We start from the raw sequence: 115,343 nt of genomic DNA, 5'->3' as shown, positions 1-115,343 counted from the left end.
TATGTTATATTTTCCGGCACACGCATACGGATGCTGTAAGTCATTCCAGCCGCTTCTTTCTCCGCAACTTCTTCAGCTGTCAGATGTCTGCATGTTCCATCATACATTGGCGCTGCAATACCGGAAGCTTTTTGTGCATCACGTTTCGCTTCCAGCTCTTCGGGCGTACAGAAACATTTATAGGCATGGCCTTTTTCAAGCATTTCATCTGCATATTTCTTATAAAGGTCCAGACGTTCTGTTTGGCGGTACGGACCGTATTCTCCACCGATATCAATCGATTCATCATGATGGATGCCGAGCCAAGTCAGATTTTCAAGCTGTGACAGCTCACCGCTCTCGATATTGCGCTCCGTATCTGTATCCTCAATTCGAATAATAAATTTGCCGTCGTAATGGCGGGCATATAAATAATTAAATAACGCAGTCCTTGCACCGCCGATATGTAATTGGCCTGTTGGACTCGGTGCATAACGCACTCGCACTTCTTGTGTCATATTGTACCTCTCCGTTCTGGATTAATTGCTTATTATTTTATCATCGTCATCTCTATTTTGAAAGTCAATCGTTTTTCATTAACAGGATCGTCGCCATTGCAGCGATCCCTTCTTCACGCCCGGGGAAACCTAAACGTTCAGTAGTGGTTGCTTTCACATTGACCTGTGACAGATCTGCTTCGAGCAATTCCGCTACGCGCGTTCGGATGTCACCGATATACGGAGCCATCTTCGGTTTTTGGGCAATGATCGTACAGTCAATATTACCAAGGCGATAGCCTTCTTCTTTGACCATCTGCCATACCTTTTCCAGAAGCAAAGCTGAATCTGCATCTTTAAATGCGTCGTCTGTATCAGGGAAATGCGTCCCGATATCCACTTTCCCGATCGCTCCAAGCGCCGCGTCCGTTACCGTATGCAGCAGAACATCTGCGTCAGAGTGGCCGATTAAACCTCTTGTATGCGGGATCGTAATGCCTCCGATAATGAGTGGTCTGCCTTCCGCGAATGCGTGTACATCAAAACCTTGTCCAATTCGAAACATGAGGTGATTCCTCCTACTTTCTTCTTGCCAGCAGGATTTCGCCGATTGCGAGATCTTCCTGGGTTGTCATTTTTACATTATCATACGAACCTTCCACAACACTCACCCCGTGACCGGACCGTTCCACCAGCATCGACTCATCCGTTCCCAAAAAGCCGTCGTGAATCGCAGAGTCTGAGGCATTTTTCAGCACGTCATACTGAAATGCCTGCGGTGTCTGTACAAGCCAGAGATTTTCACGGTTCAAAGTTTGCTGCACCGTGCCGTTTTCAGCTAGTTTAATGGTATCTTTCGCCCGGACAGCCGCGATGGCCGCTCCCGTTTCATTCGCTGTGCTGACCAGCTCCCGAATAACAGAAGAATCAAGGAAAGGTCTGGCGGCATCATGGACGAGCACAATGCCGTTGCCTTTATAAGCTGCTATACACGCCGCTACGCTGTCTTGCCGTTCGCCGCCACCTTCTGCAAAGGTAACAGCTTTTACACTGCCATTGCATTCGAGTATCTCTTGAATTGCCGCCTGTTCGTCGGGTTTCACCGCAATGATGATTTCCTCACAGTGCGGATCTTCCTGAAAAACGCTGACTGTATGATAGAGAATGGATTTTCCGCCAATCTCCAAAAAGAGTTTGTTTTGTCCGGCTCCCATCCGCTTGCCGCTTCCTGCAGCCGGAATCATTACGGTATAGTTCACATTTTCCCTCTGCTTTCTGCAGCCGGATTACCGGCCCTTCGGTTTTGCAAAAATCATTCTTCCGGCAGATGTCTGAAGAACGCTTGTCACCACGACATCTATTGCCTGACCAATATACGATCTGCCGTCTTCGATGACAATCATCGTGCCGTCATCCAGGTACGCGACCCCCTGATTATGCTCTTTGCCGTCTTTAATGACGACCACATGCATTTCTTCTCCCGGAATAACCACAGGCTTTACCGCGTTGGCGAGATCATTGATATTCAATACCGCCACACCGTGCAGATCCGAAACTTTATTCAGGTTAAAGTCGTTTGTCACGACAAGGCCTTCCATTTTCTTTGCCAGTTTCACTAATTTCAAGTCTACTTCCGCCACGTCATTGAAATCTTCATCCGTAATCAAGACTGTCGGTCCATCGTCGTTTTGCAGCCGTTTCAGAATATCCAGACCGCGTCTTCCTTTTGTACGTTTCAGCGTATCCGAGGAATCTGCAATATGCTGAAGCTCTGTCAGTACGAACTGAGGCACAACCAGTATTCCCTGCAAAAAACCTGTCGCCGCGATATCTGCAATGCGTCCATCAATGATGACGCTTGTATCAAGCAGTTTATAGACGTCCTTCTGCGGCGCAGGAGCATCAGCTGCATCTGCCGCTTCTTTCTTCTTTGTATTGGTGCTGCGCAGATTGGAGAATGCGTTGATGAACTCCTCCCACTTTTTAAAGCCGACCTGGAAACCCAAATAGCCTAGAAGAATCGACAGCAAGATAGGAAGTACCGCAGAAAAAACAGGTATTTCCATTGCGTTCAGGCCAAAACTTACTAAGAATGCCACACTCAGTCCCACGATGAGCCCGACCGTTCCGAACAATAAGTCCATAATCGGTGCTTTCAATAGTCTTTCTTCTATCCATTTAATAAAGTTCACAATCGGCTCGGTTAAAAATAAGCTGAATAAAAATAGAATGACCGCTCCTAAAATCGCTTCTACATATGCGTTTTCTATCATAGGACGCGACGTGAATGCAAACATGGCAAATAAGTACGGTAAAAATAATACACCGAGTGTTCCTCCGATTAGCAAGAAAGATAATTGGACTACTCTTTTCAACATTTTCTTCCACCTCCTTTTCCTTTCTACATAGTATACAACGAATTGCAGCAAGCCGCTTAGGTTAAGTGAGGAATTTCTGATAATTCCTCACTCCTCTTACTAGGACAATTTATACGGATAAAAGTTTCTTTACTTAAATGCCATACCAAGTGCTTCCGATATCGTTTCTACACCTACCACCTGAATGCCCGGCGGAATATCCCAGCCGCCCATATTGGAAGCAGGCATAATCACGCGGTCAAATCCAAGTTTCGCAGCCTCCGTAACTCGCTGTTCTATTCTCGATACCCTTCTAACCTCACCCGTTAACCCCACTTCTCCAATAAAACAATCACCAATGCCGACCGCAGTATCCCGATAGCTTGAGACGATGCTCAGCAAGACTGCCAAATCAATGGCGGGCTCGTCTAATTTCACCCCGCCCGCAACCTTAATATACGCGTCCTGCGTCTGCAGCATCATGCCGGCTCGCTTTTCCAGTACCGCCATTAGCAGCGACACACGGTTTTGGTCGATTCCGGTCGCCATCCGTTTTGGATAATTGAAGCTTGAAGGTGTAATCAGTGCCTGAATTTCCACTAATATCGGCCGCGTCCCTTCCATTGAAGCAACAACCGTTGAACCGCCCCCACCCTGTGACCTTTCACGTAAAAATAGTTCCGACGGATTCAGCACTTCTTTTAAACCGGACTGCAGCATTTCAAAAATTGCAATTTCATTGGTTGAACCAAAACGGTTTTTCACACTGCGCAAAATCCGGTATGTGTGATGGCGCTCGCCTTCGAAATACAAAACGGTATCCACCATATGCTCCAGCAGACGCGGACCTGCAATCTGTCCATCTTTCGTTACGTGTCCCACAAGGAAGATGGCGATGTTCTGCGTTTTCGCAATACGCATCAGTTCGGCTGTACACTCCCTGACCTGTGACACACTGCCCGGTGCTGAAGTTACTTCGGGATGATGCACCGTCTGGATGGAGTCCACAATGATGAATTTTGGTTTTACATCATCTATTGTTTCGTGGATCATGCCGAGATCTGTTTCAGCGTAAATATACAGTTCATCCGATTTAACACCCAGTCTCTCGGCACGCAGTTTCGTCTGCCTGATCGACTCCTCACCCGATATATACAACACACGCTCTTGCTGATTAGCGAGCAAGGAAGACACTTGCAGCAAAAGCGTAGATTTTCCTATCCCCGGATCTCCGCCAATTAAGATGAGCGAACCCGGGACAATCCCTCCGCCTAATACGCGGTTCAGTTCATTCAGCTCTGTCTTCACACGAGGTTCTTCCACTGTTTCGACCGCGCTGATCGGGAGCGCTTTTTGCTTCACTCTGTCTCCATGCTGGAACGCAGCGCGCGGTCCTTTCTGTACGATTTCTACTTCTTCATCCATCGTGTTCCATTCACCGCAGCCCGGACAGCGGCCCATCCACTTCGGTGATTCATAGCCGCAGGAGCGGCACATAAATTTCGATTTGCGTTTAGCCATATGTTCTCTCCCCATACGAAAAGGACAGCTCGCTGCGCTTTTAAAAAACTAAGCGAGCGAGCTATCACAATTTTTCTTTACATTAATTTTGTACAACTTCGGTCTTATTTTCAGTCCGCACAATGAATTTATCATCTTCTACATCAATGACGACTTTTTCGCCTGTCAGCACTTTTCCTTCAAGTAATTCTTCAGACAATCGGTCCTCGACATGTTTCTGCAAAGCACGGCGCAATGGACGGGCTCCGTATTCCGGATCATATCCTTCCTCCGTGATCTTGTCTTTCGCAACTTCCGTCAAGACTAATTCGATATCCTGTTCAGCGAGCCGCTTCGCAAGATCATCAGACATTAAGCTAACAATCTGACGCAAGTGATCTTTTTCTAATGAATGGAAAACAATCATGTCATCTACACGGTTAAGGAATTCAGGTCTGAATGTTTTCTTCAGTTCAGCAAGCATCTTTTCCTTCATATCCGCGTAATCAGATTCTCCGCCATTTATATTAAAGCCGACATAACGATTTTTCTTCAACTCCGTAGCCCCGACATTTGATGTCATAATCATAACGGTGTTGCGGAAGTCTACTGTACGGCCTTTAGAATCGGTTAAGCGTCCGTCTTCCAATACTTGAAGCAAGATATTAAAAACATCCGGGTGCGCTTTTTCAATTTCATCGAGCAGTACAACGGAGTATGGCTTGCGGCGAACTTTCTCTGTCAGCTGGCCGCCTTCTTCATAACCTACATAACCCGGAGGTGAACCGACCAAACGGGACGTCGCATGTTTTTCCATATACTCGGACATATCGATGCGAATCATCGCATCTTCATCTCCGAACATCACTTCAGCGAGCGCACGGGCCAATTCCGTTTTACCTACACCGGTTGGACCGAGGAAGATAAAGGAACCAATCGGACGTTTCGGGTCTTTCAAACCGGCGCGCGCACGGCGGATCGCTTTCGAAATCGCCACGACCGCTTCGTTCTGGCCGATAACCCGCTCATGCAGAATCTCTTCCATTTTCAGAAGTTTGGCTGACTCGGTTTCGGCGATCTTATCGACCGGGATACCCGTCCACATAGCGACAACTGCCGCAATATCATTGACTGTAACTTCAGACTCGGTCTGGCCTTGCTTTTCTTTCCAAGCCGCTTTCGTCGTCTCCAGCTCTTCCTTCATCTTTTGCTCCGTATCACGGTAAGATGCTGCTTTTTCAAACTCTTGGCTTTGAACCGCCGCATTCTTCTCGGAGCGGATTGCTTCCAGCTTCACTTCCAGCTCTTTCAGGTTTGGAGGTGTTGTATAGGAGCGAAGACGGACTTTTGATCCTGCTTCATCGATAAGATCAATCGCTTTATCTGGTAAGAAACGGTCAGAAATATAACGGTCTGACATTTTTGCAGCCGCTTCCACTGCCTCATCCGTAATTTTCACACGGTGATGTGCTTCATAGCGATCGCGAAGTCCTCTGATGATCAGGACAGTCTCTTCTACAGACGGCTCATCCACTTGGATCGGCTGGAAGCGTCGTTCAAGGGCTGCATCTTTTTCAATATATTTACGGTATTCATCTAAGGTTGTAGCTCCAATACACTGAAGTTCTCCCCGTGCAAGAGAAGGTTTTAAAATATTCGATGCATCAATTGCACCTTCCGCTCCGCCTGCGCCGATCAATGTATGCAATTCGTCGATGAACAGAATGATATTTCCTGCCTGGCGAATCTCTTCCATCACCTTTTTCATGCGGTCTTCAAATTCTCCGCGGTATTTCGTACCCGCAACGACTGTCCCCATATCCAAGGTCATGACACGCTTATCACGAAGAATTTCCGGCACTTCATTGTTAACGACCTGCTGCGCCAATCCTTCTGCGATAGCTGTTTTACCGACGCCCGGTTCACCGATAAGTACGGGGTTGTTTTTCGTACGGCGGGCCAGCACTTCAATCACACGTGTAATTTCTTTGCTTCGTCCGATCACCGGATCCAGCGTACCTTCACGTGCAATTTCTGTTAAGTCCCTTGCCAGACCGTCAAGCGTTGGTGTTGCCGCTGAAGCAGTCCCTGCATTATTCGCAACTGAACTTTCATCATTGCCGAGCAATTGGAGCACTTGCTGACGTGCTTTATTGAGACTGACGCCTGCATTGTTAAGAACGCGGGCTGCAACGCCTTCTCCTTCACGAATGAGGGCCAATAAAATGTGTTCTGTACCGATGTAGGAATGACCTAACTTACGTGACTCATCGACTGACAGTTCAATGACGCGTTTCGCACGCGGTGTATAATGAACGATGGGCCCCACATCTTTTGAGCCTACGCCTACGAGCACTTCCACTTCTCTTTCAATCGTATCCGCATTTACATTAATCGCTTCCAGTGCCTTCGCAGCGATGCCGCCGCCTTCTCGGATTAAACCAAGTAAAATATGCTCTGTCCCGATAGATTCATGTTTTAAACGGATAGCCTCTTCCTGAGCCAATTGCAAAACTTTTTGCGCACGTTGTGTAAATCGATTAAACATCATATTCATTCCCCTCTTTCCTTCATAAGTAAAAGATATTGTATATTATGCCACATATAGCATCCTTGCTTTACTGCCTACTACTATACCTATTCAATACATTTCCTAAAAAACCGTATTTCATGCATTGACTTTGACTATATTTGATTAATTGTAAATCGTTATCTGTGTTCTTGCAAAAGTTTTGCTTACGTTTCATTGGTGTCCGACTCAGCAGTTTGTGACCTTTCAATACTCAGTCGGTCACGGAATAATTGAGCACGGAAAACATCACGTTCGTCAGATGTCAGCTCTGTGCCCGCGTACTGCTGAAGGAAACCCGGCTGCATAAATATCATCAACTCATTCAAAATCGTCATATCGATATTTTTGATGATATCTAAATCAATACCCAAACGGACGTCAGACAAACATCTCGCCGCTTCTGCTGTCGGCAGGATCCTGGCATGTGTGATTGTGCCGAGCGAACGATACAGGCGATTCTCCAAGTGAATTTGTGATTTCGCCAACAACAGCTCACGTGATTTCTTTTCGTGACCAATTAAACGCTTTGAAATATTCTCGAGATCCTTCAGCACTTCCTCTTCTGATTTACCGAGTGTCGTTTGATTGGAAATCTGATAAATATTACCGAGCGCTTCACTGCCTTCGCCATAACTCCCGCGCACTACCATGCCGAGCCTGGAGATAGCCGGGACAATCCGCTCAATCTGTTTAGTGATTGTCAGAGCTGGCAGATGCATCATGACAGAGGCACGCATGCCCGTACCTGTATTGGATGGACAGCTCGTCAGATAGCCGAATGTCTCATCAAATGCGTAGTCCAGATTATTTTCGATTTCACTGTCTACTTTATCCGCCTGTTCATAAGCCTTTTCGATTTGAAATCCGGGATAAATACATTGAATGCGAATATGGTCTTCTTCATTCACCATGATACTGATCGTTTCATCTTCAGAAAGCAGAACAGAACCGTATTTTTCGGGATTAATCAGTTGCGGGCTCACCAAATGTTTTTCTACAAGTATTTGCCGTTCCAGCAATGTCAGATCAGACATGCTTGTGCCAGCAAAATGCAGTTCTTCCATTGAAGACACCGCCTGGTCGACAGCTTCATTGACCTGTTTCGCATCTTCTGCGGATGCACAGATCGGAAACAGCTGACTTTGTAAATTGCGCGCTAAACGGATTCGCGTAGAGAGCACAATATCCGAATGCTCACCTTTCGCCACCATCCAGCCGGTCAGCTCTTGATTGATAAATTTTTCAAATGACATGCTGATCGTCACCCCCGTCAGCCAGTTGCTGTTTCACCTGATTGGCTTCATCTCTCAGCTCGGCAGCTTCTTCAAACCGTTCTGCTTCGACTGCATCCTTCATTTTCGAACGAATGTCTTCCAGCTGTTTTTTTAAGGCAAAGCGTTCATTGAAGGAAACAGGGATTTTCCCGCCATGGCTCGTATTGCCGTTGTGTAATTTAGCAAACACTCTCGGCAGCTGTTCACGAAATGCGTCGTAACATGTCGCACAGCCAAATTTACCAATGTCCAGAAAGCTGTGGAATGTGAGTCCGCAATTTGGACATTTCGGACCCTCCGGCATCGTTTCATTTGATTTTTGTTCCTGCAGCAAGTCCGAACCGCCCAGCCAATGAGCTAAAAACTGCTGGATGGATAAAGGTTCCTGATCCGGACTGAATGAAAATGTCTGAGAATAAAACGCGCATTTATCGCATAGATGCCGTTCGGTCACACCGTTCATCGTTTCCTGTTTGAAAACTACGGTAGCCGGCCGCTCTTTACAGTTTTCACATAGCATGTATATCCACCTCAATCCACTTCTTCGTAAATTAACGTCACTAACATGGCACGAAGGATACGCGAACGCAATGCATCGCGCTCAGGAAGCATATAGCGCAATGTATTGCGGCCGACAGCTGCCAGCATGAGCTTCGCTTCGCGCTCGTTAATCACTTCTTCTTCAATTAATCGATAAATTACGTCTTCCGCCATTGTGGAGGACGCTTCATCTTCCAGACTTTCCACTGCTTGTTCGAGTAAATCTTTACGGGAGTTCGTCTTCACCCGATAGATCCGGATATAACCGCCGCCGCCCCGTTTCGATTCCACTGCATAGCCTCTTTCGACTGTAAAACGGGTTTTGATTACATAATTGATCTGTGAAGGCACACATTGAAATTTCTCAGCCACTTCATTCCGTTTGATTTCAACAGAAGCACTACCTTCCTCTTCGATGATCGCCTTCAAATATCCTTCTATAATGTCAGAAATATTCCGCATCTCGTCACCTCGTTTCCGCTCGTTCGTCTAGTTGACTTTGACTATCTTTGACTTGATTGTATCGCAGAAAACGGGTCGGATGCAATTGATATGTTTTGTACGGACGGCAGTTTTTGCCAATCCTGCTAGCGCTAGGCTTTCACTCTCTGCGCCCGATTATTCATGAATTTACCACCTTTTCTTCGACATAAAAAACCGCACATTAAGATCTGCACGGTTTTCATTCGTTTATATAGATACTATTTCTTTTTTCAGTGGTTCCAGATCGACTTCAAAGCCCATATCTTCAAGCATCTGGCGGTCTTTGTCATTCTCTTGCCCCGCAGTTGTCAGATAGTCGCCAATGAAAATGGAGTTGGCTGCATATAAACCAAGGGGCTGCAGACTGCGCAGATTCACTTCACGACCGCCTGAAATCCGAATTTCTTTCGTCGGATTAATATAGCGGAACAGGCTGAGCACTTTCAGACAATAGCGCGGGTCCAATTCAGATGTGCCTTCAAGCGGCGTCCCGTCCACCGCATGCAGAAAGTTCACCGGAATAGAATCTGCATCCAGTACCCGCAGGCTGTGCGCCATCGAAATGACATCTTCTTTCGTCTCACGCATCCCGACAATGACGCCGGAACAAGGGGATATACCTGCTTCTTTCGCATGGCCTACTGTGTTTACACGGTCATCATACGTATGCGATGTCGTAATGCTTTCATGATGCTCGGCAGACGTGTTTAAGTTGTGGTTATAACGATCCACGCCTGCCTCTTTCAAACGTACTGCCTGCTCCGGCTTTAAGATGCCGAGACATGCACAGACCGTCATTCCTTCATGCTTTTCTTTGATTTTCTTCACCGAATCAATCACGATTTCAAGCTCACTGTCACGGGGTCCGCGTCCACTCGCCACGATGCAGTAGGTGCCCGCTTTATTGGCAGCAGCGCGCTCTGCCCCTTCCAGAATTTCTTCCGATTTCATCATGGCATACTTTTCAACAGGCGCTTTTGATATGATCGACTGCGCACAATAGCCGCAGTTTTCGGGACAAAGCCCTGACTTTGTATTAATAATCATATTGAGCTTCACTTTTTTTCCATAGTAATGAGAGCGAATGGAATACGTTGCGTGAAGAAGCAGCAATAAATCCTTGTCGGGACTATTTAGAATGGACAGCGCTTCCTCGTCCGTCAGTACATGCCCCTCCAAGACTCTATCGGCCAGCAGTTGATAATTCGTCATAATGTCCGCCTCACTTTCAAGTGTTTTGAAATTCTAAATGCAAAGACTCCTGCAAGCACAGCCAGTATAATATCTTTCGGCAGCGGCGGAACCATCCAAATCCACGCAATCTTATAGGTGAATACTTCTGATGCCGCAGCCCACATTTTATAGGCAGCGTACATCAGGTTTGTTCCGATCAGGTAGTTAATTGCCGTCCCGATGAGTGCTGCTGTAATAAAAGCCGGCAGCGTGTTTTTCCGCTCTACGATCTTTCCCGCAACATAGGCAACGAGAATAAATGAAACGATAAAGCCGAAAGTCGGGCTTAAAATCTGACCGAACCCTCCTGAGAATCTGGCAAATACCGGTGCTCCCGCAAGACCGACCAGCATATACACAGTCATCGACAGCGCCCCTAGACGGCTGCCAAGCAATAATCCAGACAAGACCGCAAAGAACGTCTGAAGTGTGATGGGTACATTCATGACTACCAGGAATGGCAGAATGGATGTAATATTGGCTCCGATCATCATAAGTGCCGCGAACATTCCGCTGTATACAACTGCCAGCGCCCCCAGCTGATTTTTCGTACGTCCTTCTGTAATTGTTGTCATCCTTACACCCCTTAACTTTTTGGTTACTATAAAAATATTAATAGTTAACTCATTTTATGTCAACCGAATTTTTATTTAGGTTAACAACAAAAAAGACCGGCAACGAATTGCTGTCGGTCTTGACTTTTATCTTATTTTAGCTGTTCAAACGAATTAACCGCAATTTACTTCTTCTTATCAATCTTCTCTTCTTTTTCTTTCCGGAACAAAAAGAAAGCGAGAATGCCGCTTATGGCTGCTGCTCCGAATGTAATCCATACGCGTGTGTCCCATGCCACTTCAGAATAATTATTATCAAGCATGATCCAAGCAATTGTGGCAACAATGGCCGCTATTGGAACGGAATATTTAAAAAACTGCATAATACCTCACCTTTTCCTTTTATTCATTTAATTTTATCATAGTGTTACTCTTTTCTCTATGCGGCCGGGCGCCGCCAACTTCACCAAACGTTCACTTGACGAATGCCGACAAAGCCGCTATGATTATGATTAGAATTATCGAAATAATTTAATAAGAAACATATCTTATCCAGAGAAGCTGAGGGACTGGCCCTATGACGCTTCAGCAACCAGCCCTATCGGCAAGGTGCTACTTCCAGCGTTATGCTCCACAGCATGCGGAAAGATGAGAGGGAACTAATCATTTTGATTACAAAGCCTTCTTTAATTGAAGGCTTTTTTTTATTAGACAAAGCAAAGGGGAGATTTGACGATGTCATTACTGGAGAAACTTCAAACAAATGTCCTGACAGCTGACGGGGCAATGGGTACTATCCTGTATTCCTACGGGATTGATTACTGTTATGAAGAATTAAATATAGAAAAACCGGAAATTGTACAGAAAATTCATCAGGATTATATAGAAGCGGGCGCAGATATTATTCAGACGAATACGTACAGTGCGAACGCTGTGAAACTGGCTCGTTATGGTTTAGAAAGTCGCGTTACGGAGTTCAATAAGGCTGCAATTCAAATTGCCAAACGTGCGGCTGCGCCGGGTGGACAATTTGTTCTCGGGACAATCGGCGGTTTGCGCGGTATCCGAAAGAGTGATGCCAGCTTAGATGAAATCAATCAAGTCGTTCTTCAACAGGCAAACGCGCTACTTTCCGGAGATCCGGACGGTCTGCTGCTGGAAACGTACTATGATTTTGAAGAATTGTCGTCAGTTATTTCCACACTGCGGGGAATTACAGATGTACCGTTGATTGCCCAAGTGTCCATGCATGACCCCGGCGTCCTGCAAAACGGGATGTCGTTAAATGAAGCATTGCATCAGCTCGAGTCACTCGGTGCAAGCGTCGTCGGCGTTAACTGCCGTTTAGGTCCTTACCATACGATTCAGGCATTTGAAAATGTGACACTTCCTGAGAAGGCATTTTTATCTGCTTATCCGAATGCGAGCCTGCTCGACGTAGAAGATGGCCGCATCGTATATGAATCAGAAGCGGAATATTTCGGACGTGCTGCTGTTTTGCTTCGCGATCAGGGTGTGCGCTTAATTGGCGGATGCTGTGGTACGACGCCAAAACATATTAAAGCCGCTAAAACCCGGTTAGCCGGTTTAGAGCCGATCAAAAAGAAAGTGGTAGCACCGGCAAAACCGATCATGATTCAGGAAGCAGGCCCTGTGAAACATCAGCCGCTCCATGAAAAGGCGAAGACAGAGCGCACCGTTATCGTAGAGCTGGACACACCGCGCCACTTAGAAACAGAAGAATACATTAAAGGAGCAAACTTGCTCTATGATGCAGGAGTAGATGCCGTGACAATGGCAGACAACTCACTTGCTTCACCGCGAATCAGCAATATGGCAATGGCTTCGATCATCAAGATGCAGCATAATGTACGCCCGCTGGTACACTTGACGTGCCGCGACCATAACCTAATTGGCCTGCAGTCTCATTTAATGGGGCTCAACGCTTTGGGCATCCATGATATTCTGGCCGTGACAGGCGACCCAACAAAAGTTGGAGACTTCCCCGGTGCAACGAGCGTCTATGATGTATCGAGCATGGAACTGCTGCAGCTGATCAAACAGCTGAATGAAGGGATTTCATTCTCCGGCAAGCCGTTGCGCAAGAAAGCAAACTTCTCTGTTTCCGCTGCGTTTAACCCGAACGTCCGCGTACTCGACCGGGCGGTTCAGCGTTTAGAGAAGAAGATTGAAATGGGCGCAGATTACTTCATTACGCAGCCTGTTTATACGAAGGAAAAAATTATAGATGTCTATGAAGCTACAAAACATTTAGATACGCCTATTTTCATTGGGATTATGCCTTTGACAAATATACGCAATGCCGAGTTTTTACACCACGAAGTACCGGGGATCAAGCTGTCTGATGAAGTACTTGAACGTATGCGCGATTGCGGTGATGACCGTCAGAAAGCAACAGAAACCGGGATTCAGATTGCTAAAGAACTGCTTGACACGGCAGCGCAGTATTTCAATGGAATCTATTTGATCACACCGTTCCTGCGTTATGATATGACACTTGAACTGAACCAATATATTAAACAGCTGGATGAGCAGAAGGAGAGGGAATTAACACATGCAGAGACATCCCATTGAAGAACAACTAGACAAACGAATATTGATTATTGATGGCGCGATGGGGACCATGCTGCAGGCGGAGGATCTCTCTACAGAAGATTTTGGCGGAGAAGAATACGACGGATGTAATGAATACTTAAACGTTTTACGGCCGGATATCTTAGAGAAAATTCATGACGAATACTTGGAAGCAGGTGCTGATATTATTTGCACCAACACTTTCGGCGGCACTCCCCTTGTGCTGAATGAGTTCTCTCTCGGTCACCGCGCACATGAGATCAATTCAAAAGCAGTCGAATTAGCGAAGAAAAGCGCAGCTAAATACTCAACGCCTGAATGGCCTCGTTTCGTTGCGGGCGCAATCGGTCCTACTACGAAGACACTTTCCGTTACCGGAGGCATTACATTTGATGAGCTTTCGAATGATTTCTATGTACAGGCGCAGGCACTTGTTGAGGCAGGATGCGATTTGATCCTAATGGAGACGAGTCAGGATATGCTGAACGTCAAAGCCGGCACCATCGGGATTAAAAAAGCGTTTGAAGAACTGGGACGCGAAGTGCCGATTATGATTTCTGGAACGATAGAGCCAATGGGCACAACACTTGCGGGGCAGAGCATTGAAGCATTCTACATTTCGATCGAACACGTTCAGCCTTTGTCTGTCGGCTTGAACTGTGCGACGGGTCCTGAGTTTATGACGGATCATCTACGTTCATTATCAGACTTGGCGACAAGCTACGTCACGTGCTATCCGAACGCCGGATTGCCTGATGAAGAAGGACATTACCACGAATCACCAGAGTCGCTTTCAAAGAAACTGGAAGGTTTCGCAGACAAAGGATGGCTGAATATGGTTGGCGGATGCTGCGGTACGACACCTAAACATATCCGCGCAATCCGTGACGCAGTCAAAGACAAAGCACCGCGTAAGATGCCGGAAGAAGCGCACGGTCATGCAGTATCAGGCATCGAGCCGCTGCTTTATGATGACACGCTGCGCCCTTTGCTGATCGGTGAGCGGACGAATGTCATCGGTTCCCGTAAATTTAAGCAGCTGATTGTGGATGAAAAGTTTGAAGAAGCCTCTGAAATCGCCCGTGCTCAAGTAAAACGCGGTGCGCATGTACTGGATATCTGTCTTGCCAATCCTGATCGTGACGAGCTGTACGATATGACTTGTTTCATGAAAGAAGTCGTAAAAAAAGTAAAGGTTCCACTGGTGATTGATTCGACAGATGAGAACGTCATTGCGGAAGCTTTAAAATACTCTCAGGGTAAAGCGATCATCAACTCGATCAACCTGGAAGACGGGGAAGAACGGTTTGACGCAGTGTTACCCCTTGTGAAAAAGTACGGTGCCGCAGTAGTTGTCGGTACGATTGATGAGATTGGAATGGCTGTGACAAGAGAGCGAAAGCTGGAAATTGCTGAGCGTTCTTATGATTTGCTTGTGAATAAATGGCAGATTCCGCCGGAAGATATCATTTTTGACCCGCTCGTTTTCCCTGTCGGAACAGGCGATGCACAGTACATCGGTTCAGCGGTCGAGACGATTGAAGGGATTCGTTTAATCAAGGAGAAGCTGCCCCGGACTCTTACTACTTTAGGAGTCAGTAATGTTTCATTCGGATTGCCGCCGGTCGGACGGGAAGTTCTGAATGCAGTGTATTTATATCACTGTACGCAAGCGGGTCTTGATTACGCAATTGTCAATACAGAAAAACTCGAACGTTTCGCCTCTATTCCTGAAGCGGAAATTAAGCTTGCAAATGATTTACTATTTACGACGACCGATGAAACGCTGGCCGATTTTGCCGACTTCTACCGGGATAAGAAGAAAGAGAAAACGGAAGATGATATACCAAAAACTGTACCCGAACGCCTTGCTTACTATGTAGTAGAAGGAACAAAAGAAGGCTTGATTCCTGACTTGGAGACTGCATTGAAAACCTATGACTCCCCTCTTGATATCATTAACGGACCTTTGATGACAGGAATGTCTGAAGTCGGGCGTTTATTCAATGATAATCAGCTGATCGTTGCAGAAGTTCTGCAAAGCGCGGAAGTGATGAAAGCGTCTGTTTCCTATTTGGAACAGTTTATGGAAAAGAAAGAGGACGACAGCGGAAAAGGAAAAATCATTCTTGCTACTGTTAAAGGTGACGTGCACGATATCGGAAAAAATCTGGTTGAGATCATTTTAGGCAATAACGGCTTTAAAGTCATCGATATCGGAATCAAAGTCACGCCAGCTACATTGATCGATGTGATTCGCAAGGAAAAACCCGATATTATCGGTCTGTCCGGATTGCTCGTAAAATCTGCACAGCAAATGGTCTTAACAGCTCAGGATTTCAAGGCTGCCGGCATCGATACACCTGTTATGGTCGGCGGTGCCGCATTGACAAGACGTTTTACAGAGACAAAGATTGCACCTGAGTATGACGGGCCTGTTATTTTCGCAAAGGATGCAATGCAGGGTCTGGATCTGGCTAACCGTCTGCAGAGTGACGGGAAAGATGCTCTCTTGGACGAACTTCAAGAAAGTCTTGAAAAACGTGAAATCAATGATGCGAAGAAAGCGAGCCGTACAGCAGATACAGCCGTTGCTGTAGCGGTGCGTCCTGTTAAAACCGTCCGCACAGATGCTCCTGTATTCGTACCGACGGATCTGCGCAGACGTGTAGTAAAAGATTACTCAGTGGCACACTTGCACCCATACGTGAATATGCGCACACTGATCGGCCATCATCTCGGCCTGCGCGGCAATGTCGATAAAATGCTGGAAAATAAGGAAGAGCGCGCAGTACAGTTGCATGAAATGGTGACTGACTTCTTGAAGTCCGATAAAATGAGAGCTTCCGGGATCTACCAATTCTTCCCTGCCCAGGCAGACGGAGACGATGTCATCATCTATGATCCTGAAGATTCCAAAACAGAAATCGAGCGGTTCACATTCCCCCGCCAAGATAAAGAACCCTTCCTGTGCTTAGCCGACTATTTGAAAACAGTCGACAGCGGCGAAATGGATTATGTAGCATTCATGCAAGTTACGGCCGGTAAAGGCGTACGTGATTATGCGAACCAGCTGAAAGAACAAGGCAAGTTCTTGGAGAGTCACGCATTCCAAGCAACCGCTCTGGAACTGGCAGAAGGATTTGCTGAAAGAATTCACCAGGAAATCCGTGACCAATGGGGTTTCCCGGATCCGACAGACTTCACAATGCGTGAACGTTTTGCTGCCAAGTACCAGGGACAGCGATTCTCATTCGGTTATCCTGCCTGTCCTAATCTGGAAGATCAAGCGAAATTATTCGGCCTGATCAAGCCTGAAGATCATGGTGTTATCCTGACTGAAGAATTTATGATGGAACCTGAAGCATCTGTTTCCGCAATCGTCTTTGCACATCCGGACGCAAGATATTTCAATGTGGAATAATAGTAGAACGGACAAAAACCGCCGTCTCCATTAGGGGAGACAGCGGTTTTTACTATTTCGGGAAATGATTAGCGGCCACATCTTCTGCGGCGTCCGTGTCCATGTCCGTGTCCGCATCCGCATCCGTGCCCATGTCCGCATCCACCGCCCATCCCTCCAGGGCCTTGTGAAGCAGGACCCATTCCAGGCATTAATGTATTACCCATGACGTCTTGAGTCGACTCTGTATAGTAATGTTGAGGCACACCTACTACATGGTGGCGATTGACGTTGACGATCGGATGGATAACAGGAAATTCCTGCTGAGTAAAGCAGTCATTATAGCGGTATTGCGTTGGACAGACAATCGGCTGCATAGGGAAACCAGGTTGTTGTCCAGGCATTCCTTGCATTCCTTGCATCCCCTGCATTCCAGGCATTCCTTGATTCATCATCATTTCACCTCCTATACCCTATTACATGCGGGTCTTCAGAATTATTACGGGCTAGCGACATGGTTAAGTGAAAAATAACCTGCTTTTTTCTCGGGTCTGCACCCAAATGTGTGCTTGACAGGCTATTTCATGAGCAGTTTGAGATTGGACTGTGATTGCGCAATATAGGATGAGAGTGGAAGGATACCGTTTCCCTGCGTTCCAGGCGGACGTGTGTCTTGCCGGCCCGTGGTGAGCCAAGCGAACAGCGAAGGGTTCGCTTTGCCGTATTTCTGTAGTCTTTGCAGAAATTAAGGCACCTGTCGGCGTACTTAGGTTGCCTGGAACGATATACTGGCTGGTGTTTCAAGACTTTTTGTGTGAGCAGGCAGTATGAGAACACTATTTGGGGCTATTACAATGGGTAAGGTTTTTCATGCAATACTTATCGTCCTGCAAAGGCTTAGATTCTTGTGATCGATGCATTTACAAACTCGAGATGCTGAGGATGCGGAACAAGACAAGCTAATTCATACTCTGCAAAAAAATCAGTACATTGTACTTTCTCCAACACCAGCGTAGGCGCAACTGCGGGGTAGGCCGTGGCTGTGAGACTGCTGGCACGTTCTTCGCCAGTAGGCTCATAGCGTAAGGCAATCCCCCAGCGCCGAAGCGGGTTTAAACTGCAAACTCACCCTTCAATTAAAATCCCTACAAAGTCGAGAAACGAAACCTGCACATATCAAATTCACACACTGGCAAAATGCACATGACAGGTTGTCAAGCACATGTTTTGGTGAAGAGCCTTTATCTCATTATTTGTTTCTATGATATAAAAGAAATATATACATTCTCTCGTATGCGTAGGGACAGCAAGGAATGGGTATAGTATGCTATAACGAATTTTTGAAGGAGAGATTTTGTATGAAACGAAATCGGGTTGTATTATTTGACGGTGAATGTAACTTTTGTGATGCAAGCGTCCAGTTTATTATAAAGCGAGATCCTTATCAGCATTTTTCATTTGCTTCCCTGCAGGATGATGTCGGTAAAGAGCTGCGCGAGAAATATCATATTCCAGATGATGTAGACAGTCTGGTCCTAATTGAAAATGGCAAAGCCCATACGAAATCAGGTGCTGCATTGCGTATTGCGAAGAAACTCGACGGTTTATGGCACCTCGCCTTTCTTTTCATCGTGGTGCCGCCGGCCATCCGTGACCGTGTATATGATTATGTTGCAGTCAACCGCTACAAGTGGTTCGGTAAAAAAGAATTATCCTGTATGCTCCCAACTCCAGAAGAACGCAAACGTTTTATTGCATGAGAAAAGCCTTCCGTCGCCGGAAGGCTTTCTTCATGAAATCAGCTGCTTACATTCTTCATCAGTAAATGCGCGGGAACGGGTCAGGAAACGTTTTCCTTCTACTCCTTCGAGTGAAAACATTCCGCCGCGTCCGTCCACTACATCAATGATCAACTGCGTATGTTTCCAATATTCATATTGGCTTTTCATCATATAGAACGGCACTCCGCCGATATGGCCCAACAGCACATCCTGATCACCGACGATCAGATCACCGTCTTCATAGCACATAGGAGAAGAACCGTCGCAGCATCCGCCTGACTGATGGAACATCAATGGACCATGCTTCTCTTTCAGCAGTTCAATGAGAGCCAATGCTTCATCTGTTGCAGTTACACGGTCTGGCATGGCAATTCCTCCATTCACTTCAAATCCCATACAAAGATTTGATCAAAAGAAACCTTGCTTATTTTCATCGTAACTTACCAGCATGTTTTTCGTCTGCTGGTAATGCGCCAGCATCTGTAAATGGTTTTCACGGCCGATGCCCGAAGCTTTGTAGCCGCCGAAAGCAGCGTGTGCCGGATATGCATGGTAACAGTTCGTCCATACACGGCCCGCCTGGATGCCGCGCCCGAAACGATAAGCAGTATTCATATCACGCGTCCAAACGCCCGAACCTAAGCCATACAGCGTATCATTGGCAATTTCAAGTGCCTCTTCTTTATCTTTGAACGTCGTAACTGCTACAACCGGACCAAAGATCTCTTCTTGGAAGATGCGCATCTTATTATCACCTTTAAATACTGTCGGCTTAATATAATAGCCATCCTCCAACTCGCCTTCCAACTCATTCTTCTCTCCGCCGGTCAGGCATTCTGCACCCTCTTGCTTTCCGATATCCAAGTAGGAAAGAATCTTCTCCATTTGCTCTGTAGATGCCTGTGCACCCATCATAACGTCAGGGTCCAGCGGATTACCTGTTTTAATTGCTTTTACACGTTCCAAAGCGCGTTCCATGAATTTTTCATAAATCGATTCTTGGATGAGCGCACGGGATGGACATGTACATACTTCTCCTTGATTCAAGGCAAACATAACGAACCCTTCAATTGCTTTATCGAAGAACGCATCGTCTGCATCCATAATATCCTCGAAGAAAATGTTCGGTGATTTCCCGCCGAGCTCCAGCGTGACCGGAATCAAGTTCTGGGAAGCATACTGCATAATGAGACGGCCTGTTGTCGTTTCGCCTGTAAAAGCAATTTTGCTGATGCGCGGGTTGGATGCCAATGGCTTTCCTGCTTCCAATCCGAAACCATTTACTACGTTTAACACACCTGCAGGCAGCAAGTCTTCAATCAGCTCCACCAATACTAAAATGGATGCAGGTGTCTGCTCAGCCGGCTTCAAGACGACACAGTTACCAGCCGCAAGTGCCGGAGCAAGCTTCCAGACAGCCATCAGAATGGGGAAATTCCAAGGTATGATCTGCCCTACTACTCCAAGCGGCTCGTGGAAGTGATACGCAACCGTATTGTTGTCGATCTGGCTGATACCGCCTTCCTGTGCACGGATAGCAGATGCGAAATAACGGAAGTGATCCACCGCCAGAGGCAGGTCAGCATTTAATGTCTCACGGACCGCTTTACCATTATCCCAAGTTTCTGCAACCGCCAGCATCTCGAGATTTTCTTCGATGCGGTCTGCAATTTTCAATAAAATATTTGAGCGTTCAGTGACGGATGTTTTTCCCCAGGCTTCCTTCGCCGCATGGGCTGCGTCAAGTGCCAGTTCAATGTCTTCTGCTGTAGATCTTGCCACCTGTGTGAATACTTTGCCTGTTACAGGAGTCGAGTTATCAAAATACTGTCCCTTTGCCGGTGCTGTCCATTTACCGCCGATAAAGTTATCATAGCGTTCTTTAAATTGAACAATAGAACCTTCTGTATTCGGATTTACATAAACCTTGTTTTCTGAAGCTTGTACCATACTGCGTCACACTCCCTATTCTCTCTTATTTTGCTTGTATGCCAGTGCAGACTTTTTGCACATAAAGCCACTATACGAACAACAGGAAAAACTTATGCGAAATGTATGCGCTTACAATAACTATCTTTTATTCTACCTGGAAATTACAACTCTTTCAACTAAATACTATAGGTTATTTCGGCTCTTCACCAAAACAGGTGCATGACACATACCGAAAAGCCACATGTCCTGCACTCCCACACTAGCAAAGGTGCAATTGCGGAGCAACTATGAGCGCAGGGGACGGTTCAATGATCACAGCAGGATCAGGTATGATCATGCGGCCGAGCCGAATGATCACGCGACCGGTGTGTATGAGCGGCTGGGGCCGGGTTATGAGCGCTTGGGCGGGTATTATGATCATCCGCTAAGCTTCTTTGACAGGCAGCTGCAATCTTCGTCGGCAATCGCACAGCGGATGGCAATCCCCAGCGCCGAAACTCATTAAAACTTCAAACTTATACCAACTTCAAACCTCCATAACACGTACAAGACAAATTGTTTAGAACTATGATGCAAACCTGTAATTTTATTAGTCGTAATAAATTTCACTTATTCATAGATTGGTAATGATTCCTTAATAATTTGTTCATAACTTCGCTGTACGATGAAAGAAATACAAATGACAGGGGTTTTCAATATGGGAAACAATACAGTTAAACGAGTGCTATCCATTGTAGGATCAGGTGTTGTAGGGTCTATGCTCACTCTGGGTGTCGTGGTCAACACAGATCTGCTCACTTCTAAGCCGGAGACCAAGATAGAAACCGCAAGTGCGGCAGCTCCCTCCTACGGCGTCGAATCATTATCCGCGACTTCAGCAGATTCATTGGCGGATATGGTCGAGCAGTCTTCGAAGGCGATTGTCGGTGTAGTAAATTATCAATCTGCAGGCAACCGTTTTGCAGGAGCCTCCAGTGAACAACCGGTGGGAACCGGTTCTGGCGTTATTTATAAAATAGACGGAGATCATGCGTATATCGTCACTAATAATCACGTCATCGAAAATGCACAAAAAATCGAAGTCACTCTGAGCTCAGGCACAAAAGCAAAAGCTGAACTGCTCGGAACCGATGCGTTAACTGATATTGCTGTTCTGCAGATTGATAAAAAATATGCCTCTGATGCGGTAACCTTCGGAGATTCTGACAAGGTCCGCGCCGGCGACTCAGTCATCGCGATAGGCAATCCGCTTGGTCTGGATTTCTCCGGAACGGTAACGAAAGGCATTGTCAGCTCAGCTTCACGCACTTTAGACGTTAATACTTCCGCCGGAACATGGCAGACAGAAGTCATTCAAACAGATGCCGCCATCAACAGCGGAAACAGCGGCGGTGCTTTATTCAACACGCAAGGTGAAGTGATCGGCATTAACAGCTTGAAAGTGGCGCAAAGCGGAGTAGAAGGCATTGGTTTCGCAATTCCAAGCAATGAAGTCAAAACACTAGTGGAACAGCTGACAGAACATGGGGAAATTGAGCGGCCCTATCTCGGCATAGGCCTTGCCGACTTGGCAAATATCCCATATATGTATGTTAAAGACTTGCCGGAATCTGTAAAAGGCGGTGTGATGGTGACAGCCGTCGAACCTGGTTCTGCCGCTGAAAAAGCCGGATTGCAAGAACAAGATGTACTGACTGGCATCAATGGTGACACGATAGAAAGTTCACTTGATCTGCGAAAATATCTTTATTCAAAACTTGAAATCGGCAGCAAAGCGAACGTAACCATCTATCGCGGCGGTAAAAAACAAGAGCTGAATATTACATTGACAGGCAGCCAATTGAAGTAACGTCAGCCGGGACAGCAAATCTGCTGTCCTTTTTTTATGATCGCAGATTATAAAATACTGATTTTTCGGCAAAGCTGAACTGTATCACTACATGCGAGAAGGGATTTATTTGAACCAAACTGGATCAATCAGCGTCCTTCACGTCATCTTTCTCTCGATGACGGTAATTGGATTGAAGAATCATGTGACCATTATTCCGTCTCTTTTACAGGATGCCGGGCGAGACAGCTGGATGTCTGTGCTGTTGGCGGCGGCTGTTATTTTTCCGTTATTTTTTTTCTTTCTATACATTCAGAAGGGCAGTAACCGCGAACATATAGGAGACTGGCTGATATCAGCCATCGGCACCGTGCCCGCTGCCAGTTTCCGATATATAACCGCGGTCTACTTACTAGTGATGGCCGCTTTTACAATGGCTGAAGTTTTACAGTGGATTACGGCTTCCTTTCTGCCCAACACTCCTTTGGTTGCCATGCTGCTGATCTACTGCATACTGTGCATCCTGCTGGTCAATACAGATCTTCAAACCATTGTGATCGTGAATGCATTTGTGCTGTTCTGGGTGGTTATTTTAGGTTTTTTTGTAGCCTTTACGAATATACAAGTGAAGGATTATGAGTTGCTGAGACCCTTTTTGGAGCATGGTTTCCAGCCCGTATTGATATCCATGATGTATCCGGCGTCCGGGTTTATCGAGCTCGTGCTGCTATTATTTCTTCAGCACCGCGTCAAAGATCGTTTTCGGTGGTACCACTTTGCTTTTATGCTGTTCATTTTAGTCGGACTGACCACCGGACCGCTTGTAGGGGCTATAACAGAGTTTGGTCCTGTGGAAGCCATGAAACAGCGATATCCCGCTTATGAAGAATGGGGGCTCGTAGCCATCGGGCGTTTCTTTGAACACTTGGATTTTTTATCTATCTACCAATGGCTGACAGGCGCTTTTATCCGAGTCGGTTTTCTGCTCTATATTGCTGCAGACTTATTGAAATGGACCGGCGATAAAAAGAAGATTTGGAATATAGCAGGACCGGCACTGTTCTTCACGAGTCTGTCGCTTTTTTTAATGAGTGAACATACATTTTTGAAATTAAAGGGAGATTATCTATTAATCGTAACACTTTTCTTTTTACTACTGCTCACTGGCATTATGACAATAGCCGCTTTTCTATCAAGAAAAACATCTAAAACAGGCAACTGACTATATCGTTACAAAAAGGTGAGAAGCTATGCTGCCTAATGAAAAAATCAATGAAGAGACATTAAAACAATTGTTCCAAAAATCTGCCGACGTCCATTTCCAGCGCTATCATTTCTCCTCGCACTCTGTAGAATTCATCACATGCGATGCGATGATTGACACGCAGCTTTTAAATGAAGTCATCGTTCCTCGTGTCCAGCTGCTGTGCAGCCAGGCGGAACTGTTGGAGATTGAACAGGCTATTCCGTCCCATTTGCACATACCCGGCGTAAAAACCCCTGAGACAAAAGAGGAAATCATTTCTCTAGTCTATACAGGCCATGTGCTGCTCTATTTTATAGAAGAAGATTTACTGATCTCAGGCAATATCGCGAAAAAACCGAACAGGAATCCTGAAGAGACACGCGTAGAAGTACCTGTGAAAGGCCCGCGCGACAACTTTATTGAAGATATTTCCGTTAATATCGCACTTCTGAGAAAGCGCCTGCCCACGAACTCACTGTGTGTGGAGAAGTTTGAACTGGGCGAACGTTCCAAAACAGCTGTGGCCTTATTGTATTTTGATGACATTGCAAACGAGGATACGCTGACACAGATACGCAGCCAGTTGAATCAAGTAGACACGGATATCGTATTCAGTGGCGATTTATTAATGGAAAATATCAATAAAAGCGCAAAGCTTTTTCCCAGGACCGATTACACCGGACGCCCCGATAATGCAATTCAGGCACTGGCACGCGGTCGTTTTATAGTCTTAGTGGATGGCAGCTCTTATGCCGTCATCACTCCTGTCAATATGTTCTTATTGCTAAAAACATCAGAGGATAATGAATATCCGATTTTCTACAGTTCTTTTCAGCGTATGCTGCGTGTGGCAAGTATTTTAATCGGATTATTACTGCCTGCCTTTTGGCTCGCCTTAACCACTTATCATCAAAACCAATTACCGCTCCAGCTGCTCGCTACGATTGTCCAGGCGAACTTAGGGCTGCCTTTTCCCTCTGCATTTGAAATGCTGCTTATGCTCGGCATGTTTGAACTCTTCCGTGAAGCCGGGCTGCGTCTGCCTTCTGCAATCGGCAACACAATCGGGGTTGTAGGAGGAATCATTATCGGCGATGCAGCCATCCGGGCAGGGTTGACGAGTCCTGCGATGATTGTCATTATTGCCACTTCTACAATCGCCACGTACACACTCGTCAATCAATCTCTCGTGACAGCTGTCAGTCTGCTGCGTTTTAGTTTCATACTGTTGACTGCTTTCTTTGGTCTGTTTGGATTTTATTTGTCGATGTACTTTACCTTGCTGTATTTGTCGAGTATCCGGACATTCGGTGTTCCATATATGAATATAGCGGCTGATTTAAGCTGGAAGAACATTCAGAAAACCATTTTTCGTTTATCACCGCCTCAATACAAAGAGCGTCCAAATTTTCTGGATCCCAAAGATAAGAAGCGCAATAAAGGAGTGAAGAAATGAACAGAGTCGCCTTCTTTTTACTCATCGGCTCTGCTGTCCTGCTGTCCGGCTGCTGGGATATGAATGAACCGGAGCGTATGCTTTATGTCAATGGAATGGGCGTTGATTTTAAGGACGGGAAATATGAAGTATATACGCAAGTGATCGACTTCGCCAATACTGCAAAAAATGATCAGCCGACCACAGATCATCCTCAGGCAGAGGTTGGATATGCATCCGGAGACACATTAGACGATGCGATTAATCAGCTGTACCATTCTATGGATCAAAAATTGTTTTGGGGACATTTTTCGTATCTGGTTGTTTCAGAAGAAGTCATGAAGAATGTAAAGGTTTCACCAATTATTGACAGCTTTATCCGTTATCGTGAAACCCGTTATCAAATTTGGATTTATACTACGCAGGATTCTGTTGAAGACATTCTGCTGATACGGCCGGTCATCAACAGAGCGATTACTCTGTCTAAGCTGGGGGATCCAGAAAATTCCTATGAACAGGAATCTTTCATTCCTCCCGTCAACTTGCGCAAGCTAATAATCGGATTAGATGAACCCGGCTATGAAGCAACCATCCCTCTCATTACTATTGAAGAAAACTGGAAATCGATGAAAGAGTCTATACAGGCTCCCGAATTATCAGGTGTCGGGGTCATCACGAGAGATGGATTCAAAGGGTACATATCGGGTGAGAAGGCGCTCGGTATCCAGTGGATGACGAATGAAACAAAAAGAGGAGAAGTTACATTCAAAACCGGGGAAGGCAATGAAATGACAGTAATCATTGAAAATGTGAAAGTAAAAATCGAACCCAACGTTACTCATGAAGTAAATTTTAATGCAGAGATCGAGCTGCAGGCAAATATAAGCAGTATCAAAGGTAATATTACGGTCAAGCAGATCAAAAAGGAAGTTGAAGAAGAAGTATCCCGTCAGATCATGGCGACTTATCATGATGCTATTGACAAAGATATTGATATATACCGTTTTTCTGAGCAGCTGTACCGGAAAGAATTAGAGACCTGGAAAAAAATCCAAGAAAATGGTCGGGTTAATTTAACGGAGGATTCATTCGGAAAATTACAGGTGCGTGTTATCAAACTGAATTCAGACCGCAAGTCTTTTAAAGAGACAATTAAGAAGTAATTCTTTAGACATTTCAAAGTCCTCTACACTCTTCATTGCATTTTCTGCGGTTTCGTACTATTTTTAAGTACAAAGGCGTTAGGAGGTGCCGCAATGAGAATTCTAGTGATAGAAGACAATGAAAGCGTCTCTGAGATGATTGGGTTATTCTTCGAAAAAGAGGGCATCGAAGGAATATTCGAGGCAAATGGACTGAATGGTTATGAACGCGCGGTCCAATCTTCGTGGGACTGCCTGATTATTGACTGGATGTTGCCTGATCTTGACGGCCTGACCATTTGCCGCAAAATCAGAGAACGAGGCATAGAAGTTCCCATCATCATGCTTACCGCAAAAGATGGCGAAGCGGATCAAGTACGAGGATTTGAAACGGGTGCGGATGATTATGTCACGAAACCTTTCAGCCCCCTTGCATTAATGGCGCGGATCAAGGCAGTTACACGCAGATATTCTGCGAAAGATGAAAGCAGTGATGAGGAAATCAGCACAGTTTATTTCCGGCTGAATCCGAATACACGGGAAGTATCGGTGCGGGGCAAGCTGGTTTCCAATCTGACACCAAAGGAATTCGAGCTGTTGCACTTCTTCCTCCGGCATCCTAAACAGGTATTCTCGCGCGACCAGCTGCTCGATCAGGTATGGGGATATGATTTTTATGGAGATGACCGGACAGTCGATGTGCATATTAAACGGCTCCGTTCAAAGCTGTCTCTGCCGGATCATTCTTTTTTCCATACCGTATGGGGCGTCGGCTACCGTTTCGATGAAAGCTCCGGAACAATCCAATGAAGATTAAAACATTTTATCAGCAGCTGCTCAGTCACTTCAGCGTCATTTTGCTGACTGTTCTGGTACTCAGTCTATTGCTGACACATTACTTGGAAAACGTAGTTTACGAACAAAAAACAGATGAACTTACAACATATGGACAGGCAATTTTATCCGACCTGCGCCAAAGCAATCGCGGAACAGAATCTATTTTGAAATCCTACGGCCATGTCTTAGATGCCCGGTCGATCCAATACAGCCTGTTCAATGGACGATCTTCCATCATTTATTCCACCGGGCTGAAGACTGCGTTAATCGAACTGAATCAGGAAGAATGGAATGCATTGCAAAATGGTCAGTCAGTGACAGTCAGACAGGAGCTCAAACGCTTTGATGAGGCAGTTACATTCGTGCTGCTGCCATACTTTGAAAGACAGCAGTTTATTGGCGGCATCCTGCTGACGTCCCCTATCACCGGATCGAGCGCAATTATTTCGAAGATGAATCATTACGTCCTCTATACGACTGGGGCAGGCGTTCTTCTGGCTCTGCTGCTTAGCGGACTGCTGTCTATTCTTCATGTCCGCAGAATTCAGCGGCTGAGAAAAGCGGCTGCAGCTGTTTCTGGCGGCGACTATACAGTCCGGGTGCCTTCATCAGAGTTTGACGAAATCGGCGAACTATCTAAAGACTTCAATGAAATGGCTGAAAAACTGGAAACTTCGATGACAGAAATCGACTCTCTAGAGAATCGCAGACGGCAATTCATGGCGGATGTCTCCCATGAACTGCGCACGCCGCTTACGACAATCCGCGGAATAATCGAAGGCCTGCGGGAGCATATGATTTCTGCTGAGGAGCAGGATAAAGCGCTTCGATTGGCTCAGGAGGAATCCAAACGGCTCATTCGTCTGGTCAATGAGAATCTTGATTACGAAAAAATTCGGGCCAATCAAATCCAGCTGAATAAACAGGCTTTACCTGTAAAGGAACTGTTTGAAATGACAGCCGACCAACTCGAATCCGCAGCTGAGGAACGTCAAAACAAGCTGATTGTCGATGCGTCTGATCGACTGTCAGTCAAGGCGGATTATGACCGCTTGATGCAAATCCTCATAAATATCACGAAAAACAGTATTCAGTTTTGTGAAAATGGCACCATTACATTGAGAGGCGATGAAACGGCCTCTGAAACTATTTTAGAAATTGAAGACACAGGAATCGGCATGGACCCGGAAGAAATTGAACAGATATGGGACCGCTTCTATAAGGCGATCATGTCCAGGACTTCCACTCCGTATGGTGAATTCGGGCTTGGTCTGTCAATTGTTAAACAGCTAGTTATTCTCCATGGAGGCACCATTGAAGTGCATAGCGAAAAAGGTCAGGGAACGAAATTTTCCATCCGTCTGCCAAAATGAAAAGCCGCTCAATAAGCGGCTTTTTCCTGTTTAATTACATGTCATAAAACGCCAATAATTATCCCCTGGCACGCCGGATAAATATGCCAGCCCATCACTTTCTGAGCGATGAATCGTCTGCCAGTCCGCATCGTCAAGCGACAGATAGATTTCATGATGAGGCGCATTGTTATGATAGCCCACCAAGTCAATATTTCCTTCGCGGTCCAGATGGCCTTTCACTTCATAGTGAATCGGCGGTGAAGCAGTGAGCGGATTACCTACATCATGGTTAATCTCAAAATTGATTTCTTTCGGCTCACCTTCAAGACGCTTAATTACAATTCCGTCCACTGATGCATGACCGTGGCGTTTATACCGCTTTAAATAGTTCAGCCCAATCGACGGACCGACTGATTTCGTGAATTGAAGCGGGCTTTCCTTGCCGTCAAACTGCCCTTCCATGTTCACCCGCGTCCGAAAACTCTTTCCTTCCGGGTCGAAATCACGGTCATCTCCAGTAAAATAAGGCAACGGCGAAAGCAGATTCGGATTTTTCAGGATATCTTCTTTCAAAAATGTGGTATAACGGAATTTCCATTGGTCTAACTGCTTTGCCTTTTTCCGCTTTGCGACCGGCTGCAGTAATTGATCGCGGCGTTTCACGTGTACAGTAAACGTATAGACTTCCTTCGTCGGTTCGCTCTCAGGATTATTCGGTGTAACAGCGTCAAATACTTTCGCCGCAATCGACTTGCTGACATTCATTCGATGATTACTGTCAATCAACGGGCGTGTACCTGAAATGCTGTAGGTAACGGACTCAGATAAAGAGCATTCCCGGTCAATGAAGCGATTGTCTTCTACCGTCTGCAAATACTTGCCATTTCGGTAAATATCGAACTTCTTCACTCCTTTGATCCATTCCCAGGACAGTGCGATTTGTGAAGCGGCGGCAATAGTCGTGATGACGAGCCGCTGCAAAGGATGCTCGCCTTCCATAGTCGGCGTCAGCGCGGAGGTCTGCATCACAATGACGTCCCTGACCTGATTATCCTCTACACGCTCAACTGTGTATTGAAACGGATGTCTCGGATCTAATTCTCCGTCTGTAAATTCCGCAGCTGTTCCTTCATATACTTGTTGCTCGTTTTTATAGACACGGTAATATCCTCCTGCATCACTCCAAGAAAAAGTCAGTTCATCTAACGAATGGGTCATACTTTGAATTTCAAATAAAGGTTTCATTTATCATCTGCTCCTTTTTATCTAGTATGCATAAATCTTCTGTTTCACTTCAGACAATTATACATCTTCCGACTTAGTTGCCATGCCGTTTTTCTTGTGCTCAACCGATCATTTTATATTATTTATCCTTCACATTCCTGTCTGGTTTTATCCTTTATAAAATTTTATGATACAATTAATGTATCTGAATCATATTCACCACTAGGGGTGCTTTAATTTTTACGAGCTGAGATGCTGTCTTGCAAACCCTTGGAACCTGATCTAGTACTTGCTAGCGGAGGGAAGTGGGTAGTTTTCATACCCTGCCCATCTTTGTATGGGTTTTTTGTATATATACCTTTATTGAGAGGAAGGGAAACATGAAGCTAATTCAACATCTTAGAAAAGAACAGCCGCTCGTTCATTGCATCACGAACTTTGTAGTGGCAAACTTTCAAGCAAATGGACTGCTCGCAATCGGTGCATCGCCTGTAATGGCGGATGCAATAGAAGAAGCTGAAGATATCGCAAAAATTGCTTCCTGCAGTATTTTGAATATCGGCACGCTGAAGCAGCAAACTGTCGATGCCATGATCCTCGCCGGCAACAGTGCAAGAACAGCCGGAAATCCTGTCGTGCTTGATCCTGTCGGTGCTGGAGCTACAGCGTTTCGAAAAGCAAGCGTTCTCAAAGTGCTGGCTGAAGTTGATGTCACCCTCATCCGCTGCAATGCCGGTGAACTCGCAGCCATAGCCGATGTCCCATGGAAAGCGAAAGGCGTAGATGCGGGAGAAGGCAGCGCAGATATAGAAGCAATCGCGAAAAAGGTTGCCATCGGCCACAGTTGTTTAGTTGCTGTGTCAGGTCAAACAGATATCGTTACGGACGGTCATCGTTCATTGTTTATTGAAGGCGGACATCCTTCTATGACTGAGATCACTGGAACAGGCTGTCTGCTAAGCTCAGTAGTTGGTGCTTTCCTGGCAGTAGGAAGCGAATCGCCGCTGGAAGCAGCTGCTGATGCGCTTTCATTTTATAAACGGGCAGGCGAAGTTTCAGCCGGTATTTCAGCAGGACCCGGCGATTTCGCAGTAAATTTCTTAAACACATTACATACACTGGATCGGAACAATAACACGTTTTTAGTGTAACTAGGAGTAAGGGGGTTTTTTCATTGACAGTAAATGTAGCATTGACTATTGCAGGATCAGACAGCGGAGGCGGCGCCGGAATCCAGGCAGATCTGAAAACTTTTCAAGAACTTGGCGTGTTCGGCACTTCTGTTCTGACGGCTGTAACTGCACAAAACACTCATGGCGTTCACGGCGTCTATCCTGTGCCGACGGACGGCGTCACAGCCCAGATACGTGCTGTCTTGGATGATTTTGATGTAAAAGCATGTAAAACAGGGATGCTGTTTTCAGCTGAAATTATCATTGCTGTTGCTGCTGTATTGAAGGAATATCCACCTTTCCCTCTTATAATCGATCCTGTTATGATCGCAAAAGGCGGTCATTCGTTATTGCAGCAAGAAGCAATCCAAGCAATGAAAGATCATCTAATACCGATAGCTGCAATCATCACGCCCAATATTCCAGAAGCAGAAGTATTCACGAAAATGAAAATTGTCAGCGATGAAGACATTCAGCATGCTGCACAGAAAATCATTAGTATGGGGGCACATGCGGTCATTTTAAAAGGCGGACATCGCTGCGACGTACTCGAAGCAAAGGATTACTATCTTGATTGTGAAGGGCAATCTTTCACAATGACAACTCCTTGGGTGCAGACGAAAGACACCCACGGGACCGGCTGTACATTTGCGGCAGCCTTGGCCGGATTTATTGCAAAGGGCTATTCTATGACTGATGCAGTTGCAGAAGCAAAACAATTTATCCAAGCCGCTATTGAACACGGCTTACGCTTGGGTTCTGGCCATGGACCGACAAATCACTGGGCTTACGGTCAGCTAAAAAAGGAGATGCACTAAATGCGCAGGGCAGACGTGCGGACAGCGATGGGTCTGTATTTTATTATGGGTACCCCGAATGTACACAATCAGGAGCCACTGGCTGTTTTAGAGGCTGCCCTCCGCGGCGGAATTACTTGCTTCCAGCTGCGTGAAAAGGGAGAAAATGCGTTGCAGGGAGATGCGCTGCTCGGATTTGCAAAAAAGTGTCAGGCATTGTGCCGGCTTTACCGCGTTCCTTTCATTATCAATGATGACGTTGATCTTGCGTTAGCCCTTAATGTTGACGGTGTCCATGTAGGGCAGGACGATGAACAGGCGGCTCTTGTACGCAAGCGCATCGGTCCTGATAAATGGCTCGGCGTCTCTACCCACAATCTGGATGAAATGAAGCTTGCTGAAGCAATCGGAGCTGACTATGTTGGAATCGGCCCGGTTTATCCGACTGCGACGAAATTAGATGCTTCCGTTGTTGTAGGCCCCGAATTGATTGGAGAAATGCGCAGTGCTTTTCCTGACATGCCGATTGTAGGAATCGGCGGCATTTCCTTGGCTAACCTCATCCCCGCCTTGCATGCCGGCGCAGACGGCGTGGCGGTCATCTCAGCCATCGCTTCCGCTGAAAACCCTCAGGAAGCAGCAAAGTCTTTTTCTAAAGAAATTACATTAATTCTAAATAAATGAGGTTGCGATGAATACAAGAAAAATGGTTTTTATGACGATGTTTGCGGCAATTGCTGTTGCCGGCTCTGCCTTTGTTTCATTTCCGGCGGGAATAGCGAGAGCCTATCCTATTCAGCATGCCGTCAACGTAATCGTGGCAATCGTCATGGGGCCGGGCGCAGCGGTGCTAGTGGCCTTTGTGACTGGATTGGTGCGAATCCTGACAGGAACCGGTTCTTTGCTGGCGCTTCCCGGCGGAATGATCGGTGCACTGTTAGCCGGGCTGTGTTATCAGAGGTACAAACGGAATTGGACAGCCGGCATAGGTGAAATAATCGGCACAGGCTTTATCGCACCTGTGTTTGCCGTACCTTATGCAAAGATTCTGATGGGTACGACTGTTACAGCTTTCTTCTTCTTGCCTCCGTTTCTCGTGTCGACAGTAAGCGGTTCCGTTATCGGCCTTTTACTGGTACCAAGACTGCTGAAGCTGAAGTTATTTCAGGATTTGCACTGAATTTTAGCGAGATATGGGGAATTGATGAAAACTCTGCGAGGCTATGAGCGTCCATAGCGGGTTTATGATCATGCATTGAGTTGCTATGATCGGACGGCTAATGACTAGGAGCGCCCGTCAGCCTCGTTTGATCGGCTGGAAAACGTTTATGATCATTCATTGACATGCTATGAGCAACTATAGTAAATACCATTTAATTTTAAAAAGCGGTTCAGAAAGTTATGTAGCATAACTCTCTGAACCGCTGTTTTTGTCGATTTCCCGGGAAATAAAATCATTGTTTCCCGGCTTGATCATAATAGCTTTGCATTTCCTCTTCAGGCACCATATTTCCTCCTGTGCCCCAGACAAGATGCACGGCTTTTTCGGAATTTGCCTCTGGGACGTGAGACTCTATAACCTTGACAGGACCTGTCATGCCTGCGAGCGCAGATGGTTCCAGCCAGATATCTTCACTGTCTGCCAGGTTTTTCAATAACTTGAATAACGTATGATCTGCAACGCTGTAGCATCCGGCCAGGAAGGGTTCCATTGTTTTTCCGACGAATGCAGAAGCAGTGCCTACTGCCAGTCCGTCAGCCGCAGTTTTATTGTCCAAATGAAAATCGGCAACTGATACTTGATCATGCAGTCCCGTTGCCATTCCGATCATCATGCACGGCGAATGCGTCGGCTCGGCAAAGAAACAATGTACGTGGTCGCCGAGAGCCAGTTTTAAACCAAATGCGACTCCGCCGGGCCCTCCGCCTACTCCGCAAGGCAAGTAAACAAAAAGCGGATGCTCTCGATCTACTTTGATATGCAGTGCTTTCAGCTGCGCGGCAACACGCTCGCCTGCGACTGCATAGCCCATAAAAAGATCAGTTGAATTTTCATCGTCTATAAAATGACAGAATGGATCTTCCTGCGCCTGGCGCCTTCCTTCTTCCACCGCTTTACTGTAGTCATCTTCGTACTCTATGACTTCAACACCCTTTGACCGCAATAAATCTTTCTTCCATTGCTTTGCATCTGCAGACATATGTACAGTTACATTAAAACCCAGCTTTGCACTCATGATGCCGATGCTCAGTCCTAGGTTCCCTGTCGATCCTACAGCTATTTTATGCTGCGCAAATAGACTTTTGAAGACCGGTTCGGCGAATTGCCGATAATCTTGCGTGTCATTTACTAATTGATGGTCAAGCGCCAGTGTTTCTGCATGTTTCAACACTTCGTAAATACCGCCGCGTGCTTTAATAGAACCTGAAATCGGCAGAGCATTATCCTGCTTCAGCATCAGCATACCGGCTATCTTCAACTTATACTGCTGCTCCAACATTCTTTTCATTGCAGGAATGGAAGTGAGGGGCGATTCAATGATGCCCCGATTAACAGCAGTGTCAGGAAATACTTTTTCCAGGTACGGAGCAAATCGTTCGAGTCTCTGACGTGCGTCTTCTACCTTTTCGCGTGTCAGAGACGTTTTCTCCATCGCCCTGTTCACCGGCTGCACAGACGGGTTTCGCCATAGCACTTCTTTCATTTCTGCCACTTGCTGCAATAAAGGCTCCTTCTCCAGCCATGCTTTTCGATCCTGGTCGTTCATACCAGACACCTCTTCCTTACATTAATTTTATTGGATCTGCCCCAAAATCAGTTCTTGAAAACTTGTCATGTATGTATTGCGAAAATCATGCTGCAGTTTAAACCCGCTTCGGCGCTGGGGGATTGCCTTACGCTATGAGCCATCTGGCGAAGAACACGCCAGTTGTCTCATAGCAACGGCCTACCCCGCAGTTGCGCCTTCGCTGATGTGGGGAAAGTATAACATGTTGCTTTTTTTGCAGAGTGTGGATTTAGTTGGTAGTGTTCCCGTTTCTCGACTTTACAAATGCATTCAACACAAGAATTTAAGCCTTTGCAGAATGCTAAGTATTGCATGAAACGCCACTTCTTACGTAATAAACTCAAATAGCATGCTCATGACTGCCATTCATATAAAAATTCCTGAAACGCAGGGAAACGGTATCCTCCCATTTACCATCCTATTCTGCGCAATCCCATCTCAAACTGCTCATTAAATTGATTATCAAGCACATGTTTTGGTGAAGAGCCATTTTATTAAAATGAAATTTATTTAAACCAGCCCTTCTCCTGAAACATTGAAATCGCCTCAATCCGGTTTCGCACGCCGAGCTTATCCAAGATCGTCGACACATAATTACGCACTGTACCGGGTGATAAAAATAACTCCGCCGCAATTTGTTTGGTCGTTTTTCCTTCTGAAATTAACTTTAGTACTTGCTCTTCACGCTCTGTCAGCGGATTCTTATCTTCTTCCTTCATATCAAAAGCCAGATCGATTAATTCAGGAGCATAAATACGGCGTCCCTTAATGATGGAATGAATGGATTTCACCAGTTCTTCAATTGGATTATCCTTCAGTAAATAGCCGCGGACACCTGCATTCCGTGCGCGTTCAAAATACCCCGCTCTCGCAAAAGTAGTCAGGATAATGATCTGGCACTCTTCATCCTGCAGTTCTTCCGCAGCATCTAAACCTGTCTTGATCGGCATCTCTATATCCATTATACAAATATCAGGCTTCAGTTCTTTCACTAGTTTCACTGCTTCCTGACCGTTTTTCGCCATGCCGATTACTTCCATATCATCTTCTAAATTTAATAACGACCCCAGCGCACCCAGCATCATTCCTTGGTCTTCTGCTATCACAATGCGGATCATATGTAATCACCCTTCCTTTATTTGTTTCAGAACAGCGGGAACTGTAATCTTCAATTGTGTCCCTTCCTGACTGGAAATAGAAAGGTTGCCGTTAACGAACTCCAGGCGCTCTTCCATTCCTTCCAGTCCGTTACCGGGCAGATTCACCCCATTTTGCGCAATTCCTATTCCGTTATCTTTCACAATAATCCGAAATTCTTTTTCGGTCCGTTGAAAAGCGATGCAACAATGCTTTGCGTAGCTGTGCTTGACAACATTATTGATCGCTTCCTTCAGGCACATAACCAATACGTTTTCTACAATCGGTGACATATCCGGAAAATTCGGATCACCTTCAAGTTCTATTTCGATTTCCGCCACTCTCAATAATTGCTCTACACGGACCAATTCATCCTTCAATTTGACTCGGCGCATCCCGCTGACGAGCACTCGGACTTCTTTTAATGCGGTGCTGGAAATCTGACGTATATCCTGGAGCTCTGCTTTAGCAGATTCGATATCTCGTTCCATTAATCGTACTGCCAAATCACTTTTCAGCCCAATCATTGACAGTTTTTGCCCCAGCGTGTCATGAAGATCCCTTGCAATCCGTTCGCGCTCCTGCACAATCGTCAGCTCTGATATACGCTGTCTTGCAAGTATCAGCTGATCCTGCAGCCGATCGCGTCTTTGACGGTTATATAGATTAAACGGCAGCAGCACGACCCCGATGATTGCCAGAATAATGAAGTGAATCTGCGAAAGAAACAATTCAATTTCAATAAAGAATCCTGCAACGACTGCTCCGATCAAAATAGCAATATGCAAACCATAAACGATAAAAAAACCTACCGGATTCCGGATATTCCCAATAAAAAAAGCAATAAATATAGATAGGTATACATATCCAAACAACAGAGTCATCAAAACGGTGATGACAATCTCAAAACTGATCCACATATACATGAGGCCGCTGTCTGATTTCACGGAAAAGTAATAAGATAAAAAGAAGAACACCAGAAGCGTGAAACCGATTAATAACCCCATCGGTGACGCACTTCGTAAAATATAAAAGAAAGGTAAAATACAAAATACCACCCATGCATAAATGCTGAGCCATGGGCTTTTTGGAAAAATACTGTACCAGCTGTGCATAGGTTCTCATCGCCACCCTTTATATATCCATTGTAACAAATAGTTGCCTGAATGACCCGCTTGCACTAATCTCATTTTCGCTGCATGAGGGTTCGTTCTAATTTCAATTTCAGGAAAGGTGCGGTGCAAAGCTAAATTGGTTTGCTTAAGAAGATTTTTGGCGCGCTGAGGTCACATATTGGCGCGTTTCATGAGATCGCATAAGGAATTGCACATAAAAAGCTGTCCAGAAAGTAAATTTCTACTTTCCGGACAGCATAGATCAGTCAAATGTTGTGCGTTTTGGTTTTAAGTCAATCTTCAACTTTTGTTTAGCCATGATAGCTTGTTTGGCTTCTCTAAACGTAATGAACTTTTTATTTGCGGGATCATACAGACGGTAGCGTAATGATTCCAAGCTTGTTTTTAATGTAATAGTTGTCGCCTTTTGCAATGGCGGCGTTAATTCATGCGCCATTTCCAAATTGTAATTCGGAACACGCGGAGCCAGGTGATGTACGTGGTGGAATCCGATGTTACCTGTCGCCCACTGCAGAACACGCGGCAATTGATAATACGAACTGCCTTCCACTGCTGCTTTTACGTAATCCCAATCTGATTCTTCTTCGAAATAAGAATCTTCAAATGTGTGCTGAATGTAGAATAACCAAATTCCAAGCGCCGCAGCAGTGAACATCATCGTGCCCTGAATCAGTACGAATGACTGCCAGCCGATAAGCAGGATCAATCCGCTGTAGACCGCCAGAAGAATGATATTGATTAAATACGTATTCATACGCTCTTTCTTACGTGCATCTTTGCGATTAAAACGACCTGCGATTAGCACTAGATATAAGGGACCAAAACCGAACAACACGATAGGATTACGATAGAAACGATAGCCTAAACGCTGCCATTTAGAAGCATTCTCATACTCCTCAACAGTCATTACCCAAATATCGCCTACTCCGCGCTTATCAAGATTTGAACTTGTCGCGTGATGGATAGAGTGCTCTCTTTTCCACTTTTCATAAGGAAATAATGTCAGTACGCCAGTGATTGTTCCTACAATATTATTCGCTTTCTTATTGCGGAAGAATGAACCGTGCGTACAGTCATGGAAGATAATGAATGTGCGAACTACGAAGAACGCAGCTGTGATGGAAAGCACAATTGTCAAGATGATGGAAACGTTCAAGCTCTGATACGCCAGAAACCAAAGGATAAAAACAGGCGGTATCGTATTCAGCATCTGAAAAACACTTTTCTTTAAGTCAGACTTCGCGAAAGGTGCGACGTCTTTATGCAGCTGTTTCGTTTTCTCTTTACTCATGTTTGAATGTCCCTCCTAATTGGGTTTGCTAATACATTAAGAATACCGTGTACGGACAGGGAGGGGTAGACATAGATGTCATGACTTTGAGATGACAAATGTCATATATGCCATGACATCTCTTCAAAATGAAAAAGACGCATTTCTCATAGGAGAGTGCGTCTGCTGCGGACTATTCTTTGCCGGCTTACACCTGATGTTCTTGGATTGCCTTTGTAATAGAGGGTTCCATAATGGCGTAATGCGAAGCTTTCCATACCGCTTTTCCGTCTTTCAATAAAAATAGCTGTGGAGATTCGTGACGAATTTGCAGTTCCCGTTCAATTTCCTGCGACAGCGGTCGGCTCTTCTGCACAATCAGATAATACTTGGACAGATTCGTTTCTGTCCGTTGAAACGCAGAAAATGCAGATGCACTGACTGGACAAGTTGAACTGTGCTTCATCATAAGCACCGGCTTTTCATTGGATTGATCAAGTATTTCATCCCATTCTTCCGTTGTAGAAATTTCCTGCATCATACACCACTCCCTTTTTTCATTAGTATACCTTCCGTCCATTTTTTAAAACAATCTTCAGGCTTGCGCCGCCACCTTTCACTGTACATTTTTTTAGCTTTCATTCACAATATAGAGCAGTAGAAAGGAGGCCGGGAGACATGCGTGAACTGTCTATTCGTTTATTGCTGACTTGGGGAGCTTGTTTAATATTAGCGGGTTTGTTTGCAATGGTCGCAACTTCGATTCATATGCAGACGATTTCCGGATTTGATAAAGCCGTCATTGGAGCTGTCCAGGGTACAGAAACTCCGTGGCTGACAGTGGTCATGCGAGCATTTACGACGATCGGTTCCACAATGGCCGTTGCGCTGATTGCACTGGCAGCGTTTGTTACACTTCTCAGTAGAAAGCACGGGGTGCAGGCATTATTGCTGGTTGCCGTTGTCGGCGGGACAGGCATACTCAATCAAGCGCTGAAGTTCATCTTCAAACGAGAACGTCCCGACCTCCATCGTCTGATTGACATTGGCGGCTACAGCTTTCCGAGCGGTCACACGATGATGGCATTCAGTTTATACACTATTCTCGCTTATATCATTTGGCGTAATTTACGGAATACTTGGAGCCGGACACTAGCCGTGACAGCTGCTGTTTTCATGATTGTCATGATTGCAGTGAGCCGTATTTATTTAGGGGTGCATTTCCCCAGTGATATTGTCGGCGGTATATACGCCAGCGCCGTTTGGGTCATTGCTTCTATCACGATATACCAGCAGTTTCAGCGTAAAAGAACCACGCCGTGATTAAAATTTATTACAGAAGGAGTAACATTATATGTGGAAAGAATTTAAGGAATTTGCGTTTAAAGGAAATATCTTTGATCTGGCTATAGGTGTTGTCATCGGTGCAGCTTTCAGTACGATTGTTTCTTCACTGGTAGAAAATATCATTACACCGATTATCGGAATCTTATCAGGCGGCCTGGACTTCTCGGGGTTAAGCGTGACATATAAAGATGCTGAGATTATGTATGGACAGTTTATTCAATCCATCATTAACTTCCTGATCGTTGCAGGATCTATATTCATCTTCCTGCGCGTCCTGATGAAGCTCAAAATTAAAGAGCCGGAGCCCGTTGCAGAAGAACCCGCTGAAAAAGCATTGGATACGAAAGAAGAACTGCTCTCAGAAATTCGTGACTTATTGAAAGATCAAAAGTAGAAGGAAAAGAGCAGACAGCGGTTAATCCGCCCCTGCTCCGCCTCCTCCATCTCCTCCACCCCCGCCGGAATATCCTCCATCAAAAGAGGTACCGTCAGAACTGCCTGCTTTTACTAATTTCGGGCCCCAAGTTGAATGAACAAATTGCAAAGGATCTTCCCGCAGCGTAAAGAGTGAAGCCATGGCAACCGCCGCAGTCGCGGTTTCTGCCCGCCTAACTTGAGGCAGCTTCTTTTTAGATGGCTTGAGCAAGTAGGCACGTATTAGATATTGCTGCTGCTCATCATCCGGCAACCCTTCCGGCATACCATATTTCAGCTCTCTCCGGAATTTATTGATGCTCATCTTTGTATAGAATGCCGTTTTAGAACTCAGCACAGTCTTCGGAACCAGGTAAAACGCGATAAGCGCGATAATCACGAACCAGCTGAAGACTTCCGTCAATTCTTCATAATCCAATGAATTCACTGTGAACAGCAGCACGATAAAGTATAATCCTGAAGGCCATTTTTGTATCTGCTCCTTCATGCTGAACAGCGTAACTGCAAAGAAAATAGCCGGGAGCACCAGTCTGTAGCCCCAGTCATCCCCTCCGCCGATATAAAATGCAACTGCACACATCAGGCCTGCCGCGATCACTATGAACAGCCTCAGCACGTAAGAATATCGAGTGGATAATGTCCCCGATTCCACTAATAAATCCTTCACTTCATCATGCCACTCGGTGTGTTCCACTTCGAACTTATGCTGTTTTCTCAAAGCGGCTTTCGACTCTTTTCCTTCTGCAATATCATGCAGATGAAATCGCTCTTTCATCAAACGTCCCTTGAACAGCCAGACAGCTAACGTCCGTTCAAACGGCTGCAGATCTCCTTTACCCTTTACCAACTGAAAGGCGAGTGTCTTATCAGGTGAATCCGGACGGTCTGCGAATCGTTCCGCACTGTCTGCAAGTTCGACCGATGCCTCTCCTTTATCGACCAATGAAAATAATCCGGCCAGAAAACTTCCTTTGAACCATTCTCCTGAATGATCCACAAAACTTAGATAAAGTGGATCCGTCTTCATCACATAGTCGGTGCTTCCAAAAAATCCGCTCAAACGGGATTTCATCCAGAATACGAAAAGTGCAATAAGTCCGAGAAACACAGTCAAACCGATGGTGATTTTTTTCATTGCGGGAATCTGTGCCACTTTCCATGCCTGCTCGTCCATCTTTTGCTGTTCACCTGCTATCGCCTCTTCCAATGAAACCGGTGCTTTGCCTTTATTCGAGGCTGTCATCATCCCAGAAGGAAACAAAACCCGCACAGCTGTGTAGGTATTCGCTTTAGAAACCGGAGTATTAAATTGGATTCCGTTGCTGTGAACGACCGGCTCCTTCCCTCCCGAAGCATAAAAGTAACCGTGAATATTTTTTTCACCCGCTTCTTCAGGCAAAATAAAAGAGATCTGCACATCGTTCATATCCATATCATGATTAGAACCTTTTTCAAAAAAGGTAAGCTGCAGATCGCTGTATGTATCGTATGAGACAGCAGCATTTTGAACATAATAAATGTACATCACCTGAATCGTTCCATCTTTTTGGGCTATTTTCGTTACCCAATTTTCTTTATCCAATGAAACGGGGAGTTTCTTCATCTGGTTATCGTCGATAAATCCTACTCTGCCGTTGCCGTCCATCACCTGAAACGCCTTAAATCCCTCAATCTGAGGACGGTGTTCGGCGGGGAATGCTCGCTTCAGCCTGGAGAATTCTCCGTCAAACGAGTACGTGAACAGTTCATTGACGAGCATGGTTCCATCCGGATTGATCCATCCGCGAATCTGCACCTCGTCGATAGAATAGGATTTTGCCGACGCTGTCCCTGCAGGCAGTCCTATTATGAGCATGAATAAAAATACCGTCAAAAACCTTTTCATAGCTGCACCCCCGTAAACCTTCATTGAAATGATTACGTACCGCAAAGTAAAACAGTTTCAATTATTGCCGGATTCAGGAGTTACGGGGCAGGTATTCACTGAAATAGCAGTCTATTTACCCAGGAATCCCTCTGCGCCCCCGGTCTCACAGCTGACACAGTTGGCCTGCAAACGCCATTGCAACGCGTCTGCCGGGGTGGTACAATGGGAGGCAGGATACTGATTAAAGGAGTGGATATTCATGTGGTTCATCTACATCATGTATGCATTGTTCGCGTTTATTCTCGGTGGAACAGTACTCGGCTTAGTCCGTACGTTCAGCAGCAATAACTAATAATAAATAGCAGCGTATGAAAGGGTACCCGCCTTTTCATACTCTGCTATTTTTACTTTATGACCTGAAAAGAGACACCAGCCAGGACGTCGCATCCATTCCGCAGCTGCTACGGATTTCATCAATCGCTTTATGCGCCAGCACCTGCCCGCCCTTTAGGACAATTAGTTCATCGAGCAACGGCTCTACTTCCTTTAGTTCATGCGTGGACATCACAATCGTCTGCCGCTCCGTATCAGTAAAGCGGATCAGCCCTTTCGCAATATCCTCGCGCACCATCGGATCCAGCCCTGAAAATGGTTCATCCAACAGAAAATAATCTGCTTCCCGTCCAAGTGTAACGGCAATTTTGACGCGGCCGCGGTTTCCTTTTGACAGTGTACTGATCTTCGTATCTAATGAAAGATTCAGGAATTCCAGAATTTGTTCCGCCTTCTTCATTTGAAAATCCTCAAATTGCGAATCATAGAATTCAAACAGCTGTCTGACAGTAAAATATGGATAGAATATATCGGTGTCGGGCATATAGGCAACTGTTGCCGCAACACGTCTGGTAATTACTTGACCGTCGAGTGCCGCCACACCTGAATTCGGTGATAGTAAACCCGCCATTAGCTTCAGCAGTGTCGTTTTTCCGCTTCCGTTTTCACCGACAAGCCCAATGATTTTCCCTGCCGGCAATGAAAGGGTCACACCGTCGAGCGCCTGCTTGAATCCATAACGCTTTGAAACTGCTTGCAATTTAATCATCATGTCCACCCCGTTTCTGCAGATAACTGACCATTTCATTCGTCGTAAAACCAAGTGCTTCCACATTTTGAATAAACGACTGCACGAGTTGCTCCTTCATTTCCTCGCGCAGTTCCTGAATTCGCTCTGTATTGTCCGTCACGAATGAACCCTGCCCCCTTCTGGTCTCCGTAATCTCCATTTGTTCCAGTTCCTTATAGACCCGCTGCATCGTGTTGGCATTGACGCCGACCGAAACGGCATAATCACGTACAGATGGCAGTTTTTCTCCGACTTTTATGGTACCTCGAATAATATCTCCGACGATATGATCGACAAGCTGCTGGTATATTGGTTTATCCGGAAGGAATTCCATGCTCACCGTCACAACCTCACTTTCTTTTCAAACAACCGCGATCCCGCTGCCAACAACACATAAATAAGGACTGCATAAAACAACACACTTCCTACTGAAAACACGATTCCATCACGCACAAATCCAGTGAAAAGGTAATCTGCCTGTTCATTATAGAACGACTCATTTGTTAATTTAATCGGAATCAGAGTACGAAGCCAATCAAAGAAATCATTGATCCGAAGCATCTCCCAAATCGCCAGTGCCAAGAAGAAGAGCATTACTGTCAGCGGTACCACGAAGAAACGCATCCGTACCCGAATAACCTGATAGAGACTCCAGAAGAAGAAACCTACCGCCATCAGAAAACACGATTTTAAAGATATCGCAAGCAGTATACTGATGAGCGCCAAAGCTCCTCGCCACACCGAATCCGTTGACCAGTCACCCAGTATATAAAACATGATGCCTGCCAGCAGTCCTCCCAGAAACAATGTTGCGATCGCAATAAATGCTGATAACAAAGCCTTTGCTCCCGCCAGCTGAAACATAGATCTTGGTGAATGCAGCCAGATATCAGGTGTATTCATTTCTTTTGTCAGACTGTATAACAGAATACCAGCCCCCGAAAACGTATAGAGAGCAAACCAGGTTCCCGCGACGATATGTGTATGCTCATACAGAGTTCCCGAAACTCCAGTCAGATTGGTAATTACAGACGGCACTGCGAGGATCACCAGTGCATTCAACACAACAATCCCTATCGTCAGCCATTTCAGCAAAATCCATTCTTTGCGGAACAAGCCGCTCCATGATGCACTCATACTCATAACCTCACTTTCTTTTCAAATAGCCATGCGGAAGAAAAGAAGAGAAATGCCAGGAACACAAAGACTAATAAAATTTGTCCGGCATACCACGTTCCCGGGCTTTGTACAAAATAAAAATCGCCTGCAATATACTCTCGCGGCTCGAAAGAAATCGTAAATGCACCCATATGAGCGATTTTTCTATATAGCTCCGATTCCAAAAGTAATTGGAAAAGCCAATTCGAAATGAACAAGACAGCCAGCCAAATAAAAATTGCTCCGCGCGGGATATGCGATTTAATTACACGGTAGACTACAGCTAAGAATAAACCAATCAGCATAAAGCCGATTGCTCCCAAGTAAAGAGTGGAAGTAAAAGAGTAGATCATCAGGAAAAAGTCAAGTGCCCCTGACTCCTTCAATAATGTATCAAAAACGGACGCATACACAGAAAACACAATCGCCGGTATCAGCACCGCAATGAATCCAATCACCCCTGCGAAAATGGTTTTATTCCCGAACAATTGATAAATCGATCGAGGAGATTGCAGCCAGACATCCGGCCGTTTCCATTCACTCCATAAACTGTTCAACAGTAAGGCAATCGGCACGCATACAGCGATCACTGTCCACAGCATCAATGACATTCCCGCCATAACGGACATCGATAATTTTCTTTCTGTGAGAAATGAAAATCCCCCGGATATAACAAACACCAGTAAAACCGCCATCACCGTTGTAGCGTAGATCCAGTCTTTCATCATCAGCCATTCCTTTTTCCAAAGCCCTTTCCACGCCGTCATCATCTTTCCGCCTCCTTCTCTCTAGCGTACTAGTTAGATAGTACACTATATGATGGAGTTTGGCAAGTGGTGATATTGCCGTGCGCGCGAAAAAGCGGCGGAGCACGCCAAAACAGTCTCCATCCGCACGAAAAAAGTAGCTGACCGAACCAAACCCGGCCGGCAATGCTCGGAAAATCTGTTCTGCCGCGCCAAAAATCCGTTTCGCCGCACCTTTCACCAGTCTCTCCGCACCAAACCGGCGGCCAGCCAGAAAACAGCAGCGTAATTTTCGGCAGGATGATCATTGAACACCGGTTTGCGATCATAAACTCCCGCCGTGCGCTCATACCGTACCGACAGCCGCTCATTCAGCTCTCGCAAGTGACCATACGCCCCGCGAATATGATCATACCAACCCCGCGCTTGATCATAGAGCCACCTTCAGCCGCGTCAGACACCGGCAGCCAATCAAAAAGAGACTGCCCGGGAAGTCACACAGCATGACTTCTCAAACAGTCCCTCATCACATCCTCAATGCTTCATCAAACGGCGCTGCTGGCGAAGCTCCCTCCTGGCGGGCGCTGTATCAAACAAACGCTTTTCTGCTTCCGACTCAGGATAAATCTTCGGCACAGGCACCGGCCGGTTCGTGTCATCGACGGCGACCATCGTACAGAAAGATTCCGTCGTCAGCTTCGTTTCCCCTGTCACGAGATTTTTCGAATGAACTGAAACAAACACTTCCATAGACGTGCGCCCGACAGACGTGACGACAGCTTCGAGTTCAATCATTTCTCCGAGCATGGCAGGCGAGACGAAATCGACCGAATCAATCGAAGCCGTCACCGCCGCCATCGTCCCAGCATGCTTCATCGCACAGATCGCCGCAATTTCATCAATATAGGCGAGAACCTTTCCTCCGAATATAGATTGGATATGGTTGGTATCAGGCGGCAGAACTAACTTACTTTGAATCGTTCTGGATTCACTCATCGACTTTTCTGCAGACATTGCGACAGCTCCCTTACATGTTCTTTTCCTTAGTATAGCGGAAAAGTTGTGTATTTCATTCATTATTGATTCAAATCAAGGCTGATTGTATGCGGCGGATTTATAATAGAACGGAGGTGAGAACGATGAAAAATTGGATGATGCTTAGTTGTATGTTGCTAATCCTCTCTGGCTGCGGCAATGCCGAATCAGTAAAAACACTGGCGGAACCTGTACCTGACCAATTACTGCCTGCCCAGTCGGAAGGGATTTCATTGGCATTGATACAGGACGAGTTTGAAGGGTCACCGGCTGTGATTCCAGCAATTGTCCGGAACAACACAGATGATCCCTATGAAATCGGGCCGTTCTATCATTTAGAGTTTTACAAACAGGCACAGTGGTATATCATCACGTACTCGGATGCCGTGTTCCTGCTCGATCCGCATTACCGCGACGGCGGGATTCCGCTGGAAGTGCACAGTGAAATGGCCCAAGAATTTTCCGTCGAAAACTTGGGCGTCACACTGTGTCCCGGCAAATACCGGCTCGTCAAAACGATTACCCAGCGCAGTCCTTACCATGAAATAACCGTCGCTGTACCGTTTACCGTATATTAGTTTTGGATTCGCCGCACGCTGCAGAGTTTCTGACAGTATGCTGAGCCGGCAAGCGGAATCTGCTCCACATTCCTTCCCGTCGCCGGCGCATGCATTATCTGCCCTCCGCCGGCATACATCGCCACATGGCTGACAGGTCCGTCCTGCGTTTCCCGAAAGAACAGCAGGTCGCCTTTCCGCCAATCTTCCTGTTTCAGCGAAATCGGAAGTCCGGTCTCCGCCTGGTCCGCCGCATCTCGCGGCAACAGTACACCGCAGGATTTCCACAGCTGGTGGACGATTCCCGAGCAGTCAAAACCCCATCCCGACATGCCGCCCCATACATACGGCAGGCCCAAAAACTTTCTGCCTTTTTCAAGTGGCCTGCCGCTTTCATTTTCTTCAATTTGATTCACGTTTCGCGTACGGATTAATTTCCATCCATGCGGTGTCCATACACGGAACTGATCGCCCTGACGCCTGCTGACCGGAAAAACCGTATTGAATGAGACTTGCATAAAACGCTGACCTGTTTCATCGTTCAACCAGGCCTTTGGAACAGTCACTCGCACATGACCCCTCGTATACGAAGCACAGCGCTGAGACAATTGCACAAGCGGCACCCAGCCAGGATAGCCGCGTGGATCTTTCGACGAAGGCTGTCCGCTGGCAATTATTTTTGCCCAATCCTCCATGACTTCTTCCACAATGACCGGCTCGCCGTATAATAGCTGTGTCTGAATCCGATTTTCTTCACTCAGCGCGAGGCGATCTTCAAACATCAGCTGTCCAAACCACTTCTCCAGTTGGACTGGCTGCTGAAGCGCAGGCAAATCGACGAGCCGTGGTGCATCCGGATCGGTCCAGACGGTTGCGACACTGACCGCGCATACCCAATTTTCATTCATTTGCATATTCCTTAACCCATTGCTTCATGCGTTCCGAATCAAATCCTAATCCCAGTCCGCCCGCAAACTCCATGACGGAACCTTTATAAACAATCCCTCCGCAATCAAACACACCCGCCAATAAAAGCGGCGCATCCAAATCCGTACGCGTAACATTTGGCTGGCTCGCCGCAAAATGAGCAGCTGCTGTGACACCGACAGCCGTCTCCATCATACTGCCCGCCATGCATTCCACTCCGTAGCTTTGCGCCATTGCATTGATCTTCAACGCTTCGTGGATTCCCCCCGACTTCATCAATTTAATATTCAGCAAATCGGCAGCACGCATTTCCAGCAGTCTTCTCGCATCACCTATCGAAAACAGCGATTCGTCTGCCATAATTAACGTCTGCGTATGCCTTGTCACTTCACGCAATCCTTCGAGATCATTCGCTGCAACGGGCTGCTCGACCAGCTCGATATCCAAGCCGTCATCTTCGAACTGCCGGATGATCCGGATTGCTTCTTTCGGTTTCCAGCCTTGATTGGCGTCCAGCCGAAGCACAATATCGGGCCCGACTTCTTGCCGGATGGCCCGGATTCTTACGCGCTCTTCCTGAAAATTCCCTGTACCAATTTTTATCTTCAGTACAGAGAATCCCTTTGCCGTATGTTCTGCTGCTTCTTTCACCATTTCTTTCGGAGCGCCCGCGCTGACCGTCAAATCGGTCGTCAAACGGTCGCTGTATCCCCCGAGCATCTGTATCAGCGGCAACCCGCAGTGCTGCGCGAAAATGTCGTGAACGGCCATATCAACTGCTGCTTTCGCACTCGAATTGCCAAGCAATGAACGCTGAACTTTTTCGAACAGCACTTCACGCCTTGCCACGCCTTCTCCTATTAAAACCGGCGCGAGCACCCTTTCAATAGCATAGCGGATACTTCCGACGGTTTCACCGGTGATCACATGCGCCGGCACGGCCTCTCCCCAGCCGGTCAACCCGCTTTCCGTTGTCATTTTTACGATGATCGACTGCACATTGAAAACAGTCCGCAATGCCGTGACAAACGGTTTCTTAAGCTTTGACTGCACCACAAATGTTTCGACGGTGCGGATGTTCATTCATTCCACTCCCGGTAAGATAGTGAGTGTCCTTTCATTCGCATTCAGACGTCCTTTGACACCGAGCGGGATGGCAATATGCGGTTCGCAGTGTCCTATTTGGAAGCCCTTTACGACAGGTTTGCCCAGATCTTTGAAATAGTGGGCAAACACCTCGTCAAGCGACAGCGATTTCTCTGGATTGGAAGGTTCTGCTTTTGCAAAATCACCGATAATGATCCCCGATGCTTCACGCAGCTTGCCCGCCAGACGCAGCTGATTCAGCAGGCGGTCGATCTTGTAAGGCTCTTCTCCGACATCCTCAATGAACAGTAATTTTTGATTCGTCTCGATTTCAAATTCACTGCCAAGGCTGTTCGCGAGCTGCGTTAAGTTGCCGCCGACTACTTCTCCTTCTGCTATGCCTGCGCTCAGTGCTTCAAGCGGCGAAATCGCTTCTGTATAATGCACTTCTACAGGCTCAAACAGCTGGCTGAACATCTTCCCGGATAGTTCATGGAATTCATCCTTTGCCACACAGGAAGCAAGCATCGGCCCATGGAATGTCACCAGACCTGCACCTTGACGAATCGCTGTGTGCAAATACGTAATATCGCTGAATCCCCAGAACACTTTCGGATTTTCATGGATCAATTCCATGTCCAGACGATCTGCAAAGCGAGCTGAACCATATCCGCCGCCAGCGCACAGAATTCCTTTCACTTCGGAATCGCGGAACATTTCATGCAGATCAGCAAGACGCTCCTCGTCGGTACCTGCCAAATAGCCATTCTTTTTATAGACAGACTGCCCGATTTTATATCGAAGACCGAGCTGTTCCAAAAATGAAAACGAACGTTCCACGTCTGCCCGTGCCACGGGACTCGCCGGCGCCACAATTCCAATTACATCACCTTTTACTAAACGATTAGGACAGATCATACTAGTCATCACCCTTTCTGTGTCCTACTCTATCATATTCATTGCGGAACGCAGATAAAACCGCCGGCTTCATCTATGCGGAAGCCGCGGTTTTTGAGGTGCTATGAGCGCACGGGAGGTGGTTATGATCACGGCGGGTTGCTGTATGAGCATGCAGCGTGAGGCTATGATCACGTACATGCCGGCTATGAGCGCTGCTGCGGTTTCAATGAGCATGCGGCCGCTGTGTATGATCATCTGCCAATAAACGCCTTCATTCCGAAACACCCCATTTCCAAACACGGCTGTTCTCCGACTTTGGATCAATGGAATAATTCACAACACGTTTATTCACACCCAGAATCTCATAGCGATACAGTGTCGGGGCAAGCGGTACGTCTTCTGCCATCAAAGCCTGCCATTCGTTATAGATTTCACGCCGTTTCTGCGAATCAAATGCCGCTTCAGAAGTTCCCGCCTCGAGCAGCTCATCATTCTTTCCGCTTACATACCGCGAATAATTAAACATCGCGCTGCGTCCATAAAGACCGGACGGATCCGGGTCAGATCCTGCCCCCCAGGCCCCTTGAAAAATATCCACTTTCGGGTCATCTGATTTCACCAGATCATAAAATGCATTGAAATCATGCAAGCGGCCGTCCGTCAGTTCCACCTTCAGCCCGACATCCGCCCAATTTTGTATATAGTACATGGCAATAGGCTCCGCCGCGTCTCCTCCCGCCATGGAAGCAAAACGCAAAGTGAACGGCTGGCCGTCCGGATCTTCCCGGAAACCATCGCCGTTCACGTCAAGATAGCCTGCTTCATCGAGCAGGGCTCTGGCTTTTTCCGGGTCATACGGACGGCCGGCATTTTTTTTGTCATGATATGTTTCAAAAACCGGAACAATTAATGTGGACGCCGGAAAACGCAGGCCGTGATAGACGTACTTTCCTACAGATTCATTATCCAGCGCATGCCACATTGCCTGCCGCACTAATTTGTTCGCAAGTTTTGATTTGGGATCCATACGATTTTCCTTTTTCTTTTCATCCCAATTGCCCAATTTAAAGCCGATATAGGTGTAGGCCAGATCGACATCTCCCAGCAGTTCAATATTGCCAAGCCTCTGCACGGCTTCCGTCTGATCTGCCGGGATTCTGGCTATATCGATGTCTCCTCTTTTCAATGACTCTGTTACAATTGCCTCATTCACGGTCTTCAGCACAACAGATTGAAGTTGCGGCCTACCTCTCCAGTAGTTTTCATTACGTTCCAATAAAACGGACTCGCCGGGCACGATCTTGACGATTTTATAAGGACCGTAACCAATCGGCGTGACGCGTATTTTTCCCGATGACTCTAATTCTTTCATTGTCAGCTCGCCGTTTGTGACGTCACCCGTATGATGTCGAGGCACGGGCGACGACCAGAAACCCGACAGGATAGAAGGTGAGGCAGTTTTGAACGTGACGCTGATTGTCTGGTCATCCTGCACCTGTATCCCGGAAATTTCTTTGGTCTTTCCCGCATGATAATCCTCCATGCCTGCCACGTTTTCAATCATAAATGTGTAACGTTCGCCGGAATAATCAGGATGACCGATCAGCTCATAGGCATACAGCAGATCACTCGCCTTCACCGGTTCCCCGTCATGCCAATTAACGCCGTCTTTAATCCGCAGTGTAATCGTTCGTCGGTCTTCAGACAAAGTGAATGATGCCGCGCCTTCATTGGAAATTTCGAAATCACTGTCTGTTGAAAGCAGTGATTCGTCAAACCAGTTCATGATTTCGGCATCGAATGAACCGCTGTAAAATGCCCGGCTCAAAGTCCCTTCAAACGGATCTGAACTGACCAGTGCGACGACCATCTCACCGTCTTCTACCGGCTCACTTTGATTGGATACTTCTAAAGGAAAAGTGAGCGATCCAGCTTCCTGTGCTTGCGGCTGCACCGCACTGCATCCCGCGAGCATTATCCCAAAACTGATTATTAACAGCAATTTTTCGCGCAAATTCTTCTCCCCCTTATTAAACCCGCTGTCTTGCATCTGCGGCCCGTTTCACCGCCTGGCCGATATAATTAATGCACAGCATAATGACTAAAATCAGCAAAGCAGCCGGCAGCCAGACCCACCATTTGTTTTGGACGATATCAGGATTTTTCGCCAGGGCAATCAATGTACCGAGCGAAGGCGTACCGGACGGCAGGCCGAACCCGAGAAACGTCAGACCTGTTTCCAAGCCTATATTGCCAGCGAGTGTCAGCGTCATATTGACAATAATGAGCGAGCTCAAATTCGGCAGCATCTCAAACAGCATAATCTTCCAATCCGGCGTACCTAGTGTTTTGGAAGCACTGATATAATCCATTTCCCGCTCTGCCAGCCCTCTTGACCGAATAAGCCGCGCTTTGCCGAACCAGGCGAAAATACTCATAATGAAAATGAAATGATAGACAGTGTAATTCGGCACCAGCACGACGAAAACGATAATAATCATTAGCGATGGTAAAATCATTAGGAAATCCAGTATGCGGCTGATAATTTGATCGGCCCATCCGCCGTAATACCCGGCAATGAGACCAATTGTCAATCCATAGAAACTGGACAGCAGCGTAACGCATATGCCGATCGTCAGGGAATTCCGCGCACCGAGCAGCAGCTGACCGAAAACATCTCTGCCGCCGTCATCGGTACCGAGCCAGTGTGTAGCGGAAGGAGGATGGTAGATTTGGGAAAGTTCAATACGGTTCACACGGTCTATCGAAAGAAAGAGAGGAGAAAGATACGCGATGGCCATAATAAAGATCAGTATGACCGCCGACATATAGGCCATCCGATCTTGACGGATCTCTGCCAGTATCTTCGACAAAAAAGAAGAATGACCTGAACTTTTATGCTGTACTCCTTTATTCAAACTGATCATCATATGCTCCCCTCCTTCATCCGAAACGAATCCGCGGGTCTGCGATGCGCAAGATAATGTCAGACAGCATCGTTCCGACAATGACCGCCGCTCCCGAGATGAGGACGAGTGCAGTCACTACTGTAAAATCACGCGTCATTATAGAATCAATGAAAAGTCTCCCCAGCCCCGGATAGCTGAAAATTGTCTCGATAAACACCGATCCTGCAATCAGCCCAGTGATCTCATAGCCTAAAAACGCAGCGATAGGAAAAATGGAATGACGCAATATATGATTCCGGTATACCGCGTTCTCAGGCACTCCTTTTGCCCGTGCCGTCTTCACGAAATCCTTCATTTTCGTATCAATCATTTCATTGCGTAAGTACTGCACAGTTGAATACGTCAGCAGCAAGGAACCGGACAGCACAGGCAGCACTAAGTGTTTCAGCTTATCTAAAACATACTCCGGCGTTCCCTCCGTGATCCGAATATCGACACTGCCGCCGCTTGGAAACCAATTCAGCAGGAAGCCAAAGACATAGAGCATCAACAAGGCAAATACGAAGACCGGGGTGGCAAATGAAATATAGTTATAGGTGACGATCAGCTGATCCGCCCAGCTTCTTGTCCACCTGCCCGCGATCATCCCAAGCGGTATCGCAAGACTGTAGGTCACGGCCAATGTTGCGACAGAGAGCCAGATTGTATTTTCGATCCGCCCTGCCAGCAGTTGTGTAACCGGCTGTTTATGCACAAAAGACTGACCCAGATCACCGTGAAGCGCATCCCGGATCCAGCGTCCGTACTGCACAATCCACGGATCATTCAAGCCGTGCTGCTCTCTGATTTTCTCCATCTGTTCCGCCGACACATTCGGTTTTCCCATAAATGCTCCCGTCACCGCATCCCCGGGCATCTGTTTTGCCAAAAAGAATATGAGGATACTCAATAGCAGCAGCTGCGGAATCATCAAGACGGTCCTTTTTATAATAAATGTCAGCATGCCTTTGCCTCCTTACTTCACAGCCGCGCCCAGTGCGTGTCCGAGATCTGCTGCAACTCAGCGTCAAGAAACGTATCCGCCAGCCGATCAAATTCTTCATTAATTTGCAGGCGCTGTTTGATCTTGTGCTGTCTTTTTTCGGGATCCATTTCCGGCATGGCAGCGAGCAGCCGTTTTGTGTAGAGATGCTGCGGACGTCTGAAAATATCCTCAACAGTTCCTTCTTCCACTACACTTCCCCTATACATGATGCCAATCCGATCGCACAGGTGGCGGACCACTCCTAAATCATGTGAAATAAACAGCATCGTCAGCCGAAACTCTTCTTGAATTTCTTTCATGAAATTCAATACTTGCGCCTGCACGGAGACATCGAGCGCCGATACCGGCTCGTCGGCAATTAATAGCTGCGGCTGCAGAGCCATTGCACGCGCAATACCGATACGCTGTCGCTGACCGCCTGAAAACTGGTGCGGATACTGATAAACCGACTCTTCATTCAAACCAACCCGCTGTAAAAGTTTCTGTACCTTCTTCAATTCATCTGCCTTAGAGAGCTTTTCGAAATTACGCAGTGGTTCCGCAATAATATTCCAGACATTTTTTCTCGGATTCAACGAAGAATAAGGATCCTGGAAGATCATTTGAATTTCTTTCATTTGCTGCTTTCGCGCCTTTCGGGTGAGCTGCGACAAGTCTTCTCCATTGAAAAAGATTTGACCTGCTGACAGTTGATGTAAACCAATGATCGCTTTTGCTGCTGTTGACTTCCCGCAACCTGATTCACCAACCAGCCCGTATATTTCGCCTGGCCGGAGTTCAAGGCTCAATTGGGCAATGACAGGAATGACAGCGCTCTTGCGTTTGAAAAAACTGCCGGTCTTTGTATAATGAACGGACACATCACGTAGCTGCAGCAGAGACATCTTTTTCTTCCTTTCCATCCGGTAAATAGAAATGTTGATAGCAGCTGCAGCGCACGAAATGGCCGGGTGCAATTTCCTGTAGCACCGGTTCTGCATCATGTCCTTTCTCGGCAATCCACGGAATACGCGGCGCAAAACGGCAGCCGGCCCGCTCCAGATTTTCAATGGCAGGCACGATTCCCTCTATTGCATGCAGTTTCTGCTTCCTTTCATTAGATGAAGGGAGTGAATGAAACAGCGATTGTGTATAAGGGTGACGCGGATGACGGAACAGCTCTTCGGCCGGCGCCAGCTCCACAATCTCTCCGGCATACATGACCGCCACCCGATCCGCCATTTCCGCTACCACGCCCAAATCATGGGTAATCAATAAAATACCAGTTTGCGATTGCCGCTGCAGTTCTTTCATCAGCTCAAGAATCTGCGCCTGCACTGTCACATCAAGCGCCGTCGTCGGTTCATCTGCAACGAGCAAAACCGGATCGCAGGCTAATGCGATGGCTATTAAAATCCGCTGCCGCATACCGCCTGACAGTTCGTGGGGATACTGTTGATAGACTTGTTTATATTTTTGAATTCCTACAAGTTTCAACAATTCAAGAGTTCGCTGTCTTCTCTGTTTTGTGGATAACATTGAATGGTATTTCATCGGTTCTTCTATTTGCCGTCCCACTTTCCACAATGGATGCAGGGCGGTCATCGGATCTTGAAAAATCATCGCGAGTTTTTTCCCTCGGATTTGATTGAGTTCTGAAGTGGACAGCTGCAATAGGTTCCGTCCCTGAAAATCGATGGAACCTTCCACTGCTGACTGATCTGGCGGATGCAAGCCCATAATCGACAGCGCGAGTGCACTTTTCCCACAGCCCGATTCACCGACGATGGCGAGCACTTCATTTCTGTGGATAGTTAACGATATTCCGTCAACTGCTCGATGAAACCTGCCGTTAATTCGAAAAGATGTCCGGAGATTGTGGATAGTCAGCAAGTTATCCTCCATCTCATCAGCTCCTTTGCGGATAGTGTGAATAGTTCCGGGAAAATTATGCATGCGAATTAAATAGTTATGCACAATTTGGGTTTTATGGACAGTTTGTTGCGATGGACAATGAATTTCTTGCGATGCGAAATGGGATTGGTTCGGTGAGGTAGTGGTTTCGCGCGGCGAGGCGTTAGTTTGGAGCGGCAAAAAGGGCTTTACGTTTGGCGCGCCAGAAGGCCTTTTTCGCGCGCGGCTGATCCATTGCACAGAAAAAACCGAACAACTGAAGTTCACCAGTCGTCCGGTCTGCCATTATATTTGAGATACTTGATTTTTCGATGCAGCGATTAAAGTATTGATTTTCGGCAAGTCATTCTCATGCAGAGCCGTTACAATTGCGCTGCCGACAATGACGCCGTCAGCCAAAGCACCGAGTGTCTGCACCTGTTCAGGAGTGGAAATTCCGAAGCCTGCCAATACAGGTACCGAGCTTGCTTCTTTCAGCTTCTGCAGATGTTCTTCCAAACCTTCATTGAATGAATTCCGCACGCCTGTAATGCCGTTCACTGTGACTGCATAAATGAAACCTTCCGCCGCTTCCGCAATCGCTTTGATCCGCGCAGCCGGACTTGTCAGTGAAATCAGCTGAACGAGTGCGACTTCCGAATTTTTCAACGCTTCTTTCAGCAGTCCGCTTTCTTCCAGCGGCAAATCCGGTATGATCAGTCCGTAGACACCGCTGTTCTCGCAATCCGCCGCAATTTTATCCAATCCGTAACTCAGCACAGGATTTAAATACGTCATGATGACGAGCGGAACTGTCACTTCTTCCTTAAATGAAGCCAGTTCGTTCATCACTTTGCGCAGTGTCACGCCTTCTGCCAGCGCACGTTCGCCCGCCTGCTGGATTACTTCTCCGTCCGCAACGGGATCTGAAAATGGAATACCGACTTCAATTGCCGTGGCACCTGCCTCCTGTAAAAATAAAATGGTCTTTTTCAATGTCTCCAGCCCACCGTCTCCAGCCATGATATATGGTACGAATGCTTTGTCTCCTTGTTCATTACACTCTAAAATAGCTTGTTTCACTCGTGATTTCGTCATTTCCCCCGGCCTCCCAACGCGTCGCGCACCGCAGCCACATCTTTATCGCCGCGTCCTGATAAACAGATGACGAGCAGTTCGTCTTCTTTCATTTGTTTCGCAAGCTGTACTGCATAATAGACAGCATGCGCACTTTCAATAGCAGGAATGATGCCTTCCGTGCGTGACAGCAGCTGCAGCGCTTCAAGGGCTTGCTCATCTGTGACAGAATCGTACTGCACACGTCCGATATCGTCTAAATGGCAATGTTCAGGGCCGATTGCAGGATAATCCAGACCTGCTGAGATAGAATGTGCTTCCTGAATGAAACCATCTTCGTCCTGCAGCACATACATATACGCGCCGTGCAGCACGCCTTCTTGCTTGCCCGGTACGGCTGCCGCGTGTTTTCCAGTGGAAATTCCGCTGCCCGCCGCCTCGACACCGTACATTTTGACACTTTCATCTGCAACAAAAGGATGGAACATGCCGATTGCATTACTGCCTCCGCCGACACATGCAACGACTGCATCAGGAAGACGTCCTTCTTTCTCCTGAAGCTGTTTCTTCGTTTCATTGCCGATTACGCATTGGAAATCACGCACAATCTGCGGAAATGGATGCGGACCGAGTGCTGAGCCCAAAATATAATGCGTATCTTCCACATTAGCAACCCAATAGCGCAGTGCTTCATTCACTGCGTCCTTCAGTGTGCCTGATCCTTTATCCACCGAAACAACCTTCGTTCCGAGCAGCTCCATGCGGAAAACATTCAATTCCTGACGGCGGATATCCTCTTTCCCCATGAATACGACACATTCAAGACCGAGCAGCGCGCAGGCTGTTGCCGTAGCCACTCCGTGCTGGCCGGCACCAGTTTCTGCAACGATTTTCTTCTTGCCCATACGAATCGCAAGAAGTGCCTGCCCCAATGAATTATTGATTTTATGGGCGCCCGTATGGTTCAGGTCCTCACGCTTCAAATAAATTTTTGCACCGCCTGCATGCTTTGTCAGACGCTCTGCTAAAAATAATGGATTTTCCCGCCCGACGAAGTCTTTCAGATAATAATCCAATTCTTCTGTAAAGGCCGGATCCTTCTGTGCTTCTTCGTATGCTGTTTCTAACTCCTGCAATGCCGTCATCAGCGTTTCCGGAACAAATTGTCCGCCGAATCTGCCGTAACGTCCTTTAGTTTCTGCTGTCTGCATCCTGATCACTCCTGCCCTTCGCTCTATGAATAAACGTCCGAATACGTTCACTGTCTTTTTGTTTATCAATCTCCACGCCGCTCGATACATCGACCATAAACGGCTGAACCTGTCTGATTGCCTCCTGCACATTTTCTGCATGCAGTCCGCCTGCTAAAATCGTCTTCGCGAGCGGCACACCGGCATCTTCAAGCAGTGACCAGTCGAACGTCTTGCCGCTGCCGCCTTTGTACTCTATCCCGGGGGTATCAAATAAATAGTAATCCACGTCGTAAACAGCCGCCCGTTTCGCATCTTCTTCATTCTGAATGGCAAGCGCCTTGATAGACGGCAAACCAACTTCCCGAATGAATTCCGGCGACTCCTCCCCGTGATACTGAATATAATCTAGCGGCACTTCCTTGAATGTCCGCTGCAACTCTTCCTTTGATGCATCCACGAATACACCGATCTTCAAGACAGCATCAGGAATAATGGCAGCAAGCTTCTGCGCCTGTTGAATCGATACTTCCCTGCGGCTCGGAGCGAAGACAAAACCGATTGCATCAGCTCCGGCATCCACCGCCGCTTTCACATGCTCTGCTTTCATCAGTCCGCAAATCTTCACTTTTGTCATGAACGAACTACCGGCTTATCCACTTGCAGCGCCTGCAATGCTTCCTTCACAGAATCACTGCGCATCAACGATTCTCCGACCAGCACTGCACTTGCGCCGGCCTCTGCAGCACGCTCTGCATCTTCAGCATTCCAAATGCCGCTTTCACTGATCAAAACCCGCTCTTCATCGAATGGAAACTCTTTCGCAATCCGCTCTGTCTGCACCAGATCCACTTCAAATGTATGCAGATCCCGGTTATTGACGCCAATAATTTTCGCATCAATCGCCAGCGCACGCTGCAACTCTTCCGTATCATGCACTTCCACCAATACATCCAATCCGAGCCTGTTCGCATACGTATACAGTCTTCCAAGCGTCTGATCGTCTAGAGCCGCCGCTATCAGCAAAATTACCGAAGCACCTGCACTTTTTGCCTGGTCAATCTGAATTTCATGAATCATGAAGTCTTTGCATAATAAAGGAATTGGCACCACATCTGCAACAGCCGCCAGATCATCGAATGAACCTTGGAAAAATTCTTTATCCGTCAGAACAGAAATACATGCGGCGCCTGCTTTGTAATAAGCCGAAGCCTGTCTGACGGGATTTGCGCCTTCTGCAATCAGACCTTTTGAAGGAGACGCCCGCTTTATCTCTGAAATCACTTGCAGCTGTTTTGCAGTCTGCAGGGATTTATAAAGAGACGGCCGTGTAATTGCACGCTCCGGAAATGTTGCATCCTTTGCCAGCAGCTGCTCTACCTCTATTTTTTTTTGCACTAGAATTTTATCTAAAATCGTCATTGGACAACCGCCTTCTGCTGAATTGATTCGCTGAACGCGACCACAGCGTTTAATTTTTCTAATGCTCTACCTGATAAAATACTATCAGTTGCCCGTTTGACACCTTCTTGTATCGTCTTCACCTGACCATTCGCAAACAGTCCGATACCCGCATTCAATACAACCGTGTCAAACTTTGGCCCTCGCTCTCCATTCAGTATCGCACGCGCCATCGCTGCATTTTCTAGCGCATCCCCGCCCCTGATCGCAGACAGCGGCGCGTAATCCAGACCTACATCATCCGCCGTCAATGAAAACGGAATTAAATCACCATGATCCAATAGTACAAATTCATTCTGCCCGGCAAGAGATGCTTCATCCATGCCGCCTGCTCCGCTGACGACAATCGCCCGCTTCCGTCCAAGCATCCGTAGCACAGATGCGTACTCCATAATGAAGTCGGGACGGTTGATGCCCGTGAACTGTGTTTCCAATGCTACCGGATTCGTCAGGGGGCCGACCAAGTTGAAAATCGTCGGCTTGCCGATTTTATTGCGAATGGCGCCAATCCGTTTCATTCTCGGATGGATGGCAGGTGCAAATAAAAATGCGATTCCTTCCTGTTCCAGCAGATTCTGCATATCAGCTATCTGAAAATCCGTATGAATGCCGAGTGCATCCAGCACGTCCTGGCTGCCTGCCGCACTCGAAATTTTACGGTTTCCGTGCTTTGCCACCTGCACGCCTGCCCCCGCGAGGACAAATGAGGCTGTTGTGCTGATATTGAATGTATTGACTCCGTCCCCGCCCGTACCGCAGTTGTCCAGATAGCGTGCTGCTGCCGGCGTGAATTCATTTGCATAGGACTTCATAACGGCTGCAAGGGCTGCGACTTCATGTGAAGTTTCTCCTTTTTGCGAAAGAGCCGTTAAAAACGTAATAATTTGGTCCTCATCTGTCTGTTCATTAAAAAGCAGTTCGGCTGCTTCTCTCATTTCTTCATACATCAAGTGACGCTGTTTCTCTACTATGCTCAAAAACTTCTCCATGCTCATCTCTCCTCATCTCTTCTGGTAATTCAATCACTTCGCTATTTCAACTGCTTCAAGCAGTGAACGGGCTTTATTGGCTGTTTCTTTAAATTCCAGCGCCGGGACAGAAGCTTCCACGATTCCTGCTCCTGCCTGGACGTACGCTTTGCCTTCCTTGACGAGCATTGTGCGGATCGTCAGGGCAAAGTCTATATTGCCGTTGAGGCCGATATAGCCGATCGCGCCTCCATAAATGCCGCGGTGCTGATCTTCAAGTTGATCAATGATGGCCATCGCTGCCGGTTTAGGTGAACCTGTCACGGTACCTGCAGGCATTGTCGCTTTCAAAGCATCCAGTGCATGCAGTCCGGGTGCAAGTTCGCCTTCCACTTCCGAAACGAGATGCATGACGTGTTCGTAACGCACAGTTTCCAAATAATTTGCTACTTCAATCGTTTCCAGACGGCACACTTGCTGCATTTCTTTTTTACTGACTTCCACCAGCATGTCATGTTCAGAGAGCTCTTTCGGATCGTTGCGCAGTTCTTTCTCGAGAGTCAGATCTTCCGCTTCATTCCTTCCTCTTCTGCGGGTGCCGGCAATCGGATTCGTCAGCACTTTGCCGTCTGTTACTTTGACGAGACTTTCAGGAGATGTTCCGATGACTGTGTGATCGTCGAACTCCATATAGTACATATAGGGTGACGGATTTCTTCGGCGCAGCCTGCGGTACAGGGCGAATGGATCGCCTTTAATGTCCGCTTCCAGTCTTCTGGAGATGACAACCTGCTCCGCCCGCCCTTCTTTGATTGCGTCGATGACGAGCTGAACCCGGCGTTCAAACTCTTCCTGCGATATCGCACAATGATAATCGGAAAGCGACACGTCTTCCTCTTTCTCTGTGCTGCCGTTGACGATCATCTCTTCGATGGCATCAAGGTCCGGCGTTTCGTACACCGGATTAATTTCCGTATGCAGCAGTGTCACCTCGTGCAGATGATGATCATAGATGACCACCGTATCGTAAATATTGAAGTAGACATCCGGTATGTGCAGGTCATCTGCCGAGCGCTGTTCCCCATTGCGTGCAGCTCCGTACCCTACATAGCCGACCGCACCGCCTGTAAACGGGAAACCGGAGTCTTCCGTAATTCTCGGCATCAGCCGTTTAAGCAATGTGTACAGATCACCTTCATGTGTGTACGTCTTATTTGTTGAATAAACGATTTCCTCCACGATGCCGTCACTTCCGCGGTAGGCTTTTTGAGGATTCAGTCCAATGAATGAGTAGCGTCCTGAGCCTTCTGCCTGCGAAGAACTCTCCAATAAAAATTTATGCTTGCCTTTCAATCTTCTGAAAATCAATATAGGCGTTAGTGAATCTCCCTCAATCTTCCGTGATGTAACCCGTAAGTTCTTCTCTGCCGTCATGTCCATTCTCCTCTTCTCTATAGACTGTGCCCGGTACACTTCAAAGTGAATATAAAAAGCCCCCTGCAAACAGACAGATTCAGCCTGTTGCAGAGGACGATTGGTAACCGCGTTGCCACCTCAAATTGAAGTGCCGCAGCACTCCCACTTTATGTGTTTTCACACTGCCTGTAACGAGGGCACACGTCTGTTTCTCACCGAAACAGCTTCCATAAGTCCATTCACGACTGCCGTGTATCAGTTCCCACCAACCACTGACTCTCTAGCAAGCACGCACAATCGCTACTCTTCTTATTCCTATCTTTTCACTATTCTCTTCTCAAACTGTCTCAGCTAAGCTAACGTGGACGATTCCGCTGTCGAAACCTTCTGTCCATCCTATAATTACACTAATCTTAATATGCTGAATCTTTAATGTCAACTACTTCTTCCGTTAAAAACGGGTCTTCATCAAAATATGTGCTTGACAGTTTATTTCATGAGCAGTTTAAGATTTGACTGTGATGGCGCAGTATAGAATGGTAAGTGGGAAGATACCGTTTCCCTGCGTTCCAGGCGGACGCGTTCCGGAGGGCCCGCGGTAAGCCAACTTGAAGTGCAAAGATGTGCTCCTAACGCTTCGCTTTTACTCGCAAAAGCCGTTCTTCGTGACGGCTCTCGCTTCGCTCCCGCAAGTTGTCTCACCTGTCGGGCTGATCCTCCCGGAGTGGTTTTGCCGCAGGCTCACACGAAGTGAGTCATGCAACCGTTGCCGCAGGACGCGGCGTACTTAGGTTGCCTTCCACTTCGGTACACTGGCATGTTTTTCAATATTCTTTGTGTGAGTAGGCAGTATGAGCATACTATTCGGGACTATTATAATAAGTATGTTGTTCATGCAATACTTAGTATTCTGCAAAGGTTAGCAACGAAATACGTACCCTGCAAAAATCAATGTGATATTCTTTCTACACACCAGCGAAGGCGCAACTGCGGGGTCGGCCGTTGCTAAGCGAACAGCGCAGGGTTCGCTTTGCCGTATTTCTGCGTTCTTTGCAGAAATTAAGGCAGTGTGGCATGTTCTTCGCCAGTAGGCTCACAGCGTAAGGCAATCCCCCAGCGCCTAAGCGGGTTTAAACTGCAGCAGGATTTTCGCAATACACACGTGACAGGTTGTCAAGAACAGACTTCGGTGTTCGGCCCTAAAACGTTTCAAAAATGTTATAATCACCTTATCGTAACCAGTTCGGAAGGAGAGTATATATGCGCATCAATAAATATCTGAGTGAGGCGGGTATCGTGTCCAGGCGCGGTGCAGATAAGTGGATTGCTGACGGCAGAGTCAAAATAAACGGCCAGCTTGCAGAACTCGGCAGCAAAGTCGAAGCCGGTGATCAGGTGGAAGTGGACGGCAAGCCGGTGGAGAAAGAAGAACAATTAGTCTATATTGCCCTCAATAAGCCGGTTGGCATTACCAGTACAACAGAACGTCATATTAAAGGAAATGTCATCGATTTTATTAACCATCCCCTGCGGATTTTTCATATCGGACGGTTGGATAAAGATTCGGACGGATTGTTATTGCTGACGAACGATGGCGATATCGTCAATGAAATCCTCCGCGAAGAACACGGTCATGAGAAAGAATATATCGTCACTGTGGAAAGTCCTATTACTGAATCTTTTATTTCGCAGATGGAAAAAGGCGTGAAAATTCTCGACACGGTAACCAAGCCATGCACCGTCACAAAACTCGGTTCCCGGACTTTTTCTATCGTACTGACACAAGGGCTGAACCGTCAAATCCGCCGAATGTGCGCAGCTCTCGGCTATCATATTCAGCGGCTGCAACGCGTAAGAATACTGACAATCGAATTAGGTGATCTGCCGATTGGCCAATGGCGGGAACTAACTGATTTAGAGAGAACAGAATTATTTCACAAACTCAACTACAGGCCAAAGAGATGAACCAGGCGGAAGCAACCAGGGCTTCCGCCTTTTTATACTTTATTACTCTCCGTGGAAATACATCCTATATCCTCTAATCCGCCTTATTTTTCCCTTTAAAACTAGTTCATTCCTCTCTTTTCATGTGTTATAATTATACGAATTCACTATTTTATCTTACTAATAAAATATATTAATATACATTAGGGACTTTTGAACGCTTTGCCGTTAGTTTTATATTCTATGTATCTAAGAATTGCCTGTAGAGAGGAAGTTACCATGATGCCATTACACACGCCAATATTTAATCCATCTTTGTCGACTTTATTTGAAGAAACGTTCTGTGTATCGCTGATTGATCTGGATGGCAGACTCACGTATGTAAACCATAATTTTTGTAAGTTAACTGGATACAGTGAGGAAGAACTAATCGGCAGTACTTGGGAGCTGTTAAATAAAGGTCTGACGGTCGGCGTGACACTGAATGCTTTAAAGGAATATTTTAAGAAAGAAAAAGTCTATCAGGAATCTGTAAAAATCTATGCGAAAGATGGGACTAACTATTGGCTTGATATCACGATTGTCCCTATTTACGATACAGCTAACGTCTTAACACATTATCTCTCCTTAGACATTGATGTGACTGGATCAACACTGGTTTCCCACGAGTTTGCAAAAACGCGGACAGATTTACAAAACTTCAAATATGCATTAGATCAGTCGGCAGTCGTAGCCATTACGAACGCTCAAGGTATGATCACTTATGTAAATGAACAATTCTGCAAGCTTTCCAAATACTCCAGGGAAGAACTGATCGGAAAAACACATCGGGTAGTCAATTCGGGCACCCATTCGAAAAATTTCTTCCAAGATATGTGGCAGGCCATTCAATCCGGTAAAGTCTGGCATGGAGATATCTGCAATTTATCTAAAGCCGGCGATTATTATTGGGTAAATACCACCATTATTCCCTTCATCGACTCGAATGGGAGACCGTATCAATATATTTCCATACGACAGGATATCACTACACATAAAGCAGCTGAGAAATCCTTGGAAATCGCTATGAAGAATGATTTCGCAACGACAGTCAAAAACCTTCAAAATGGAATTTTCAAATATACAGTTGAAGATAATGAAATTACTTTCACATTGCTCGAAGGGAAAATCATTGAGCTGCTCGGAATTACAAAGGAAATGCTAAACGAAATATCTTCCGAGTGGAACTATGATCTTCACTACATCCGCAGACAACTGCTGGACGGATCGCTCGGACGCAGCTCACAATTTGAAGTGGTTTATAAAACATTCACATTCCTTGTTTACTTATCACCTATTTTCGAAGAAGGGAAAGTGTCTGAAGTCGTTGGCACCGCTATCGATATTTCGGACCGGAAAGAGGCAGAACGAATGGTCGAGCATATGGCGTTTCATGATCATTTGACAGATTTGCCAAACCGCCGGCTGTTGAAACGTACGGTGACACAGCTCATTGCAGACCGCAAAAAAAGTCAGGAAGCATTCGCCCTGCTTTATATCGATTTGGATCGTTTCAAGAATATTAATGACTCCATGGGCCATTATGTAGGTGACCAGCTCTTGAAAGCAGTCGGTGAACGGCTGAAACTGATTATACGTCATAATGACATGGTGTCGCGGCTCAGCGGAGATGAATTCATCGTTCTCTGTACTTCTGCCACTAAAACAGGCGTGACGCTAGTAGCACGCAGAATAGTGGAAGAGATATCGAAGTCATTTCAGATCGATCATCTGGAAGTATTTATTGCTCCGAGCATCGGTATCAGTGTCTTCCCTGAAGACGGCATGGATTACGATTCGCTCCTTCGAAATGCAGATTCTGCGATGTATTTGGCGAAGCAGTCGGGTAAAGGGACGTATCAATTTTTCACAGAAGAGCTGTATAACGAACTGATCGAACGGACTCTGATCGAGATGGAGCTGAGACAGGCACTCAAGAAAAATGAGCTGTCGCTTCATTATCAGCCCCAGCTAGATTTTATGACGGGTGAAATGAAAGGCGTAGAAGCATTGCTGCGCTGGAACCATTCTTCCAGAGGCATGATTTCGCCGGGAAAGTTTATTCCTATTGCTGAAGAGACCGGGTTAATTTTACCCATTGGTTTATGGGTATTAGAAACGGCTTGCAGGCAGGCGAAAGAATGGCAAAACCTTGGCTACACTCCTATCCGTATGAGTGTCAACGTTTCACTGCGTCAATTTAAGACCCATACTTTTGTTTCAGATGTAAAACAGACATTGAAACTAACTGGCTTGGAGCCGCATTATTTGAATATCGAAATTACCGAGAGTATGACTTCCGATGTGGATTATTGCCAGAAAATTCTTCAACAGCTTCGGGAAATTGGTATTAAAGCAAGTATTGACGATTTTGGAACCGGCTATTCTTCATTAAGTTACCTTAGCAAGTTTCCGATTACTCACCTGAAAATAGACCAGTCATTCATTAGAGAACTGACTGACAACTCCGTCATTGTCAAGGCTATTATTGACCTGGCTAAGAATTTGCACTTGAGTGTCATTGCAGAGGGAGTAGAGACCGTGGAGCAAGCAGACTTTTTGAAGCGGCTCGATTGTGATGAAGCACAGGGTTTCCTTTATTCACGGCCGGTCCCCAGCGAGGAAATCATCCCTTTGCTGAGTGGAAAGGCGTGATAATTTACTGCTTAGTATTGGATGGTAAGTGGGAGTATACCGTTCCCCTGCGTTCCAGGCGGACGCGTTCCGGAGGGCCCTCGGTGAGCCAAGCGAACAGCGAAGGGTTCGCTTTGCCGTATTTCTGCGCTCTTTGCAGAAATTAAGGCAATACAGAGTTTCTTCTACACGCTAATTTCGCTTCGCTCCCTTTAGTTGTCTCATCCTGTCGGGCTGATCCTCCCCGAGTGGTATTAGCCGCGGGCTCACACGAAGTGAGTCATGCAACCGTTGCCAAGCGAACAGCGTAGGGTTCGCTTGGCCGTATTTCTGTGGTCTTTGCAGAAATTAAGGCACTTGCGGCGTACTTAGGTTGCCTTCCACTCCGGTACACTAGGCTGGTTTTTCAATACTTTTTGTGTGAGCAAGCAGTATGAGCGTACTATTTGGGGCTATTACGATAGACAAGGTGTTTCATGCAAAACTTATCATTCTGCAAAGTCTAAGTTTCTTGTGATCAATGCATTTCCAAAGTCCAAAAACGAAAACACACCAACTAAATCTACACATTGCAAAAGAGCAATATGCTATACATTCCCCACACTAGCGAAGGCGCAACTGCGGGGTTAGCCGTTGCTGGGAGACTGTTGGCATGCTCTTCGCCAATAGGCTCCCAGCGTAAGGCAATCCCCCAGCGCCGCAGCGGGTTTAAACTGCAAAAACATACTTCATTCAAACCTCCCGCAAAGTCGAGCAACGAAACCATACCAACTAAATTCACACTTAGCAAAAAATCAGCATAAGATATTTTCTGCAACACCAGCTCAGGCCCAACTGCAGAGCGGCTATGAGCGCGGAGGCCGGTTCAATGATCACGGCGGGTTGCGGTATGATCACGAGGCCGAGCCGAATGATCACGTGGCAGGTGTGTATGAGCGGCTGAGGCTGAGTCATGAGCGCTTGAGCGGGTACTATGATCATCCGCAAAACATCTTTGGCAGGCAGCCGCGCTTTTCGCCAGCTGGCTCAAAGCAGAAGTCAATCCCGGGCGACGAAGCGTTTTTAAACTGCAAACACACACTTCATTCAAACTACCGGCAAAGTCGAACAACGAAACCCGCAAAAACTAAAACTCACCTTCTAAATTAATGACTTTTCATCAGCATGTAACATTACTAATTCATTTACTAGTATGCTATAGTTTTCTTTATATTTAAACTTTTTCATTAAGTCAAATTACTGAAAGAGTTTGCACAAGGGGAGATGTTGATGGGAGCAAATCAAATGCGGCATTCAGTTACCGCATTGGCAGGATTTCAGTGGCTCTTTTTCATGTTTGCCAACACGGTCGTTATTCCAATTTCCGTAGGGGCAGCATTTGAATTAGAACAAATTGAAATCGTTTCTGCAATCCAGCGTTCATTTATCTTTACAGGGATTGCATGTCTGCTGCAAGGGACGCTCGGACACCGTTTAGCACTGATGGAAGGTCAATCCGGGCTTTGGTGGGGGGTTGTACTCAGTCTGGCAGGCACAGCGAGTGCAATGAATGTAAGCTTAACGACTGTTGGGGGAAGTATTGCAGTCGGCGCGATGATATCAGGGGTATTAGTCGCGATTTTAGGAATGCTCGGTATGGGTGAGATATTAAAAAAATGGTTTACGCCCGCCGTCATGTTTGTCTTTCTGTTATTGCTGGCGAACCAGCTGATCACCATCTTTTTAAAAGGGATGATTGGTCTGAATGACGGAAATTACATAAACTTATCTACTGCATTGTTTTCATTTGCTCTGGCTGCACTGACCATACTCGTGCATGTAAAAGGCAAAGGCATCCTCAGCAGCTTGAATCTGCTGGTGGGAATGACGGTCGGCTGGATCAGTGCTGCGCTGATATTCCCGCAAGAAGCCGCGGAAACAATTAAAACGACGCCGTTTATCCAATGGTTCCCATGGGGTGAACCGACGATTGAAATGGGGATTGTCATTACGGTGATTATCACAGGCTTATTGAACACAACCAACACGGTCGCCACATTAAAAGGCGCGGAAGATATTTTTGAGAAAGAAACGACAAAAAAACAGTACAAAATATCCTTCCTTATTACCGGAGGTTTGAATGTCGGAGCGGGTGCACTCGGTTTAGTTCCATACGCTCCTTACGCTTCTTCAATCGGTTTTTTACAATCCAGCGGCATCAAAGAACGGACACCTTTCTTCATTGGTTCGGGTCTGTTTATTATCTTGGGGCTGGTGCCGCCGTTAAGTGCGTTTTTCTCTACTATTCCACAAAGCGTCGGAAATACGGTGCTGTTCGTTGCGTATTTACAGTTATTCCGGTCTGCACTGCGCAATGTGGAAGGTCTGACGTTTGAACCGAAGACTATTTATCGGGTCGCATTGCCCGCTTTGCTCGGCTTGTCGATCATGACGCTTCCTGCCGAAGTGTTCGCTTCTCTGCCTGAATTGCTGCAACCGCTCCTTTCCAGCGGATTGCTGGTCGGAATTTTGGCCGCCCTGTTAATGGAGCTCATTTTCTGGATCGGGCAGCGCATCAGCACACGGACAGCATCATAATGTAAAGCCCTGACCAATCACTGGTCAGGGCTCTTATACGTATAGACAAGAAAGCGTTCGTTAGGGTCATACAGCTGTAAATGGGTAATAGGGAGTTCAGCAGCTCTTTCGAATGAAAGATGCTCATTCAGGAACTGTTCATAAGCTGACGTCGGATAATATAAAATCACTTCAGCATCTCGATCTGCTTCTTCGAGAGACAACACAATATTTCGGATGACTGACCGGAAAATATCAAGTGAGAATGGGTTAAAAAAGTAGAATGTAGAAGCATCGGCAGGTATACTAAAACGCTCAGCCAAAATGCATTCAAAGGATACTGCCCCCTTTTTCTTTGGAAACGCCCCGCGATAATCTATCAAATTATTCATCGCATCCTGATACAGCACGCTGTTCATTTCAATACCTGTAACATCCAGTGCATAAAGATAATGAACGTAAAACGGCACTCTCCCTTTGCCGCAGCCAAAATCGATCCAGCCGCCGCTTGTTAAGACTTCATGCTGTGCAAATAAGTAATCCAGCGCGTCATATGGAGTCGCTTCATACCGATTATAGTGAGCGGACTGAAGAGCCCACTCGCGTATACCCGCCGTCTGAATATGAAGCCGGCGGTCAAGCTCTCGTTCTTCCACCCTGTCATCTCCTTTCCCCCTGTCCATTCATTCAATAAAGCAACTCAAGAAAACCCCAACACATCTTACTCATGTTGAGGTTCGTCAGGCGCTACAACGGTTTTATTCCGACCTGTCCGTTTTGCTTCATATAAACTCTGATCCGCCAGTTCAATCAGCCGGGCAAGGTGTTCTGCATGTAATGGATATGCCGCTACGCCTGAAGAAATCGTTACAATCTCTCCGCATGGGCTGATTTTGTTTTCCAGCGTTTCACGAAGTCGTTCTGCCTTGAGAAAAGCCGTTACTTTATCTGCTTTAGGAAGCAAAATCACAAATTCTTCCCCGCCATACCGGCAGCAGATATCATCTTTTCGAACACATTCCTGCATTAAGTCCGTTAAGTAAATCAATACCTCATCGCCGACTGCGTGGCCATAGCGGTCATTCACACGCTTAAATTTATCAATATCCAGGATAATTATCGCAAAAGGCGTCCGTTGCTCGACCCACTTTTTCATATAATCGTCCATCGTCCGGCGATTTGTTAATTTCGTCAACGGATCAGTAGTCGATTGATGAATGAAATAATTCATTTCATTTCTGAAGTAATCCAAGCTGTGCAGCATTGCCGCTTTTAACTGTCTGACCTCATAATACCACTCCGAGACATTTTCCATTTTTTCTTTATGGTCAGTTTCTGTACTCGTTTCCGCATAGTATGCCAACTTTTGCAGCGGTAATGCAATCTTTCTTGACAGATACCATACTAAGAAAAAGGCCAGGAATAACAACGGCAGCGATTTCCATGCCATCTCCCATACCATGCTTTTTGCAGACGCGACGGAAATCTCAACCGGCCGCTGAGATATAATTCCCCAGTCTGCTATAGGAACATAAGAGTAGCCGGCCAGCATGGCGATGCCTTTCGTGTTGACTATCTCCTCTGCTCCGTCTACTCCTGTAATCACTTTTTTCACGACTGTATTACTGGACACATCATCTTTTAAACGATCTTGTAATTGGTGGTAGATCAGCATTCCATTCCCATCGACCACATATACATATGATCCATTATCATAAAAATGCTTACCCAGCATTTTCTCTAGGACATTCGATTTATTGAGATAGATGGCACCGCCCATATAACCTCTGTATACACCGTCATCTGACATTAACGGAACACTTATGAAGATCAATAGCTCTCCTGTAATACCGACATACGGTTCTGAAATTATTGGCTTCTTTTCCTTCAGTGCCTGGCGCGCGCCGGCCGATGTCAGTTTTTCGCCAAGCAAGTCAAGACTTGGCGGTGATACTCCTATCACTGTACCTTCAGGGTCAGCGATTGCAACAGAGTTAAATGTGTCGGTCTGTGTCCGAATCCGCTCCGCAATGGTATTCAACTTTAACCGGTCACCCGGCTGATCAAGTAATGGCATGACTTCTTCTGCGTTCACTGTCAACGTCTGAAGGATGTCCCGTAAATATGTATCTGTGGTGGAAGACAATTTCTCGGCATACGCTTTATTCGTTTCCAACGTTGATTCAATTAAGTTTTGCTTATTTACGCGATAGCCGACTGTAGTGCTCGTTAGGAAGGTCAAAACGATCGCCAATATTGCTACGATCTGAATTAAATTTCTCAAGGACCATCTCATTTGTCTTCCATTCTCCTTCTCCCCATGATGCTATTAACCTATTATATCACAGATAACATGCAATGTTATCCATCTTTTCACTTGATTTTAGTTCAAACGTTACATCCATTCTAATGATAGTCACAAATCAATATGATTTTAATAGGAAATTCCTACACGATAGCCAATATGCTGCTTTTCAATTAATTCATGATAAGCAAATGCTGCGGTATCGCCCACAGTAATCTGTTTTCCTTCAATTGGCAGCCGGTCCCGTTCGATTCGATAGTTTCCAGCTGCCTCTCCGTCGGGTAAATAGGTAGGACAGACAATTGTCCATTCCAATGAAGAGCCGCTTAGCATATCGTATACTTTATGGTGCTCTTCCGCTGCAAAAGTCAGTTTACGATGGGATTCATTTGATTGGTACCGCAGTTTCGAAGGTTGAGTCCGGCTTTCTAATATTCCTGCAGTCCCGATTGTGACGAGACGGGAAACACCACAAGCTTTCATTCCCTCGATAAAGGAAGAAGTTGCTTCAGTCAATGTGGTTGTGCCGTCTGTACCTAATGCGCTTACTACTGCATCGACGCCTTCTATGACTTGTTTTACTGCTTGTGCATCTCGCACGTCCCCTTGAATGACAGTCAAATTCGACTGCGGAGTACATTTTTCAGGTGTCCGTACAAAAGCCTTCACTTCATGGCCGTCTGTCAATGCCATCCGTACGATTTCACTGCCCGTTCTCCCCGTTGCGCCAAATACCACAATTTTCATCTGATCTCTCTCCTATTAATTAATCTGCTATAATGTTTGCTTATTTAATACGTGGTCATCTTGATCCAGCGCTGGAGAGCGTAAATTCCCCGCTGGAAAAAGGTCAGTTTATTTTGATACTCTTCAACATCCACCGTGTAAAGGGCGTCTTCATTGTTCCAGAGTCTGTCGAAATACGCATTGATTTCCTCGGTCAGCTCACTGTCTGCAGGGGCGACAATGCGTAAATTCGCTTCCAGATTATAATCGCGAAGTGTCCGTTCTGTCAGATTGGATGAACCATTCGTAATGAAAGTTTGGTCTGCCGTCTGCACGGTGACGAGCTTCGTATGATACTGGCCAATGACGGTATTATACCAACGGACTTGAATCTTGTCGTCAGTGTTTTCCTGGATTTCCTGTACGACCGGACGATTTGGCAAGCCGGACTTCTTACTGCCGAACGAGTTTTCATTCGGGTCGAGAATCATCTCGATGTCCACACCGCGATTGGCTGCTTCTTCCAAAGGCCGTATGACCTGCTGTTCAGAAAGATAGAACATACCCATGCGGATACGATCACCCGTCTTGGCTCTCTCTATATCTTTCACCAGAGCATCGAGCACCTTACTTTCTGTCAGATACTGCACTTTATATGGGCCTTTTTGCTTTTCCAGTCCCTCTGCACGCGGCAGCTTTCCTTCATTGGTATATTGCAGTACTGCTTCTTCTGCTTCCAATATGTCGTTTTGCACGGGACCCGTCACTTTAAATGCCACATTCCCATGACGGCCGCTTGCAGCATGAGGGTTGGAGGAAGTAACAAGTGCCGCTTTGTCCGTCACCACTGTTTTTCGGTGGTTCGCTTTGACATTAAGCAGTTTTAAATACGATGTGAATTTGACTTTGGGCGCATCACTTGCCAAGAAATTAGGAAAATGTGCTTTGCCGTCTATTTCAATCCACTGAAACAATATGCGGTACAGTCCTGAATAGATCGGCATAGAATCACGCAGCGGTTCAAGATCCGTATAAACTACTTCGACTCCTGCTTTATCAAGCTCCTTAAACCATCTTGATTCATAGGAATCATAACCGGTATTTAAAGGATCAGTTATGTAAATGATCGGCATGTCGGGATTACTTCTCTTTTTTTCCACCAGCACTTCCGTCATCTGATCGGCAAGCTGCGGGAAATCCTCTTTTTCATCATAATAATCATCCATTAAAAAGAAATCGAGAACGACAAACTGTTCAGCTTCCTCAATCATTTGAAATACTTCATCAAAAATATGCAGTTCCGATTTATAATCTTCCTTCGATTTTGTTTTAGAATAGGACAGATCATAAATGAATTCTACGTCTTCCACTTGATGCAGGCCGCCCGCATAAGATATTCCAGAAGGCAGTGGTTTATAGGTTTGCCAGAGCATGACTCCTGCATAAAGCAGCGTGAACAGCAGCAACGCGTACGCGGCAATTCGTTTTTTTGTCCATTTCCTTTTTCTATTCGCCATGGCGCTGCTCCCTTCCGGAGTGTATCGCTTACTATAGATAAAATTCCCTCTCTGACTCTTTATAAACTATGTTTGCCAGCTTTACTTTATAGATAAGTAAGGGCGGTCAGCACGCCATTCTAAAATGAAGAAAACCGGCTCGTGCGCTGGGCACCGAGCCGGTCTTCTTTTACTTAATCGTCCTCTTGTTCTTTTTCTTTTTCGTACTCCCGATACTTCTTCTTTTCAAGCTCTTGATATTTTCGATCTCTATTCAACTTGGCTTTTTCCTGCTTTTCTTTCTCTCGGCGCATTTTTTTCTCTTTTTCGCTCTCTTTACGCTTACGTTTTTTCTTAACTTCACCCTCTACATGCTCAAATTGGCGAATATCAGTTGGTCTGACTGTAATCGGTTCGCGTGAGAGCAGTTTTCCCAATGAAAACATCAGCAGCAGCATCAGCAGCGTAAAAGGTAATGCGGACACCAGAGAAGCTGACTGCAGTGCTTCCAAACCACCTGCTGAAAGAAGAACAGCAGCAATCGCTGTCATCAGGAAGCCCCAGACAAACTTTACTACCAACGGAGGGAATAAACTGCCTCGCGTAGTCATGCTTGCTAAAATGTACGTGGCTGAATCAGCAGACGTAATAAGGAAAGTAAATATTAAAACGATAGCCAGAAAAGAGACCAGTCCCGTCATCGGCAACTGCTGAAGCGTTGCGAATATGGCAGACGTAACGTCTTGATCCACTTCTTCCGCGATTTGTGTGCCGTTGCGCAAGTCACTGTACAGCGCGGTTCCACCCAGTGTCGCGATCCACATACAAGAAAAGGCAGGGGGGATTACCATTACACCCATGACGAATTCCCGAATTGTCCGTCCTTTTGACACCCGTGCAACAAATGCACCGACAAAAGGTGACCATGCGATGGTCCAGGCCCAGTAGAAAATCGTCCAGTCTTTCACCCATGTACCGCCTTGATAAGGTTGCAGCCGCAAGCTGTACGTAATGAAATTATTAATATAATCCCCGATAGCAAGCGTAAATGTTTCCAGTATGAAGACTTTTGGTCCTACCAGGAAAAAGAACGCCAGCATGGCAATTGCCATTCCCAAGTTAAAGTTCCCTAAATAAGCGATTCCCTTCCCCAACCCTGAAGCGGCGGATGTCATGTACGCAACAAACACGACCGCAATGATGAGGAGCTGAATGGTAAAAGTACTCTTAATGTTGAAGACGTATTCCAGCCCTCCGCTCATCTGCAGAACACCCATACCGAGAGAAGTAGCAATCCCCATAACTGTCGCGACCACAGCAAATGAATCTATGCCTGTTTTCACATGACGGTTGCTGCCGATCAGCGGCTCGAGTGCAGTGGAGATCAAGCCGTCTTTTTTCTTCCGGAACTGCATAAAGCCAATAACGAGACCTACCATTCCGAAAATCGCCCACTGTGAAATTCCCCAGTGGAAGAATGAATAGCCCATAGCAACGCGTGCTGATTCTTCCGTTTGCGATTCCACTCCTGCAAGCGGTGATTTGAAATAGTGACTCATCGGCTCTGCTACGCCCCAGAATACAAGACCCACACCGAATCCGGCGGAAAACAGCATGCCGATCCATGTGAAGAAAGGATATTCCGGACGCTCCGTATCGCCGCCCAGACGAATAGCACCGAACTTACTGATAGCCAGTCCCACTAAAAAAACAATGACGATAAATACAGCGAGCAAATAAAACCAGCCGAAATTATCTGTTGTAAAGTGGTAAAGTCTTTCTGAAACTGCTCCAAACTGATCCTTCTTAAGCGCGCCCAATAATACAAGTATAAAAATAAATATTGCAGATATAGAGAACACGGGGTTTTTCCAAAACTTTTTATTCACAACTAAATCGACTCCTAGTGTTCATATGGTAACTTCCTTACTAACTTCCATACCCTTTCTTGAAAAGATATAACGCAAATACTTCCTATTTGGAACAAGTTATCACTGATTCTAGTCTAGCTGTATATAATACACACCAAAAAAGGCATCTTCAAGTGAAAATGCCTTTTCGCTGACTCAGTTAAAGTCTTCTTCGATTCCTTGTGACCATCGCATAGCCTGTAAAAAGATTTCTCCCAGTTTTCTTTTCGGAATTCCGAGCTCTTCTGATAACCGGCTAACCTTGTCCCATTCAAATCGCTCCACTGCCACAATCAATTCCAGATAAGCTGTCATCTCCGTCGTACTCCCGTTGAGAGTGTCGATAATCACATCTGACAGGGATAATAAAGGCAGGATATCTTCCCATTTCATACTCATCACTGCATCAATCAGGGAAAACATTCCGGTTAGGAAGTACTCATCTTTATTCGGCTTGCCATTATATTTCGCGAGCAATTCAAACGCTCGTGCACGTCTGAGGGAAAGTTCCACCAGCGCGGTAACACGACCGCTTTTTGCATCTCTCGCCAGATCATGCAGCATCAGCACTTGCAGCCACTTCTTTGTTTCATCCAGCCCAATCAGAACAATCGCCTGCTTGATCGAACTAATCCGCCTCGGGATTTCAAATCCATACGAATTAATAAATCGCAGCAGCTTATAAGAAATGGATACGTCACGCATAATGACTTCAGAAAGATCGCTGATCGATGGTGACTCCTTTTGAAAATACTCTACAATCTGCATGTGAATCAGTGTGTTGGCCGGTATTTCCGCACTCTTAATAATTTCCGGCTTCGCAAAGAAGTACCCTTGGAATAAATCATATCCGCTGTTTAATGCCAGCTGATATTCTGCTTCTGTCTCCACTTTTTCAGCCAATAAAATAATGTCCGGATAATCCTTCAAAAAGACTCTTATCGCATCCCGCTCTGCCTTACTGGTATTCATAAAATCCACTTTAATGATATCGATTAGTTCAAACAGCCGCGGATGCTGTGTGTATTGACTTTGTAAAATGAAATCATCCAGGGCGATTGTAAACCCCGCTTCTTTGAAGTTCTCCAAGCGCCGCAAGAGTGCAGGGGTAATTTCAACATCCTCCAATATCTCAATAACTACTTGATTGGGATCTAAACTCATAAATAAATCCTGAGCGAGCAGCTTCCCAGAAAAGTTGATAAATGAAAGCATGCCGTCAGTAACCTGATCCACTCCTACTGAAAGGAAGGTATTCACCAGCAGGCTGATCGTTGCCTGTTCAGGATTAATATCAGGAAAAAAATTCTCTTCACTATTTCTGTATAATAACTCATATGCATATATATTTCCTTGCCGCTCGAGTATCGGCTGTCTGCCGATAAATATCGAGTAATCATTCATTTGGTTCAGCTCCATGTTTAATTTGAGGTTCAGGCAGTATCATCTTCTCTATATGTATGTAATTTGCATGAATTCACTTCATTATATATATATGTGAATGAAGTGGATTCTCTCCACTTTTCAACTCACTCCTGTCAAGAGAACTAAAGTTTATCCGTATTTACTACTTTTATTTTGATACATCAACCTTTACTCCCTCTATTGTACTTGATTAATAGAAATATAGAAATGTATTACTCAGAAAGACTCTCCTTCAGGACTGGTACTTGACAGATTTATCTACCACAGTCTTTTATGCAGTATAGGATGGTTAGTGAAAGTGCGGGTAAGTAGAAGGAGACCGTTTCCCTGCGTTCCAGGCGGACGCGTTCCGGGGGACCCTCGGTGAGCCAAGCGAACAGCGAAGGGTTCGCTTTGCCGTATTTCTGCGGTCTTTGCAGAAATTAAGGCAATACAGTGTTCCTTCTGCACACTATTCTCGTTCGCTCCCCTTAGCTGTCTCATCCTATCGGGCTGATCCTCCCGGAGTCACCTAAAACCAGTGCTCCTAACGCTACGCTTTTACTCGCAAAAGCCGTTCTTCGTGACGGCTTTCACTCCGGTACACTGGCTAGTGTTTCAATCATTTTTATGTGAGTGGCAATATGGGCATACCATCTTAGATTATTATAATAAGTACTGTATTTCATGAATTACTTATCATTCTGCAGAAGCTAAAATTCTTGTGATCAATGCATTTGCATAGTCGAGAAACGGTAACAACACCAACTAAACTCATACTCTGTAAAAATGCAGTATGTCATACATTCCCCACACCAGCGTAGGCGCAACTGCGGGGTCGGCCGTTGCTAAGCGAACGGCGCAGGGTTCGCTTTGCCGTATTTCTGCGGTCTTTGCAGAAATTAAGGCAGTGAGGCATGCTCTTCGCCAGTAGGCTCATAGCGTAAGGCAATCCCCCAGCGCCGCAGCGGGTTCAAACTGCAAACACATACTTCATTCAAACCTCCTGCCAAGTCGAGAGACGAAACCACGCCAACTAATTGTTTAGAAATCGACATTCAATGGTATCTTTTTAAATAGGATAGTTTATGGAGGTGATCTGCATGTTAAAAAGGAAGATGAAAAACGCTCAGCGTTCTCAAGAAATCATAAATGTATTTTTAAAAAATGGATTCAGCCATATTTTGTTCCGTCTGGGACTGACTGACCGAAAGTTTTCAACAACAGATGAAGCCGCAGATCTAAATTTATATCATGTAGGCAAAAAATTGCGGACTGCTTTGGAACAGCTGGGCCCTACTTTTGTCAAGCTGGGACAGATCGCCAGCGGACGCAGGGATTTAGTTCCGGCAGAGATTGCAGAAGAGCTGGAGAAGTTGCAGGATCATGTAGTGGCTTTTCCTTTCAAAGACGTGCGCAGGATTGTTGAACAGCAGCTGGAAGGAACGTTAGAAGAGTTATTTCAGGAGTTTGAAGAAGAGCCGCTCGCTTCTGCTTCTATCGGCCAAGTACATAGAGCCCGCCTGATCAGCGGTGATTTAGTGGCGGTGAAAGTCCAACGTCCGAATATTCAGCAGCAGGTAGAGACGGACCTTGCCATTTTGCATGATTTGGCCGGCTTTTTGGAAAAGAATACGGGTTGGGCGAAAGCTTATCATCTGCGCGATCTAATTTATGAGTTTTCTCATTCCCTGCGTGAGGAGTTGGATTATCAGCTGGAGGCGCGCAATGCAGAGAGAATCGGACGCCAGTTTGAAAAAGTTGCTGAAATCCAGGTGCCCCGTGTGTACGATGAATATTCTACACGTGTTTTGCTGACTACCGAGCTGATCACCGGAATAAAAGTGAGCAATATAAAACAACTCGATGAAGAAGGCTATGACAGGCAGATTCTGGCACAGCGCATAGCGGACTCCATGCTGTCCCAAGTGATGGAACACGGGTTTTTCCATGGGGACCCGCATCCCGGAAATATCTTCATTACTCCCGGCAATACGGTCTATTTTATTGATTTCGGGATGATCGGACAGCTGAGCAAAGAAATGACCTATCATTTCATCTCTCTCATGCTCGCATTGCAAAAGGGGAACATCGAGCGGATGATTGATGTCTTTTCAGCGATGGACATTTTGGATGACGATACGAATACTGATGCTCTTTACCGTGATTTGCAGATTATTGAAAGAAAGTATTATGAAACTTCTCTAACGGATTTGCAGCTAAGCGATGTCTTTATGGAAATTTTCTCCATTGCGTACCGTCACCGAATCCGGCTGCCCAATGAAATGGCGATTTTATCCAAAGTCATCATCACATTAGAAGGTGTGATCAGTAAACTTGATCCATCATTGAGCATCATGAAAGCCATTGAAGCGTACAGCAAAAAAGTTTTCCTAAAGCAGTTCGACCCGCGCAGACTGCTAGAAAACAGCTGGCATACCTTTGCAAAGAATGCTGAAATTGTCGCTGAACTTCCAACAGACATTAAAAAGGCGATTAGGACGATCGAAAAAGGCAAAGTAGATTTAGATATCGGCCTGAAAGAAACAAATGTTATTTTCCGGCGCTTCGATAAAATTGCCAACCGGCTTTCATTCAGTATTGTCCTGCTGGCCTTCAGTATATTAATGGTTGGTCTCATTGTCGGATCTGCCATTGCAGGACAGACGGCTATGTTTTTCCGTCTGCCGCTTATAGAAGTCGGTTCGGTCATTGCCACATTGATGTTTGCCTATCTGCTGGTTTCCATCGTGCGTTCAGGGAGGATTTGACTGTCATCAGCGGAAGCGTGCTATGTACTGCTGATGAAGTATAGCCTTGCGGGAAGAATTTTGTTCCAGCAAGGCTTTTCGTTCTCTATGAGCATGTTACAGTCAGTTATGATCATCAGTGACCGCAATATGAGCGCTTGCGCAGCGGCTATGGTCACACGTGGAGTGGATATGAGCGGCTAGTAGAATCTACGAGCGCCTGCAGAACTTTCATGCTCATCCAGCCTGTGATTTACCCAGTATTTCAATAAACTTTGATGCCGCAGGTGACAGCGATACCTCTTTTAAATAACACACACCAATACTGCGTTTTGGAATCTGTTCGAGAAACTCTACTTCATGCAGCCTGCCTCGTTCTAAGTAGTCGGATGAGAACTCTTTCACTACACAGGCGATGCCAAAGTTGATCTGAGCAAACTCTAGCAGCAGTTCATGGGATCCCAATTCAAATTCCGCATGGATTTTCACGCCTTTATCTAACAGAAAATCTTCTACATATTGACGGGAATTAGACTTCGGCTCCAGCAGGATCAGCGGCAGTTTCGTCAGCTCCTGCCATGGTACAGGCTTCAGAAACAGCTTTTTGAAACGTTCGCCGTAAACGAATGTATCCTGCACTTCAAAACATACCTGTTTTTCGAGCGCATCGTCTTCTACAGGAAAATTACAGACTGCGATGTCTGCTTCGCCTGATTTAAGCGCTGCGATGAGCTCCCGTGTCGTTCCGTTAATAATTTTAAAACGAATACTTGGATAATTGGTATGGAATGCCTCTAAAAAGGGCAATAAATAGTAACGGGAAATTGTATCGCCGACACCTATTTTCAATTCGCCCGCAGACAGATTCTTCATTTCCTGTAACTTTTCATTGCCGGCCTCCATTAAATTCAGTGCAGAATTCACATATTCAAACAGCAGAGACCCTTCATCTGTCAAATAAACACCTTTTGATGTCCTGTTAAACAAACGTGTATCTAATTCCCGTTCCAGTTGGGAAATGATCTGGCTGACAGCGGGCTGTGACATGAACAGCTGACGTGCCGCTTTAGAAAAACTTTCATTCTGGACTACTGTACGAAAGACTTTATACCATTCAAGATTAATTGACATATAACTTCTCCTTATATCCCCTATTCAATATATTAATTTTACTTATACCATGAACACAAGTTATAATACAAAGAAGAGTGATCAAATTGAGTTTCACTAAGGAGCGATTCATTTGGAAAGAGTAGTAGGTACCGTTGTCAGAGGGTTGCGTTGTCCGATCATCAATGAAGGCGATAATATCGAGCAAATCGTAGTAGACAGTGTGCTGGAAGCTTCCAGAGTTGAAAATATAGAATTTCAAGATAAGGATATTGTCTCCATTACGGAATCAATCGTAGCGCGGGCCCAGGGTAATTACGCTACGATCGGCAATATCGCAACAGATATTGAAGCGAAATTCGGCGACGATACGATTGGTGTCATTTTCCCTATTCTGAGCCGTAACCGGTTTGGAAATATTCTGCGCGGAATCGCGAAAGGTTCAAAGAGGATTGTTCTGATGCTCAGCTATCCTTCCGATGAAGTCGGCAATCACTTAGTGGAGCTGGACCGTCTGGATGAAAAAGGAGTCAATCCTTGGACCGATGTTTTGACGGAAGCAGAATTCCGCGAGCATTTCGGCGAGAACAAACACCCATTTACCGGCGTAGATTATATTCAATACTATAAATCATTAATGGATGAATTCGGCGTTGAGCACGAAGTCATTTTCTCCAATAACGCTAGAACCATTTTAGATTATACCAAAACCGTTTTGACATGCGATATTCATACACGTTTCAGAACTAAGAGGATTCTTGAGGCAAACGGCGCGGAAAAAGTCTACAGTTTGGATGATATCCTTGCACATTCCATCGACGGCAGCGGCTTCAATGAACAATTCGGCTTGCTGGGTGCCAACAAAGCGCAAGAGGACAGCATCAAACTGTTTCCTCATAAATGTCAACCTGTCGTGGATCAGATTCAGGAGATGCTGAAAAAAGAAACCGGCAAACATATCGAAGTCATGATTTACGGCGACGGTGCGTTCAAAGATCCGGTCGGTAAGATATGGGAACTGGCAGACCCAGTTGTTTCTCCCGCTTACACAGAAGGCCTGGACGGAATTCCGAATGAAGTAAAGCTGAAGTATTTGGCTGACAATGACTTTTCTGATTTACGCGGAGAAGAATTGAAAAAGGCGGTTTCTGATTATATCGAGAAGAAAGATACAGATTTAATGGGTTCCATGGCTTCACAAGGTACTACACCGCGTAAGCTGACAGATCTGATCGGCTCTTTGTCCGACTTAACGTCAGGCAGTGGCGATAAAGGAACGCCAATTGTTTTCATTCAGGGCTATTTCGATAACTATACGAATTAATTCAGATCGTGCATGAGAGAAAAATCTCGTGCACGTTTTTTTGTTCAGCCCGCTATCCTGTAAATAGTTGTTCATAATTTAATAGAAAGGATTGTGACTATGGCAAACGGTGTAATCAAGCGCAACAACGTTCACATCAGCGGCTCAGGCAAGATTATATAAATGAACCTGATTATTTCGTTGCACGAATCGGCGTTGAAGAATTCGTTGTGATCTTAGATGATCCTGATCATCAGAATAACCGTAAAAAGGCGAAAAACCTTCGACTCTACCTTGAGAGGTCTGAGTGGATCAGCACAGCTATAACTGTCAGCATGGACATCATCCGCTATCAAGAAGGCGAAAAAGCCAGCCATATTTATGTACGGGCAGACTATGCCCAGTACACCTCCAAAAGGAACAGACGTAATCAGTTGACGTCATTATAAAAGACACTGCAAGTTTGCAGTGTCTTTTTCAACCTCTTTATTCAGCTGCTGCGGGTACTTCGTTCTTTCTCCTATTGCTGAACAGCATAAACAAGCCGAGTGCAATGAGCACCACAACTGTCAGTACAACGTAAAGTTCCCTGTAGCCGATGACCGGAATAAGCGAGCCCAATAAGTAAGGACCAAAGCCAAAGCCGAAATCCAGGAAAATAAAGAATGTCGATGTCGCAACGCCGAGGCGCTCAGGCCGTACACCCTGGAGAGCGATTGCCTGTGCGCATGACTGGAAGTTCCCAAAACCGAGGCCAAGTATCCCCCCCGCAAGAAGCAGCATCCAGCCGGTTTGTACACCGCTCAGCAGCAACAGGCCGCCGGCAAATAGAATTAGTGATGGATAGACCACAAATTTATTCCCTTTCAAGTCCAATAACCGTCCTGAATAAGGACGCGACAGCAGAACCGCTATAGCGTACACTAAGAAGAAAAAGCTGGCAGTGCTGACTAAATCGACTTCTTCAGCATAAAACGAAATAAAGGACAGTACGCCTGAATAGGCAATAGCTGCGAGCAATGTGACAAGTCCGATTGGCAATGCCTGTTTCTCCAGCAGGCTATGAATACCAGGCTTTTCAATTGCAGATTCAACTGATTTTTTCGGCATGACCGCTTCAGTTTTCCTGACAAAAAAGAACATTGCTGCACAGCATACACTTAATACTAAACAGAATAAGAAGAGCACAGAGTATTCATAATGCTGACTCAGGAAGATTCCGAAGAATGGGCCGATAGCTGTAGCGAGGACAGTGCTTAAACTGAAATAACCGATTCCTTCTCCTCTTCGTGAGGGCGGCAGCATTTGCGCTACCATTGTCCCTGTCGCTGTAGATGCAATTCCCAGCCCAATTCCGTGGAAGAAACGATTTGCCATCAACAACGGCAAGTTGACAGAACCGAAGTAGAAAGCTGATGCTAACACTGTAACCGTCAGTCCGATCATTAGTATTTTCCGGCTGCCGACCTTTTCAATCAGTCCGCCGACCGCCAGCCGCGCAATTAGCGTTCCGATAATGAAGATACCGGAAACAAGCCCCGCCGTACTTGTCGATACACCGTATTCCTTAACTGAAAAAGGTGCGATGGTTACCATCAATAAATACATGACCAGCATTAAAAAGAAATTAATAATTGATGTAATGATAAAGTCCTTTGTCCATATCTTTCTATTCTCCATTTGATCACTCTCTTAGTTGATAAGATTTTTTCTAGCTGATTCCATGACCCGAATTGCCGTTTCTATATCCTCGTCAGAAACTCCGTCCAGCATTTCGCAATACAGCATTTCCAGCTCTGCCATTATCGTTTCTACTGTATGATGTCCCGACTCCGATAAATCAATGTGCTTTACACGCCTGTCCAAACCCGGACGGACAACAACGAGATCCATTTCCATTAAACGCTGCATGATATTTGTAATACTCGGCTTTTCTACTTGCTGATGCGCAGCAATTTCTGCAGAGGTCATTTCCCCATTCATCTTCAATAGCTTCAGAACACCCCACTGTGAATGAAATAGATTATAAGGAGCAAGAAGTGTATTCACTCGGTTCAGCAGAGGACGATACAGCTGAATATATTCCGTAAAAAATTGCTGCTGCCGTTTCATATGATGTATTCCTCTTTTCAATTAATTAGTTTGTCTAACTAACGTAATTTAATCATATTATCTTCTATTTGTAAAGAATTTGGATTAATGTGAGGAGGCAAACTTTGTTTTTGCAGCATACCGTTTCCCTGCGTTCCAGGCGGACGCGTGTCTTGCGGGCCCGCGGTGAGCCTCCCAGAGTGGTTTTAGCCGCGGGCTCACACGAAGTGAGTCATGCAACCGTTGCCGCAGGAAGCGGCGTACCTAGGTTGCCTTCCACTTCGGTACACTGGCTGGTATTTCAGAACTTATTATGTGAGTAGGTAGTATGAGCATACTGTCTTGATTATTATAATAGGTATGGTATTTCATGCATTACTTAACATTCACTAAATACTCAGGACCTTTGGATCAATGCTTTTACGAGATCGAGAAGTGATACTACGCCAACTAAATTCACACTTTGCAAAAAAACAGCATGAAATACATTCCACAAACCAGCATAGGCGCAACTGCGGGGTCGGCCGTTGCTATGAGACTCTTGGCATGCTCTACGCCAGTAGGCTCATAGCGTAAGGAAATCCCCCAGCGCCGGAGCGGGTTTAAACTGCAACATGATTTTAGCAATACATACATGACAAGTTGTCAAGAAACGATTTTCTTGCAGACCCCATAAAAAAAGAAGAACTCCGGAATTTCTCCGAGTTCTTCTTTTTCACTTTTTAATGTCCCATTACTTTCATTGACTGGACGATCATTTTCGCTGCATGAGCGCGGGTCGTCGGATCATTCGGCATAAACTTTCCTTGGTCCCCTGCCGCGATGTTCATTTCATACAAACCGGCAATTGCCCACTGGGTGTCCTTTGAGAAATTTTGAATATCTTTGAAAGGTGCGGCTGCTGCAGGTTTATAAGGTGTTCCTTTTGCAGTCTCGTATGCCCGGCTGAGTAATAGTGCGAGCTGCGCACGTGTAATCGGCTTATTTGGCATAAAGTGCCCGTTCACGCCTTTCATCAAACCGTAATCATATGCTGCCTGAATATCAGCTTTTGTACTGTCTGCATAGTACGCTAAGTCATCAAACTTCATGTTGCTGCTTTTCGGCTTCAGCTGCAAAGCACGTACGATGACGGAAGTTGCCTGTGCACGCGTCAACGATTTGCCGGGACGGAAAGTATGATCCTGATACCCGCCCATGATGCCGTTCGCCGCAGCTGCTTCAATGAAATCCTTGGCCCAGCTGTCCTGAATATCAGTAAACATGACAGATGGTTCTGTGGGCTCATTCTCCAGTGTGTACACTGTCGCCAAGTTGTGCATGCTCTTCTTGCCGTACTGATCTATCGCTTCAACCGTAAATTTGTATTCCTGGTTTGGCAGCAGGTCCGTAATTTCATAAGTCAGCACCGGGCTTATGACTTCTCCGACCATTTTATCGCCGTTATACACTTTATACGTCATAATCATTCCTGTATCCATGACAGGCTTCCAGTTCAAAACGACTGTGGAATCGTCTTTCTTTTCTGCAGTCAGTGCATCTTTCTCATACCATGGGTAATTAGCTGTCAGTGCTTCATGGAAAGCCGCTGCAACGACCCTGTAACCCGCTTCACTCAAATGAATATTGGCAGGGTTCGGCAAGTAAGTCTGAAAATCTTTCGCAATCAATTCGTCCGTTTTCACGAAATGAGCCGGCGTGCCCTGCATCCCGCTTTGAATCGCATCGTTCAGTCCTTTCATTAACAGAGCGATTTGCGGCTGCAGATCGGCAGGAAGATGCGGGAAGGAATTATAATATCCCATTACGTATACTTGTGCTTTCGGATTCAGCTCGTAGATTTTCGCTAAAATTTGCTGTGTATTTTTCCCTGTCTGCATCAAAGCAGCTTGGATTTCTCCCATATTGAACGACGGTTTCCCAGTCTTTTCATCAATTTTGAAATAAGGAAGAACGTCATTCGCACCGGCACTTAAAGTAATCAGATTCGCTTCCTGAATGGACCGGTGAAGAGTGGCGGTACTGTCTTGGGGACCTGTCCCGAGAACCGGCTTTGTCACGTCCGTCTGTAAGTCTTTCAGGACATCACCCGATGTGTAGCCGGGGAACGAAAATCCTTTATTGCTTGTTTGAAGAACTTCCTGTTTCATCAGTTCCTCCGTCAAAAAATCTGCATAGCCTTTACCCGGTTTACCATCCGAATTAATCCCGAATGCCAATGAATCCCCAAGCGCCAGGTAATTGACGGGCGCAATCCACGTCGGTGATTTGTCCGGCTCCGCGGCGGCTGTTTGGAGAGGTATCACAGCCAGCTGCAGCACCAGGGCAAATGCCAGCAACACATAACTGATACTCTGTTTTTTCAATACGTATTCCTCCTTTACCTAAATATTCTAAATTTAATCATAATCGCTAGCTTGCCAGACTGTCAAATTTTAGTACGGACATCCCATAACTCCGGAAAGAAACGATGATCAAGTACGGATTTCAAGTAGTTCACCCCTGATGATCCGCCGGTTCCTGTTTTAAAACCAATAATCCGCTCCACCGTTTTCATATGCCGGAATCTCCATTGCTGATGGCTGTCTTCAATGTCCACAAGTTTCTCCGCCAACTGATACAGATCCCAGTACTGATCTACGTTACGGTAGACTTTCAGCCAGGCATCCGCCACGCTTTCATCGCCCTTATAGGTGATTGAGAAATCACGTTTCAGCAATTCCGGAGTAATCGGGAATCCTGCGCGTGCCAGTGCCTGAATGGCAACATCATAAATGCCGGGTGCATGATAGGCTTTTTCCAGCATTTCCGACAACGCCGGATCTTTCTCATAAATCTTAATGATCTGCGGCTGCTTATAGCCGAGCGCAAACTCGATCAGCCGATTCTGATACGACTGGAATCCTGATGCACGGCCAAGGCTGTCACGGAATTCCATATACTCTGCCGGTGTCATCGTAGCCAGTACATCCCACGCCTGAATGATCTGCGTCTGTACTTTCGACACCCGGGCAAGCATCTTAAATGCTTCCGGCAGTTCATCCTTTTCAATTGAATCGATCGCGGTCTGCAGTTCATGCAAGATCAGCTTCATCCACAGTTCACTGACTTGATGGATGATAATAAACAACATTTCGTCATGATGCCCTGACAGCCTGTGCTGGCTCGACAGCATCTTATCCAAATCTAAATACTCACCGTACGTCATAGACTCACGAAAGTCCGTATGAATTCCCTTTTCCGTCATGCCTGCCACCTCCTGACGACCGCACGCACTGGGCTGCCGTCTGCTTCCTGCAACGCAAGCGGCAGCGCAATCAGCTCATACTGACCAGGCTCCAGTGTATCCAGTACTAAATTCTCGATAATAATGACATCATTGCGGTACAGCGAATGATGTCCCGGCAGCTCTTTGCTGTCTTCCGCGTCAACTGAAGGCGCATCCGTACCGATCAGACGCACCCCGCGCTCTTTTAACAGCGGTCCCACATCTTCACCGATCACTGTGTAATCCACAGGAAACTTCTCGGAAGTCGGATGGCTACCTGTTTTCAATAAAACCCGCTCGACTCCATCAAAGTCGAAGGACTCCAGATCTGCACGAGCTACACATTTCAAGCCTGTTACATCAAGGAGAACGGCGCGGCCGATGTAAAGATCAACCGGCAGATCCAAAATACGCTCTCCTTCATTATCATAATGAAATGGTGCATCTGTATGCGTTCCAATATGCGTGCTCATCGTCAGCTTCCCGATATTGACGGAACCCGATTGTTCCTTTGATACCGCCACTTCATAGGTAAACGGCGTATCTCCCGGCCACTCCGCGATTTTGGCGGACAGCGGCTGTGTAATATCAATCCATTCATTCGTCATGCCACTACACCCCGCTCATTTTTAAACTGTTTGTACGTTTCATCCGCCATAATGCGTTTCAGAATCTGCACCGTCTGCCATACATCTTCAAATGAATTGTACAGCGCAACCGGAGCCAGTCTGATGCCGTCTGGCGCTCTGAAATCCGGTACCGCACCTTCCGCTTTCAGCGCCTGGCAGATCCTCGCCGCCTCTTCATGCTGCAGCAGTATATGTCCTCCGCGCGAAGCATCTTTCGGATTGCCGATGCCAAATGAAAAGTCCTGCAATTCTTCCTCTATGCAGCCCATCATGAACTTCGTCAGCTCAAGAGATTTCAAGCGGATCTTCTCTATCCCGATTTCTTCAAACATTTCCAATGAACCGATCAAAGGCGCGGCGCTCAATATATGCGGTGTTCCGATTTGATAGGCACCGGCATCGGCGGCAGCTGTCATCGTGTGATCCATATCAAACTGCTTCGATTTATCCGAACCAAACCACCCGGCCAGACCTGCTTCTTTACCGAAATGCTGTTCATGGACGTACAGTCCGCCGACAGAACCCGGCCCCCCGTTCAGATGTTTGTATGTGCACCAAAACGCAAAATCGGCACCCCAGTCATGCAGTTCATGCGGAATAGAGCCGATGGAATGGCAAAGATCAAAGCCGATTGGAATGCCTTTTTCATTCGCCGCCTTTGCAAGCATCTCCATGTCCAGGACCTGTCCGCTGCGGTACAGTACGGCAGGCAGCACGATCAATGCCACTTCCTCTGTCATCGCTTCGATAATGCGTTCCTCGCAGAGCGTCAGTCCGTCATCACTCGTAACGCGGATCAGTTCCGATTCGGAATCCAGGCCATGCAGCCTGATCTGGCTTTTCAGCGCATAGATATCCGAAGGAAAATTCAATTCATCCGCAAGTATTTTGGTGCGTTTGCCGGAAGGCCGGTAAAATGTCACTGCCAGCTGATGCAGATTTGACGTGGTGGATCCAGTTGCAATCACTTCCGTTTTCCCTCCGCCGACCAGCGACGCCATGCGTTCCCCCAGCTGCTCCGCCATATAAAACCATGGATGCGCTCCTTCTGTCCAGCCGTCTATGCCGAGTGTCCTCCAGGAATCCAGCAGCTGCATCAGCGTTTTTTCCGCCCGCTTAGATAGAAGTCCGAGCGAGTTGCCGTCCATATAAATTTTATCCGCCGGCAAATAAAATTCCTCGCGGTAAGATGACAGCCGATCTTTTTCATCAAGTGTTTTTGCATACATAAGTGTATGGGAGTGCATATACATTCTCCTTTCTTTCTGTAATTAAATAATAGCATATTAAGAGAATATAAAAACGCTTACAGTACGTGTGACTTCACCGCTTTTCTATGCTACGATCTGTTAAAAAGGAGTGATTGGCAAATGGAGACATTTACAGAACGCGCAATACAGGTCATCCTGCAGATTCCTCCGGGTTATGTCATGACTTACGGGCAAGTCGCAGCTGAAGCAGGCAATCCGCGCGGTGCACGGCAAGTGACCCGCGTGCTTCATTCGATGAGTGCAAAATACGGATTGCCATGGCACAGGATCATCAACGCAAAAGGCGGCATTTCCACTCCTGAGAATGCAGAGTCCAAAGGTGAAACACAACGGCAGCGATTAGAATCGGAAGGCGTTCAATTTGATACCAATGGACGCATATCACTCGAAATTTATCGCTGGCACCCTCCCCTGCAGACATAAAAAATGCTTGGTCGGATGGATCTCCGCCAAGCATTTTTTATATCATTGCAGCAAACTCAAAAACTTCTTCGTTCTCTCATGCTGCGGATTGGTGAAAATTTGTGCAGGTGCGCCTCTTTCCACAATAACGCCACCATCAATGAAAATGACTTCATCTGCCACTTCCCGTGCAAAACGCATTTCATGTGTCACGACTGCCATCGTCATGCCTTCCTGCGCCAAATCCTTCATGACGCGCAGCACCTCATTGACCAGTTCGGGGTCAAGTGCAGATGTAGGTTCATCGAAGAGCATGACTTTCGGGTCCATAGCAAGCGCCCGCGCAATCGCCACACGTTGTTCCTGACCCCCTGAAAGCTGGTGGGGATATTTCTCTTTATGATCCGCCAATCCTACTTTTGCCAGCAACTGTTCCGCAGTTTCACCAGCTTCTTTCTTGGATACTCCTTTGACAGTTGTCAATCCTTCCGTCACGTTTCCTTTGGCTGTTAAGTGCGGAAACAGATTATAACTTTGAAACACCATGCCTGTAAGCCGGCGGAACGCTCCAATTGCTTTTTTTGATACCGGCTGGTTGAAATCCAGTTGCTGACCGTCAATGGAAATGCTTCCGCCGTTTGGTGTTTCTAATACATTGAGACACCGCAATAATGTAGATTTGCCAGATCCGGAAGGTCCGATGATGACGACAACCTTTCCAGCTGCGATTTCCAAGTCTACATTATTAATCACTTCTAGCGGTCCAAATGACTTTTTTAATCCTTGTATCGTAATCATGAGAGACCTCCTGACTTGCCGACGAACCGGTCGAGCCGCACTTCAATTCTGCCCTGTATAATGGAAAGGATGAAACAGATCACCCAATAGACGAGCGCCGCCATACTATAGACGAATAAAAATTCATAGTTCATCGACGCTATTTCCTGTGCCCGCCTGAACGTCTCCGCCACTAAGATTGTCGCGGCTAATGAAGTGTCCTTCACCAATCCAATAAAGGAATTCGAAAGCGGCGGAACAGAGACCCGGGCAGCTTGAGGCAAGATGATCTTGCGAAGTGCCTGAGAATAGTTCATGCCGATTGAATACGCTGCCTCCCATTGACCTTTCGGGATGGACAAAATGGCTGCTCGTATAATTTCTGAAGCATAAGCCCCAACATTCAATGAAAAGCCTATGACCGCCGAAGGGAAAGGATCAATAACAATCCCCATCGTCGGCAGGCCATAGAAGATAATAAATAATTGTACCAGCAGCGGAGTACCGCGAATAATGGAGACATATACCCTCGCAATTCCCCGCAGTATTTTGCTGGAAGAGATTCGTGCCAAAGCTGTAAAAATCGCGATTACGAGGCCGATGATGAACGTAATGACCGCCAAAGGAATCGTGAACTTGATAGCCCCTTCAATCAAAGGCCCGATGGATGTCGATGCGATTTCCTGAAGTCTCTGTATCCGGTCGGGGCTTAAGAACACACTATTAAGATACATCTTCGCCGAACCATTTTTCGGAGATCTCTTTTAACGTGCCGTCTTCGCGCATCGCATCTAATGCTTTATCCACTTCATCTATCAAGTCTTCATTGCCCTGTCTGAATAAAAATGCGTTTTCCGATTCGTTTTCAGCTGAGGTATTTTCTTCTTCCACAATTTGAATTGGTGCATCCGGTTTCTGTTTCAAGTAATCCAGCGCTGAAATCTTGTCATTGTACGTGCCATCCACTCGCTTGGAGATGACCAAATCAACTGCCTGGTTAAAGCCATCCACTTTGATGATTTCTGCTCCATGTGATTTCGCCAGCTCACCGTAGTTGCTTGTCAGTGTCTGTGCAGCTTTCTTGCCTTCCATCCCATCGAATGCAATCTGCTCATCTTTAAGAGTGACCAGTACGGAATGAGAGCGTGTATACGGCTGGGAGAACGCGTATTTCGCTTTACGGTCATCATTGATTCCGACTTGATTGGCAATGACATCGAAACGCTTGGCATCCAATCCTGCGAAAATCGCATCCCATTGCGTCTCAAAGAATTTTACTTCCACGCCGAGGCGTTTCGCGACCTCTTCAGTCACTTCCACATCATAGCCCGTCAATTTACCAGATTCATCATGGAAAGAGAAGGGTGCATAGGTTCCTTCTGTTCCTACATTCAGGACCCCTTTTTCCAATACTTCATCCAACAGGCCGTCCTTTGCAGCTGAATCACCTGACGATTCTTCTGTTGGTTTTTCATTTGAACCATTGGCCTTGTCGTCATCTTTCGTCCCGCAAGCAACCAATACACCTGCCAATAAAATCAATAGAAATGGTAGTAAAAACTTTTTCATTTCTTAAACCCCACTATTCTAATAAGTATTTGTGTTTTAAATCATAGAAGATTGATATGGCTCTGTCAACATATAAAATTCCTTGTACAAGTTATTATACTACACAGAATTGGCAAACAAAACAAAATACTCTGGTTAACAGCAGTTCAAAACCTATTAAAAGACTTGGAATTCGAAAGGAATAAGAAAACTGCTTTCAGGACTTTATCCAACTTGATCATTCATGCCACGAACATGATTATAGAACATCTATCCTGCTGATATCGTATACATATTTAAAGTTTTAAACCCGAAAAAAGGGGGAAACAATCGCTATACTACTAACTAGGGGTTGCATTTATATGGAAAAGGAATCTGAGAGCGCACGAAGGAAACTGAATAAAACATTGAAACCGTCTTGGGTGTTCGCTATAGCACTTGGTTCTTCAGTCGGATGGGGAGCTTTCATTCTCCCCGGAGACTGGATTCGCGATTCTGGACCGCTCGGCGCGGTGATCGGGCTCGGCATTGGCGCGTTGATCATGATGATTATCGCATCCAGTTACGGCGTGATGATCAAGAAGTTCCCCGTGTCCGGCGGCGGTTTTACATATGCCTTTGTCGCGGCAGGAAAAATCTGGGCTTTCATTTGCGGCTGGTTCTTATCGCTTGGCTATATTTCGATTGTCGCGTTAAACGCTTCGGCGCTGACGTTATTACTGAAGTTTTTGGCACCCGGCTTCATGAAGCAAGGCTATTTGTATTCTGTTGCCGGCTGGGATGTCTATTTGCCGGAAGTACTAATTGCCAGCGCGATCATCTTGCTGTTTGCGCTCATTAATACAACAGGCACCAGCGTCTCGGGACAGATTCAATTTTATTTCAGCGTGCTGCTTGTAGCAGGCGTTGTGCTGCTCGGTGTCTTTACATACGGCTCAGCTGATCAGCCTTTCACAAATTTGCAGCCCTTCTTTAAAGGTAATCAATCCATTCTGACTTCGATTCTGGTCATTCTTGCAATCGCTCCTTGGGCATATGTAGGATTTGATAATGTACCGCAGGCCGCGGAGGAGTTCAATTTCTCTCCTCGCAAAGCAACGATGCTCATTGTCGCTTCTTTATTCACATCTTTCTTAATTTATGCCATCATGATTGGTCTGACAGGCTGGACTTTCCCTTCAACCGCCGCTCTTGGAAACGGTGATTTATGGCTTACCGGAGAAGTAGTTCGCTCCTCACTTGGAATCGCAGGACTTGCTGTAATGGCAGTAGCGATAGTGATGGGAATCTTCACAGGACTCAATGGTTTTTTCATGTCATCTAGCCGCCTGCTGTTTTCCATGGCACGTGCGCGGGCTTTGCCTAACTTCTTCCGAACGATTACGAAGGAGAAACAGACGCCGGTATGGGGCATTTGGTTCGTTGCCCTGATTACTTTGCCTACTCCCTGGTTTGGCCGACAGGCGCTGACTTGGATTGTAGATATGTCATCGACCGGAGTATCTGTTGCCTACTTCTTCACTTGTCTGGCTGCTTATAAAGTGCTGGCTTGGGGAAAAGAGAAAATAGGCCGGGAAATCGCTCCTGTCAAAAAGTTTCTTGCGTTAATTGGAATGATCGCAAGCGGTGTCTTTCTCGCCCTATTGCTTGTGCCGAATTCACCTGCTGCACTTTCTACCCCTTCCTATATCCTGCTGTTCGCCTGGGGATTGGTCGGCATCGTATTCTACCTGGTCATCCAGAAGCGATATAACAGCTTGACACAAGAAGAAACCGAGTATTATATACTTGGCAAGACGATAGAATCTGAAGTAATGGAAGCGGCTGATGACTCTGATAAAGACCTGCCGCTGCCGGATGCTACTCGCTCATAAACAATACTCCTTTCCAAGCCGTTATACCGGCCTACACCTTGGGTATACTAAGGTTACAACGGGAAAGGAGGTTTTTTTCGTGTCCAGAAAATTAGTAGCCGCCATTCAGGAGCAGTCTATCCCGCTGGATGATCCGGCAGCTTTCGATCAGCTGCTGCAGGAAATAGGCGATGCAAAAATTGTGATGATTGGCGAAGCAACGCATGGAACTTCCGATTTCTATCGACTGCGCGCTGAGTTTTCCAAACGGCTTATACAAGAAAAAGGTTTCGCCGCCATTGCTGTGGAAGGCGACTGGCCGTCTGTCTATGCAATAAACAGATTCGTCAAGGGCTATGACAGTCAGCCCCAACCAGTCAAAGAACTGCTGATCAGTTCGTTCGGCAGATGGCCGGCATGGATGTGGGCGAATGAAGACGTAGAATGGTTTGTCTCATGGTTAGCCAAGGAAAATCAGCAGCGCACCCCTGACTCGAAAATCGGCTTTTATGGAATCGATTTATACAGCCTGTACGAATCAATCGATGAAGTCGTGAACTTTCTGGAAAGCAATCCGTCCTACGGAACTGATCTGGAGCTTGCCAAAAAAGCTTTTTCCTGCTTGGAACCTTATAATCGCATGCCCGAACATTATGCACTGTCTTCTGCACACTTCACAGACGAATGTATAGCAGAAGTCACCAGTCTTCTTCAGTCAATTCGCTCCAATGAACAACGCTACCCCCAAGCGCACGAGCAGGATTTAAACCTCGAAATGAATGCCTTAGCCGCAAAAAATGCAGAGGCATATTACCGGGCAATGCTCCAAGATGATGCCTTGTCATGGAATATTCGGGATACTCATATGGTGGAAGCAATTAAAGAAATACAGAGTTATTACGGAGAAGACGCCAAAATCATTGTCTGGGAGCATAACACGCATGTCGGTGACGCAGCCGCTACCTCCATGGCCGATCAGGGACTTACCAATGTCGGCCAGTTAATCCGCGAGCAGTACGGTAGAAAACATACTTATGCTATTGGTTTCGGTACGTATGAAGGAACCGTCATTGCAGGCAGCAGCTGGGGAGAAACACCGGAAGAAATGAATATTCCGCCCACCCGCTTTAATACATGGGAAGGGCAGCTGCACGCAGCAGGCGCCCAGGACAAATTGCTGCTGTTCAATGATAAGAACAGAAAGCAATTCGACGAATGGATTGGCCACCGCGCAATCGGCGTCGTCTACAATCCCGAATTCGAAGCCTATGGCAACTTCGTCCCCTCCCGTGTCAGCGAACGCTACGATGCCTTTCTGTATATCGATCGATCGTCTGCGCTGAGACCGTTGAGCTGGTGAAACTTTTCATAGCAAAAAAGCAGAGACCTCGGTCTCTGCTTTTTACTTCGCATTCTAAAAACTCACAACAGCCCGATCCACTTCCAATACGTTGCACTGAATAACAGGATGAGCAGGTAACCGAGGATTGTTAACGGAATTCCAGTTTTCAAGAAGTCCTTAACAGAGAAGGCTCCAGTTCCATAAGCGAGCATATTCTGCGGTGCGCTTACCGGCAGCAGGAAGCCGAAACTGATGACAAACTGTTGAATCAAGACAAAGCCAATTTCATTGACATCCAATGAAATAGTGGTGGTCAGCGCAATGAAAATCGGTATGAGCGCAGACGACAGACTGGTTGCACTGGCAAATCCTAAGTGGATCAGAATATTAAACAGCGACAGAAGAGCAATCGTTGCGAGCAGCGGCATATTATCTAATCCCATGGCGCCGAATACTTTATCCGATAGCCACTGAGCGCCCGTTGTATCGAGCAAAATGGTTCCGAGTGAAATCCCGACGGCGAATACCAGAATTGTTCCCCACGGTATCATTTGTTGCACGGTCTTCCACTCAAACACACCTATTTTCGGTGTCAAAAGAATCGCGATTGCCACTATGGTCACCGTAGTGGTGTCAAATGGATGCAATTTTTCCTCCGTTGCCCATAAAAACAGCAGAACAAGTGACACGATAATCAGACGAAGCTCGGAAGATTTCATTTTGCCGAGTTCGCTTAACTGGCCTTGAATTAATTCTTTGCCGCCTTCGACCACCTTTGTCTCAGGCTTTATGACTGCTTTCATAATAAAGTACAATGCGACCGACATGATGATTGACCAAGGAGCTGCGTACAAGAACCATGAACTCCAGGCGACCGACACACCAAATTCTTTCTCAATAAACCCGAGTGCGACCATGTTCTGTGCGGCACCTGTCTTAATTCCGACGTTCCAGATCGACACGGACTGTACTGCCGTAATAACCAGCAGCGCACCCAGACGGCTGTTTACCGGCAGGCCGAACGCCGCGACCATACCGAGCAGGATCGGCACTACGGCACCGGCTCTTGCTGTTGCACTTGGCACGAAAAACGCCAAGATAATGGAAACGAGGATAGAGCCAAAAATGATGGCGCCTGTTTTCACGCCTACTTTCGATAAAATATATAGAGCGAGACGCTTATGCAGATTCGTCGTCTGCATGGCAGTTGCTAGGAACAGTGCAGCAGCTACTAATGCAACTGCAGGGCTGGAAAATCCGGTCAATGCCATTTTCAGCGCACCGCTTGTCCCGAGCATTTCATCGGGATTTTCCATACTCGGAGCCAGTCCCAGCAAAACGGCTGCCAGTCCCAGAATCATGGCTGCACTGACCGGATACGGAACTGCTTCTGTCACCCACAGGATGACCGCGAAGGCTAAGATGGCTAACGCACGCTGGCCGGTAACGGGAAGATCTGCGGGATTCGGGAGCATGACGATTACAATAAGAACGACAAACGCTAACATAATCCAAATTCCATTCAGATTCCGCTTCTTTTTAGGCTGCAGAGCTGTTTCTTCAGTTGTTGTCACAAGCATCAATCCTTTCTAATTACGGTTTCAGTTTTACTCTTACCCGCTCCTGCCTCCAATTAACGCTTTCTCCGTAAATAAGCCGGGCATCTGCAATAGCATACCCGGCATTGATTAGACTTTGCGTTTAACATTCTTCAGAATTACTTCACTCTTCGGCAAGCTCGGCATGCTGACCAGACTGTAGCTTAGATCCTGCTCCGGCACGTCAAATGACATACGATTTGCCAGGTAATCCAGACTGACTTTCATAACCTCAAGCGTCACCCATTCTCCTGCACAACGATGATTTTCTATATAATCTCCACCGCCTTGCGGAATCAGGTTATAAGGTGTAATCTGCTCATCCGCAAATCTCGATGGATTAAAAACATCCGGATTATTCCACAGTTTCGGATCGTGGTTCGTTCCGTAAAAATCCAGAATCGTCAGAGTGCCTTTCTTAAATACATAACCATTCCACTCAAAATCTTCTTTCACACGCGCTGCGTTAAACGGAAAGAATGGATAGACACGCCGCACTTCCTGTACGAAGTTCTGCAGATCCTTCTCTTTTCCGGACGAAAGCTTTTTCGCTTCTTCAGTATGCTGAATCAATGCATGTCCAGTAAATGCAATATAGATGGAGATCGCAACGATTGGACGAACGATATTCAAGACTTCTACAGCTGCCACTTTTTCGCTCAGCAGCTTGCCTTTTATATCGCGATGATGGGAAAACACATGCATGGCGGTTCCTTCAAAGGGAATCAAATCACCTTTCCGTACAGATTTGATTAATTCGCCGATCCATTCTTCCATTTCATCGCGGGCCTTCTTTCCCTTCCAATGTGCATAGCCCAGCGTGGCCGGAGTTTCGAAGAGCTTTACCATCGTTTCAGTTTTGTCCTTCACTTCTTTTTCCTTCAGCGGCACACCGGCCCACTGGCAAGCAAGGCGCATCAGTAATTCCTGCGCTTCTTTGTATAAGTTGACTTCCTCTTGTTGCTCCCAGTCAGCCACTGTTCTTTCCCATTGACCTGCCGCCATTTCCTTCAGCTGTCGGATTTTATCAGGTGCCATAAGAGACATGAATGCTTCTTTGCGGTGTCTGTGAGCATCTCCGTCCAACGTCTGCACACCTTTCTCGCCCAGCAAAGTCTGCTGGACTCTTTTCGGAGCGGCTCCTTTCCTGACGAATTTCTCTGTATCATAAAACAGTCTGGCCGCTTCTTCCCCGGACAGAGTAATTACTTGTTCCCCGAGTAAGCGCGTCTCGAACACGTCGGACTGCAGACCTTTCCTGCGGTTTCGTAAAAATTGATAGCCTTCTCTCAGCATGCCGGCCGTATGATCTTTCCCTTCAAGCTTCGGCATGGGTTTCATTTCTCGCACTAGACACCACTCCTTTCCTTCTTCTCTACCCGTTTCAATATGCAGGTAATCGGCCTATTCAGCTATTGACTTATCTTCTGAACATGGTATTATTCAAACGGTATATCTTTCTTTACATGTAATCAGACCTTATATACAGTGAAGTGCTGACTTCAGTAGTTTCATTCGCAGCAGCAAAAAGAGACTGGGCGGGAAGTGCAAGTTCAGGCAGCGGATGAAATGAATTACACCAGCAGTTTTCCTTCACACGCAATGAAGAGGACAGTTTCTGCTGTCAATTAGGGTGGTATCGCGGAGAACTCCTTCGTCCCTGCAACACGGGGATGGGGGAGTTTTTTCATTTAATTCAACTGGAGGTAGTCAGCATGTTTCCAATTAAAGCAATTCATACACCAACTGTTAAAGCTTCGGTAATTTTGACAATTCTTATTGTCGCCATGATCAGCATCAGCATCGTCAACTTCGGTTCTGTGCCGCATGTGCCGATTTTGTTTGCGATTTTACTGCTCTTTGGGTATGGATTATGGAAGAAACTCACATACAAAGAGCTTGAAAGAGGATTAGTCGAAGGTGCAAGTGCCGGAATGAGTGCGGTCTTCCTGTTTTTCTTTATCGGCATTCTTGTCAGCAGCTGGATGATGAGCGGCACCATCCCGACCATCATTTATGCAGGCCTGCAATTAATTACACCCGCATTTTTTTACGCGATTGTTTTCGTCGTTACAGCGATTATCGGTCTCGCAGTCGGCAGCTCACTGACAACCGTCGCCACGATCGGTGTGGCTTTCATCAGCATGGCGCATGTACTCGAACTGTCGCTTCCTCTTGCGGCAGGCGCTATTGTTTCGGGAGCATTCTTTGGAGATAAAATGTCCCCGCTTTCTGATACGACCAACCTGGCTTCTTCCATTGTCGGCGTCGATCTATTCGAGCATATACGGAATATGGGATGGACAACGATTCCTGCCTTTTTTATCTCCCTGATTTTATTCGGAGTGCTGTCACCTGACGTGTCAGGCGGCGATTTTGATACTGTCGGGACATTCAGCAGTGCATTGCTCGGCACCAATCTGATTCACTGGTACACACTGGTTCCGGTAGCTGTGCTAATCATTTTGACGTTTGTTAAAGTGCCTGCTATTTTAACGCTGTCAGTCAGTTCGCTGACGGCAATTGTCGTTGCTTATTTCCATACGTTCTACTCAGTTTCTGACGTTATGACGATTTTATTCAGCGGCTATGAAGGAGCTACCGGTGTTCAGGCTGTGGATGAACTGCTTTCGAAGGGAAAAGGCATGGAAGGCATGATGTTCACCATTTCACTGGTGCTGCTCGCACTCAGTATGGGAGGAATGCTTTTCACACTGGGCATCGTGCAGTGCCTGCTCGAAAAAATCGAAAGCTTATTGCGCAAAGTGTCTTCCGTGATTTTGACATCTGCGCTGACTGCAATCGGCATCAACGTGCTGATTGGGGAGCAATATTTATCCATCTTATTGACCGGCCAGGCATTCCAGTCATCTTACGAAAGAGTCGGCCTTGCCAGTAAAAACTTGAGCCGAGTAATGGAAGATGCGGGAACAGTCATCAATCCGCTCGTGCCCTGGAGCGTCGCCGGAATATTCATTACGCAGGCGCTCGATGTACCGACGATTGCCTATTTACCATTTGCATTCTTCTGTTTGCTGAGTCCTGTCCTGACGGTGCTCTTTGGATATGCAGGAAAAACATTGACAAGAATTTAAGGAGGTAGACACTTTGTTCTTTAGAAAAAAACAAAAAGACACTGATCCCGTTGAACTGTATAATGTCGGTATTTTCACTGCGGAAGATGTCAGCGATGACACGTATACGGACTGGACCGATCAGCTGATGGATGCCGCGGAGAACGTAGGAACTACGGAACATATAATGCTGGAAGGGTATGATCCGGGGCAGCTGAAAATTCTGAGCGAACGCTTTCCGAAAGTGAATCTGAATGATAATTTTTTCCTTCTGAATGTAATTGACTATGACGCAATCCGTGAAGAAACCAAACAATTGGAACGCGAGCAGAAATGGAAAGCGTTCTTCAACCGGATTCCACTTGAAGAGTATATGGATGCGGAAGACCGTGTAGTGCTCGATGCTTCTAAAACTTTACTCTGCACGAATAATCTTCAGGAAGCGATTCGTTTTTTAGTAAAGCAAGCCCGAGATTAAGCGTATAAATTCAATGAGCTGACTCATACTCCTACTAGTATCGCAATTCAGCCTACCAGTAAGAAATTAGGACAGACACTGGTGATTGCTCTCGTACTGGTTCTCACCCTATTGGTGTTCGAATATCTTTCAATGAAAGTAAATATTTTCGAGCGTCTGACAAGAGGCACTTCGAAAGTTGTTATCGAAAATGATACTTTGAAATTGCAAAATAAGAAGAAGTTGCGGCTGACTGTGGATGAATTAGAAATGCATCTACGGCCAAAAAGCATTGAGGAAATCGATAATGTGAAGTGGGCTACGATTGAAATGAGCGGGCACCTCGGCTATTCGCTGATCGATCGGATTCAGCTGACACTGCAGGAAATGAGCAAGCAGTTGGAACTGCACGTAACTTTTAAAAAAGAGCTGCAACCGCTCCTGGCCGCTACAAACCTGTTCTCCGAAATCGAAGAAGGTCATTCTCCGCCGGTTCCTGAGCGGCTTAAATAAGTTTAGAGTGTGCCGTAACGGGGAATTTATCCGTAACAACTCTAATAAGAGAGGAAGATCCGTTATATGAAAAAGTTAATAAAAACCGTAATAAAATGGGGACCCCTGCTATATCCAGTGGTTAAAAAGATCATGAATGATAAGAAGAAAAAAGAAGCTTATACACGCGGCAGAACAGTAAGATAAGTAATTAAATGAGTGCTGACAGCTCGAATGCTGTCAGTTTTTTTGTTTACTTGAAGATGAAAAAGTAAAGTTTTTTATGTAAAACGGTTTATTTTATTGTAAATATGAGTATACTAATATTGAGGATTTTTTTCTGACCTCTTTTTTCCTCTCTATGTTCGATCCCCAAACAAAAAGCTCCAGGTACACCACATTACCTATGGAGGAGAATTTAACAAATGCATTGGTACAACAAGCTGAACGAGTATTTTCCGATTGAAGAAATGAAGTCAAAGGAACATATGGAGACATTGCTGATCGATAAAAGGAATGTCTATCATAAGGAAGAAGGACCGAAACACGTCTTGATGTACGTGGAAACGGAGGACTTCGTATTCGTAGACTATCTTTTCGTTTCATCAGCAGCACGCGGTGAAGGACTCGGAAAAAAACTGCTGGATTCGTTGAAGACCAAGAATAAACCGATTTTATTGGAAGTTGAGCCGGCTATGGAAGAAGAGCCTGATACGGCGAAACGGCTTAAATTTTATGCGAGGGAAGACTTTTCCCATGCGCAGAAAATCGGTTATCACCGCCGCTCACTCGCGACCGGTGAAAAAAACAGCCTCGAAATTCTTTATTGGGCGCCCCCTGCTTCATTGTCTGAAAAGACGGATGAAAAAGAAGTGTTTAACGCCATGAAGACTACCTACGAAGAAATCCACACCTACAAAGACCAAGACTTTTACGGAGATTCCTATGAACCGGCCGAGCAGGCACTCAGCTTCTATACGAAGCCAAAAGAGAATATCTTAGAAGCGTTTGAATCAGTGAACGTATAAGGAAAGCCGGTCTTAAACAGACTGGCTTTTTTACTGATTCATTTTCCTGACTGAGAATCTTACTATCCCCGTAACTATATTATCCACAACCAAAGTTAAAAAGGATTCGTTGCTCTCCCCATGTCACATAATGAGAATTGAAAATTGACAAGTATATACTTGCCCGTTAAGATGAACTATGCTTTTGCACACCTATTCAGATAAGTCGAAATAAAGGAGGATGGCTTTGATTACCTTACTAACCATTGGACAAACACCAAGACCGGATTTGTTAGCACCATTTGTATCGCAAGGTATTGATAACTTCCAATTAATCGGGGCACTTGATAATGAAACAATCGCTTCGTTAAAGAATATTAAAAATATCCCTAATGAAGAATTACTGTATGTCGTACTACGGGATGGCACAAAGAATATTAGCCACAGCATAATTGACCAGCGGATCGAGCAGTTAATTCTAGAATACGAATATACCTCTGATGCGATTGCTGTTTTATGCATGAGCGACTTCAATATAACCTCCGATCAAACGACCTTAGTTTTTCCTCTTGCCGAATTAAAGGAGAAGAGCAAGATGATTGGAGAAAGCGACACTTCAGTTATTTTTGTTCCGATAGAAGAACAGGTGGACTCTGCAAAAATGAAATGGGCGCATGTGAAAGGAAAAAAGCATTTTATACCGGTACATCCTAAAACCGTTAATGTCTTGGAATTAATCGATCAACATCTTCTCCAGCATGCACCCGATTATGTTATTTTGGATTGCTATGGGTTTGCATATGGACTGGTCAGTGAGATTGAGCAGCGTCACGGCTGTAAGTGTTTTGGACCTCAGCACTTAGTGACAGAAAAAATAAAAGAGATTCAAAAATTACATTCTAACTAGTAGGAGATGGAAAAATGAACATCAACGAAGAACGTCTTTGGAAATCAGTAAACGACTTGGCTGCCATCACGGTGGAAGGACAGCCCTGGACGAGAAGATCATTCACTGAAAAATATAATCAAGGACGCGAATGGCTCATCAAACAAATGAAAGAGAGCGGTCTTTCTGTACGGATGGATGAAGCTTCAAACGTCATTGGTCGGCGTGAAGGGACGGATTCATCCCTACCGCCGATTGTCATCGGTTCTCATACTGATACGGTTCCTGACGGCGGTCGATTTGATGGAATAGCCGGGGTTCTGGCAGGACTTGAAATTGCAAGAACGCTTCATGAACAGAATATACAATTGAAATACCCGATTGAAATAGTGGATTTCACTGCTGAGGAGCCTTCCGAGTATGGATTATCGACTGTCGGCAGCCGCGCATGGAGTGCTAATCTTTCGGAGGAAATGCTTAGCTATACTGATTCAAATGGACAAACCCTCAGGGAAGCTATTGCATTTGCAGGTGGAAACCCAGATCAAATCCAAAACTGCCGAAGAGAGAAAGGCTCAATTAGTCTGTATTTAGAAATGCATATCGAACAAGGCCCTGTTCTCCTTCATCAAAATGCCAAATTGGGAGTCGTCTCAGGTATCGTCGGTATTCAGCGCTATAAAGTAACTGTCGATGGCTTGCCCAACCATGCTGGAACTACACCAATGAATTTACGGAACGATGCTTTGACCGCTGCTGCCGAAATGGCTCTTGCATTGGAAACCGAAGCAAATCAAACCTTTGAGCAGCCAGTTGTAGCCACAGTTGGTGTATTTAATAATTTTCCGAATGCCTCCAATGTCATTCCAGGAAAAGTGGAATTCTATCTAGAAATCCGCAGTATCTCCGAAAATGTGATTGATCTTGTGGCTGAAGGATTTTTGAAAAAGGTGGACGAAATCACAAAAAAACGAGACGTACAGAATTCTGTTGAAAATATTTCCCGTTCCGGCTCCATCGTGGTAAGCGATGAAGTAAAGAAATTACTTCATGAAGCATGCAATAATGCAGCAGATTCTGTGATTGAACTGCCTAGTGGCGCAGGACATGATACAAACCAGATGTCCTTACTAGCCCCTGTTGGCATGATCTTCATTCCGTGTAAAGATGGACGAAGTCACTGCCCAGAAGAGTGGGCAGAAAAAGACGATGTAGCGCTTGGAACACAAGCACTCCTTAACGCAATAATAGAATTCTCATAATCACTAGCTTTACACGCAGAGGAAGAATATTCATTATTCTTCCTCTGCTTTTTTATTGTGCATTAATTACAGATACCGTTAATTTCTACGAATGGAATTGATCGTTAATAATATTGCATAGTCCAATTTTACTGTTTACTTAAATTTTCGAAAAAATGATTGCGCTTACTCAATTAACGTTATATATTATCAAATATAAATAATGCATTATCAAAATATGATAAAATAATAATTCGTGGAGGCATGTTGATGAGTGCTGAGAAAACATTGGAAATCTTGGAGCAGTTCGATTTTGAAAATCGAGCATTCTCGGTTCCCGAGTTAGCCGCCAGACTAGAACAGCCACAAAGCTCGGTTTACCGACATATGAGACTGCTAAAAGAGAAAGGCTATATCGTTGAGTATTCCCCCGGAGTTTATTGCCTTGGATATATCTTTTTAAAGCTTGCGAAAATCGTGAAAATGGACACGGATCTTCCCGTCATTTCTCAGGAAGCTATGCGGGAACTCACTAGAACGACAGGTGAAACATCCATCTTGCTTGTTCCTTCCAACATGCAGGCAGTCTGTTTAGCCTCTGTTCCTTCCGGTCATCCGGTAAAAGTTTCTTCGGAGCAAGGAAACATCGTTCCCTTGTACGGTGGTGCTTCTTCTAAAGCGCTACTCGCCTATATGGACAATGCAATTGTCGAAGAACTTTACCAAAAAGGAAGTGTAAAAAAATATACAGATTATACTATCGTGGAGTTAAAAGATATGTTGGTTCACTTAGAGGAAATTCGTAATCAGGGCTACGCCAGCTCGGATAGTGAGATTGATGAAGGAGTGGTATCGTATGGGCTTCCGATCTTCGACAGTGATGAAAAGCTCGTTGGGTCCTTAAGTGTGGCGGGCCCCAAGGATAGAATGAACAAGAAATCTGCACAGGAAATTGTGGGAGAAATTAGAGCTGCTGTAACAAAAATAGAAGAACAACTATAAAGGAGATTTTTACATGAATCAACAACTAGACTGCATCATTCAAGGAAATATTGTGTTGACTGATAAAGTAATTGCGGGAGAGGTCGGAGTCAAAGACGGAAAAATTGTAAGTATTAGCGAAGGTACCGGCAAGTTGCAGGCAGACCACGTAAAAAGTTTCGGTGAATCTTTCGTTTTCCCTGGCATCATTGATGTTCATGTTCACTGTTTCAGTAATCCTGATGAAGGTTTTATTACTACAACTTCTTCCGCTGCTGCCGGCGGTATCACGACATTCTTAGATATGCCATATGATTTGCCAAATCCAATTAATAATGTAGAACAGTTTAAAAAGAAAGTTGAAAAGTTGGAGAAAGAGGCAGTTGTTGATGTTTGCCTATGGGGAACCATTTCCAAAACAGGCGGCACCGATCAAATCATTCCATTGGCAGAAGCAGGTGCAGTAGCCTTCAAAATGTCAACGTTTGAAACGGATGAATACCGCTTCCCGAGAATCCCGGATCCAGAAATTCTCAAAGCGATGAAATTAATCGAGCAAACTGGCCTCCGCGCCGCATTCCACTCAGAGAACGATGAAATCATTGTGGACATGATCGATACGTATCAAAAAGAAGGAAAAGTATACCCGAAAGCACATAATGAAACACGCCCGCCTTTGACAGAAACAAGTGCTGTTTTAAAATTAATGGAATTTGCTTACTGGACAAAGGTCAAGCTTCACATTGTCCATGTCAGCCATCCTCGGACAATTGACTTGATTCAGCAATTTAAAGAACAAGGTGTAAATGTTTCATGCGAGACTTGCTATCCCTATTTATTGCTGGACGTAGAGGATTTAGACAAATTTGGACCTATTGCGAAAAACAACCCGCCATTACGTGAAAAAGAGGAAGTTCAGGGTCTCTGGAATCATATTGAAGAAGGAAATATCGACTTAGTATCCTCTGATCATGCGCCATGGGGTGCAGAACATAAAGCAAGAGGAAACGATAATATATTCCTTGCTTCTTCCGGACTGCCAGGTGAGGAAGTCATGACACCGTTAATGTTTGACAGCACAGTAGCAAAAGGCCGGTTGACAGCTAATGAGTTTGCGAACTTGATGTCCACACATCCAGCTGAAGTTTTCTCAATTCCTGGAAAAGGTCGTATCAGCGAAGGTTACGATGCGGATTTCACAATAATTGATCCAAACCAAAAGACGTTAATCGATCAAGAATCTTTCAGATCATACTCTAAATTAACACCATTCAATGGACAAGAACTAAACGGAAAAATTGTCTCAACCATATTACGCGGTGAAGAAGTGTATGACGGGCACGACGTCAAAAAAGAGCCAGGATACGGCAAGTTTGTGCCAGGCTCTGCAGCAAAGTAAGGAAATAATTGATAGGGTATTGAATTACCCTATCTGCTTTTCCGACATAAGAAAGCGGTTGCATCTTTTGAAAATCTCAAAAACCAACATTACATCTAAGTAAAGGCCAGGTGAAACTATGAAACCGTATTATTTATTAGCTGTTCTTCCGTTTATAGCAATACTGGGAGGCGCCGCCTTTGTTAACAGAATCGAACCATATGTTCTGGGACTTCCCTTCTTCTTATTCTGGATTATTCTATGGGCTGTCTTATGTTCTGTCATCATGTTTATCATCTATCGATTAGACCCTTTAAATAAGGAGAATGAAGAATGAATATTGCATTGATTATTATTACTGCCTTCCTGTTAATAAGTATCGCTTTAGGGTTACTAGCAAAACGCGGCAAAGAAATGAGCATGGAACAATGGGCAATCGGCGGTCGCGGTTTCGGAGGTATCTTCGTATTCTTATTGCTGGCCGGGGAAACCTATTCTGTCTTCACATTACTAGGAACTAGCGGACTGGCTTTTAACAATGGTGCGGCAGCCTTTTATCTTTTGGCTTTCACTGCGCTCGGAGCAATTACTTCCTATTGGATACTTCCGCCAATCTGGAAATATGCAAAAGAACAGAATATCGTCTCACAATCCCAATTCTTCTCAGTAAAATACAAGAGCCAGGGATTAGGTTTATTTGTTGCCATTATCGGTGTTGTGGCCTTGATCCCCTATATTACGATTTTATTCAAATCGATGGGAATCTTAGTGTCTGCGACATCTTACGGGGCAATTTCTTCTAACACAGCTATTTGGATCGGAATGATTGCATTGCTGGTTTATGTAATGGTTTCCGGTATCCACGGATCTGCCTGGACCGCTGTCCTCAAGGATTTCTTAATATTCTTTGTCATTTTATTTCTTGGGATTTACTTGCCGCTCCATTATCATGGCAGCTTCCATGGGCTATTTCAAGCCGTTCATGACATGAAACCACACGCTCTAACTTTGCCCGATAAAGGCATGAGTGTCTCATGGTTTATCTCCACAGTGGCAATAAGTGCTTTTGCTTATTTCATGTGGCCGCATAATGCGCCGACTATTTTCTCTTCAAATAGCGCCAAATCGTTTCGTCTGAATGCTGTATTACTTCCTATTTATGCGCTGATGATTCTTTTCGTCTATTTCGTTGGATTCACAGCAATGGTGGAACTTCCCGGATTGAAAGATGGTGATTTTGCATTATTAGAACTTTCTCTGAAAACATTTGATCCCTGGTTTGTAGGTATTGTCGGAGCAACTGGTTTGCTCGCTACACTTGTTCCAGGCTCAATGATGCTTATTTCTACAGCTACAATGATAACAACTAATATCATCGAACCGCTTAAACCAAATATCTCAGACAAACATAAAGGCTGGTCTGCAAAAGGGTTCGTTGTACTATTATCTCTTGTCTGTACATTTTTCTCCATGAGCAGCGGAGACACTCTTGCCACTCTTTATTTGACATCATTCAGCTTAATTACGCAAATGGCTCCTTCATTATATTTGAGTTTACGCAAGAAGAATGTTGTTAACAAGTATGGGGCGGGTATCGGTATGTTCGCAGGTATTGCTATTGTCATCTACGTAACATTCAGCAAAACGACAATGGCAGATCTGTTCCCTAGTCTTCCAAGTATCATTCAAGATTTGAATATCGGGATTATCGCTTTATTTACTAACGTCGTGCTGATGTTGGTAGTCAGTCTATTGACGCGCAAATCTACTGTAGCTGTTTCCTATTCATCTCCTAAGAATAATGCATTGTAAGTTATACATGAAACTCATTGAAGTGGTGCTGACAAAGTACCACTTTTTTCTTTTATTTTTTGCTAAAGGAAAAAGGGTTCTTGACAACCTGTCACTTGCATTTTGGCGGTATATGGATTTAATATGTGCGGGTTTCGTTTCTCGACTTTATATGGATTTTAATTGAAGTGTGAGTTTTCAGTTTTAACCCGCTTCGGCGCTGGGGGATTGCCTTACGCTATGAGCCTACTGACGAAGAGCATGCCAGCAGTCTCACAGCCACGGCCGACCCCGCAGTTGCGCCTTCGCTGGTGTGGAGAAGGTATAGCATATTGCTCTTTTGCAATATGTAGATTTAGTTGGTGTGTTTTCATTTCTGGACTTTGTAAACGCATTGATCACAAGAATCTAGGTATTTGCAGAATGATACGTAATGCATAAAATGCCTCACCTATCGTAATCATCTCAAATAGCATGCTCATACTGCAACTCACAAAAAAAGTCCTGAAACACCAGCCAGTGTACCTTCGTTCTAGGCAACCTAAGTACGCCGACAGGTGCCTTAATTTCTGCAAAGACCACAGAAATACGCCCAAAGCGAACCCTTCGCTGTTCGCTTGGCTCACCGAGGGCCCTCTCGAAGCATACGCCTGGAACGCAGGGAAACGGTTCCTTCCACTCTCATCTTATATTACGCAATCACAATCCAATCTCAAACTAAATAGCCTGTCAAGCACACTTTTTGGTGCAGAACCATAAAATGAATTGATATAGTTTTTAGAATGCTTGGGAAGCAGCGAGAATTCTAGCTTTCTTTTTCATTAGTCTCCTAAATGAATTTCATAATTCTCAGGCCTTGTCCCCCCAACGGCCTCCACTTCGCCATTTGATGTATCACAAGATGGATGCCGGCTACGATTTTGAAGCTATTTACGAACAGGTTCATCGTATGGGACAACGATCTGTCATTGCTTATAATAAGCGCAACTAACCGGTGTGCCTGGAGTGCCCACTAGCAAACGAAGACATCTCTCAGAAGGTGTACAAAGTTAAATACACCACCGATTACGGAGATATGCGGCACTAGCCAGCGGTTCTCTTTCATGGAAAAAACTATCCGCTGTGGAACGCGTCAACGCCTATTTGAAAGAGTTTTTCCAACTGAATAACGTTTGCTATCGCACAGGGAAAAGGACAAGTGCTCATTTCGACTTATTGATTCTGATTTACAACGCTTCTAAGCTCGCTGCTGATCGAATCAACAGTAGGTTTCAACTGCTCCAAGCTACATGGTTTCTGTTTTTTGAAATACAATTTGCCGATTCGGCCCTTATTTGTATTTTTAAAAAGAGCAATTATGAAATTGACTCATTTACTGTTATTCACAAAAAAAGACCATGGATTTCAGATATACAGCCCTCTGAAACCTATGATCATTCATTTATTTCTTACATCCATTAACAAAAATAAGTTTCTTGTTAATTGCTCTATCAATTCTTCTCCTTTTGCAAGTGCTTCATTTAGTGTCATAGGGCCGTCAGCAATACTGAATAATGCTGTCACACCTTCATTCGCTAAAACCTCTTGTGTAATCTGAACTGAACCGCCAATTACTATGACAGGCACACTATACGTTTTGGCTATTCGGGCTATACCAATAGGTGTTTTTCCATTGAGTGTTTGCTGATCGATTTTCCCTTCTCCCGTAATCACTAAATCAGCAGCCTTTATTTCGTCAGCCAGTTTAGATATATCCATCACAATTTCAATACCTTTTTTTAATTCCGCACCCAAGAATGCTGAGAATGCAGCACCTAATCCGCCTGCCGCACCCGCTCCCTCCAGATGCAAGACCGGCTTTTTAAACTCTTGTTCGATTATTTTCCCATACTTATACATTGCTTCATCCAGTCTTTTTAACATCTGCACATCGGCACCTTTTTGAGGTCCATATACATTAGTGGCGCCATACTCTCCTGTTAACGGGTTCGTAACATCACAAGCTACCTCAAAAACACATCCCTTCAGTCTTGGGTCTATTCGATCGGTACTGATGTGCTCGATTTGAAGAAGACCTTCACCGCCAAATGGAACTTGCTGATGATCCAAACCTGTAATGTCAAAACCCAGAGCCTGTAACATACCAATTCCGCCGTCATTTGTGGCGCTGCCGCCTAAACCAATAATAAAATGTCTCACACCGCATCCAAGAGCATGAATAATTAATTCTCCTACGCCATATGTGGTTGTTTTCATTGGGTTTCTTTTATCTGGCGAGAGTAGATCCAAACCGGCTGCAGCGGCCATTTCTATCAAGGCTATCTTATCATCGACCATTCCATAAGAAGCTGAAATCCGATTTCCCAGTGGACCAGTCACTTCATGGTTAACCGCTCTGCCCCCCAAAGAATTCATAAGTGCAGGAACAGTTCCTTCACCGCCGTCTGCCATTGGCACCTTGATAATTTCATGATTCGATGACGTTTGCATAATCCCTCTTTCTATTGCATCTGCGCATTGGATAGCCGTCATGCTCTCTTTAAAGGAGTCAGGCGCTATTACAATCTTCAAATAAACGCCCCATTTCCCAGGAAGAAATTATCTTCTTATTCACTTTCAATAGTTAAACCCAACCGCTGCTCATAGTACTTGGCAATTGCACCGTGATCTTCTTCACCTAAACCTTGATCTACCAGTTCCTCCAATACGTCTTTTGCAAAGGAGGCCAGCGGCAATTCCATATCCAGCTCATTCAAGGCATCTTTAACATTGTTTAAGTCCTTCAAATGTAGTTTAACTTTAAAACCAGGTTCGAAATCTCTCTTCAGCAGCAAAGGTACCTTTGCATCCATTACTGTACTGCCAGCCAAGCCCCCCCGAATCGCGTCATACACTAATTCAGGATTAATATCCATCTTCTTGGCCAAAGCAAGCGCTTCAGAAACTGCGGCAATATTTACAGCCACTATAATTTGATTAGCCAGCTTAGTGGCATTTCCTGCACCGGTATCTCCTACCCTGATAACAGAACCGGCCATCGACTGCAATACCGGCAGCCATTCATCAAATGCCTCCTGTTCGCCTCCAACCATAACAGAGACAGTACCTTCTATAGCTTTTGGCTCACCGCCGCTCACAGGTGCATCCAGAAAATCAATTTCTTTTTTCTTCAACTCTGCATATAACTCTTTACTTACATTAGGATTAATGGAACTCATATCCACTACTGTACTGCCAGGCTTTAAACAGTTAATTAATCCTTCTTTACCTAACAATACTTCTTTTACTTCCGGAGAATTGGGTAGCATGGTAATTAAAAGATTACTTCTTTCAGCCAGTTCGCAGGGAGAAGCTGCCACATATGCGCCCAGCCTCTCCATTTCTTGATTCGTTTCCTGTCTGCTGCTGCATACTACAAGTTCATAGCCCGCTTTCAATAGGTTTTTCGCCATTGGCTTTCCCATAATTCCTAAGCCCAGAAATCCAATTTTCATAAATAACCCCTCCTAAAGAAAGTAATTTTAATTGAAGATTAATAAACTTTCATAGCCTAAATTGCAATAGATGTCTATTTCACTAATTGATAATCGGTAACCATTTCCCATTCATGAATCGTACACCCGCGTGCTTCTTCAATTACATAAGGATCCTGACTGACGAATCTCTTTACTTGTTCAAGGTTTTCGGCTTTATAGATTACGAGTCCGCCTGCACCGTCAGAGAATTTGCCATTCATAACTACCTTATCTTCATGGCGCATTTTATCTAAGAACTCAAGATGCTGCGGCCTGAATGTCTGACTTTTCTCCTCATCCTTCATTGCCAAAAAGACTGCAAAGTATTTCATAACCATCACCTCCTAATTAATCTGGAATATTACTGACCTTTTAACTGATCTTTGTACTTTTCATATTTGCTGTATTCATTTTCTATAAAATCTACAGAATCAGTCGGTGAAATATAATCCGGCGATACAAATAGTCTCTTCAATTCCTCATTATACTCAGGATCATCTTTAATCTTTTCCATTGCATCAGAAATTCTATCGATAATTTCTTGAGGTGTTCCTTTTGGCGCTTGAATTGTAAAGAATTTATCGTCCACCATATCTACACCCTGCTCTTTGAACGTAGGAATATCTTGAGCCTGAGGATGTCTTTCTTCACTCATAAATCCTAGCACTCTAAAGTCACCAGACTCAATTTCACCCTGCACTTGCTGATATGTCGAATACAAGATGTCAACTCTGCCGGCTAATAATGCTGCACGCTGTTCATTACCGCCGCCTGCATCCACCAGATTAATATCTACTCCTGCTTTTTCTATGAAGTCTTCATACAAATAGTGACTGTAGTTACCAATACCTGATGCTGCATTTAATTTCCCTGGATTATCTTTAGCTTTCTGCACCAGGTCTTCCAGACTTTCAATATCCGAGTCGGCACTAACTGCAAACAGATTTGTTTGGTCGATAATCGGAATTCCTAAGCTCTCAAAGTCTCCGTAGCCTTTTTGAGCAACACCTGTAATTTCGTTAATCAGAAAAGCATTGTGATGCCATAAGATCGTGTATCCATCCGTTTTAGAACGTGAAGCTTCTTCGGTGGCCACTGAGCCTGCTGAACCTGTTACATTTGTCGGCACAACATTTTGACCCAACTCTTTTTGTAAGTATTTTGCAACGATTCTTCCATTTGCATCTGTATCTCCGCCAGGTGAAAAAGGAATAATAAATTTAATTGGTTTCTTTGGATAATCACTGCCGCTTGCTGAAGCCTTTTTATCTCCGCTGTCACTGCCTCCAGCGTCTTTATCACTTGAACAGCCCACTAACAATAATGTAACTACAGCAAACATCATCAAGATCTTCTTCATACATTTTCCTCCTTTAGTATAGGGAATTTCTTAGATACCTAGTTGCAGCTGATTAGAAACCATAATTCGACTTACTTAAATTTAAATCCTCCAGCATCTCTTCTAATTCATCCCATAGTTTATCGGGAAGTGGAATACCTTCACTTTCCCTCGTTTTCGCAGTTTCTGCTTCAATATCTCCAGGGATCATAATTTTTCCGTCTTCTGTAGTTTTTGCACTTAAGATTTCCGTAAAGTAATCTTCAAGTCTTTCGTAGAATTCTTCTAAATTCATCAGGTTGTTAATATTTAATACTAAAACTGCATGACCAGATCCTAACGGTTGTGTAGTATCATATAAACGATTGACACTTTTTCCGTATTTTGCACCGGATAAAACACCTGCGAGAATATCCATTACCAGAGATAAACCATATCCTTTATGACCGCCAATCGGCAGTAGTATCCCGTTATTTTCGAATCCTTCATATGGGTCAGTAGTAGGTTTGCCCTGATTATCAAGTGCCCAGCCTAAAGGAATATCCTCACCTTTTTTACTTGCCAAAACCAATTTCCCGCCCGCCACTTTACTTAGAGCCATATCCAATATTAAAGGTGATTTATCTTTTCTTGGAACCGCGAAAGATACAGGGTTATTTCCGATCATTCTTTCAGCACCTCCAGGAGGCGCCATAAGAGGAGCAGCATTCGTTGTAATAAAACCAATCATATTTTCTTCAGCCGCAAGTCTTGAATAAGGTGCAAGAGCTCCAAAATGATTTCCGTTCTTTACAGTTACAAAACCTATTGTATTTTCTTTCGCTTTTTCGATAGCCTTCTTCATTGCCATATCAGTAAAGTAATGCCCCATACCGTTATCCGCGTCAATATTCAATGAATTTGACGTTTCGTTTAATATTTGGTAATTTGGTTTCTTGTTAATTACATTTGCAGTCAACCGTTTAACGTAAATAGGAAGTCTCATAATTCCATGAGTGTCTGTTCCATGAATATCTGCATAAGCCATATGATCTGTTGTGATTTGAGCCTGTTCATCTTCCAGTCCGGCTGCTACCAATGAATCGTAAATCAGCTTCTGTAAATCACTATATTTGATTGTTTTCATATTCTTTTCTCCTCATCATCTGTTTTCTCGCTGCAAATAATACTGATCCCAGTGCTAACAGGAGGAATACTCCTGCAATTGGTGATGTAATGAATGGCAGAAAACTACCTTTCGTCACCATAAGTCCCCGCAATAAGTTTGTTTCAGCTATTGGAGCTAAGATGAAACCTAAAATCATCGGCGTTAATGGAAAACCATATTTTTGAAGAAGGTAACCAATTAAACCAAAAGCAAAAATCGCTCCGATATCAAAAATACGATTATTCAGTCCATACGCGCCCAGTGCACACAATACAACAACGATAGGCAGCAAGTAGTATTTAGGAATCTTCAATACTTTAATGAAGAATTTGATTCCTACTAAGAAGAGAATCAAAAGTATTATATTCGCGATAATCATTGACGCAAAGATTGAATATACAACATCGCCATTATTTGTAAAAAGCATCGGACCCGGCGTCAATCCGTGAAGAATTAGTCCTCCCAGCAAAATTGCGGTCGCTGCATCTCCGGGAATTCCAAGCGTTACCAGCGGAACCATAGCGCCGCCGATTGAAGCGTTGTTTGCACATTCAGGCGCTACAACACCTTCAGGATTTCCTTTACCAAATTCTTCAGGTTTTTTCGATCCGTTTTTGGCTGCAACGTATGCCAGAAAATTTGAAGTTCCGCCTCCAATTCCCGGCAAAATTCCTATTGCTGTTCCAATAACTGAAGAACGGAGCATATTTTTCCTTTGCTTAAATACGTCACTAAACTTCACACCGAACCACTTCACTTTGGGAGCAACAATATCATTTGTCTGACTGGCATCATATCGCTCTGTAGTAAATTTAATAATCTCAGAGACCGCAAACAATCCTATCATGACAATCAGAATATCAAATCCGCCATCCAGCGAGGTTATACCAAATGTAAATCTGGGGGTGCCGGACACAGGTGCAGCACCGATCATTGTCAAGCCAATTCCAAGCAAGGCACTTAAAACACCTTTAACCATGGAATTACCCGACAAACTGGCGATCATAGTCAATGAAAATATCGCGATCGCGAAGTATTCAAACGGACCGAACTTTAAAGCTATACTTGCAAGCCCGGGTGCGATTAATATGAGAATCATGAAACTGAACATACCGCCTACGAAAGAACTGATGATGGCCAGTCCTAACGCTTTGGCACCTTGACCTTTTTGCGTCATTGGATAGCCGTCGAATGTTGTGGCAATTGATGATGGCGTTCCCGGTAAGTTAATCAGGACTGCAGGTATAAACCCGCCGCTCACACCACCGATAAAGATAGACATTAACAATGCCAGGGCATTGATGGGATCCATTCCATAAGTTATAGGTAAAGCCAGTGCGATACCCATTGTTGCTGTAAGACCTGGTATCGATCCAAACATCAGCCCGAACGTTACTCCCAATGTTATTAGAATAATTGTTTGTAAGCCGAAGATATTTCCAAAACCGGTCATTATCATATCTATCATTAATGACACCTCCGTTAACCGAGTACTCCGCTTGGCAAAAATAATGTTAATACTTTATCGAATAATATATAAATCACTATTGTAGTAATAACAGATACGCCAACAATAATCAGCTGACGTCTCTTTTGCCCCATAGAAAGTAGATTGATCTGAATGATTAAGTACAAAAGAGTCATGATGATGAATCCTACACTTTCAATCAGCAATGCATAGAGTAAAAACAGAACAAGTGTAAAGTAAAATGAAACTCTGTTCTGATCTGACATTTCTGCAGTTTCTCCGCTCGGCTTAGTACGACTTAAAATGGCTCTGGCCAGTAATAAAATACTGAGTGCCAAAATTGCGCATCCTACAACCATAGGGACAATATGAACATAGATTCCTACTCCAATATTCATCTTAGGCAGCCGGACTGTGTAGACAA

At 45.5% G+C, this 115,343-nt stretch carries 101 protein-coding genes, 2 pseudogenes, 2 riboswitches and 1 other annotated feature (1 of these 106 running past the window's edge); of the genes and pseudogenes, 36 read left to right on the top strand and 67 right to left on the bottom strand.

Translation table 11 applies throughout. The features are described from left to right. The 12 genes from gltX to GDZ68_RS11930 all read right to left on the bottom strand — a co-directional run. Positions 1–497: the start of a glutamate--tRNA ligase gene (gene gltX / locus GDZ68_RS11985; protein WP_153722543.1), read on the bottom strand. It extends 964 nt beyond the left edge of the window; 497 of the gene's 1,461 nt are visible here — the first part of the coding sequence; its start codon is at positions 495–497; its stop codon lies beyond the left edge, outside the window. 64 nt (positions 498–561) lie between these two features. After that, entirely contained in the window at positions 562–1,041 is a 480-nt protein-coding gene (gene ispF / locus GDZ68_RS11980; protein ID WP_153722542.1) for a 2-C-methyl-D-erythritol 2,4-cyclodiphosphate synthase, read from the bottom strand. A gap of 13 nt (positions 1,042–1,054) precedes the next feature. Beyond that, positions 1,055–1,735, bottom strand: a complete 681-nt coding sequence (gene ispD / locus GDZ68_RS11975) for a 2-C-methyl-D-erythritol 4-phosphate cytidylyltransferase (RefSeq protein ID WP_153722541.1) — start codon at positions 1,733–1,735, stop codon at positions 1,055–1,057. Positions 1,736–1,762: 27 nt separating this feature from the next. Beyond that, positions 1,763–2,854, bottom strand: coding sequence for a PIN/TRAM domain-containing protein (locus GDZ68_RS11970; protein WP_153722540.1), 1,092 nt, complete (start codon positions 2,852–2,854; stop codon positions 1,763–1,765). Positions 2,855–2,983: 129 nt separating this feature from the next. Beyond that, the gene (gene radA, locus GDZ68_RS11965; protein WP_153722539.1) at positions 2,984–4,354 is read right to left on the bottom strand and encodes a DNA repair protein RadA; all 1,371 of its coding nucleotides are present in this window, start codon (positions 4,352–4,354) and stop codon (positions 2,984–2,986) included. Between the two features lie 82 nt (positions 4,355–4,436). Next, positions 4,437–6,884 carry an ATP-dependent Clp protease ATP-binding subunit gene (locus tag GDZ68_RS11960; protein ID WP_153722538.1) on the bottom strand — a complete coding sequence of 816 codons (2,448 nt, stop codon included), beginning with the start codon at positions 6,882–6,884 and terminating at the stop codon, positions 4,437–4,439. 185 nt (positions 6,885–7,069) lie between these two features. After that, entirely contained in the window at positions 7,070–8,158 is a 1,089-nt protein-coding gene (locus GDZ68_RS11955) for a protein arginine kinase (protein ID WP_153722537.1), read from the bottom strand. Next, entirely contained in the window at positions 8,148–8,699 is a 552-nt protein-coding gene (locus GDZ68_RS11950; protein WP_153722536.1) for a UvrB/UvrC motif-containing protein, read from the bottom strand. The genes GDZ68_RS11955 and GDZ68_RS11950 overlap by 11 nt, the downstream gene beginning before the upstream one ends. 11 nt (positions 8,700–8,710) lie before the next feature. Further along, positions 8,711–9,181: a CtsR family transcriptional regulator gene (locus GDZ68_RS11945; RefSeq protein WP_153722535.1), complete on the bottom strand. Its 471-nt coding sequence runs from the start codon at positions 9,179–9,181 to the stop codon at positions 8,711–8,713. A gap of 228 nt (positions 9,182–9,409) precedes the next feature. Continuing rightward, entirely contained in the window at positions 9,410–10,414 is a 1,005-nt protein-coding gene (gene bioB / locus GDZ68_RS11940) for a biotin synthase BioB (protein WP_153722534.1), read from the bottom strand. Continuing rightward, positions 10,411–11,010, bottom strand: coding sequence for a biotin transporter BioY (locus GDZ68_RS11935; RefSeq protein ID WP_153722533.1), 600 nt, complete (start codon positions 11,008–11,010; stop codon positions 10,411–10,413). Before GDZ68_RS11935 ends, bioB begins: the two co-directional genes overlap by 4 nt. 164 nt (positions 11,011–11,174) lie before the next feature. Next, the gene (locus GDZ68_RS11930) at positions 11,175–11,372 is read right to left on the bottom strand and encodes a hypothetical protein (protein ID WP_153722532.1); all 198 of its coding nucleotides are present in this window, start codon (positions 11,370–11,372) and stop codon (positions 11,175–11,177) included. A 162-nt stretch (positions 11,373–11,534) separates the two neighbouring features. Next, positions 11,535–11,644: riboswitch (SAM riboswitch) on the top strand. 80 nt (positions 11,645–11,724) lie between these two features. On the opposite strand from GDZ68_RS11930, the gene GDZ68_RS11925 reads away from it, so the two are divergent. Together GDZ68_RS11925 and metH are read left to right on the top strand one after the other, a co-directional pair. Next, a complete protein-coding gene (locus GDZ68_RS11925; protein ID WP_153722531.1) occupies positions 11,725–13,584 on the top strand; it encodes a bifunctional homocysteine S-methyltransferase/methylenetetrahydrofolate reductase in 1,860 nt (619 codons plus the stop codon). Then, entirely contained in the window at positions 13,565–17,008 is a 3,444-nt protein-coding gene (metH, locus tag GDZ68_RS11920; RefSeq protein ID WP_153722530.1) for a methionine synthase, read from the top strand. Before GDZ68_RS11925 ends, metH begins: the two co-directional genes overlap by 20 nt. A 68-nt stretch (positions 17,009–17,076) precedes the next feature. On the opposite strand, the gene GDZ68_RS11915 is transcribed toward metH, so the two are convergent. Next, positions 17,077–17,442: a hypothetical protein gene (locus tag GDZ68_RS11915; protein ID WP_153722529.1), complete on the bottom strand. Its 366-nt coding sequence runs from the start codon at positions 17,440–17,442 to the stop codon at positions 17,077–17,079. Positions 17,443–18,345: 903 nt separating this feature from the next. Here GDZ68_RS11915 and GDZ68_RS11910 point away from each other — a divergent pair. Beyond that, positions 18,346–18,747 carry a thiol-disulfide oxidoreductase DCC family protein gene (locus tag GDZ68_RS11910; RefSeq protein ID WP_153722528.1) on the top strand — a complete coding sequence of 134 codons (402 nt, stop codon included), beginning with the start codon at positions 18,346–18,348 and terminating at the stop codon, positions 18,745–18,747. A 30-nt stretch (positions 18,748–18,777) separates the two neighbouring features. Here GDZ68_RS11910 and GDZ68_RS11905 read toward each other — a convergent pair whose 3' ends face one another. Continuing rightward, complete coding sequence (locus tag GDZ68_RS11905; protein WP_153722527.1) at positions 18,778–19,134, bottom strand: DUF779 domain-containing protein; 357 nt, start codon at positions 19,132–19,134, stop codon at positions 18,778–18,780. Positions 19,135–19,176: 42 nt separating this feature from the next. Continuing rightward, positions 19,177–20,718, bottom strand: coding sequence for an aldehyde dehydrogenase (adh, locus tag GDZ68_RS11900; RefSeq protein ID WP_153722526.1), 1,542 nt, complete (start codon positions 20,716–20,718; stop codon positions 19,177–19,179). A 679-nt stretch (positions 20,719–21,397) separates the two neighbouring features. On the opposite strand from adh, the gene GDZ68_RS11895 reads away from it, so the two are divergent. The 6 genes from GDZ68_RS11895 to GDZ68_RS11870 all read left to right on the top strand — a co-directional run bounded on the left by GDZ68_RS11895 (position 21,398) and on the right by GDZ68_RS11870 (position 28,561). Then, entirely contained in the window at positions 21,398–22,549 is a 1,152-nt protein-coding gene (locus GDZ68_RS11895; protein ID WP_228551091.1) for a S1C family serine protease, read from the top strand. A gap of 109 nt (positions 22,550–22,658) precedes the next feature. Further along, positions 22,659–23,750 (top strand): GerAB/ArcD/ProY family transporter, encoded by a 1,092-nt coding sequence (locus tag GDZ68_RS11890; protein WP_153722524.1) that lies wholly within the window; start codon positions 22,659–22,661, stop codon positions 23,748–23,750. 28 nt (positions 23,751–23,778) lie between these two features. After that, the gene (locus tag GDZ68_RS11885; protein WP_153722523.1) at positions 23,779–25,230 is read left to right on the top strand and encodes a spore germination protein; all 1,452 of its coding nucleotides are present in this window, start codon (positions 23,779–23,781) and stop codon (positions 25,228–25,230) included. Next, positions 25,227–26,372 (top strand): Ger(x)C family spore germination protein, encoded by a 1,146-nt coding sequence (locus tag GDZ68_RS11880; RefSeq protein ID WP_153722522.1) that lies wholly within the window; start codon positions 25,227–25,229, stop codon positions 26,370–26,372. The genes GDZ68_RS11885 and GDZ68_RS11880 overlap by 4 nt, the downstream gene beginning before the upstream one ends. A gap of 93 nt (positions 26,373–26,465) precedes the next feature. Further along, positions 26,466–27,161, top strand: a complete 696-nt coding sequence (locus GDZ68_RS11875) for a response regulator transcription factor (protein ID WP_153722521.1) — start codon at positions 26,466–26,468, stop codon at positions 27,159–27,161. Then, the gene (locus GDZ68_RS11870) at positions 27,158–28,561 is read left to right on the top strand and encodes a sensor histidine kinase (protein WP_153722520.1); all 1,404 of its coding nucleotides are present in this window, start codon (positions 27,158–27,160) and stop codon (positions 28,559–28,561) included. The genes GDZ68_RS11875 and GDZ68_RS11870 overlap by 4 nt, the downstream gene beginning before the upstream one ends. 30 nt (positions 28,562–28,591) lie before the next feature. On the opposite strand, the gene GDZ68_RS11865 is transcribed toward GDZ68_RS11870, so the two are convergent. After that, positions 28,592–29,788, bottom strand: a complete 1,197-nt coding sequence (locus tag GDZ68_RS11865; RefSeq protein ID WP_153722519.1) for a DUF3238 domain-containing protein — start codon at positions 29,786–29,788, stop codon at positions 28,592–28,594. A gap of 193 nt (positions 29,789–29,981) precedes the next feature. After that, positions 29,982–30,088: riboswitch (TPP riboswitch) on the top strand. A gap of 59 nt (positions 30,089–30,147) precedes the next feature. On the opposite strand from GDZ68_RS11865, the gene thiM reads away from it, so the two are divergent. From thiM to thiW, 4 genes are read left to right on the top strand one after another with little or no spacing between them, the layout of a single operon-like run. Continuing rightward, on the top strand, positions 30,148–30,918 hold the full coding sequence (gene thiM, locus GDZ68_RS11860; protein WP_153722518.1) for a hydroxyethylthiazole kinase: 771 nt from the start codon (positions 30,148–30,150) through the stop codon (positions 30,916–30,918). 23 nt (positions 30,919–30,941) lie between these two features. Continuing rightward, entirely contained in the window at positions 30,942–31,757 is an 816-nt protein-coding gene (gene thiD / locus GDZ68_RS11855) for a bifunctional hydroxymethylpyrimidine kinase/phosphomethylpyrimidine kinase (RefSeq protein WP_153722517.1), read from the top strand. Continuing rightward, a complete protein-coding gene (gene thiE, locus GDZ68_RS11850; protein WP_153722516.1) occupies positions 31,758–32,420 on the top strand; it encodes a thiamine phosphate synthase in 663 nt (220 codons plus the stop codon). A 7-nt stretch (positions 32,421–32,427) separates the two neighbouring features. Further along, complete coding sequence (thiW, locus tag GDZ68_RS11845) at positions 32,428–32,916, top strand: energy coupling factor transporter S component ThiW (RefSeq protein WP_153722515.1); 489 nt, start codon at positions 32,428–32,430, stop codon at positions 32,914–32,916. Between the two features lie 274 nt (positions 32,917–33,190). On the opposite strand, the gene GDZ68_RS11840 is transcribed toward thiW, so the two are convergent. From GDZ68_RS11840 to ytxJ, 5 genes are all read right to left on the bottom strand, one after another. After that, positions 33,191–34,504: a D-serine ammonia-lyase gene (locus tag GDZ68_RS11840; protein WP_153722514.1), complete on the bottom strand. Its 1,314-nt coding sequence runs from the start codon at positions 34,502–34,504 to the stop codon at positions 33,191–33,193. A gap of 527 nt (positions 34,505–35,031) precedes the next feature. Further along, positions 35,032–35,643 (bottom strand): response regulator transcription factor, encoded by a 612-nt coding sequence (locus GDZ68_RS11835; protein ID WP_153722513.1) that lies wholly within the window; start codon positions 35,641–35,643, stop codon positions 35,032–35,034. A gap of 6 nt (positions 35,644–35,649) precedes the next feature. Next, positions 35,650–36,777 carry a sensor histidine kinase gene (locus GDZ68_RS11830; RefSeq protein ID WP_153722512.1) on the bottom strand — a complete coding sequence of 376 codons (1,128 nt, stop codon included), beginning with the start codon at positions 36,775–36,777 and terminating at the stop codon, positions 35,650–35,652. 262 nt (positions 36,778–37,039) lie between these two features. Continuing rightward, the gene (locus tag GDZ68_RS11825) at positions 37,040–38,089 is read right to left on the bottom strand and encodes a fatty acid desaturase (RefSeq protein WP_153722511.1); all 1,050 of its coding nucleotides are present in this window, start codon (positions 38,087–38,089) and stop codon (positions 37,040–37,042) included. A 187-nt stretch (positions 38,090–38,276) separates the two neighbouring features. Beyond that, entirely contained in the window at positions 38,277–38,609 is a 333-nt protein-coding gene (gene ytxJ, locus GDZ68_RS11820) for a bacillithiol system redox-active protein YtxJ (RefSeq protein ID WP_228551090.1), read from the bottom strand. A 137-nt stretch (positions 38,610–38,746) separates the two neighbouring features. Here ytxJ and GDZ68_RS11815 point away from each other — a divergent pair, with 137 nt between their 5' ends. Further along, positions 38,747–39,391, top strand: coding sequence for a phosphatase PAP2 family protein (locus GDZ68_RS11815; RefSeq protein ID WP_153722510.1), 645 nt, complete (start codon positions 38,747–38,749; stop codon positions 39,389–39,391). A 31-nt stretch (positions 39,392–39,422) separates the two neighbouring features. Further along, positions 39,423–39,809 carry a large conductance mechanosensitive channel protein MscL gene (mscL, locus tag GDZ68_RS11810; RefSeq protein WP_153722509.1) on the top strand — a complete coding sequence of 129 codons (387 nt, stop codon included), beginning with the start codon at positions 39,423–39,425 and terminating at the stop codon, positions 39,807–39,809. Positions 39,810–39,830: 21 nt separating this feature from the next. Here mscL and GDZ68_RS11805 read toward each other — a convergent pair whose 3' ends face one another. The 6 genes from GDZ68_RS11805 to GDZ68_RS11780 form a co-directional block, all read right to left on the bottom strand. Beyond that, the gene (locus GDZ68_RS11805) at positions 39,831–41,735 is read right to left on the bottom strand and encodes a DUF2207 domain-containing protein (protein WP_194841145.1); all 1,905 of its coding nucleotides are present in this window, start codon (positions 41,733–41,735) and stop codon (positions 39,831–39,833) included. 391 nt (positions 41,736–42,126) lie between these two features. Next, positions 42,127–42,822: an ABC transporter ATP-binding protein gene (locus GDZ68_RS11800; RefSeq protein ID WP_153722507.1), complete on the bottom strand. Its 696-nt coding sequence runs from the start codon at positions 42,820–42,822 to the stop codon at positions 42,127–42,129. Beyond that, positions 42,812–43,180, bottom strand: coding sequence for a GntR family transcriptional regulator (locus GDZ68_RS11795; RefSeq protein ID WP_153722506.1), 369 nt, complete (start codon positions 43,178–43,180; stop codon positions 42,812–42,814). Before GDZ68_RS11795 ends, GDZ68_RS11800 begins: the two co-directional genes overlap by 11 nt. Before the next feature lie 2 nt (positions 43,181–43,182). After that, entirely contained in the window at positions 43,183–43,977 is a 795-nt protein-coding gene (locus GDZ68_RS11790) for a hypothetical protein (RefSeq protein ID WP_153722505.1), read from the bottom strand. A gap of 2 nt (positions 43,978–43,979) precedes the next feature. After that, positions 43,980–44,768 carry a hypothetical protein gene (locus GDZ68_RS11785; protein WP_153722504.1) on the bottom strand — a complete coding sequence of 263 codons (789 nt, stop codon included), beginning with the start codon at positions 44,766–44,768 and terminating at the stop codon, positions 43,980–43,982. Between the two features lie 510 nt (positions 44,769–45,278). After that, positions 45,279–45,758 carry an acyl-CoA thioesterase gene (locus GDZ68_RS11780; RefSeq protein ID WP_153722503.1) on the bottom strand — a complete coding sequence of 160 codons (480 nt, stop codon included), beginning with the start codon at positions 45,756–45,758 and terminating at the stop codon, positions 45,279–45,281. A gap of 125 nt (positions 45,759–45,883) precedes the next feature. Between GDZ68_RS11780 and GDZ68_RS11775 the strand changes: the two genes are divergently transcribed. Then, positions 45,884–46,357, top strand: coding sequence for an immunoglobulin-like domain-containing protein (locus GDZ68_RS11775; RefSeq protein ID WP_153722502.1), 474 nt, complete (start codon positions 45,884–45,886; stop codon positions 46,355–46,357). Here the strand turns inward: GDZ68_RS11775 and GDZ68_RS11770 are convergent. The 14 genes from GDZ68_RS11770 to GDZ68_RS11705 form a co-directional block, all read right to left on the bottom strand. Beyond that, complete coding sequence (locus GDZ68_RS11770; protein WP_194841144.1) at positions 46,354–47,244, bottom strand: C40 family peptidase; 891 nt, start codon at positions 47,242–47,244, stop codon at positions 46,354–46,356. The two genes, GDZ68_RS11775 and GDZ68_RS11770, sit on opposite strands and share 4 nt — an antisense overlap. After that, complete coding sequence (locus GDZ68_RS11765) at positions 47,237–48,346, bottom strand: mandelate racemase/muconate lactonizing enzyme family protein (RefSeq protein WP_153722500.1); 1,110 nt, start codon at positions 48,344–48,346, stop codon at positions 47,237–47,239. Before GDZ68_RS11765 ends, GDZ68_RS11770 begins: the two co-directional genes overlap by 8 nt. After that, a complete protein-coding gene (locus tag GDZ68_RS11760) occupies positions 48,347–49,276 on the bottom strand; it encodes a S66 peptidase family protein (RefSeq protein ID WP_153722605.1) in 930 nt (309 codons plus the stop codon). It abuts the gene before it with no gap. Positions 49,277–49,520: 244 nt separating this feature from the next. Then, on the bottom strand, positions 49,521–51,263 hold the full coding sequence (gene opp4A, locus GDZ68_RS11755; RefSeq protein ID WP_153722499.1) for an oligopeptide ABC transporter substrate-binding protein: 1,743 nt from the start codon (positions 51,261–51,263) through the stop codon (positions 49,521–49,523). A 16-nt stretch (positions 51,264–51,279) separates the two neighbouring features. Beyond that, complete coding sequence (locus GDZ68_RS11750; protein WP_153722498.1) at positions 51,280–52,179, bottom strand: ABC transporter permease; 900 nt, start codon at positions 52,177–52,179, stop codon at positions 51,280–51,282. A gap of 13 nt (positions 52,180–52,192) precedes the next feature. Beyond that, positions 52,193–53,161, bottom strand: a complete 969-nt coding sequence (gene opp4B / locus GDZ68_RS11745; RefSeq protein ID WP_153722497.1) for an oligopeptide ABC transporter permease — start codon at positions 53,159–53,161, stop codon at positions 52,193–52,195. A 17-nt stretch (positions 53,162–53,178) separates the two neighbouring features. Beyond that, the gene (locus tag GDZ68_RS11740; protein ID WP_153722496.1) at positions 53,179–54,087 is read right to left on the bottom strand and encodes an ATP-binding cassette domain-containing protein; all 909 of its coding nucleotides are present in this window, start codon (positions 54,085–54,087) and stop codon (positions 53,179–53,181) included. Beyond that, positions 54,065–55,087 (bottom strand): ABC transporter ATP-binding protein, encoded by a 1,023-nt coding sequence (locus GDZ68_RS11735; protein WP_153722495.1) that lies wholly within the window; start codon positions 55,085–55,087, stop codon positions 54,065–54,067. The genes GDZ68_RS11740 and GDZ68_RS11735 overlap by 23 nt, the downstream gene beginning before the upstream one ends. 294 nt (positions 55,088–55,381) lie before the next feature. Next, positions 55,382–56,173, bottom strand: coding sequence for a tryptophan synthase subunit alpha (gene trpA / locus GDZ68_RS11730; protein WP_153722494.1), 792 nt, complete (start codon positions 56,171–56,173; stop codon positions 55,382–55,384). Continuing rightward, positions 56,170–57,363 carry a tryptophan synthase subunit beta gene (gene trpB / locus GDZ68_RS11725; RefSeq protein WP_153722493.1) on the bottom strand — a complete coding sequence of 398 codons (1,194 nt, stop codon included), beginning with the start codon at positions 57,361–57,363 and terminating at the stop codon, positions 56,170–56,172. Before trpB ends, trpA begins: the two co-directional genes overlap by 4 nt. Beyond that, entirely contained in the window at positions 57,344–57,979 is a 636-nt protein-coding gene (locus tag GDZ68_RS11720) for a phosphoribosylanthranilate isomerase (protein WP_153722492.1), read from the bottom strand. The genes trpB and GDZ68_RS11720 overlap by 20 nt, the downstream gene beginning before the upstream one ends. Beyond that, positions 57,976–58,764 carry an indole-3-glycerol phosphate synthase TrpC gene (trpC, locus tag GDZ68_RS11715; RefSeq protein ID WP_153722491.1) on the bottom strand — a complete coding sequence of 263 codons (789 nt, stop codon included), beginning with the start codon at positions 58,762–58,764 and terminating at the stop codon, positions 57,976–57,978. The genes GDZ68_RS11720 and trpC overlap by 4 nt, the downstream gene beginning before the upstream one ends. Next, entirely contained in the window at positions 58,761–59,792 is a 1,032-nt protein-coding gene (gene trpD / locus GDZ68_RS11710) for an anthranilate phosphoribosyltransferase (protein ID WP_376776783.1), read from the bottom strand. Before trpD ends, trpC begins: the two co-directional genes overlap by 4 nt. 33 nt (positions 59,793–59,825) lie before the next feature. Further along, a complete protein-coding gene (locus GDZ68_RS11705; protein ID WP_228551089.1) occupies positions 59,826–61,205 on the bottom strand; it encodes an anthranilate synthase component I family protein in 1,380 nt (459 codons plus the stop codon). An 89-nt stretch (positions 61,206–61,294) separates the two neighbouring features. Further along, positions 61,295–61,513 (bottom strand) — a binding site (T-box leader). 934 nt (positions 61,514–62,447) lie between these two features. Between GDZ68_RS11705 and GDZ68_RS11700 the strand changes: the two genes are divergently transcribed. From GDZ68_RS11700 to GDZ68_RS11690, 3 genes are all read left to right on the top strand, one after another. Beyond that, entirely contained in the window at positions 62,448–63,152 is a 705-nt protein-coding gene (locus tag GDZ68_RS11700; protein ID WP_153722488.1) for a pseudouridine synthase, read from the top strand. A gap of 258 nt (positions 63,153–63,410) precedes the next feature. Beyond that, positions 63,411–65,825, top strand: a complete 2,415-nt coding sequence (locus GDZ68_RS11695; RefSeq protein ID WP_228551088.1) for an EAL domain-containing protein — start codon at positions 63,411–63,413, stop codon at positions 65,823–65,825. Between the two features lie 1,248 nt (positions 65,826–67,073). Then, a complete protein-coding gene (locus tag GDZ68_RS11690; RefSeq protein ID WP_228551087.1) occupies positions 67,074–68,381 on the top strand; it encodes a uracil/xanthine transporter in 1,308 nt (435 codons plus the stop codon). 17 nt (positions 68,382–68,398) lie between these two features. On the opposite strand, the gene GDZ68_RS11685 is transcribed toward GDZ68_RS11690, so the two are convergent. The 7 genes from GDZ68_RS11685 to GDZ68_RS11655 all read right to left on the bottom strand — a co-directional run bounded on the left by GDZ68_RS11685 (position 68,399) and on the right by GDZ68_RS11655 (position 77,259). Next, positions 68,399–69,016, bottom strand: coding sequence for a class I SAM-dependent methyltransferase (locus GDZ68_RS11685; protein WP_153722487.1), 618 nt, complete (start codon positions 69,014–69,016; stop codon positions 68,399–68,401). 65 nt (positions 69,017–69,081) lie between these two features. After that, on the bottom strand, positions 69,082–70,656 hold the full coding sequence (locus GDZ68_RS11680) for a sensor domain-containing diguanylate cyclase (protein WP_153722486.1): 1,575 nt from the start codon (positions 70,654–70,656) through the stop codon (positions 69,082–69,084). Positions 70,657–70,794: 138 nt separating this feature from the next. Next, positions 70,795–71,412, bottom strand: coding sequence for an NAD(P)-dependent oxidoreductase (locus tag GDZ68_RS11675; RefSeq protein ID WP_153722485.1), 618 nt, complete (start codon positions 71,410–71,412; stop codon positions 70,795–70,797). Between the two features lie 44 nt (positions 71,413–71,456). Further along, positions 71,457–72,908: a phospholipase D family protein gene (locus GDZ68_RS11670; RefSeq protein ID WP_153722484.1), complete on the bottom strand. Its 1,452-nt coding sequence runs from the start codon at positions 72,906–72,908 to the stop codon at positions 71,457–71,459. A gap of 173 nt (positions 72,909–73,081) precedes the next feature. Beyond that, on the bottom strand, positions 73,082–74,776 hold the full coding sequence (locus GDZ68_RS11665; RefSeq protein ID WP_153722483.1) for a BCCT family transporter: 1,695 nt from the start codon (positions 74,774–74,776) through the stop codon (positions 73,082–73,084). A gap of 177 nt (positions 74,777–74,953) precedes the next feature. Continuing rightward, on the bottom strand, positions 74,954–76,201 hold the full coding sequence (locus tag GDZ68_RS11660; protein ID WP_194841143.1) for an EAL and HDOD domain-containing protein: 1,248 nt from the start codon (positions 76,199–76,201) through the stop codon (positions 74,954–74,956). A 902-nt stretch (positions 76,202–77,103) separates the two neighbouring features. Continuing rightward, on the bottom strand, positions 77,104–77,259 hold the full coding sequence (locus GDZ68_RS11655; protein ID WP_153722481.1) for a hypothetical protein: 156 nt from the start codon (positions 77,257–77,259) through the stop codon (positions 77,104–77,106). A gap of 45 nt (positions 77,260–77,304) precedes the next feature. On the opposite strand from GDZ68_RS11655, the gene GDZ68_RS11650 reads away from it, so the two are divergent. Then, complete coding sequence (locus GDZ68_RS11650) at positions 77,305–78,972, top strand: ABC1 kinase family protein (RefSeq protein ID WP_153722480.1); 1,668 nt, start codon at positions 77,305–77,307, stop codon at positions 78,970–78,972. Positions 78,973–79,188: 216 nt separating this feature from the next. On the opposite strand, the gene GDZ68_RS11645 is transcribed toward GDZ68_RS11650, so the two are convergent. Further along, complete coding sequence (locus GDZ68_RS11645) at positions 79,189–80,082, bottom strand: LysR family transcriptional regulator (protein WP_153722479.1); 894 nt, start codon at positions 80,080–80,082, stop codon at positions 79,189–79,191. A 112-nt stretch (positions 80,083–80,194) separates the two neighbouring features. On the opposite strand from GDZ68_RS11645, the gene GDZ68_RS11640 reads away from it, so the two are divergent. Both GDZ68_RS11640 and GDZ68_RS18405 read left to right on the top strand, forming a co-directional pair. Further along, positions 80,195–81,385 carry a coenzyme F420-0:L-glutamate ligase gene (locus GDZ68_RS11640; RefSeq protein WP_153722478.1) on the top strand — a complete coding sequence of 397 codons (1,191 nt, stop codon included), beginning with the start codon at positions 80,195–80,197 and terminating at the stop codon, positions 81,383–81,385. Positions 81,386–81,522: 137 nt separating this feature from the next. After that, positions 81,523–81,813, top strand: a pseudogene (locus tag GDZ68_RS18405) (diguanylate cyclase domain-containing protein); the annotation flags it as partial. Between the two features lie 37 nt (positions 81,814–81,850). On the opposite strand, the gene GDZ68_RS11630 reads toward GDZ68_RS18405, so the two are convergent. The 6 genes from GDZ68_RS11630 to kynU all read right to left on the bottom strand — a co-directional run bounded on the left by GDZ68_RS11630 (position 81,851) and on the right by kynU (position 88,599). Then, a complete protein-coding gene (locus GDZ68_RS11630; protein ID WP_153722477.1) occupies positions 81,851–83,044 on the bottom strand; it encodes an MFS transporter in 1,194 nt (397 codons plus the stop codon). A gap of 12 nt (positions 83,045–83,056) precedes the next feature. Then, positions 83,057–83,476: a MarR family winged helix-turn-helix transcriptional regulator gene (locus GDZ68_RS11625; protein WP_153722476.1), complete on the bottom strand. Its 420-nt coding sequence runs from the start codon at positions 83,474–83,476 to the stop codon at positions 83,057–83,059. A 701-nt stretch (positions 83,477–84,177) separates the two neighbouring features. Beyond that, entirely contained in the window at positions 84,178–85,821 is a 1,644-nt protein-coding gene (locus GDZ68_RS11620; RefSeq protein ID WP_153722475.1) for an S-layer homology domain-containing protein, read from the bottom strand. A gap of 62 nt (positions 85,822–85,883) precedes the next feature. Beyond that, positions 85,884–86,702, bottom strand: coding sequence for a tryptophan 2,3-dioxygenase (gene kynA, locus GDZ68_RS11615; RefSeq protein WP_153722474.1), 819 nt, complete (start codon positions 86,700–86,702; stop codon positions 85,884–85,886). Then, the gene (gene kynB / locus GDZ68_RS11610) at positions 86,699–87,331 is read right to left on the bottom strand and encodes an arylformamidase (protein ID WP_153722473.1); all 633 of its coding nucleotides are present in this window, start codon (positions 87,329–87,331) and stop codon (positions 86,699–86,701) included. The genes kynA and kynB overlap by 4 nt, the downstream gene beginning before the upstream one ends. Next, positions 87,328–88,599, bottom strand: a complete 1,272-nt coding sequence (gene kynU / locus GDZ68_RS11605; protein WP_153722472.1) for a kynureninase — start codon at positions 88,597–88,599, stop codon at positions 87,328–87,330. Before kynU ends, kynB begins: the two co-directional genes overlap by 4 nt. Positions 88,600–88,722: 123 nt before the next feature. On the opposite strand from kynU, the gene GDZ68_RS11600 reads away from it, so the two are divergent. After that, entirely contained in the window at positions 88,723–89,046 is a 324-nt protein-coding gene (locus GDZ68_RS11600; RefSeq protein ID WP_153722471.1) for an MGMT family protein, read from the top strand. Positions 89,047–89,088: 42 nt separating this feature from the next. Here the strand turns inward: GDZ68_RS11600 and GDZ68_RS11595 are convergent, their stop codons facing one another. Genes GDZ68_RS11595 through GDZ68_RS11585 form a run of 3 tightly spaced genes read right to left on the bottom strand, consistent with a single transcriptional unit; the run spans position 89,089 to position 91,371 of the window. After that, positions 89,089–89,823, bottom strand: a complete 735-nt coding sequence (locus GDZ68_RS11595; RefSeq protein WP_153722470.1) for an amino acid ABC transporter ATP-binding protein — start codon at positions 89,821–89,823, stop codon at positions 89,089–89,091. Further along, on the bottom strand, positions 89,820–90,536 hold the full coding sequence (locus GDZ68_RS11590) for an amino acid ABC transporter permease (RefSeq protein ID WP_153722469.1): 717 nt from the start codon (positions 90,534–90,536) through the stop codon (positions 89,820–89,822). The genes GDZ68_RS11595 and GDZ68_RS11590 overlap by 4 nt, the downstream gene beginning before the upstream one ends. Beyond that, entirely contained in the window at positions 90,526–91,371 is an 846-nt protein-coding gene (locus GDZ68_RS11585) for an amino acid ABC transporter substrate-binding protein (RefSeq protein ID WP_153722468.1), read from the bottom strand. The genes GDZ68_RS11590 and GDZ68_RS11585 overlap by 11 nt, the downstream gene beginning before the upstream one ends. Positions 91,372–91,712: 341 nt before the next feature. Here GDZ68_RS11585 and GDZ68_RS11580 point away from each other — a divergent pair, with 341 nt between their 5' ends. Both GDZ68_RS11580 and GDZ68_RS11575 read left to right on the top strand, forming a co-directional pair. Then, on the top strand, positions 91,713–93,224 hold the full coding sequence (locus GDZ68_RS11580; RefSeq protein WP_153722467.1) for an APC family permease: 1,512 nt from the start codon (positions 91,713–91,715) through the stop codon (positions 93,222–93,224). Between the two features lie 79 nt (positions 93,225–93,303). Further along, a complete protein-coding gene (locus GDZ68_RS11575) occupies positions 93,304–94,563 on the top strand; it encodes an erythromycin esterase family protein (protein WP_153722466.1) in 1,260 nt (419 codons plus the stop codon). A 62-nt stretch (positions 94,564–94,625) separates the two neighbouring features. Here the strand turns inward: GDZ68_RS11575 and GDZ68_RS11570 are convergent, their stop codons facing one another. Beyond that, complete coding sequence (locus GDZ68_RS11570; protein WP_153722601.1) at positions 94,626–96,053, bottom strand: DASS family sodium-coupled anion symporter; 1,428 nt, start codon at positions 96,051–96,053, stop codon at positions 94,626–94,628. A gap of 180 nt (positions 96,054–96,233) precedes the next feature. Then, complete coding sequence (locus GDZ68_RS11565) at positions 96,234–97,484, bottom strand: cytochrome P450 (protein WP_153722600.1); 1,251 nt, start codon at positions 97,482–97,484, stop codon at positions 96,234–96,236. A 374-nt stretch (positions 97,485–97,858) separates the two neighbouring features. On the opposite strand from GDZ68_RS11565, the gene nhaC reads away from it, so the two are divergent. From nhaC to GDZ68_RS18400, 11 genes and pseudogenes are all read left to right on the top strand, one after another. Next, positions 97,859–99,238 carry a Na+/H+ antiporter NhaC gene (gene nhaC, locus GDZ68_RS11560; RefSeq protein WP_153722465.1) on the top strand — a complete coding sequence of 460 codons (1,380 nt, stop codon included), beginning with the start codon at positions 97,859–97,861 and terminating at the stop codon, positions 99,236–99,238. Positions 99,239–99,251: 13 nt separating this feature from the next. Further along, complete coding sequence (locus GDZ68_RS11555) at positions 99,252–99,695, top strand: hypothetical protein (protein WP_153722464.1); 444 nt, start codon at positions 99,252–99,254, stop codon at positions 99,693–99,695. A gap of 81 nt (positions 99,696–99,776) precedes the next feature. Then, positions 99,777–100,187 (top strand): YetF domain-containing protein, encoded by a 411-nt coding sequence (locus tag GDZ68_RS11550; RefSeq protein WP_228551086.1) that lies wholly within the window; start codon positions 99,777–99,779, stop codon positions 100,185–100,187. Positions 100,188–100,591: 404 nt separating this feature from the next. Then, entirely contained in the window at positions 100,592–101,194 is a 603-nt protein-coding gene (locus GDZ68_RS11545; protein ID WP_153722462.1) for an N-acetyltransferase, read from the top strand. Positions 101,195–101,420: 226 nt separating this feature from the next. Further along, on the top strand, positions 101,421–102,080 hold the full coding sequence (locus tag GDZ68_RS11540) for an AroM family protein (protein WP_194841142.1): 660 nt from the start codon (positions 101,421–101,423) through the stop codon (positions 102,078–102,080). A 14-nt stretch (positions 102,081–102,094) separates the two neighbouring features. Beyond that, positions 102,095–103,321, top strand: a complete 1,227-nt coding sequence (locus tag GDZ68_RS11535) for a M20 family metallo-hydrolase (RefSeq protein ID WP_153722460.1) — start codon at positions 102,095–102,097, stop codon at positions 103,319–103,321. 249 nt (positions 103,322–103,570) lie between these two features. Continuing rightward, positions 103,571–104,302, top strand: coding sequence for an IclR family transcriptional regulator (locus GDZ68_RS11530; RefSeq protein WP_194841141.1), 732 nt, complete (start codon positions 103,571–103,573; stop codon positions 104,300–104,302). 13 nt (positions 104,303–104,315) lie between these two features. Beyond that, on the top strand, positions 104,316–105,680 hold the full coding sequence (locus GDZ68_RS11525) for a dihydroorotase (RefSeq protein WP_153722458.1): 1,365 nt from the start codon (positions 104,316–104,318) through the stop codon (positions 105,678–105,680). A gap of 118 nt (positions 105,681–105,798) precedes the next feature. Then, a complete protein-coding gene (locus GDZ68_RS11520) occupies positions 105,799–105,996 on the top strand; it encodes a DUF3311 domain-containing protein (protein WP_153722457.1) in 198 nt (65 codons plus the stop codon). Then, positions 105,993–107,471: a sodium:solute symporter family protein gene (locus GDZ68_RS11515; protein ID WP_153722456.1), complete on the top strand. Its 1,479-nt coding sequence runs from the start codon at positions 105,993–105,995 to the stop codon at positions 107,469–107,471. The genes GDZ68_RS11520 and GDZ68_RS11515 overlap by 4 nt, the downstream gene beginning before the upstream one ends. Before the next feature lie 844 nt (positions 107,472–108,315). Then, positions 108,316–108,911, top strand: a pseudogene (locus tag GDZ68_RS18400) (hypothetical protein); the annotation flags it as partial. Here the strand turns inward: GDZ68_RS18400 and GDZ68_RS11505 are convergent. The 7 genes from GDZ68_RS11505 to GDZ68_RS11475 all read right to left on the bottom strand — a co-directional run. Then, entirely contained in the window at positions 108,888–110,021 is a 1,134-nt protein-coding gene (locus GDZ68_RS11505) for a glycerate kinase family protein (RefSeq protein ID WP_153722455.1), read from the bottom strand. The pseudogene GDZ68_RS18400 and the gene GDZ68_RS11505 sit on opposite strands and share 24 nt — an antisense overlap. A gap of 35 nt (positions 110,022–110,056) precedes the next feature. Next, positions 110,057–110,944: a 2-hydroxy-3-oxopropionate reductase gene (gene garR / locus GDZ68_RS11500; protein ID WP_153722454.1), complete on the bottom strand. Its 888-nt coding sequence runs from the start codon at positions 110,942–110,944 to the stop codon at positions 110,057–110,059. Between the two features lie 74 nt (positions 110,945–111,018). After that, complete coding sequence (locus tag GDZ68_RS11495) at positions 111,019–111,297, bottom strand: YciI family protein (RefSeq protein ID WP_153722453.1); 279 nt, start codon at positions 111,295–111,297, stop codon at positions 111,019–111,021. A gap of 29 nt (positions 111,298–111,326) precedes the next feature. After that, positions 111,327–112,325: a tripartite tricarboxylate transporter substrate binding protein gene (locus GDZ68_RS11490; protein WP_153722452.1), complete on the bottom strand. Its 999-nt coding sequence runs from the start codon at positions 112,323–112,325 to the stop codon at positions 111,327–111,329. Positions 112,326–112,377: 52 nt separating this feature from the next. Continuing rightward, on the bottom strand, positions 112,378–113,430 hold the full coding sequence (locus tag GDZ68_RS11485; protein ID WP_153722451.1) for an Ldh family oxidoreductase: 1,053 nt from the start codon (positions 113,428–113,430) through the stop codon (positions 112,378–112,380). Then, the gene (locus GDZ68_RS11480; RefSeq protein WP_153722450.1) at positions 113,411–114,919 is read right to left on the bottom strand and encodes a tripartite tricarboxylate transporter permease; all 1,509 of its coding nucleotides are present in this window, start codon (positions 114,917–114,919) and stop codon (positions 113,411–113,413) included. Before GDZ68_RS11480 ends, GDZ68_RS11485 begins: the two co-directional genes overlap by 20 nt. Before the next feature lie 14 nt (positions 114,920–114,933). Continuing rightward, on the bottom strand, positions 114,934–115,343 hold a 410-nt coding region (locus tag GDZ68_RS11475), incomplete at its 5' end, for a tripartite tricarboxylate transporter TctB family protein (protein ID WP_153722449.1).

The sequence above is a fragment of the Sporosarcina cascadiensis genome (genome assembly GCF_009650995.1).
Classification (GTDB): Bacteria; Bacillota; Bacilli; order Bacillales_A; family Planococcaceae; genus Sporosarcina; species Sporosarcina cascadiensis.
This window is presented reverse-complemented; position numbering and strand designations above follow the sequence as displayed.

Bases quoted from the DNA above. Each gene is read 5' to 3' on its own strand.
- GDZ68_RS11880 (WP_153722522.1), top strand. From the start codon at position 25,227: ATGAACAGAGTCGCCTTCTTTTTACTCATCGGCTCTGCTGTCCTGCTG.
- GDZ68_RS11690 (WP_228551087.1), top strand. From the start codon at position 67,074: ATGGGAGCAAATCAAATGCGGCATTCAGTTACCGCATTGGCAGGATTT.
- GDZ68_RS11765 (WP_153722500.1), bottom strand. From the start codon at position 48,346: ATGAACATCCGCACCGTCGAAACATTTGTGGTGCAGTCAAAGCTTAAG.
- GDZ68_RS11895 (WP_228551091.1), top strand. From the start codon at position 21,398: ATGGGAAACAATACAGTTAAACGAGTGCTATCCATTGTAGGATCAGGT.
- GDZ68_RS11645 (WP_153722479.1), bottom strand. From the start codon at position 80,082: ATGTCAATTAATCTTGAATGGTATAAAGTCTTTCGTACAGTAGTCCAG.
- GDZ68_RS11935 (WP_153722533.1), bottom strand. From the start codon at position 11,010: ATGACAACAATTACAGAAGGACGTACGAAAAATCAGCTGGGGGCGCTG.
- GDZ68_RS11870 (WP_153722520.1), top strand. From the start codon at position 27,158: ATGAAGATTAAAACATTTTATCAGCAGCTGCTCAGTCACTTCAGCGTC.
- GDZ68_RS11525 (WP_153722458.1), top strand. From the start codon at position 104,316: ATGAATCAACAACTAGACTGCATCATTCAAGGAAATATTGTGTTGACT.
- GDZ68_RS11950 (WP_153722536.1), bottom strand. From the start codon at position 8,699: ATGCTATGTGAAAACTGTAAAGAGCGGCCGGCTACCGTAGTTTTCAAA.
- GDZ68_RS11700 (WP_153722488.1), top strand. From the start codon at position 62,448: ATGCGCATCAATAAATATCTGAGTGAGGCGGGTATCGTGTCCAGGCGC.
- GDZ68_RS11675 (WP_153722485.1), bottom strand. From the start codon at position 71,412: ATGAAAATTGTGGTATTTGGCGCAACGGGGAGAACGGGCAGTGAAATC.
- GDZ68_RS11785 (WP_153722504.1), bottom strand. From the start codon at position 44,768: ATGATGACGGCGTGGAAAGGGCTTTGGAAAAAGGAATGGCTGATGATG.
- GDZ68_RS11910 (WP_153722528.1), top strand. From the start codon at position 18,346: ATGAAACGAAATCGGGTTGTATTATTTGACGGTGAATGTAACTTTTGT.
- GDZ68_RS11815 (WP_153722510.1), top strand. From the start codon at position 38,747: ATGCGTGAACTGTCTATTCGTTTATTGCTGACTTGGGGAGCTTGTTTA.
- GDZ68_RS11565 (WP_153722600.1), bottom strand. From the start codon at position 97,484: ATGAAACCCATGCCGAAGCTTGAAGGGAAAGATCATACGGCCGGCATG.
- nhaC (WP_153722465.1), top strand. From the start codon at position 97,859: ATGTTTCCAATTAAAGCAATTCATACACCAACTGTTAAAGCTTCGGTA.
- GDZ68_RS11490 (WP_153722452.1), bottom strand. From the start codon at position 112,325: ATGAAGAAGATCTTGATGATGTTTGCTGTAGTTACATTATTGTTAGTG.
- GDZ68_RS11930 (WP_153722532.1), bottom strand. From the start codon at position 11,372: ATGCAGTTTTTTAAATATTCCGTTCCAATAGCGGCCATTGTTGCCACA.
- GDZ68_RS11970 (WP_153722540.1), bottom strand. From the start codon at position 2,854: ATGTTGAAAAGAGTAGTCCAATTATCTTTCTTGCTAATCGGAGGAACA.
- GDZ68_RS11830 (WP_153722512.1), bottom strand. From the start codon at position 36,777: ATGCACAGCTGGTACAGTATTTTTCCAAAAAGCCCATGGCTCAGCATT.
- GDZ68_RS11945 (WP_153722535.1), bottom strand. From the start codon at position 9,181: ATGCGGAATATTTCTGACATTATAGAAGGATATTTGAAGGCGATCATC.
- GDZ68_RS11535 (WP_153722460.1), top strand. From the start codon at position 102,095: ATGAACATCAACGAAGAACGTCTTTGGAAATCAGTAAACGACTTGGCT.
- GDZ68_RS11495 (WP_153722453.1), bottom strand. From the start codon at position 111,297: ATGAAATACTTTGCAGTCTTTTTGGCAATGAAGGATGAGGAGAAAAGT.
- mscL (WP_153722509.1), top strand. From the start codon at position 39,423: ATGTGGAAAGAATTTAAGGAATTTGCGTTTAAAGGAAATATCTTTGAT.
- GDZ68_RS11660 (WP_194841143.1), bottom strand. From the start codon at position 76,201: ATGAATGATTACTCGATATTTATCGGCAGACAGCCGATACTCGAGCGG.
- GDZ68_RS11590 (WP_153722469.1), bottom strand. From the start codon at position 90,536: ATGTATCTTAATAGTGTGTTCTTAAGCCCCGACCGGATACAGAGACTT.
- GDZ68_RS11915 (WP_153722529.1), bottom strand. From the start codon at position 17,442: ATGATGAATCAAGGAATGCCTGGAATGCAGGGGATGCAAGGAATGCAA.
- thiW (WP_153722515.1), top strand. From the start codon at position 32,428: ATGAATACAAGAAAAATGGTTTTTATGACGATGTTTGCGGCAATTGCT.
- GDZ68_RS11835 (WP_153722513.1), bottom strand. From the start codon at position 35,643: ATGATCCGCATTGTGATAGCAGAAGACCAAGGAATGATGCTGGGTGCG.
- GDZ68_RS11750 (WP_153722498.1), bottom strand. From the start codon at position 52,179: ATGATGATCAGTTTGAATAAAGGAGTACAGCATAAAAGTTCAGGTCAT.
- trpB (WP_153722493.1), bottom strand. From the start codon at position 57,363: ATGCAGACAGCAGAAACTAAAGGACGTTACGGCAGATTCGGCGGACAA.
- radA (WP_153722539.1), bottom strand. From the start codon at position 4,354: ATGGCTAAACGCAAATCGAAATTTATGTGCCGCTCCTGCGGCTATGAA.
- metH (WP_153722530.1), top strand. From the start codon at position 13,565: ATGCAGAGACATCCCATTGAAGAACAACTAGACAAACGAATATTGATT.
- GDZ68_RS11625 (WP_153722476.1), bottom strand. From the start codon at position 83,476: ATGAAACGGCAGCAGCAATTTTTTACGGAATATATTCAGCTGTATCGT.
- ispF (WP_153722542.1), bottom strand. From the start codon at position 1,041: ATGTTTCGAATTGGACAAGGTTTTGATGTACACGCATTCGCGGAAGGC.
- GDZ68_RS11585 (WP_153722468.1), bottom strand. From the start codon at position 91,371: ATGAAAAAGTTTTTACTACCATTTCTATTGATTTTATTGGCAGGTGTA.
- GDZ68_RS11515 (WP_153722456.1), top strand. From the start codon at position 105,993: ATGAATATTGCATTGATTATTATTACTGCCTTCCTGTTAATAAGTATC.
- GDZ68_RS11600 (WP_153722471.1), top strand. From the start codon at position 88,723: ATGGAGACATTTACAGAACGCGCAATACAGGTCATCCTGCAGATTCCT.
- GDZ68_RS11595 (WP_153722470.1), bottom strand. From the start codon at position 89,823: ATGATTACGATACAAGGATTAAAAAAGTCATTTGGACCGCTAGAAGTG.
- GDZ68_RS11865 (WP_153722519.1), bottom strand. From the start codon at position 29,788: ATGAAACCTTTATTTGAAATTCAAAGTATGACCCATTCGTTAGATGAA.
- kynB (WP_153722473.1), bottom strand. From the start codon at position 87,331: ATGACGAATGAATGGATTGATATTACACAGCCGCTGTCCGCCAAAATC.
- garR (WP_153722454.1), bottom strand. From the start codon at position 110,944: ATGAAAATTGGATTTCTGGGCTTAGGAATTATGGGAAAGCCAATGGCG.
- GDZ68_RS11925 (WP_153722531.1), top strand. From the start codon at position 11,725: ATGTCATTACTGGAGAAACTTCAAACAAATGTCCTGACAGCTGACGGG.
- GDZ68_RS11885 (WP_153722523.1), top strand. From the start codon at position 23,779: ATGCTGCCTAATGAAAAAATCAATGAAGAGACATTAAAACAATTGTTC.
- GDZ68_RS11545 (WP_153722462.1), top strand. From the start codon at position 100,592: ATGCATTGGTACAACAAGCTGAACGAGTATTTTCCGATTGAAGAAATG.
- GDZ68_RS11650 (WP_153722480.1), top strand. From the start codon at position 77,305: ATGTTAAAAAGGAAGATGAAAAACGCTCAGCGTTCTCAAGAAATCATA.
- adh (WP_153722526.1), bottom strand. From the start codon at position 20,718: ATGGTACAAGCTTCAGAAAACAAGGTTTATGTAAATCCGAATACAGAA.
- bioB (WP_153722534.1), bottom strand. From the start codon at position 10,414: ATGACGAATTATCAACTGCTGGCCGATAGAGTCTTGGAGGGGCATGTA.
- GDZ68_RS11655 (WP_153722481.1), bottom strand. From the start codon at position 77,259: ATGTCGATTTCTAAACAATTAGTTGGCGTGGTTTCGTCTCTCGACTTG.
- GDZ68_RS11805 (WP_194841145.1), bottom strand. From the start codon at position 41,735: ATGAAAAGGTTTTTGACGGTATTTTTATTCATGCTCATAATAGGACTG.
- GDZ68_RS11670 (WP_153722484.1), bottom strand. From the start codon at position 72,908: ATGGCGAATAGAAAAAGGAAATGGACAAAAAAACGAATTGCCGCGTAC.
- GDZ68_RS11905 (WP_153722527.1), bottom strand. From the start codon at position 19,134: ATGCCAGACCGTGTAACTGCAACAGATGAAGCATTGGCTCTCATTGAA.
- opp4B (WP_153722497.1), bottom strand. From the start codon at position 53,161: ATGCTGACATTTATTATAAAAAGGACCGTCTTGATGATTCCGCAGCTG.
- GDZ68_RS11780 (WP_153722503.1), bottom strand. From the start codon at position 45,758: ATGTCTGCAGAAAAGTCGATGAGTGAATCCAGAACGATTCAAAGTAAG.
- GDZ68_RS11760 (WP_153722605.1), bottom strand. From the start codon at position 49,276: ATGACTAGTATGATCTGTCCTAATCGTTTAGTAAAAGGTGATGTAATT.
- kynU (WP_153722472.1), bottom strand. From the start codon at position 88,599: ATGCACTCCCATACACTTATGTATGCAAAAACACTTGATGAAAAAGAT.
- ytxJ (WP_228551090.1), bottom strand. From the start codon at position 38,609: ATGATGCAGGAAATTTCTACAACGGAAGAATGGGATGAAATACTTGAT.
- GDZ68_RS11800 (WP_153722507.1), bottom strand. From the start codon at position 42,822: ATGATGATTAAATTGCAAGCAGTTTCAAAGCGTTATGGATTCAAGCAG.
- GDZ68_RS11485 (WP_153722451.1), bottom strand. From the start codon at position 113,430: ATGAAAACAATCAAATATAGTGATTTACAGAAGCTGATTTACGATTCA.
- GDZ68_RS11570 (WP_153722601.1), bottom strand. From the start codon at position 96,053: ATGTTAGCGTTTGTCGTTCTTATTGTAATCGTCATGCTCCCGAATCCC.
- GDZ68_RS11720 (WP_153722492.1), bottom strand. From the start codon at position 57,979: ATGACAAAAGTGAAGATTTGCGGACTGATGAAAGCAGAGCATGTGAAA.
- GDZ68_RS11875 (WP_153722521.1), top strand. From the start codon at position 26,466: ATGAGAATTCTAGTGATAGAAGACAATGAAAGCGTCTCTGAGATGATT.
- GDZ68_RS11530 (WP_194841141.1), top strand. From the start codon at position 103,571: ATGAGTGCTGAGAAAACATTGGAAATCTTGGAGCAGTTCGATTTTGAA.
- GDZ68_RS11955 (WP_153722537.1), bottom strand. From the start codon at position 8,158: ATGTCATTTGAAAAATTTATCAATCAAGAGCTGACCGGCTGGATGGTG.
- trpA (WP_153722494.1), bottom strand. From the start codon at position 56,173: ATGACGAAATCACGAGTGAAACAAGCTATTTTAGAGTGTAATGAACAA.
- GDZ68_RS11695 (WP_228551088.1), top strand. From the start codon at position 63,411: ATGATGCCATTACACACGCCAATATTTAATCCATCTTTGTCGACTTTA.
- GDZ68_RS11705 (WP_228551089.1), bottom strand. From the start codon at position 61,205: ATGACGGCAGAGAAGAACTTACGGGTTACATCACGGAAGATTGAGGGA.
- GDZ68_RS11840 (WP_153722514.1), bottom strand. From the start codon at position 34,504: ATGAACGACCAGGATCGAAAAGCATGGCTGGAGAAGGAGCCTTTATTG.
- GDZ68_RS11630 (WP_153722477.1), bottom strand. From the start codon at position 83,044: ATGGAGAATAGAAAGATATGGACAAAGGACTTTATCATTACATCAATT.
- GDZ68_RS11580 (WP_153722467.1), top strand. From the start codon at position 91,713: ATGGAAAAGGAATCTGAGAGCGCACGAAGGAAACTGAATAAAACATTG.
- kynA (WP_153722474.1), bottom strand. From the start codon at position 86,702: ATGACGGAAAAGGGAATTCATACGGACTTTCGTGAGTCTATGACGTAC.
- GDZ68_RS11790 (WP_153722505.1), bottom strand. From the start codon at position 43,977: ATGAGTGCATCATGGAGCGGCTTGTTCCGCAAAGAATGGATTTTGCTG.
- GDZ68_RS11825 (WP_153722511.1), bottom strand. From the start codon at position 38,089: ATGAGTAAAGAGAAAACGAAACAGCTGCATAAAGACGTCGCACCTTTC.
- GDZ68_RS11775 (WP_153722502.1), top strand. From the start codon at position 45,884: ATGAAAAATTGGATGATGCTTAGTTGTATGTTGCTAATCCTCTCTGGC.
- trpD (WP_376776783.1), bottom strand. From the start codon at position 59,792: ATGGAGAAGTTTTTGAGCATAGTAGAGAAACAGCGTCACTTGATGTAT.
- GDZ68_RS11960 (WP_153722538.1), bottom strand. From the start codon at position 6,884: ATGATGTTTAATCGATTTACACAACGTGCGCAAAAAGTTTTGCAATTG.
- GDZ68_RS11770 (WP_194841144.1), bottom strand. From the start codon at position 47,244: ATGAATGAAAATTGGGTATGCGCGGTCAGTGTCGCAACCGTCTGGACC.
- GDZ68_RS11480 (WP_153722450.1), bottom strand. From the start codon at position 114,919: ATGATAGATATGATAATGACCGGTTTTGGAAATATCTTCGGCTTACAA.
- GDZ68_RS11740 (WP_153722496.1), bottom strand. From the start codon at position 54,087: ATGTCTCTGCTGCAGCTACGTGATGTGTCCGTTCATTATACAAAGACC.
- GDZ68_RS11735 (WP_153722495.1), bottom strand. From the start codon at position 55,087: ATGGAGGATAACTTGCTGACTATCCACAATCTCCGGACATCTTTTCGA.
- GDZ68_RS11680 (WP_153722486.1), bottom strand. From the start codon at position 70,656: ATGAGATGGTCCTTGAGAAATTTAATTCAGATCGTAGCAATATTGGCG.
- thiE (WP_153722516.1), top strand. From the start codon at position 31,758: ATGCGCAGGGCAGACGTGCGGACAGCGATGGGTCTGTATTTTATTATG.
- trpC (WP_153722491.1), bottom strand. From the start codon at position 58,764: ATGACGATTTTAGATAAAATTCTAGTGCAAAAAAAAATAGAGGTAGAG.
- GDZ68_RS11520 (WP_153722457.1), top strand. From the start codon at position 105,799: ATGAAACCGTATTATTTATTAGCTGTTCTTCCGTTTATAGCAATACTG.
- thiM (WP_153722518.1), top strand. From the start codon at position 30,148: ATGAAGCTAATTCAACATCTTAGAAAAGAACAGCCGCTCGTTCATTGC.